This window comes from Shewanella sp. SP1S1-7, assembly GCF_031932105.1.
Classification (GTDB): domain Bacteria; phylum Pseudomonadota; class Gammaproteobacteria; order Enterobacterales; family Shewanellaceae; genus Shewanella; species Shewanella baltica.
Genome location: NZ_JAUOEU010000002.1, coordinates 57,672 through 173,014, shown reverse-complemented (window position 1 = coordinate 173,014; position 115,343 = coordinate 57,672). Strand labels below are relative to the sequence as shown.

General features: G+C 42.3%; 112 protein-coding genes, 4 tRNA genes, 2 pseudogenes and 1 riboswitch (1 of these 119 only partly in view). Of the genes and pseudogenes, 71 read left to right on the top strand and 47 right to left on the bottom strand.

Annotated features, from left to right (window positions below; translation table 11 throughout):
* Together Q4Q49_RS02560 and Q4Q49_RS02555 are read right to left on the bottom strand one after the other, a co-directional pair.
* On the bottom strand, positions 1–118 hold the start of the coding sequence (locus tag Q4Q49_RS02560; protein ID WP_011847413.1) for a DEAD/DEAH box helicase. The gene continues 1,184 nt to the left of window position 1, outside the view; only the first 118 of its 1,302 coding nucleotides appear in the window; it begins with the start codon at positions 116–118; its stop codon lies off the left edge, out of view.
* A gap of 406 nt (positions 119–524) precedes the next feature.
* Positions 525–2,093 carry a methyl-accepting chemotaxis protein gene (locus Q4Q49_RS02555; RefSeq protein ID WP_311998567.1) on the bottom strand — a complete coding sequence of 523 codons (1,569 nt, stop codon included), beginning with the start codon at positions 2,091–2,093 and terminating at the stop codon, positions 525–527.
* Positions 2,094–2,687: 594 nt separating this feature from the next.
* Here Q4Q49_RS02555 and Q4Q49_RS02550 point away from each other — a divergent pair.
* Positions 2,688–3,953 (top strand): HD-GYP domain-containing protein, encoded by a 1,266-nt coding sequence (locus tag Q4Q49_RS02550; RefSeq protein ID WP_012089788.1) that lies wholly within the window; start codon positions 2,688–2,690, stop codon positions 3,951–3,953.
* 237 nt (positions 3,954–4,190) lie between these two features.
* Here Q4Q49_RS02550 and Q4Q49_RS02545 read toward each other — a convergent pair whose 3' ends face one another.
* A complete protein-coding gene (locus Q4Q49_RS02545; protein WP_311998566.1) occupies positions 4,191–5,978 on the bottom strand; it encodes an aminopeptidase P family protein in 1,788 nt (595 codons plus the stop codon).
* Positions 5,979–6,370: 392 nt separating this feature from the next.
* Between Q4Q49_RS02545 and Q4Q49_RS02540 the strand changes: the two genes are divergently transcribed.
* Both Q4Q49_RS02540 and Q4Q49_RS02535 read left to right on the top strand, forming a co-directional pair.
* Positions 6,371–7,165 (top strand): ROK family protein, encoded by a 795-nt coding sequence (locus Q4Q49_RS02540; RefSeq protein WP_311998565.1) that lies wholly within the window; start codon positions 6,371–6,373, stop codon positions 7,163–7,165.
* A gap of 303 nt (positions 7,166–7,468) precedes the next feature.
* Positions 7,469–7,557, top strand: a riboswitch (cyclic di-GMP riboswitch).
* Positions 7,558–7,669: 112 nt separating this feature from the next.
* On the top strand, positions 7,670–10,276 hold the full coding sequence (locus Q4Q49_RS02535; RefSeq protein ID WP_311998564.1) for a glycosyl hydrolase family 18 protein: 2,607 nt from the start codon (positions 7,670–7,672) through the stop codon (positions 10,274–10,276).
* Between the two features lie 100 nt (positions 10,277–10,376).
* On the opposite strand, the pseudogene Q4Q49_RS02530 reads toward Q4Q49_RS02535, so the two are convergent.
* Positions 10,377–10,607, bottom strand: a pseudogene (locus Q4Q49_RS02530) (FKBP-type peptidyl-prolyl cis-trans isomerase); the annotation flags it as partial.
* A gap of 52 nt (positions 10,608–10,659) precedes the next feature.
* Positions 10,660–11,130: an FKBP-type peptidyl-prolyl cis-trans isomerase gene (locus tag Q4Q49_RS02525; protein WP_311998563.1), complete on the bottom strand. Its 471-nt coding sequence runs from the start codon at positions 11,128–11,130 to the stop codon at positions 10,660–10,662.
* A gap of 169 nt (positions 11,131–11,299) precedes the next feature.
* Here Q4Q49_RS02525 and Q4Q49_RS02520 point away from each other — a divergent pair, with 169 nt between their 5' ends.
* The 3 genes from Q4Q49_RS02520 to Q4Q49_RS02510 all read left to right on the top strand — a co-directional run bounded on the left by Q4Q49_RS02520 (position 11,300) and on the right by Q4Q49_RS02510 (position 13,051).
* Complete coding sequence (locus Q4Q49_RS02520) at positions 11,300–11,653, top strand: hypothetical protein (protein ID WP_311998562.1); 354 nt, start codon at positions 11,300–11,302, stop codon at positions 11,651–11,653.
* Positions 11,654–12,145: 492 nt separating this feature from the next.
* On the top strand, positions 12,146–12,469 hold the full coding sequence (locus Q4Q49_RS02515) for a hypothetical protein (RefSeq protein WP_311998561.1): 324 nt from the start codon (positions 12,146–12,148) through the stop codon (positions 12,467–12,469).
* A gap of 219 nt (positions 12,470–12,688) precedes the next feature.
* On the top strand, positions 12,689–13,051 hold the full coding sequence (locus Q4Q49_RS02510; RefSeq protein ID WP_311998560.1) for a hypothetical protein: 363 nt from the start codon (positions 12,689–12,691) through the stop codon (positions 13,049–13,051).
* Positions 13,052–13,099: 48 nt separating this feature from the next.
* Here Q4Q49_RS02510 and Q4Q49_RS02505 read toward each other — a convergent pair whose 3' ends face one another.
* Both Q4Q49_RS02505 and Q4Q49_RS02500 read right to left on the bottom strand, forming a co-directional pair.
* On the bottom strand, positions 13,100–13,291 hold the full coding sequence (locus Q4Q49_RS02505) for a hypothetical protein (RefSeq protein WP_311998559.1): 192 nt from the start codon (positions 13,289–13,291) through the stop codon (positions 13,100–13,102).
* The gene (locus Q4Q49_RS02500; RefSeq protein ID WP_311998558.1) at positions 13,292–13,744 is read right to left on the bottom strand and encodes a glycoside hydrolase family protein; all 453 of its coding nucleotides are present in this window, start codon (positions 13,742–13,744) and stop codon (positions 13,292–13,294) included.
* A gap of 223 nt (positions 13,745–13,967) precedes the next feature.
* Between Q4Q49_RS02500 and Q4Q49_RS02495 the strand changes: the two genes are divergently transcribed.
* From Q4Q49_RS02495 to Q4Q49_RS02380, 24 genes are all read left to right on the top strand, one after another.
* The gene (locus Q4Q49_RS02495) at positions 13,968–14,384 is read left to right on the top strand and encodes an HNH endonuclease (RefSeq protein WP_311998557.1); all 417 of its coding nucleotides are present in this window, start codon (positions 13,968–13,970) and stop codon (positions 14,382–14,384) included.
* A 42-nt stretch (positions 14,385–14,426) separates the two neighbouring features.
* Positions 14,427–14,645, top strand: a complete 219-nt coding sequence (locus tag Q4Q49_RS02490; RefSeq protein ID WP_311998556.1) for a hypothetical protein — start codon at positions 14,427–14,429, stop codon at positions 14,643–14,645.
* Positions 14,646–14,989: 344 nt separating this feature from the next.
* Positions 14,990–15,364, top strand: coding sequence for a P27 family phage terminase small subunit (locus Q4Q49_RS02485; RefSeq protein ID WP_311998555.1), 375 nt, complete (start codon positions 14,990–14,992; stop codon positions 15,362–15,364).
* Entirely contained in the window at positions 15,364–17,163 is a 1,800-nt protein-coding gene (locus Q4Q49_RS02480; RefSeq protein ID WP_311998554.1) for a terminase TerL endonuclease subunit, read from the top strand. Before Q4Q49_RS02485 ends, Q4Q49_RS02480 begins: the two co-directional genes overlap by 1 nt.
* 18 nt (positions 17,164–17,181) lie before the next feature.
* Positions 17,182–18,414, top strand: coding sequence for a phage portal protein (locus Q4Q49_RS02475; RefSeq protein ID WP_311998553.1), 1,233 nt, complete (start codon positions 17,182–17,184; stop codon positions 18,412–18,414).
* Positions 18,415–18,443: 29 nt separating this feature from the next.
* Positions 18,444–19,175 carry an HK97 family phage prohead protease gene (locus Q4Q49_RS02470; RefSeq protein WP_311998552.1) on the top strand — a complete coding sequence of 244 codons (732 nt, stop codon included), beginning with the start codon at positions 18,444–18,446 and terminating at the stop codon, positions 19,173–19,175.
* A gap of 116 nt (positions 19,176–19,291) precedes the next feature.
* Entirely contained in the window at positions 19,292–20,665 is a 1,374-nt protein-coding gene (locus Q4Q49_RS02465) for a phage major capsid protein (protein WP_311998551.1), read from the top strand.
* 12 nt (positions 20,666–20,677) lie between these two features.
* Positions 20,678–21,187 (top strand): head-tail connector protein, encoded by a 510-nt coding sequence (locus Q4Q49_RS02460; RefSeq protein ID WP_311998550.1) that lies wholly within the window; start codon positions 20,678–20,680, stop codon positions 21,185–21,187.
* A gap of 8 nt (positions 21,188–21,195) precedes the next feature.
* Positions 21,196–21,516, top strand: a complete 321-nt coding sequence (locus Q4Q49_RS02455; RefSeq protein ID WP_261730701.1) for a head-tail adaptor protein — start codon at positions 21,196–21,198, stop codon at positions 21,514–21,516.
* A 7-nt stretch (positions 21,517–21,523) separates the two neighbouring features.
* Positions 21,524–22,072: an HK97-gp10 family putative phage morphogenesis protein gene (locus tag Q4Q49_RS02450; protein ID WP_311998549.1), complete on the top strand. Its 549-nt coding sequence runs from the start codon at positions 21,524–21,526 to the stop codon at positions 22,070–22,072.
* Positions 22,069–22,443: a hypothetical protein gene (locus tag Q4Q49_RS02445; RefSeq protein ID WP_311998548.1), complete on the top strand. Its 375-nt coding sequence runs from the start codon at positions 22,069–22,071 to the stop codon at positions 22,441–22,443. The genes Q4Q49_RS02450 and Q4Q49_RS02445 overlap by 4 nt, the downstream gene beginning before the upstream one ends.
* Positions 22,444–22,481: 38 nt before the next feature.
* Complete coding sequence (locus Q4Q49_RS02440) at positions 22,482–22,961, top strand: hypothetical protein (RefSeq protein ID WP_311998547.1); 480 nt, start codon at positions 22,482–22,484, stop codon at positions 22,959–22,961.
* Positions 22,962–23,053: 92 nt separating this feature from the next.
* Positions 23,054–23,389, top strand: a complete 336-nt coding sequence (locus tag Q4Q49_RS02435) for a hypothetical protein (protein ID WP_311998546.1) — start codon at positions 23,054–23,056, stop codon at positions 23,387–23,389.
* A gap of 23 nt (positions 23,390–23,412) precedes the next feature.
* Positions 23,413–23,778 (top strand): hypothetical protein, encoded by a 366-nt coding sequence (locus Q4Q49_RS02430; protein ID WP_311998545.1) that lies wholly within the window; start codon positions 23,413–23,415, stop codon positions 23,776–23,778.
* A 170-nt stretch (positions 23,779–23,948) separates the two neighbouring features.
* A complete protein-coding gene (locus Q4Q49_RS02425) occupies positions 23,949–26,717 on the top strand; it encodes a hypothetical protein (protein WP_311998544.1) in 2,769 nt (922 codons plus the stop codon).
* A 392-nt stretch (positions 26,718–27,109) separates the two neighbouring features.
* Positions 27,110–28,198 (top strand): PIN domain-containing protein, encoded by a 1,089-nt coding sequence (locus Q4Q49_RS02420; RefSeq protein ID WP_311998543.1) that lies wholly within the window; start codon positions 27,110–27,112, stop codon positions 28,196–28,198.
* Between the two features lie 177 nt (positions 28,199–28,375).
* A complete protein-coding gene (locus Q4Q49_RS02415) occupies positions 28,376–29,254 on the top strand; it encodes a hypothetical protein (protein ID WP_311998542.1) in 879 nt (292 codons plus the stop codon).
* 787 nt (positions 29,255–30,041) lie between these two features.
* The gene (locus Q4Q49_RS02410; RefSeq protein ID WP_311998541.1) at positions 30,042–30,221 is read left to right on the top strand and encodes a hypothetical protein; all 180 of its coding nucleotides are present in this window, start codon (positions 30,042–30,044) and stop codon (positions 30,219–30,221) included.
* A gap of 67 nt (positions 30,222–30,288) precedes the next feature.
* Positions 30,289–33,135, top strand: coding sequence for a hypothetical protein (locus Q4Q49_RS02405; RefSeq protein ID WP_311998540.1), 2,847 nt, complete (start codon positions 30,289–30,291; stop codon positions 33,133–33,135).
* A gap of 193 nt (positions 33,136–33,328) precedes the next feature.
* Positions 33,329–33,898 carry a hypothetical protein gene (locus Q4Q49_RS02400; protein ID WP_311998539.1) on the top strand — a complete coding sequence of 190 codons (570 nt, stop codon included), beginning with the start codon at positions 33,329–33,331 and terminating at the stop codon, positions 33,896–33,898.
* Positions 33,898–34,431 carry a hypothetical protein gene (locus Q4Q49_RS02395; protein ID WP_311998538.1) on the top strand — a complete coding sequence of 178 codons (534 nt, stop codon included), beginning with the start codon at positions 33,898–33,900 and terminating at the stop codon, positions 34,429–34,431. The genes Q4Q49_RS02400 and Q4Q49_RS02395 overlap by 1 nt, the downstream gene beginning before the upstream one ends.
* A 32-nt stretch (positions 34,432–34,463) precedes the next feature.
* A complete protein-coding gene (locus tag Q4Q49_RS02390; RefSeq protein WP_311998537.1) occupies positions 34,464–41,861 on the top strand; it encodes a DUF1983 domain-containing protein in 7,398 nt (2,465 codons plus the stop codon).
* 88 nt (positions 41,862–41,949) lie between these two features.
* Entirely contained in the window at positions 41,950–42,501 is a 552-nt protein-coding gene (locus tag Q4Q49_RS02385) for a hypothetical protein (RefSeq protein WP_311998536.1), read from the top strand.
* An 89-nt stretch (positions 42,502–42,590) separates the two neighbouring features.
* Positions 42,591–42,908 carry a hypothetical protein gene (locus tag Q4Q49_RS02380; protein WP_311998535.1) on the top strand — a complete coding sequence of 106 codons (318 nt, stop codon included), beginning with the start codon at positions 42,591–42,593 and terminating at the stop codon, positions 42,906–42,908.
* Positions 42,909–42,947: 39 nt separating this feature from the next.
* Here the strand turns inward: Q4Q49_RS02380 and Q4Q49_RS02375 are convergent, their stop codons facing one another.
* Positions 42,948–43,445, bottom strand: coding sequence for an H-NS family nucleoid-associated regulatory protein (locus Q4Q49_RS02375; protein WP_311998534.1), 498 nt, complete (start codon positions 43,443–43,445; stop codon positions 42,948–42,950).
* Positions 43,446–43,649: 204 nt separating this feature from the next.
* Here Q4Q49_RS02375 and Q4Q49_RS02370 point away from each other — a divergent pair, with 204 nt between their 5' ends.
* The 4 genes from Q4Q49_RS02370 (at position 43,650) to Q4Q49_RS22150 (ending at position 49,628) form a co-directional block, all read left to right on the top strand.
* The gene (locus tag Q4Q49_RS02370) at positions 43,650–44,636 is read left to right on the top strand and encodes a hypothetical protein (RefSeq protein ID WP_311998533.1); all 987 of its coding nucleotides are present in this window, start codon (positions 43,650–43,652) and stop codon (positions 44,634–44,636) included.
* Between the two features lie 399 nt (positions 44,637–45,035).
* Positions 45,036–46,607: a site-specific DNA-methyltransferase gene (locus Q4Q49_RS02365; RefSeq protein ID WP_311998532.1), complete on the top strand. Its 1,572-nt coding sequence runs from the start codon at positions 45,036–45,038 to the stop codon at positions 46,605–46,607.
* Between the two features lie 2 nt (positions 46,608–46,609).
* Complete coding sequence (locus tag Q4Q49_RS02360; protein WP_311998531.1) at positions 46,610–49,330, top strand: DEAD/DEAH box helicase family protein; 2,721 nt, start codon at positions 46,610–46,612, stop codon at positions 49,328–49,330.
* A 127-nt stretch (positions 49,331–49,457) separates the two neighbouring features.
* On the top strand, positions 49,458–49,628 hold the full coding sequence (locus Q4Q49_RS22150) for an ATP-binding protein (RefSeq protein ID WP_409373147.1): 171 nt from the start codon (positions 49,458–49,460) through the stop codon (positions 49,626–49,628).
* 122 nt (positions 49,629–49,750) lie between these two features.
* Here Q4Q49_RS22150 and Q4Q49_RS02355 read toward each other — a convergent pair whose 3' ends face one another.
* Positions 49,751–51,295: a recombinase family protein gene (locus Q4Q49_RS02355; RefSeq protein WP_311998530.1), complete on the bottom strand. Its 1,545-nt coding sequence runs from the start codon at positions 51,293–51,295 to the stop codon at positions 49,751–49,753.
* Between the two features lie 42 nt (positions 51,296–51,337).
* Positions 51,338–51,586 (bottom strand): annotated as a pseudogene (locus tag Q4Q49_RS02350) (FKBP-type peptidyl-prolyl cis-trans isomerase N-terminal domain-containing protein); the annotation flags it as partial.
* 245 nt (positions 51,587–51,831) lie between these two features.
* On the opposite strand from Q4Q49_RS02350, the gene Q4Q49_RS02345 reads away from it, so the two are divergent.
* On the top strand, positions 51,832–53,181 hold the full coding sequence (locus tag Q4Q49_RS02345; protein ID WP_311998529.1) for a TIGR00366 family protein: 1,350 nt from the start codon (positions 51,832–51,834) through the stop codon (positions 53,179–53,181).
* Between the two features lie 74 nt (positions 53,182–53,255).
* On the opposite strand, the gene Q4Q49_RS02340 is transcribed toward Q4Q49_RS02345, so the two are convergent.
* From Q4Q49_RS02340 to Q4Q49_RS02320, 5 genes are all read right to left on the bottom strand, one after another.
* Positions 53,256–53,723 (bottom strand): Sbal_3080 family lipoprotein, encoded by a 468-nt coding sequence (locus Q4Q49_RS02340; protein ID WP_311998528.1) that lies wholly within the window; start codon positions 53,721–53,723, stop codon positions 53,256–53,258.
* An 82-nt stretch (positions 53,724–53,805) separates the two neighbouring features.
* Positions 53,806–54,345 carry a DUF1294 domain-containing protein gene (locus Q4Q49_RS02335; protein WP_311998527.1) on the bottom strand — a complete coding sequence of 180 codons (540 nt, stop codon included), beginning with the start codon at positions 54,343–54,345 and terminating at the stop codon, positions 53,806–53,808.
* A gap of 38 nt (positions 54,346–54,383) precedes the next feature.
* On the bottom strand, positions 54,384–55,580 hold the full coding sequence (locus tag Q4Q49_RS02330; RefSeq protein ID WP_311998526.1) for a DUF418 domain-containing protein: 1,197 nt from the start codon (positions 55,578–55,580) through the stop codon (positions 54,384–54,386).
* Positions 55,581–55,748: 168 nt separating this feature from the next.
* Positions 55,749–56,186 carry a nucleoside deaminase gene (locus Q4Q49_RS02325; RefSeq protein ID WP_071938312.1) on the bottom strand — a complete coding sequence of 146 codons (438 nt, stop codon included), beginning with the start codon at positions 56,184–56,186 and terminating at the stop codon, positions 55,749–55,751.
* Between the two features lie 65 nt (positions 56,187–56,251).
* Entirely contained in the window at positions 56,252–57,169 is a 918-nt protein-coding gene (locus Q4Q49_RS02320) for a LysR family transcriptional regulator (RefSeq protein WP_311998525.1), read from the bottom strand.
* 136 nt (positions 57,170–57,305) lie between these two features.
* On the opposite strand from Q4Q49_RS02320, the gene xapA reads away from it, so the two are divergent.
* Positions 57,306–58,133, top strand: coding sequence for a xanthosine phosphorylase (gene xapA / locus Q4Q49_RS02315; RefSeq protein ID WP_311998524.1), 828 nt, complete (start codon positions 57,306–57,308; stop codon positions 58,131–58,133).
* 243 nt (positions 58,134–58,376) lie between these two features.
* On the opposite strand, the gene Q4Q49_RS02310 is transcribed toward xapA, so the two are convergent.
* Complete coding sequence (locus tag Q4Q49_RS02310) at positions 58,377–58,877, bottom strand: hotdog fold domain-containing protein (protein ID WP_107402348.1); 501 nt, start codon at positions 58,875–58,877, stop codon at positions 58,377–58,379.
* A gap of 225 nt (positions 58,878–59,102) precedes the next feature.
* On the opposite strand from Q4Q49_RS02310, the gene Q4Q49_RS02305 reads away from it, so the two are divergent.
* Positions 59,103–60,017, top strand: a complete 915-nt coding sequence (locus tag Q4Q49_RS02305) for a DUF368 domain-containing protein (RefSeq protein ID WP_311998523.1) — start codon at positions 59,103–59,105, stop codon at positions 60,015–60,017.
* 202 nt (positions 60,018–60,219) lie between these two features.
* Complete coding sequence (locus tag Q4Q49_RS02300; protein WP_311998522.1) at positions 60,220–61,809, top strand: hypothetical protein; 1,590 nt, start codon at positions 60,220–60,222, stop codon at positions 61,807–61,809.
* A gap of 51 nt (positions 61,810–61,860) precedes the next feature.
* Here the strand turns inward: Q4Q49_RS02300 and Q4Q49_RS02295 are convergent, their stop codons facing one another.
* From Q4Q49_RS02295 to Q4Q49_RS02285, 3 genes are read right to left on the bottom strand one after another with little or no spacing between them, the layout of a single operon-like run.
* On the bottom strand, positions 61,861–62,520 hold the full coding sequence (locus Q4Q49_RS02295; protein WP_220592378.1) for a transcriptional regulator: 660 nt from the start codon (positions 62,518–62,520) through the stop codon (positions 61,861–61,863).
* Between the two features lie 50 nt (positions 62,521–62,570).
* The gene (locus Q4Q49_RS02290) at positions 62,571–63,845 is read right to left on the bottom strand and encodes an L-serine ammonia-lyase, iron-sulfur-dependent, subunit alpha (RefSeq protein ID WP_311998521.1); all 1,275 of its coding nucleotides are present in this window, start codon (positions 63,843–63,845) and stop codon (positions 62,571–62,573) included.
* A gap of 24 nt (positions 63,846–63,869) precedes the next feature.
* Positions 63,870–64,253, bottom strand: coding sequence for a RidA family protein (locus Q4Q49_RS02285; RefSeq protein ID WP_311998520.1), 384 nt, complete (start codon positions 64,251–64,253; stop codon positions 63,870–63,872).
* A gap of 256 nt (positions 64,254–64,509) precedes the next feature.
* On the opposite strand from Q4Q49_RS02285, the gene Q4Q49_RS02280 reads away from it, so the two are divergent.
* Positions 64,510–65,781, top strand: a complete 1,272-nt coding sequence (locus Q4Q49_RS02280) for a hypothetical protein (RefSeq protein ID WP_311998519.1) — start codon at positions 64,510–64,512, stop codon at positions 65,779–65,781.
* A gap of 164 nt (positions 65,782–65,945) precedes the next feature.
* Here the strand turns inward: Q4Q49_RS02280 and Q4Q49_RS02275 are convergent, their stop codons facing one another.
* Genes Q4Q49_RS02275 through Q4Q49_RS02265 form a run of 3 tightly spaced genes read right to left on the bottom strand, consistent with a single transcriptional unit; the run spans position 65,946 to position 69,106 of the window.
* Positions 65,946–67,565, bottom strand: a complete 1,620-nt coding sequence (locus Q4Q49_RS02275) for a methyl-accepting chemotaxis protein (protein ID WP_311998518.1) — start codon at positions 67,563–67,565, stop codon at positions 65,946–65,948.
* A 44-nt stretch (positions 67,566–67,609) separates the two neighbouring features.
* Positions 67,610–68,020 (bottom strand): phosphate ABC transporter substrate-binding protein, encoded by a 411-nt coding sequence (locus Q4Q49_RS02270; protein WP_006085733.1) that lies wholly within the window; start codon positions 68,018–68,020, stop codon positions 67,610–67,612.
* Positions 68,021–68,029: 9 nt separating this feature from the next.
* On the bottom strand, positions 68,030–69,106 hold the full coding sequence (locus Q4Q49_RS02265) for a porin (RefSeq protein WP_311998517.1): 1,077 nt from the start codon (positions 69,104–69,106) through the stop codon (positions 68,030–68,032).
* A 794-nt stretch (positions 69,107–69,900) separates the two neighbouring features.
* Here Q4Q49_RS02265 and Q4Q49_RS02260 point away from each other — a divergent pair.
* Genes Q4Q49_RS02260 through Q4Q49_RS02250 form a run of 3 tightly spaced genes read left to right on the top strand, consistent with a single transcriptional unit; the run spans position 69,901 to position 71,658 of the window.
* Positions 69,901–71,043, top strand: a complete 1,143-nt coding sequence (locus Q4Q49_RS02260; protein WP_311998516.1) for a transglutaminase domain-containing protein — start codon at positions 69,901–69,903, stop codon at positions 71,041–71,043.
* A 16-nt stretch (positions 71,044–71,059) separates the two neighbouring features.
* The gene (locus Q4Q49_RS02255; RefSeq protein WP_063884598.1) at positions 71,060–71,377 is read left to right on the top strand and encodes a hypothetical protein; all 318 of its coding nucleotides are present in this window, start codon (positions 71,060–71,062) and stop codon (positions 71,375–71,377) included.
* On the top strand, positions 71,374–71,658 hold the full coding sequence (locus tag Q4Q49_RS02250; protein WP_063884572.1) for a heavy-metal-associated domain-containing protein: 285 nt from the start codon (positions 71,374–71,376) through the stop codon (positions 71,656–71,658). Before Q4Q49_RS02255 ends, Q4Q49_RS02250 begins: the two co-directional genes overlap by 4 nt.
* A gap of 241 nt (positions 71,659–71,899) precedes the next feature.
* On the opposite strand, the gene Q4Q49_RS02245 is transcribed toward Q4Q49_RS02250, so the two are convergent.
* On the bottom strand, positions 71,900–72,406 hold the full coding sequence (locus tag Q4Q49_RS02245; RefSeq protein WP_311998515.1) for a hypothetical protein: 507 nt from the start codon (positions 72,404–72,406) through the stop codon (positions 71,900–71,902).
* A 301-nt stretch (positions 72,407–72,707) separates the two neighbouring features.
* Between Q4Q49_RS02245 and Q4Q49_RS02240 the strand changes: the two genes are divergently transcribed.
* From Q4Q49_RS02240 to Q4Q49_RS02185, 12 genes are all read left to right on the top strand, one after another.
* Complete coding sequence (locus Q4Q49_RS02240; protein ID WP_006082548.1) at positions 72,708–73,661, top strand: DUF523 and DUF1722 domain-containing protein; 954 nt, start codon at positions 72,708–72,710, stop codon at positions 73,659–73,661.
* Positions 73,662–73,706: 45 nt separating this feature from the next.
* The gene (locus Q4Q49_RS02235) at positions 73,707–74,738 is read left to right on the top strand and encodes a MerR family transcriptional regulator (RefSeq protein WP_311998514.1); all 1,032 of its coding nucleotides are present in this window, start codon (positions 73,707–73,709) and stop codon (positions 74,736–74,738) included.
* Positions 74,725–76,227, top strand: coding sequence for a deoxyribodipyrimidine photo-lyase (gene phrB, locus Q4Q49_RS02230; protein ID WP_311998513.1), 1,503 nt, complete (start codon positions 74,725–74,727; stop codon positions 76,225–76,227). Before Q4Q49_RS02235 ends, phrB begins: the two co-directional genes overlap by 14 nt.
* Positions 76,228–76,250: 23 nt before the next feature.
* Positions 76,251–76,697, top strand: a complete 447-nt coding sequence (locus Q4Q49_RS02225) for a nuclear transport factor 2 family protein (protein WP_063884576.1) — start codon at positions 76,251–76,253, stop codon at positions 76,695–76,697.
* Positions 76,697–77,497, top strand: coding sequence for an SDR family NAD(P)-dependent oxidoreductase (locus tag Q4Q49_RS02220; RefSeq protein ID WP_063884577.1), 801 nt, complete (start codon positions 76,697–76,699; stop codon positions 77,495–77,497). The genes Q4Q49_RS02225 and Q4Q49_RS02220 overlap by 1 nt, the downstream gene beginning before the upstream one ends.
* Positions 77,494–78,744 carry an NAD(P)/FAD-dependent oxidoreductase gene (locus Q4Q49_RS02215; RefSeq protein ID WP_115334179.1) on the top strand — a complete coding sequence of 417 codons (1,251 nt, stop codon included), beginning with the start codon at positions 77,494–77,496 and terminating at the stop codon, positions 78,742–78,744. The genes Q4Q49_RS02220 and Q4Q49_RS02215 overlap by 4 nt, the downstream gene beginning before the upstream one ends.
* Complete coding sequence (locus Q4Q49_RS02210; protein ID WP_311998512.1) at positions 78,741–79,565, top strand: DUF1365 domain-containing protein; 825 nt, start codon at positions 78,741–78,743, stop codon at positions 79,563–79,565. The genes Q4Q49_RS02215 and Q4Q49_RS02210 overlap by 4 nt, the downstream gene beginning before the upstream one ends.
* A 1-nt stretch (position 79,566) precedes the next feature.
* Positions 79,567–80,853 (top strand): cyclopropane-fatty-acyl-phospholipid synthase family protein, encoded by a 1,287-nt coding sequence (locus Q4Q49_RS02205; RefSeq protein WP_311998511.1) that lies wholly within the window; start codon positions 79,567–79,569, stop codon positions 80,851–80,853.
* An 81-nt stretch (positions 80,854–80,934) separates the two neighbouring features.
* Positions 80,935–81,516, top strand: coding sequence for a DUF2878 domain-containing protein (locus Q4Q49_RS02200; protein WP_311998510.1), 582 nt, complete (start codon positions 80,935–80,937; stop codon positions 81,514–81,516).
* An 85-nt stretch (positions 81,517–81,601) separates the two neighbouring features.
* A complete protein-coding gene (locus tag Q4Q49_RS02195; protein WP_311998509.1) occupies positions 81,602–82,216 on the top strand; it encodes a chalcone isomerase family protein in 615 nt (204 codons plus the stop codon).
* Entirely contained in the window at positions 82,204–82,749 is a 546-nt protein-coding gene (locus tag Q4Q49_RS02190; protein WP_107946882.1) for a DUF3833 domain-containing protein, read from the top strand. Before Q4Q49_RS02195 ends, Q4Q49_RS02190 begins: the two co-directional genes overlap by 13 nt.
* 316 nt (positions 82,750–83,065) lie before the next feature.
* A complete protein-coding gene (locus Q4Q49_RS02185) occupies positions 83,066–83,296 on the top strand; it encodes a hypothetical protein (RefSeq protein WP_012587156.1) in 231 nt (76 codons plus the stop codon).
* A 95-nt stretch (positions 83,297–83,391) separates the two neighbouring features.
* On the opposite strand, the gene Q4Q49_RS02180 is transcribed toward Q4Q49_RS02185, so the two are convergent.
* Positions 83,392–83,736, bottom strand: coding sequence for a DUF3634 family protein (locus Q4Q49_RS02180; RefSeq protein WP_071938292.1), 345 nt, complete (start codon positions 83,734–83,736; stop codon positions 83,392–83,394).
* 153 nt (positions 83,737–83,889) lie between these two features.
* Here Q4Q49_RS02180 and Q4Q49_RS02175 point away from each other — a divergent pair, with 153 nt between their 5' ends.
* The gene (locus Q4Q49_RS02175; RefSeq protein ID WP_006082535.1) at positions 83,890–84,075 is read left to right on the top strand and encodes a hypothetical protein; all 186 of its coding nucleotides are present in this window, start codon (positions 83,890–83,892) and stop codon (positions 84,073–84,075) included.
* 384 nt (positions 84,076–84,459) lie between these two features.
* Here the strand turns inward: Q4Q49_RS02175 and Q4Q49_RS02170 are convergent.
* From Q4Q49_RS02170 to Q4Q49_RS02155, 4 genes are all read right to left on the bottom strand, one after another.
* A tRNA-Thr gene (locus tag Q4Q49_RS02170) sits at positions 84,460–84,535 on the bottom strand.
* Positions 84,536–84,542: 7 nt separating this feature from the next.
* Positions 84,543–84,618, bottom strand: a tRNA-Phe gene (locus tag Q4Q49_RS02165).
* A 554-nt stretch (positions 84,619–85,172) separates the two neighbouring features.
* Positions 85,173–85,248, bottom strand: a tRNA-Thr gene (locus tag Q4Q49_RS02160).
* 21 nt (positions 85,249–85,269) lie between these two features.
* Positions 85,270–85,345 (bottom strand) — tRNA-Phe (locus Q4Q49_RS02155).
* Between the two features lie 389 nt (positions 85,346–85,734).
* Between Q4Q49_RS02155 and Q4Q49_RS02150 the strand changes: the two genes are divergently transcribed.
* Positions 85,735–86,286 carry a cytochrome b gene (locus tag Q4Q49_RS02150; protein WP_259481824.1) on the top strand — a complete coding sequence of 184 codons (552 nt, stop codon included), beginning with the start codon at positions 85,735–85,737 and terminating at the stop codon, positions 86,284–86,286.
* Positions 86,287–86,290: 4 nt separating this feature from the next.
* The gene (locus Q4Q49_RS02145; protein ID WP_006082533.1) at positions 86,291–86,866 is read left to right on the top strand and encodes a YceI family protein; all 576 of its coding nucleotides are present in this window, start codon (positions 86,291–86,293) and stop codon (positions 86,864–86,866) included.
* A gap of 87 nt (positions 86,867–86,953) precedes the next feature.
* Here Q4Q49_RS02145 and Q4Q49_RS02140 read toward each other — a convergent pair whose 3' ends face one another.
* Together Q4Q49_RS02140 and mutY are read right to left on the bottom strand one after the other, a co-directional pair.
* Positions 86,954–87,232 carry an oxidative damage protection protein gene (locus Q4Q49_RS02140; protein ID WP_006082532.1) on the bottom strand — a complete coding sequence of 93 codons (279 nt, stop codon included), beginning with the start codon at positions 87,230–87,232 and terminating at the stop codon, positions 86,954–86,956.
* Between the two features lie 2 nt (positions 87,233–87,234).
* Positions 87,235–88,326: an A/G-specific adenine glycosylase gene (gene mutY, locus Q4Q49_RS02135; RefSeq protein WP_311998508.1), complete on the bottom strand. Its 1,092-nt coding sequence runs from the start codon at positions 88,324–88,326 to the stop codon at positions 87,235–87,237.
* Positions 88,327–88,525: 199 nt separating this feature from the next.
* Between mutY and trmB the strand changes: the two genes are divergently transcribed.
* From trmB to Q4Q49_RS02110, 5 genes are all read left to right on the top strand, one after another.
* Positions 88,526–89,242, top strand: a complete 717-nt coding sequence (gene trmB / locus Q4Q49_RS02130; RefSeq protein WP_011847376.1) for a tRNA (guanosine(46)-N7)-methyltransferase TrmB — start codon at positions 88,526–88,528, stop codon at positions 89,240–89,242.
* A gap of 53 nt (positions 89,243–89,295) precedes the next feature.
* Entirely contained in the window at positions 89,296–89,622 is a 327-nt protein-coding gene (locus Q4Q49_RS02125) for a YggL family protein (RefSeq protein WP_006082529.1), read from the top strand.
* Positions 89,622–90,536: a glutaminase B gene (glsB, locus tag Q4Q49_RS02120; protein ID WP_006082528.1), complete on the top strand. Its 915-nt coding sequence runs from the start codon at positions 89,622–89,624 to the stop codon at positions 90,534–90,536. Before Q4Q49_RS02125 ends, glsB begins: the two co-directional genes overlap by 1 nt.
* A 181-nt stretch (positions 90,537–90,717) precedes the next feature.
* Positions 90,718–91,539: a YggN family protein gene (locus Q4Q49_RS02115; protein ID WP_311998507.1), complete on the top strand. Its 822-nt coding sequence runs from the start codon at positions 90,718–90,720 to the stop codon at positions 91,537–91,539.
* 449 nt (positions 91,540–91,988) lie between these two features.
* A complete protein-coding gene (locus Q4Q49_RS02110) occupies positions 91,989–92,930 on the top strand; it encodes a LysR family transcriptional regulator (protein ID WP_006082526.1) in 942 nt (313 codons plus the stop codon).
* 688 nt (positions 92,931–93,618) lie between these two features.
* Here Q4Q49_RS02110 and Q4Q49_RS02105 read toward each other — a convergent pair.
* The 8 genes from Q4Q49_RS02105 to Q4Q49_RS02070 form a co-directional block, all read right to left on the bottom strand.
* A complete protein-coding gene (locus Q4Q49_RS02105; protein WP_311998506.1) occupies positions 93,619–95,469 on the bottom strand; it encodes a DUF885 domain-containing protein in 1,851 nt (616 codons plus the stop codon).
* Positions 95,470–95,621: 152 nt separating this feature from the next.
* Positions 95,622–96,788: a radical SAM family heme chaperone HemW gene (gene hemW, locus Q4Q49_RS02100; RefSeq protein WP_259510776.1), complete on the bottom strand. Its 1,167-nt coding sequence runs from the start codon at positions 96,786–96,788 to the stop codon at positions 95,622–95,624.
* Positions 96,788–97,405 (bottom strand): RdgB/HAM1 family non-canonical purine NTP pyrophosphatase, encoded by a 618-nt coding sequence (gene rdgB / locus Q4Q49_RS02095; RefSeq protein ID WP_012587166.1) that lies wholly within the window; start codon positions 97,403–97,405, stop codon positions 96,788–96,790. The genes hemW and rdgB overlap by 1 nt, the downstream gene beginning before the upstream one ends.
* 139 nt (positions 97,406–97,544) lie before the next feature.
* Positions 97,545–97,979, bottom strand: a complete 435-nt coding sequence (locus tag Q4Q49_RS02090; RefSeq protein WP_311998505.1) for a DUF4426 domain-containing protein — start codon at positions 97,977–97,979, stop codon at positions 97,545–97,547.
* A 132-nt stretch (positions 97,980–98,111) separates the two neighbouring features.
* Positions 98,112–98,411, bottom strand: coding sequence for a DUF167 family protein YggU (gene yggU / locus Q4Q49_RS02085; protein WP_012587167.1), 300 nt, complete (start codon positions 98,409–98,411; stop codon positions 98,112–98,114).
* On the bottom strand, positions 98,411–98,959 hold the full coding sequence (locus Q4Q49_RS02080; RefSeq protein WP_006082520.1) for a YggT family protein: 549 nt from the start codon (positions 98,957–98,959) through the stop codon (positions 98,411–98,413). Before Q4Q49_RS02080 ends, yggU begins: the two co-directional genes overlap by 1 nt.
* 48 nt (positions 98,960–99,007) lie before the next feature.
* Positions 99,008–99,826, bottom strand: coding sequence for a pyrroline-5-carboxylate reductase (proC, locus tag Q4Q49_RS02075; RefSeq protein WP_006082519.1), 819 nt, complete (start codon positions 99,824–99,826; stop codon positions 99,008–99,010).
* Positions 99,827–100,041: 215 nt separating this feature from the next.
* Complete coding sequence (locus tag Q4Q49_RS02070) at positions 100,042–100,740, bottom strand: YggS family pyridoxal phosphate-dependent enzyme (RefSeq protein ID WP_311998504.1); 699 nt, start codon at positions 100,738–100,740, stop codon at positions 100,042–100,044.
* Positions 100,741–100,775: 35 nt separating this feature from the next.
* Here Q4Q49_RS02070 and Q4Q49_RS02065 point away from each other — a divergent pair, with 35 nt between their 5' ends.
* The 4 genes from Q4Q49_RS02065 to hemH all read left to right on the top strand — a co-directional run bounded on the left by Q4Q49_RS02065 (position 100,776) and on the right by hemH (position 104,708).
* Complete coding sequence (locus Q4Q49_RS02065) at positions 100,776–101,813, top strand: type IV pilus twitching motility protein PilT (protein ID WP_006082517.1); 1,038 nt, start codon at positions 100,776–100,778, stop codon at positions 101,811–101,813.
* Between the two features lie 9 nt (positions 101,814–101,822).
* The gene (locus Q4Q49_RS02060) at positions 101,823–102,935 is read left to right on the top strand and encodes a PilT/PilU family type 4a pilus ATPase (protein ID WP_311998627.1); all 1,113 of its coding nucleotides are present in this window, start codon (positions 101,823–101,825) and stop codon (positions 102,933–102,935) included.
* Positions 102,936–103,122: 187 nt separating this feature from the next.
* Entirely contained in the window at positions 103,123–103,662 is a 540-nt protein-coding gene (locus Q4Q49_RS02055) for a glutathione peroxidase (protein WP_259573462.1), read from the top strand.
* A 32-nt stretch (positions 103,663–103,694) separates the two neighbouring features.
* The gene (hemH, locus tag Q4Q49_RS02050; RefSeq protein ID WP_006085703.1) at positions 103,695–104,708 is read left to right on the top strand and encodes a ferrochelatase; all 1,014 of its coding nucleotides are present in this window, start codon (positions 103,695–103,697) and stop codon (positions 104,706–104,708) included.
* 85 nt (positions 104,709–104,793) lie between these two features.
* Here hemH and ruvX read toward each other — a convergent pair whose 3' ends face one another.
* The 4 genes from ruvX to Q4Q49_RS02030 all read right to left on the bottom strand — a co-directional run bounded on the left by ruvX (position 104,794) and on the right by Q4Q49_RS02030 (position 106,704).
* A complete protein-coding gene (gene ruvX, locus Q4Q49_RS02045; RefSeq protein WP_006082513.1) occupies positions 104,794–105,219 on the bottom strand; it encodes a Holliday junction resolvase RuvX in 426 nt (141 codons plus the stop codon).
* Positions 105,220–105,248: 29 nt separating this feature from the next.
* Positions 105,249–105,812, bottom strand: a complete 564-nt coding sequence (locus tag Q4Q49_RS02040; protein WP_006082512.1) for a YqgE/AlgH family protein — start codon at positions 105,810–105,812, stop codon at positions 105,249–105,251.
* 66 nt (positions 105,813–105,878) lie between these two features.
* Positions 105,879–106,208 carry a stress response translation initiation inhibitor YciH gene (gene yciH / locus Q4Q49_RS02035; protein WP_219253466.1) on the bottom strand — a complete coding sequence of 110 codons (330 nt, stop codon included), beginning with the start codon at positions 106,206–106,208 and terminating at the stop codon, positions 105,879–105,881.
* A gap of 178 nt (positions 106,209–106,386) precedes the next feature.
* On the bottom strand, positions 106,387–106,704 hold the full coding sequence (locus tag Q4Q49_RS02030) for a hypothetical protein (protein WP_311898831.1): 318 nt from the start codon (positions 106,702–106,704) through the stop codon (positions 106,387–106,389).
* A gap of 178 nt (positions 106,705–106,882) precedes the next feature.
* Here Q4Q49_RS02030 and Q4Q49_RS02025 point away from each other — a divergent pair, with 178 nt between their 5' ends.
* Both Q4Q49_RS02025 and Q4Q49_RS02020 read left to right on the top strand, forming a co-directional pair.
* Positions 106,883–107,443: a DUF4136 domain-containing protein gene (locus tag Q4Q49_RS02025; protein WP_006082509.1), complete on the top strand. Its 561-nt coding sequence runs from the start codon at positions 106,883–106,885 to the stop codon at positions 107,441–107,443.
* A 361-nt stretch (positions 107,444–107,804) separates the two neighbouring features.
* Positions 107,805–108,446 (top strand): trimeric intracellular cation channel family protein, encoded by a 642-nt coding sequence (locus Q4Q49_RS02020; RefSeq protein ID WP_006082508.1) that lies wholly within the window; start codon positions 107,805–107,807, stop codon positions 108,444–108,446.
* A gap of 74 nt (positions 108,447–108,520) precedes the next feature.
* On the opposite strand, the gene tpx is transcribed toward Q4Q49_RS02020, so the two are convergent.
* The 3 genes from tpx to Q4Q49_RS02005 form a co-directional block, all read right to left on the bottom strand.
* Entirely contained in the window at positions 108,521–109,114 is a 594-nt protein-coding gene (tpx, locus tag Q4Q49_RS02015; protein ID WP_311898830.1) for a thiol peroxidase, read from the bottom strand.
* 123 nt (positions 109,115–109,237) lie between these two features.
* Positions 109,238–110,065 carry a mechanosensitive ion channel domain-containing protein gene (locus Q4Q49_RS02010; protein ID WP_311998503.1) on the bottom strand — a complete coding sequence of 276 codons (828 nt, stop codon included), beginning with the start codon at positions 110,063–110,065 and terminating at the stop codon, positions 109,238–109,240.
* A gap of 32 nt (positions 110,066–110,097) precedes the next feature.
* Positions 110,098–110,688 (bottom strand): OmpA family protein, encoded by a 591-nt coding sequence (locus Q4Q49_RS02005; RefSeq protein WP_311898828.1) that lies wholly within the window; start codon positions 110,686–110,688, stop codon positions 110,098–110,100.
* 64 nt (positions 110,689–110,752) lie between these two features.
* On the opposite strand from Q4Q49_RS02005, the gene Q4Q49_RS02000 reads away from it, so the two are divergent.
* The 3 genes from Q4Q49_RS02000 to Q4Q49_RS01990 all read left to right on the top strand — a co-directional run bounded on the left by Q4Q49_RS02000 (position 110,753) and on the right by Q4Q49_RS01990 (position 113,713).
* The gene (locus tag Q4Q49_RS02000; RefSeq protein WP_126492442.1) at positions 110,753–110,971 is read left to right on the top strand and encodes a hypothetical protein; all 219 of its coding nucleotides are present in this window, start codon (positions 110,753–110,755) and stop codon (positions 110,969–110,971) included.
* A gap of 61 nt (positions 110,972–111,032) precedes the next feature.
* Positions 111,033–112,046, top strand: coding sequence for a low-specificity L-threonine aldolase (ltaE, locus tag Q4Q49_RS01995; RefSeq protein ID WP_311898827.1), 1,014 nt, complete (start codon positions 111,033–111,035; stop codon positions 112,044–112,046).
* Positions 112,047–112,237: 191 nt separating this feature from the next.
* Complete coding sequence (locus tag Q4Q49_RS01990; RefSeq protein ID WP_311898826.1) at positions 112,238–113,713, top strand: HDOD domain-containing protein; 1,476 nt, start codon at positions 112,238–112,240, stop codon at positions 113,711–113,713.
* 144 nt (positions 113,714–113,857) lie between these two features.
* Here Q4Q49_RS01990 and Q4Q49_RS01985 read toward each other — a convergent pair whose 3' ends face one another.
* On the bottom strand, positions 113,858–114,472 hold the full coding sequence (locus tag Q4Q49_RS01985; protein WP_311998502.1) for a nuclear transport factor 2 family protein: 615 nt from the start codon (positions 114,470–114,472) through the stop codon (positions 113,858–113,860).
* Positions 114,473–114,496: 24 nt separating this feature from the next.
* Positions 114,497–115,321: a zinc-dependent peptidase gene (locus Q4Q49_RS01980; protein ID WP_311998501.1), complete on the bottom strand. Its 825-nt coding sequence runs from the start codon at positions 115,319–115,321 to the stop codon at positions 114,497–114,499.
* Between the last annotated feature and the right edge of the window lie 22 nt (positions 115,322–115,343).

Below are 115,343 nucleotides of genomic sequence, written 5' to 3'. Positions count from 1 at the left end.
CTTGGCCGCGGCGGATAGCAGGTATCGCTTGCTGCTGAATAGGCGTCATTTGTTGATAACCGCAATCTGAGATAGCGCGCAAAATCTCGGGGGAAAAACTAAAAGATTCAAATCTCATTTTGGATTCCTATCGTTCACTTATTCAAACATTCAAGCACCGCGAGCCTCTATTATTTACTCGACTAAGGAGAGAGGCGTGCCGACTGGCTCATTCTTCCACACAGATTTTATAAGAAAAATGGCGGGCGCGGAGTATAGCAAAAATTTCGGTTAAAACCTGAACTTTTTAGTGTTTTGGCATTTTATCTGCATCATTTTATCACCAAGAGATAAAAGCCTTCGCGACGGCTCAGGCGGGATAGGGCCAATTCTGCAAGCACTGGGTTGGATCAGTACTGGATTGAGTATGCTCTTAGCAGAGTATGATTTGAGGTTGAGTGACGGCTGGCGGAAAGAACGAACAAAAAGAACGCGATAGAAAAATGCCGCAGTTTTGGCTGCGGCATTTTATATCTTGCTTATGGCTAACCGAAGGTGCGTCTTAGGCCGAGGGCCTTCTCGGCATTGTGTTTAAGCAGATGAGCAGCATCACCAATCAGATGGGTTGCGGCTAAGTTTTCTACGCTTGAATGGGTGATGGAATGTATATTGCTGGCAATCTCGTTGACCACTTGACGCTGTTGATCCGCTGCCACTGCATTTTGTTGGGCAAAGGTGTGGATATCACTCACTTCTTGGTAAAGGGTATTCACATTGTCGGCGGACAGTTGAATGTCGCTAGCGCAGCGCTCCGCATGTTGGCGGCTCTGTTCCATTTCTTTGGCCCATATGTTGAGCATAGAGAACATCTTATCGACACTCTTTGAAATACTGTTGGTCGATAGTTGGGTTCGACTCGATAGCGCGCGCACTTCATCGGCGACTACGGCAAACCCTCGGCCTTGTTCACCTGCACGGGCAGCTTCAATGGCCGCATTGAGGGCGAGAAGATTAGTTTGCTCGGCGATGGAGTCAATTTCGCCCATCGCATTAGCAACTTGCTCGGCTTCTTTATTCAATTGATGGGCATTGTTAGCTGCATCGGCAACAGACTTGGCCAGTTGTTCCACTTTTTGAGTGTTGGCCTTCATATTGGCGCTACTCTTAAGGCAAAGATCGTAGGCGGTATTGATGCTGGTTGACGTCAGATGGGTATTCTGCGCGACTTCTGTGATGGTTGAACTCATCTCTTCCATCGCACTAGAGAGCTGTTCTAGCTGACTTTTTTCTTGATCTAGGCTGACATAGGTTTGCTCGGTCGCGACCACTAATTGATCGGCAATCGCATGCAATTGATTGGCTTGATCTTGTGTGCGCCCCAGTACGCCACTCATTTTGGCCTGCAGCATGATGAGCTGGAAATCGAGGATAGAAGACGTATCGGCACCCGAGTAGATGTAGCGACTGATAGAGTCGTATTTAGTTTGCATTTCAATCAGTTTAGCGGGAATGCGAAAGGCCTCATCGTAGAAAATAGCCAAGTTTAAACTCATCAAAACCGCCCCCGCGATAATCACGCCCCAGCCCCAAAAGTAGCCCGCGATCAGTAGGCCGGTCGAGGCGACAACCGCCGAGAGGATACGTTTCTGCATTAAGCTTAAGGGCTTAGGAATGGATTTATCCAGTTTAAGTCTTTGGTATATCTCATTTGCTTTGCTGACGTAGGCTGCTTGAGGCTGAATACGCACCGATTGATAACCAACGATAGTGCCGTTTTCAAATAATGGTGAGACAAAGGCATCGACCCAATAGAAGCCACCATTCTTACAGCGGTTTTTTACTATGCCGCGCCAAGATTGGCCCGACTTAAGCTTTTCCCACATTTCTTTAAAGGCGGCGCTCGGCATATCGGGATGGCGAACCATATTGTGGGCACTGCCAATTAACTCTTGGGCGCTATAGCCAGAGACTTCAGCAAAACGGGCATTAACGTAAGTAATGACACCGCGAGTGTCGGTGGTGGAAATGAGTTCATCTTGTGGTGTTAAGCGGATTTCTTGATCTGATCTCTGTGCATTCAGTGTTCTGTGGGCAGACGCGTTACTCTGGCTCATTTTGTGTGTCCATTCAGGGCCGATGTGATTCATTAGGGTTCAGGGGCGCGGTGTTAGGCGCTAATTTTCTTGCGCTTACTCTCATTGGGGTAAGCTTGTTATGTGATAAGACTATCATTTTTGTATGGGTATAAGAGAGCGGTTTTTGATGGTTTACCCATAAAAATCAATCGTTCGTTGTATTTGTAAGCTATTGCAAAATATAAAAATTTTAAGTAGTGCGAATATGGAATTAAACGAGCGTTTATCCTGCTAAAACGCAAATTTCAGTATTTTGTATAGGGTTATTGTTTTAACAGATATTGAGTAGAAAGTAGGCATCATATTATTTGCAAAATCTGTGCGGTGGCATTGGCCTAATGTCCTTGATTCGTTTGCCATATCGCGGCATTCATTCGAGCGCTTTATTAGTCATAGTCTATTCTTTAATGGGCAATAAACTATGGCTTGCTGGATGTGTGATTTATCTGGCTTTGCCTCAGTTTTGTCATCTTATTCGCACCCTTTAGTTTATTAACTCAGGTTCATTAGCTTAGGTTCATAAGATCAGCTTCATTAGCTCATAGCGGGAATGCAACATAAGAGGATTTTCCCATGGCGATATCACTTAGACGTGGCGTAGCGAAATTGGCTACCGCGTCCTTGGGGACGACAACGGCACTGCCCCATTGGCGACGTTTGATTTTTGAACGTCTATTTGGCTTCCTTGCGCTTCTCTGCGTGCCCGTATATATCACCAGCGTGTATTTATGTGTCATCGCCGATCTTTGGTCTATGGTGGTATTCGATACGCTGGCTTATTTGTTTTTATTGGTTTTACTGTATTTTCCTAAGCTTGCTGATAGCACGCGTTTTGGCTGTGGCTGTTTGTTAGCGTTTGCTATCGGCGTAGGTTTTTTGATTGCGATTGGTCCATCGGGTGCGGGGTTCTTTTGGTTATTTATCTTTCCGCCATTAGTGGGCATTTTTTTAGGCCGTCGCGCGAGCTTATATGCCCAATATTTGAATGGGTTGAGTCTGGTACTGATTGGGCTTGCCTATCACTTTGGCTGGTTAAACTGGCCTGATATTCACGGTTACAGTTTGGGTATTTGGGCCGTAGTCGTGGTCAATTTTATTGTAACCAATGCCATGCTGACCTTAACCATCACTTATTTATTAGGTAAGTTGGCTGATTCACTCGATTCAACCTTAGCCTCGCGCCAAGCGACTGTATTAGGGTTGGCCAAACTTGCTGAATACAGAGATAACGAGACGGGTGCGCACTTACTACGTATGCGGCAGTATTCGAAAATGCTCGCGGCGCAGCGGTTGCAGGCCGACAATCCACCTGCTGAATTAAACGATGATTTTATTCAAGATATTAGTCTATCGGCCATTTTGCACGACATAGGTAAAGTCGGTATTGCCGATGCGATTCTGCTCAAACCGGGTAAATTAACCCCGCAGGAGTTTGAGCAGATCAAAGCCCACCCTGTGATTGGTGGGCAAGTGTTACGCAGTTTGTTGGAATATGCGCCCCAATGTACTTTTATTCAGATGGGCCAAGATATTGCTTCGGGTCACCATGAAAAGTGGGATGGTAGTGGTTACCCCTTAGGGTTGAAAGGTGAGGATATTCCGCTTTCGGCACGTATCGTTGCCTTGGTGGATGTCTATGATGCACTCACTTCACCGCGATGTTATAAGCGACCCTTTAGTCACCAAGAAGCCATCGATTTAATGATTGAAGGCAAAGGTAAGCATTTCGACCCTGAATTAGTCGATTGTTTTATGGCAATTCATCAGGAGTTTGAAGTGTTATCTAAGGCATCGCTGGATGATGCTTATCAGCCTATGGCGCAGCCTACTATGGTTTAGCTACTCGTGTTTTTAATCATGTTTGAAATAGAAATCGTGTTTTGAAACCATGTTTCGAAACTATGAGCTGAAAGCATGCTATTGAAATACGACTAGGCTTGAAGTACAGCATCAGCGCTAAAAAAACGCCCAAGACTCATAGCCTTGGGCGTTTTATTTTGTAGCATATAACGGATTTAGAAGATGATTTAAATAACGACTTAAATCGCTACTTACCCGCAGGAGTGCTAAATCGCTCTAAATCGCTTTAGTCACTTGCGTTAACCACGCGAGTTCATCCCCGGACATCAGCGGCGAAAGTGTATTAAACACTTGCTGATGGTAAGCATTGAACCAGTCGATTTCCCCTTGCGTTAGCAGGCTCTTATCGATAATGCGGGCATCCATAGGGATCATTGTCAGTGCATCGAACTCATACATCTCACGCTCTGCGCCTTTCAGTGCTTCACAGTGTTGCACTACGACTAAGTTTTCTAAGCGAATGCCAAAACTCTCAGCGCGGTAGTAACCCGGCTCGTTGGAAAGCACCATGCCGGGCATCAGTACGATACCGTTGACATTTTTACCTATGCGCTGCGGACCTTCGTGCACACTTAAAAAGTGACCCACGCCATGGCCTGTGCCGTGGTCGTAATCAAAACCATGTTGCCATAGATATTGGCGGGCAAACGCATCGAGCTGCTGACCTGAAGTGCCTTTAGGAAAGCGAGCTTGGTCTAGCGCGATATGACCTTTTAGCACCAGCGTGACCATTTTTTTATGTTCATCGGTGACTTTACCAATCGCAATAGTACGGGTCACATCTGTGGTGCCATCGATATATTGCGCGCCAGAATCCACTAAGTAGATGCTGTCCATCGTCATCATCGCAGGTGTGCCATTGTTGTGATTGTAATGGCACATGGCGGCATTGGGGCCCGCTGCTGAAATGGTGTCGAAACTTGGCTCGCGATAGCGCTCATCTTGCAGGCGGAAGCTTTCTAATTTATCGGCAAGCGTGGCTTCATTGTGCATACGCTTGGCGGCAACTTCGGCATCTAACCATGCAAGGAAGCGACTCACGGCAACACCATCGCGAATGTGACAAGCGCGCATTCCGGCAAGTTCTGAAGGATTTTTCTGCGCTTTAGGTAAAGAAACGGGATCAATTCCAGCAATCAATTTTGCTCCCGCTTCACGGGCGAGATTTTGTGCCCAAGCGTTAGCCGAGTTTGGATCGGCCAGCAGTTTGACGCCTTGCAAACTGGCAAGGGTATCGGCGAGCGTGGCCTCGTCCTTAAAGCTTACTCCTGCACCGACATGTTCCTCAATGCCCTCAGGGAGTTTGCTTAAATCGGTAAACAGCTGCATATCGCCATTAGCGTGGAGTAGGGCACTGCCGAGCACAACGGGCAGACGCGGCACATCGTTACCGCGAATATTTAACAACCAGCAGAAAGAATCTAAGGCGGCGATCAAAGCAACATCAGCACCGGCTTTTTTCACTAAGGCGCCAATTTCAATGCGTTTTTGCAGACTGGTTTTACCGGCACTCTCGTTACTGAATAACGTGATTGGCGCACTCGATGGTGCGGGGCGATCCTGCCAATGCAAATCGATAGGATTTTGTTCAACCGCTACTAATTCAATTTGGGCTTTGCTTAAGGTCGCTTTGGCATTTTCAAACCAAGCTAAAGTATGCAAGCGTGCATCAAAGCCAACGCGAGATCCCGCTGGCAACGTGTCACATAACCACTCAATTTGTGGTGTGTCTGTCAGGCTTTCATAGCTGAACAGTGCGGCATCCACTTGTAGACGAACTTGAACCGTATAACGGCCGTCGGTAAAGATAGCGGCTTTATCTTTCAATACGATAGCCATACCTGCCGAGCCAGTGAAGTTGGTTGCCCAGTACAAACGTTCGTTATGTTCTGGCACATATTCGCCCAGATACTCGTCGGCGCGGGGAATGATAAAAGCATCGAGATTGGCAGAAGATAATTCGCTGCGAATGGCACCGAGGCGGCTGGCAATTGAATGTGACATATGGGCTCCAAGTGAGACTGGCAGGCTGTGCGAGTCGGTAGGCAAAGCTTGCCTAAGGATAAGTAGGTCTATGTTTATTTGAGTTCTAACCAGCTCGGATTATCGCAAGCCTAACGCGCGAGATGCAAGGGGAGCGAATAAAGGATTTTGTATACAATCGTGAATTTGTGCTGACTGTGATGAGTAAGCTAAGTGTTTTACCCTTAATTTATTTGTGTGATTCTTAGCATAAAACCTGAGTAAAACAAAATGTCAGTCATATTTTTTGTAGACTTGTTCCTTACAAATTAGCTACTTAAGTTTTATTCAATCGCTAACATTTGGACCCTATGCTAACATTCGCCATCTCCGCTCGGGGTCAGAGTGGGGCGCATGTATCAGTGGAGTAAGCGATGCAAATACTAACAATAGATGTGGGCGGTACGACAGCCCTGTTCGAACTTCAGCTCGCGGGACATACAGAACAATATAAAATTCCCACAGGCGAAGGTTTTAAAATTGAAGAGTTAAATAATCAAATCGCTGCGCTCGAACGCGATTACGATTTACAAGATTATCAATTAGCGATTGGCGTACCTGGACTGGTACAAAATAATCGTCTGGTTGCCTGTAAATCATTACCTGGGCTCAATGGCTTGAGCTTCGATACAGTGAAAACCCAAGGTGAGCTTAAGTTTATCTGCAACGATATGGATGCGGGTATGCAAGCCACGTGCGATGCCAAATATGCCTGTGAGTTGTTGGTCATGTGCGGCACTGGGATAGGGATGTCGATTGCGTTTAATGGGCAAGCCTTTACAGGTGCGACGGGGGTTGCAGGCGAGTTGGGGCATTGCCGCGTGATGACAGAATCAGGCGAATTTAGTTTAGAACAACTCGCCAGTGGCGATTCTGTGCGCAGCCGTAAAATCACCACTCAGGATGATTTATACCGTGCGGGCAGTTACCTTGGTATGGGGTTGGCGTGGACCGTTAATTTATTTAATCCCAATCGAATTTGGCTCGCAGGCAACATGATGAACAATGCCCCTTACTACAAAGGTTGCCTCGAAAGTTTAAAACAAATGGCATTAAGCGCGCCCTTAGCTGAGATGAAAATCAATCGTGTCGATGATATGGAAACCTTAGTGTGCCGAGGTTTGTCCGTGATGCTCGCAAGGGATTCTCCCCGCGCACAAAGGTCATAGATGCTGTTTGCTTATGGTTTTGAGTTATTAGAGTTCAGTGGCTCAGTGCTAGCGGTTTAAGCTGTATTAGCAGTATAAATGGTGAAATAGAAAACAGGACTTGTGATGCCTTTGGTTTATCGTGTCCTGTTTTTTTATGGTTGAAATAATCAGTAAAACCTTAATTATTAAAGCAAACATTAGAGTTGACTTAATTGTGTTTAATGCCTTTCTTATCAGACCACTATCTTAGTTGATAATATTTTGTTGCAATTTTATTGTGCTTACGTCTATGCTGATTATCGTAATGACAACGTTGTCATTGTGTGTAAAAGGCAAACCAGTTGAAAAACTGGGACGCAAAGCCTCCGGTCTAAGGGTTCGTCTGTACCTATGATAGCGGGGATACCACAGGTTTTTCTTCGTGCAATCGTTAATCGTTTTGCATGGTCTTAAGAGTGTTGTTTCCTGTCTACGCTTTGTTTGCCTTATTGATTCATATAAAAAATTCAATAGGGATATCTCATGTTCAAGACTCAAATTTCAACATCAGCCTTGCTGGTGGCCTCTGCACTGGCATCTACCGTGAGTGCCAATGCATTTGCCGCAGCGCCCGGTAAACCGACTATAGGTTGGGGCGAAACCAAGTTCGCGATTATCGAAGTGAATCAAGCCGCTACGGCTTACAATCAGTTGGTAACCATTAAAGATGCTGCCGATGTGTCAGTTAGCTGGAACCTCTGGAGTGGCGATGTGGGCAACAAAGCCCAAGTGCTGCTCAACGGTAATGTCGCTTGGGAAGGCCCCTCTGGTGCTTCGGGCACCGCTAATTTTAAGGTGAACAAAGGCGGCCGTTATCAGATGCAAGTGCAGCTGTGTAACAGCGATGGTTGTACGGCGAGCGATGCCAAAGAAATCCTCGTGGCCGATACCGATGGCAGCCATTTAGTGCCACTCAATGCTCAGCTTAAAGAAAACAATCGTCCATACGTTAACAAGTCGGGCAAAGTGGTCGGCAGTTACTTTGTAGAATGGGGTGTGTACGGCCGTAAGTTCCCAGTCGATAAGATCCCAGCACAGAACTTAACTCATATTTTATATGGCTTTACCCCTATTTGTGGTGGTGATGGCATTAACGATAGTTTGAAAGAAATCGACGGCAGTTTCCAAGCGCTGCAACGTGCCTGTAGTGGCCGTGAAGATTTTAAAGTCGCTATCCACGATCCTTGGGCGGCAATTCAAATGCCACAGGCGGGGGTGAGTGACTACTCTGATCCCTACAAAGGCAACTTCGGTCAATTGATGGCGCTGAAGCAAGCCCACCCCGATCTAAAGATTTTGCCTTCGGTCGGTGGCTGGACGTTATCTGATCCCTTCTTCTACTTTGGCGATAAAACTAAGCGCGATACTTTTGTCGCATCGGTGAAGGAATTCCTGCAAACGTGGAAGTTCTTTGACGGCGTTGACATTGACTGGGAATATCCAGGTGGTGGCGGAGCGAATCCAAACTTAGGTAATGCCAATGACGGTGAAACCTATGTGACCCTGATGCGTGAATTGCGCGCCATGCTCGACGAGTTAAGTGCTGAGACGGGTCGTACCTATGAACTGACTTCCGCAATTGGTATCGATGCTCAAAAAATGGCAAAGGTCGATTATCAGGCTGCTCAGCAGTACATGGATTACATCTTCTTGATGAGTTACGACTTCAATGGCGGTTGGACAAATACTGAACTCGGTCATCAAACCAATCTTTATGAGGCGAGTTGGGATCCTGATACCCGCTACACCACAGACAAGGGTATTAAAGCTCTGTTAACTCAAGGTGTTACCCCAGGAAAAATTGTGGTTGGTGCCGCTATGTACGGCCGCGGCTGGACAGGCGTGAATGGCTACACGGGCAATAACCCATTCACAGGGACAGCGACGGGCAAAGTGAAAGGCACATGGGAAGATGGCATAGTGGATTATCGCCAGATAGTGAACGAATACATGGGGAGCGGTTGGACTTACAGCTATGATGAAACGGCCGAGGCGCCATCATTGTTCAAGGCATCTACGGGTGATTTAATCACTTTCGATGATGCTCGTTCCGTTAAAGCTAAGGGCCAATATGTGCTTGCCAATCAGTTAGGTGGTTTATTTGCATGGGAAATTGATGCCGATAACGGCGATATTCTAAATGCGATGCACGAAGGTTTAGGTCATGGCGAAGGAACTACGCCACCGGTGAATAAAGCGCCGATTGCCAATGCGGGTGCGGATGTGAATGTCACAGGTCCCGCCGATGTGGTGCTCAATGGTAGCGGATCGCGCGATCCTGAAAATGAGGCGCTGACGTATCTTTGGACTCAAGTGTCTGGCCCAACGATTGCCATCGCAAACGCCGATATGGCGAATGCGACGATTCAACTGAGTGCAACGCAAACTGATGTTGCCTATAGTTTTAGCCTCAAAGTGACTGATCCTGAAGGGCTATCTGCCACAGATTCAGTGACAGTGACCAATAAGGCGGATACTCCGAACCAAGCTCCCGTGGTGAGTGTAGCTGCCACTGTCACAGTGGAAGCGGGTAAAACTGTTAGCATAGTGGCGAGTGCCTCTGATGCCGACGATGATGCCTTAACTTACGCTTGGACTGTGCCCGCTGGCGTGTCGGCAACCGGACAAAATAGTGCCACCTTAGTGGTCACTGGGCCTAATGTCACCGAAGCGACCAGCTATGGTTTGAGCGTGCTAGTTTCCGATGGTGCCTTGGATGCGAGCGCATCGACGAATCTGACCGTGACGCCAAAAGTAATCGGTGGTAGTTGTGATGCAACCGATCCTAATGCAGGTAACTATCCTGCTTGGCAAGCCAGTGTGGTGTACAACACGGGTGATACTGTGAGCCACAGTCAGTTGGTATGGAAAGCCAAGTACTGGACGCAGGGCAATACGCCAGCTCGCACCGCTGATCAATGGCAGCTACTCAGCCAAGTTGCTCTCGGTTGGGATGCGGGTGTCGCCTATACCGGCGGGCAAACCACCAGCTATAACGGCCGTCAATGGAAGGCGAGTTACTGGACTAAAGGGGATGTACCGGGCGTTGCGGCGGTATGGGTTGATATTGGTGCTGCAAGCTGCCAGTAATCATCCAAAGTTTTGATATTATTTGTTAAAAAATAAAGCCCTGCGAAGATTCAGGGCTTTTTCTTTATTAAGTGATCTTACTGACTAATTGGAGACTGATTTAATCAATCTTAAGCAGTTCCACATCAAAAATCAGCACTGATCCACCGCCAATTTTGCCCGTGCTGCGATTGCCGTAGGCGAGTTCACTTGGGATAAAGAAACGCACTTTATCGCCAACGACCATAAGTTGTACGCCCTCGGTCCAACCTTTAATTACGCGGTTAAGCGGAAATGCGATGGGCTCACCGCGATCAACCGAACTATCAAACACAGTACCGTCGATCAAAGTGCTGCTTATAATGCAACTACAGTTAAGCGGGTAAATTTTTATCGCTTTGCAACTAGTTGATTTCAAATAGTTCCACATCAAATATTAATAATGACCCGCCACCAATTTTGCCTGTGCTGCGGTTGCCGTAGGCAAGCTCACTCGGAATATAAAAACGGAATTTGTCACCTACAGTCATTAGCTGTAACCCTTCAGTCCACCCTTTAATCACTTGGTTTAAGCTAAAGCTAATAGTTTCACCGCGCTCTACTGAACTATCAAACACGCTTCCGTCAAGCAAAGTTCCATGATAGTGCACCGTGACTTTACTGCTTGCTTTTGGATGTTCGGTGTTTGCACTCTTATTGAGTACTTCATATTGCAAGCCAGACGCTGTTTGAACTACGTTTTCTCGCTTAGAATTCTCAACTAAAAACAGCTTCGCTTTTTCAATATTCTCTTTAGTAGCTTGTGAGTTATTTGTCTGGCTAAAAAAGTAAAAAATCAATCCAGCAATGACCGCAACAGCCAAAATCATACGCATTTAATAAGACTCCAATTAATTTGATTAGCTCATGATACGTAGGCATCAAAGTTGAGTAAAGAAAGCGTAGGTAACAGCTTACTCTTAGGTCGATGACATAATATGTCTGGTTGTATAATGATCATGAAAACAATTGCTTGAAGTAACTTTTTACAGTTAGGAGCCATTTATGTCAGTAGCTATCAAATTTGAAATCAAAGGAACACCAACAACAGGTTATGTACTGTTCAAAACATATGAGGAAATTGGATACAACAAGTTAGCGAGTTTTCAACAACTAGTAGGCGGTTTGATTGAGCCAGTTGCATACATTGATGGAGCTGTTCTGCTTATGAATGAGAACGCTTTGAATGATGGGTTGTTAGCGTGGCGTGTGCCGCCAGAGCTTGAACGTATCGTTCCTGAGCACTTTAGAGTGAACGGCCATAAAGTATTGTGCGGCCCAGTTATATTAGTGGCTGATGATGGAGAGGACTATCACGGATTCAAGACAGTGGAATTAGCGGAAAACGCGCTTAAGTAACATGTTGGTTGTTAAAGAGGGCACTTGTAATTGCAAGTGTCTTTTCATCTCTAATACATTTTAAATAAACTTTCGGATGGTTGTCATAGCAGTGTTGAACTATATCAAGTTTGAATGTATTTAGTGAAAACATATAAAATTCTTTGTTTTCAATTGTTTATCTTATGTAAGAGTCGTGTTTGGGTATATCGGTTTGAGTTAACGGCATTTTGCAAGCTGTAGACTTATAATAACTATACAGCCAATACAACAGCTTCAATTTAATCGCCGATCATGTATGGGCTCATAGTTCTGATATAAGTCGTAACAGATCCCATAGGCTTGTTATAGTAAGTCAAAAGCACAACGTTGTACTAAAACGACATAGCAGGAAAGGCACTTTATGAAGTGCCTTTTTCATTTCTGATATGCGCGTAACAAAATCTAGAATAGTTGTTATAACAAATCATCTGCTCACATGAGCTGAATCAACCAAAAATAGAGGGTAAAAAGATGTCAAAGAAAACAAAAACAATGTCAGTAAACTACACCGCTGAAGATATAGCTGGAACACTTCGCAATTATCTTGATCAGATTGTGCCAGTCGAAAAACCAAAGCCTGTAGCGACTCCTAAACTACAACTAATAACAATCTCAGCTCTTACGGCATCAGTCGCCTCAATAAATGAGACTATTCTAATGCTTGCAGATAGAATGAACGATATTCATTCTAATCATGATTTTGATGCAGTGCAAAGCCATCTTAGTGACATGCAAAATTTTCATGCATTGATGACAGAGTATTTAGCTGTTCGAAAGCGTCTTAGTGTTTTCTAAGGCGCACTATCTTAGCTAAATAAATACTAAATTTGTGGTACTCTCGATAGCTAAAGTCAAAGGAGCAATGAATACAGTACAAGTGAAATAATAAAAATGCAGCCGTATGGCTGCATTTTTTTGAATAAAATTTATTTGTCACTATGAATTTTAGAAAATGATAGTCGCGCTATTCATTATCCATTCATATAATGAAGTTAAATTATAAAAGTGAATAAAATGCAAATAGAAAAAATAAAAGAAAATGAAAGAACAAAAAAGTATTACTTAGATAATGTATTGCATAGAGATAAAGGGCCAGCAGTTATTGAATTCAATGAATGTGGCACTGTTGTATATGAGGCATATTATAGTAAAGGTGTAAACACTAGAGGAAATAAACCAGCTGTTATAACGTATTTCGATAATGGTAATGTTCATACAGAAACATATTTGTTTAATAGCAAGAGACATAGAGTTGATGGTGCCGCAGTTGTTTCATATGATGAAAATGGTAATGTTATTGAGCAATGGTTTTTTAAAAATGGGAAAGAACAGCCATTGCAGCAAGACTTAACTATGGTTGATATTGAAAAGATCTAGTTAGATTACTTGGGTATGATATAAGGCAGCCGTATGGCTGCCTTATAATTACTTTACTTCTTCTTGATCCAGCGCTGCTTTCACTTTAGCTACAAGTTCATCATCAAACATTGTCGCTGTTGATTTAGCTGCCATTTCAGCTAATGAAATGATCACCCACTTCATTAGTGCTTCACTAGCAATAGCCATTAATATTTGCTTCAATACAGCAAGCAAAGCTCTCACAATAATTGTGCCCATTTACTTATCCTTGTTTATTTTATTCAACACATCCAAGTGCTTCTGAACTCGATTTGGTGTTTGTTTATACCAACGTGAGTCTTTTAATTCATCTGCCACTTTCTTATAATCACATTCTTTTAATGCTTTTATCATTTTTTTAAACTTACATAATCCAGTGTAACCAATCTGAAATACAGCTTCTGTTAACACATCATTCACTACTTGATGCTTATCTAAATGTATCTTCGCAGCCATTAATTGAGCTGCATTTATATCAGTTTTAAGTAAACCTTCCGCTTCATATACTTGTATCGGTGTTTGGTCATCTGAACATCTATGCCCATAACCGATAGTCCAATACCCTTCTGAGCACTTATACCTATGGAATAAACCATTTCTGAATGTACCTAAGTGTGTTTGGTATAGCAGTGACCCTTCATTCTCCTTTATCCTTTCTTCTAAATCTGACATTCCTTTGCTCTCGATTCTCTACTAAATATATATTTAGTGGATAGCAAGCTGCGTAAAGAACAAACAGAACATACAAAACCAAAAACACTCAAAATTTCTAATCAAAAAGAATTGAAAAAAATACGCGATAACAGTGAATGCTATATGTGCGGAAGTGCTGAAGACTAAACAGTTATAAAATTAAAAAAGCAAAAATACGAATGTAAGTAGTGAAGGAGAATAAATGATCACGTGCAATAAATCAGGATGCATAACAGCACACAATAACGATAACGGCTATTGCAGTGAACACCAAGCGTACTATCAGGAGCAGGTCAAAGAAAGAAACAAACGTTATAACGATAACAGACCAGCACGACACCAGTTCTATTTTACTAACACTTGGAAACGTATGCGCAAGCAATACATAAGTGAGCATCCTTTATGCTGTAGATGTGAAGAGTTAGGACTTGTTATATTAGCTACACTTGTTGATCACATCGTAGAGATAGAAGATAACCCTGAATTAAAGGATGATTACTTTAACCTCCAATCGATGTGCCACGCTTGCCATAATATCAAGACAGGTGAAACAGCACGTGAACGTAAGAAGAACGCAGTACTAAAAGGAATAGGTAGAGATATTAATAGTGGCTGGTAGTGGCATTAATGCTACTGTGCCATTGAATAACTAAGGATGGTAATGATGATTAAAGTAGAGCAATTACACAATGTATTAATGGAATACGAGAAGCAAGTGTTGTGGATCAAGTACGATGACCGCAGTGGATTAGAAATAACCAATCTATCTACACAGACAGTATTAGATGGACAGGAAGAGCTAGATGTACTTGCAAGTATTATTAGAGCGTTAACGTTAGTGTCTGTTAATGGAGTTATTGGTGAAATTGATGAAGAATAAAAAGCTACGATTATTGTGTCATATATAAGGATTTAAGGTTTTTATGAACCAATAATCGTAGCTTTTTGCTTGCTTTATACACAGCAACACACCTGTTGAACCGACATAGACCAGCATTGTTCCTGTCTAATCCCCTGCAATACCGCGCAATAATCCCATTAGTCCTGCATATATTTTTGACTAAATACATAGAGGGGGCTATGGGAAGTTCAAAAACTTAACGCTTAAACAACGCACCGTAACCGATCTCAATAAATATTATTCCTCATACCCCAAAACGTGTGAGGCTCTCGCGTATCTAGCATACAGAGAAAGGAAAATAAAAAGAAAGCCAAGGAGGGCTTATGAAGAAACTTAAATGGCTGCCTAAGCCGTCTGAAGCGTTTTATAAACAAGTCTCAAAAATCATTGAGAACACTTATAGCGATACTGATGATATTGATAACGTGTTAATGAGCATGTTAGCAATTGAGCTTAATGAATATGTCCAAGCAATTAATGAACTTGAATTAAACGGTTCAACAATCACAGTTAAAGGAGCTAATGGTTACGAAGTAACTAAACAAGCACCAGCAGTACAAACTAAACAAGCAGCATTCAAGAATATTATTGAGCTATTAACCAAGACTGGTTTATTAAAAGATCCATTATTCCGAGATGGTGTTCGAAGTGAAAATGCATTCTCTGACTTCTTAAGTAAAGAATCGGAGGATATTTAATGACAAACAGCAGATATAAAATGCTGCTTGATGTTCATGGGTTCAATACGAAGCTAAAAGATATACCAAAAATACCAAGTCAAGATTACCGCCAAGCATACTTATATGCGGCTGACATTATCACAGGACATATCAACAGCAATAAATACATCAAGCTAGCATGTCAACGATTCATTGATGATTTGAATAGTATCTCAGATCCTAATTTCAAATATATATTTTCAATAAAGAAAGCTCAACGAATTGCTGATTTTTATAAACACATGAAACACACGGACGGTGACTTTTACGGCCAACCATTCGAGTTAATGCCGTGGCAGATATTCATTGTTAGTAACATCATCGGTTGGTTAAAAAAGGAACCACATCACCGCAGCAAGAAACACGTAAGACGTTTCACAGAAGCACAACTTTGGGTGGCACGTAAGAACGGTAAATCAGCGCTGTCATCTGGCTTAGCATTGTATTACTTCTTAGCTGATGGTGAGCACGGAGCACAGATATACAGTGTCGGACCATCACTAAAGCAAGCAAAAATCGTATATGACCAATCCACTAAGATCATTAATGGTATGCCAGTTAAGTACGACAAAGCATTTAAACAACGCTTTGATGGTATGCATTATGGGAACTCGAAATATCAGCCACTAGCTAACAACAGTTCAACACTCGATGGTCTATCAAGTCACTTGGTTGTGTGTGATGAGATTCACGAATGGACTGATAGAAACTTATATGGAGTTATGGACACCAGTACTGGTGCAAGAACTCAGCCATTAATGCTCGTTATCAGTACAGCAGGAACAATCCTAGATGGTATTGCTGTTGACTTGTATAAGCGCGGCCAGCGCATGTTAGACAAGGTTATTCAAGCTGATCATATGTTCACAATGCTTTATGGGATTGATGAAGATGATGATTACTTCACTGAAGAAACGTGGATTAAAGCTAATCCAGCTTTAGGTGTGGTTAAAGAACTTGCAGACATGAGGAAACAAGCGGCAACAGCACGCGATTTAGTTTCAGAAAGAAATGGATTCCTAACAAAGCATCTTAATGTGTTCTGTCATTCAGAGAAAGTTTGGCTTAAGAAACAAGATTTAGATAAATGCATATTAGAAATGGATTTCGAATCTGATAAATATAAAAAATATGATTGCTATATAGGCGCTGATTTAGCACAAAAGATCGATTTAACCGCTGTATCAGCTGTGTTCAAAGTACCTGAAACTGATACCCAAAGCGGTAAGGTTGAATATCATATGATGCAGAAGCATTACATCAGTCGTGGTGCGATAAATAAAGCAAGTGAACAAGTTCAGAATCTATATGAAGTATGGAGCCAGATGGGATACTTAGAAATAGTTGAATCATCTATTACTGACTTCGATTTAGTACGCGATTACATCCTTGACCTAAGTAAGAAATACAAAGTCATTGATGTTGCTTTTGACCCCGCGCAAGGCAACCAATTAATGAATGAGTTACGTAGTAACCACGGAATAAACGTTGTTGAAGTTAAACAAACACCAGTACAACTTAATGAACCTGTTAAGCGTATTGAGGCAATGATTGTAGATGGCCGTCTTAAATACAACGGTGATAAGGTATTTGAGTATTGTTGTTCGAATGCTTTATTAAAAAACCACAATAATAACATTGTGAGCATTGTTAAAAATGCTAATGAAGATAAAACAGATAGTTTAATGGCAATGATAGTAGCTGCATCACGTATAACTGAAGAATCAAATCGATCTATATATGAAGATATGAGGGGGTTAGTATCGACTAAATATTAGAAGGAAAAGGAGAAGTAAATGGGATGGATTCCTAATTTTTTAAAAAGTAAGAGTAAGAACATAGAGAATAGTGAGTTAACAAAACAATCTAATTCTGAATTTAATGAGCTTATGCGTCGTATACGTTCAGGTGGTACATCAAAAGCAACACTATCTGAAATGGACACATTAGGACTAAGCGATATATTCGCTTGTATTAAAGTTAAATCAAATACAGTTAGTCAATTACCACTAAAAATGTTTGATACTCGTAAAGGCCGTACACAATTATCCGCTAGAGATAATCCAACTGTATATACATTGACTAAGCGCCCTAACAATTATCAAACAATGCATGAGTTTATTAAGATGATGATTATGCATCTTGATATCAGAGGTAACTTTTACGCGCTAATTACACGTGATTCCATAGGAAATATCGTTGATTTGCTGCCTATTCCACCTGAAATTCGACCAGTCACTGAACTAGTGGATGATGCATTAGTGTATCGAATTGGTGCAGTTGTTTACGATCAAAGCGAGATACTGCATATAAAAGACTTTAGTTTCGACAGCATTAGAGGACTAAATAACTTTGATGTGGCATGTAATGTAATCAATTTAGATTATTTCGCACGTAATCATGGCTTGAGTTTCTTTATGAATGGCAGTGCACCAGCTGGTGTTATTACTTCTGAAAAAACGATGAGCCGCGAAGCACAAGCAGCATTCCTTGAAAGCTGGGTACAAACATATGGTGGTGTTGGTAATCACAACAGAACAGCAATGCTTGTTGATGGTGTTGATTATAAATCTATTGGCACAACTAACGTTGAAGCACAGCTCTTAGAAACACGCAAATTCCAACGCAGTGAGATTGCAGGTGTGTTCTTAGTACCAGCATTTATGATTGGTGACTTAGAGAATGCTCACTTCAATAACCTTGAATCACAAAACAGATTCTTCCATCAAACATGTATTGGTCCGTTACTGCAAAACATTGAAGAAAAGATCAATTCAATATTACCTGATGGTATGGAAATCGAATTCGATGATCAAACTTTCTTGCGTGGTGATGTTAAGACTCAAGCAGATGTTCATAAAGCTTATCTCGAAATGGGCGTTTATAGCGTTAACGAGATCCGTGAAGAAATTGGCAAAGAACATATACCAGATGGTGATAAACGAGTTGTTCAAACCAACAACATCACATTCGGTGGTAATGGTAATACCGCTCCTGAAAAGCCGCAAAATCAACCTCCTGTCGTTTGATAAATAATATAAACAACTAGGAGGTAAATATGCAATATCGTGAATACGATCTTGATATTAAAGCCATCGATGAAAAAGGAATCATCGTTTGTTATGCCAACACATTTAACTATGTGGACAAAGCGAACGATGAAACTATTCAAGGTGCATTTAAAAAAACAATTGCTGAACATAATCTGAAAGGCACTATGCCTAAAATGCTTTTTAATCATAACCGTGATGAACCTATTGGTAAATGGTTATCGATGGAAGAAGATGAATATGGTCTGAAAATGACAGGGCAATTAATACTTGAAGTTCAGCGTGCGCGAGAGGTGTATGCATTACTTAAAGGCGGTGCAATTAATGGTTTTAGTATCGGTTATAAGGTCAAACAGCAGGTTTATGATCGGATAAATAAAGTAACAAAGCTTTTAGAAATTGACTTGGGGGAAGTATCGATTGTTCCATTCCCATGCAATGACCAAAGTATATTAACTTCAATTAAAAGTACATTTGAAACAGGAGAGATTCCTCGTCCAAGTTTACTTGAAAAAGAGTTAGTCAATCATTTCGGTTTAACTAAATCACAAGCTTTAGCTTTTATGGCCGCAGGTTATAAAGGACTAAATACAGAAGCACCAGAAACTGAATCAGAAACAGAAGAACATGACGTTGTGCTTACTGAAACTGATCTGGATGATTCTGCAATAGAAAAATCTATTAGTCAGCAACAACAAGATAAATTAGATCAATTATTAGGACTTCTTAAAGCGTCTTAATACCCCTCTATACATCTTATTTCAATCAAATTCAATTCAAACCTATATGCGAATAGCGCGATGCGTTCGTATAAACACGTCTGCGGGATGCAGATGAAACAAGTAAAGGGAATTACATGGATAAACTCGATTTAATCATTGATGCAGTTTCAGAAATGAAATCAGCACAAGAAGCAACACAAACACAAACACAAGCTGATATTGAGTTAGTTAAATCAGAAGCTCAAGAATCAGTTCAACAAATCAAATCAGATATTGAAACTCGTTTAGTAGCTGATATCGAATTAGTAAAAACTGCCGCTATGGATGGCGCAGAACTAGTTAAATCTGAAATGAAATCAGATATCGAAAACGTTAAATCCGAACTCGATACCGAAATTCAATCAATTAAATCAACTGTGCAAACACTGGACGCATTAGTTGCAAAACAAGGACGTAAAACAATGACTCAAAAAAATGTAGATGTAGAATTAACCAAATCAGAAACTTTTAATGCTGCTATCCGTGCAGGTCTTAAATCAGCACAACAAGGCGAAGCATTCTTAGAAAAAGGCTTAAACACTGTTGAACAAGGTAACGGTGCTGAAGTTGTATTAACTGACTTTGACCTAGCAGTTGTTGAACGTATGCGTTCACGAGGCGCAATGATACGTGATGTTGGTGTCCGTTCAGTATCAAGCAAACTGTTTGACCGCTTTATTAAAACCAAAAACGCAGAAACTGTCTGGATTGATGAAGACGTTGCAAACGCTGGCATGACGAATACCGCAGCTACTCAGCGTGTTCGAGTGGTTTGTACCACTGGTAAAACTGCTGCTTACCCGTTCATTACTCGTGAATCTATTAATGATTCAAAGATCGACATTTATGGTGATCTGAAAACTGATATCGCTAACCAAATTGGTCGCGGTGTGCATGAATCGCTAGTTAAAGGTGATGTTGCTAAGAAACAACCAAAAGGTATTTTAGGCCACGTTGATGCTGTTGAATCATTTAAATCAGATGATGAGCGCGATTTACGTTATTTCCAAGTTATCGAATCAAGCACTGCTGGTAAATTAGCTGCTGGTACTGGTGTTACTTATTCTGCTAACGTTCAAGACGCTATTTTAGCATTGATCTCAGCTGTTGATGCTGGTGCTCGTGAAGGTTGTAAGTTCTATGTATCACAAGCTGGTTGGTTAGAATTAATGAAACTGCGTGATGCTGATGCTCGTCCATTGCTGTGTCCTGATATTTCAGGCAAAGCTGCTGGTACTTTGTTCACTTTCCCAGTTGAAATTGAATACCACTTAGGTGCAGTAGCTACTGGTGAAATCCCAATGGTGTTCGGTAACTTAGGTGAAGCGTTTGAATTGCTGTCAATTGGTGAATCATTCACGCAAGAAAACCCATATACAAATCCGGGCAACATCCAGCTTTATTATGAAACTCGCGTAGGCACAATCGTTAAAGACACAACTCTGTTGAAACTGTTCCGCATTAAGTAATTGAGGTGGGATATGTACATAGTCACTAAAAGACCTGAACTATCCCCAGTCTCACTTAAAAAAGTTGCTCAACATTTAAGAATCAGTGATGAAAATGAAAATGAATATTTGGATTCGCTGATTCTTGCTGCTACGGATTACGTTGAACAATACTGCAATATTAAAATAATGACTACTCACATGGCTATGGAGCTAAATGTAAAAGCTAATCAACCTGTAAAACTATTGTTCGGAGATTTAAAATCCGTTGAAAGTGTTTATGTTGATGATATTTTATTAGATAAAACCGAGTACAAAGTCAGTTATATTAAAAAGAGTATTACGTTCAACGAATCAGCAGAAGTTGTAATTAACTTTATTGTCGGAACTGATGATGTTTTAGAAGTTCCCGCTGCAATTAAACAAGCAATCTTACTGATAATTGGAACTTTCTATGAACATAGAGAGCAACAAACTGAACTTAATCTAAAAGAAATACCATTTGGTGTTGAGAATCTTTTAGCTAAGTACAGATGTTTCTAGGAGGTTGTATGCAAGCAGGGAAGCTTAACAAACGCTGTGAATTATTCAGAGCAACAGAAATTATTGATGAGATTGGTCAAGTAACAAGCGAATTAAGATCAGTATTAACCATTTATGCAAATGTAACTAAGGTACAACTAGACGAAACGTTGTTTGAGCAAGTCAAAAAGCAAAAAACAAGATACACGATCCATACCCGTTACAATCCGCTTGAAATATTTAATACCGATATCATTGTATATAACAATATTCAGTTAGAGATTTTATCTGTTGATAATGTTGATGATATGAATCGCGAGCTAGTGATCATTGCTCAAGCATTAAAGTGAGGTTCGTATGAAATATAAGCTTACGAATGTTCACGGCTTGAAAGAACTTGACGATGCACTTGCAGAGATTGGTTTAAAAGCAGGCACGAAGATACTGAGGAACGCTGGCAAAGAAGCTATGAAGATAGTTTTAGATACAGCTATAGCATTGGTGCCACAAGATACACAAGTCTTGCGAGACTCATTGTCGTTGCGTGTATCAACATACAAAACAGAGAAAGCAATACAGCGCGAATGCCGTGAATTGAATATATCTGGTGTTGATAAGCCAACAATGGCTTTTAAAGTTGGTAACTTCAAACGCATTAAACACACTGGTACTGACATAGACAGTCGATTTTATATCTTAGCTACTGAGTTCGGATCAAGTAAACAACAAGCAACTCCCTTCTTACGACCAGCATTAGAAAATAATCAAGATTCAGTAATCAACACATTTAAACAAAGTTTATCACTAGGTTTAATACGTGAATCAATGGTTATTGCTGCTAAGAATGCAAGAGCAGTTGCTAAAGCGGCTAAGGCTGCAAATAAAGCAAAAGGAGGTAATCCGTGATTGATATTGCTTTAAAAGATGAACTTGAAAAACTGTCAATGGTTCCTGTTTATTTTATGGTAGCACCTGAAAGTGCAATTGATAACTTTATTGTCATTACACCATTAGCTAACCAATTCAATGCTGCAATGGACCCACGTTACCACGTGAACTTTCAAATATCAGTTTACAACAAGTCAGTTTTAAATGGTCGTATATTACAAGGAGTGATATTCGATAAATTCTATGGGTATTCAGGTGATATCAATAGTGCAAAAGAGAGTTACCGAGTATTGAACGTTAATTTAATGGAACAACAGCCAATATTCGAAAACGACACAAAACTATATCAGTTCATTACAGATATAAATCTAACAATGAATAATAGATAAATTAAACACATTAAACAAAATTAAATAGGAGGCCATGGATGGCTACTACAGGTGTAAGAAGTACAGGTTTACCAACTCGATTATTCGTTGGTGCTTTTGGTGGAGCAACTGCTGATGTGGCAGTACAAGCTAACTTAGTTGGTTATCTAGCGGACATTTCAGGTTTAACTGATACTGCTGGCACAGTAACCGTGAATGAATATGCTAATGGTTATGATAGCCAAGGCTATGCAATCAACTTATCAGGTATCAAAACTGCTGGTCCATACACGTTACTGGTTAACTACGTTATGGATGACGCTGGTTTAGCTCGTTTACAAGCTGCATACGACACAGGCACAACCCATACCGCTGTTGTTGAAATGGGTGAAACTGCTGAATACAAGAAAAGCTCAATTTTAACCGTTGATTGTCAATTAGGTTCATTTGACTTTTCAACAGCCGCTGATGGTGTTCGTCAAGTAACTATCGTTCTGAATATTATTGGCGCGCCACGCAGATCATTAAAAGGTTTCTAATCTTTTATAAATAAGCATAAGTATTTTACAAATAAAATAAACAATAACGAATGAGCAACCAGTTTGAGACCTATTGCTCTAAGGAGAATATAATGGCTAAGAAAGCTAAAACCCAAACAAATGAACTATTGAGCGCAATGTTCAAACCGCGTTTATATAAACGCACGTTATCAAATGGTGAAGTTATCTATCTTCAAAGTATGTCAGTGGCTGATCACGAGGCATTCGTTAAAGAAAACCTAGATAAGCCTGAAGAGATTTTTCCAAAGGGTATTATCTATTGGTTACGTACTGCGGAAGGCGAACAAGTGCTAAGTTCATATGATGATCTTAATGCATTAGATCAAGGAGCAGTATTAGAACTATCAGAAACTATCTTTGAATGGCTTAAAGATCCACTGGGAAAGAACTTAGCGAAGGTAGATTAAACGCGAAGGATCATACGATAGCTTTGTTATGTGATGTATTTAAAAAACTTCCAAGTGATATCAGAGCTATGCCGTATGACGATCAGTTAATATTAGCTGAATATTGTACTGAAAATAAATGTGGTGCTGAGTGGGAAACTCGAAGATTTTATAGAATGATTGATGTTCTATCTGCACCTCATATGACTAAGGGTAAATCATTTAAACCAAGTGATATTTTTCCCGAACAATATGCTCAATATGAAAAAGTGGAAACAAGTGAAGATAGAGTTGCTAAGGCATTCAACGCATTATTTGCTATGGCAGTTGATGAACAAGAAGCTGTTAATGAATCTGAATCAGTGTCTGAATCCACATCACGTACTGCCCTCGCATTAAACAAATCTTAAACAAATCTCAAACTGGGATCATCCCGTTATAAAGCCCTTCGGGGCTTTTTTTTTGATTTTAAAATCATAATAAAAAGCACTGATTCCTGTGTCATATATAAGGAAATTAAGGTTTTTATGAACCAAAAATCAGTGCTTTTTCATCACACCACACATGAAAAGGACTTCATATGTCAAATATTGCAACATTAAGCGTTAGCTTAGTGGCGAACACTGCTCGATTCAGTCAAGCATTGGTTGCCGCTAATACAAGCGCAAAGAAGAATACAAATGAAATAGGTAAAAGTTTAGCGGGTATTGGGTCAGCAGCTGGCGGCATTATGACCCAAGGCTTACAGATTGGACTAGGAGCTGTTACTGCATTAGGTGCCGGTATTATTGCTAATACAATGGACACCGCTAAGAACGTTAAAGAACAAGTTAACTTAGCACGTCAGATAGGCGTGAACGTAAACCAATATAGAGCACTAACAAGTCAGCTAGCTACATTTGGAGTATCAGCTGATGACGCTTGGAGCGCATTAAAAGATCTTAATTTAAAGATTAGTGAACTTGCCATTACCGGTGGCGGTGCATTTAAAGATTTAACTGACTCAGTAAACATCGATTTAAAGCGTTGGAATATGGCTGGACCGATGGAACAGCTACAAATGTTCGCAGATGCCACTAAGGATATGTCAGAGAACAACCGTAGACAGTTCGCAGATGCCTTAGGTAGTGATGCACTGCTGAAGGTTATGGACGCGCTTAAAGCAAGCGGCAAGAGCGTAAATGACATCATTCAAGACTATAAAGCAATGGGCGGTTTCGTTACTGAAACTGATATAGCACTGCTTAACTCAGCCAGCAAAACTTGGGAAAAGCTAGGCTTACAAATCAGCATTATCAGAGAACGCTTTGGTGTTGCATTTGCGCCAGTACTTGAGCCTATTATGAAAATGGCTAGCGATTATTTGCTTGAGATTGAAAGTAAGGAAGGCGGGTTGCGTAAGTGGGCATTAGACACAGCTAAAGCCATCACCTGCACTGTTTATGATGTTATGGAGTTCCTTGTAAACACATTCCAAAACATCTATCGAGCTGTGGTAGAAGTACATAATGCTTGGGCAAACATGCCAGGAACTGATGCAGAGCCAATCAAGCTTGAAATGACCACTGGGGAATTAGAAAAACAGTTAAAAGAACGTTCTGAGGAACTAGCTAAAGCTGAGCAAAGTTTGACTAAAGCACTAACCGCACGTGATGTAACAAAGAAAGTAATGAGCGAAAAGCCGTTGCCTGAGCTTTATAATATTCGTTTGAATAACAATAATGACACTGTTAATAAGAGACAAAGTGAAGTTGATGCATTACTGCTTAGTATACAATCATTAAAAGGCCAAATATCTACATCTGTTGATTCTGGTTTTGCAGGTGGATTAAAATCTTCTCGCGAAAAAACATTAAAGTTCTTCGAAGATCTCGAAAAAGATATAGCAAATAATGCTGGTTCGGCTGTATCAACTGCGACTTCTCCAACGTCAGTTAATAATGGTACTGGTGAAGATACTAGCGGTACAGGCCGTAAAGATGCGTTGGCTGAATACAATGCAATGATAGCTGGTGCTGCTGGTGCAAGAGCTACTATTGAAAACACATATAAAGAATCACTTCTTAAAATAGCCGAACAAAGAAAGAATGGTTTTTTAAATGAAGCAGAAGAAACTAAAGCTCAAGCTATAATGCTAGCCGATTATAACAAGCAAATACTTGATAATAAGATCGGAACATTGGAGCAACTTGGATTAGCGGAAGATGCTAATGCATTAAGATTCCAATCACGGCTTAATGAGATTAACAAGCTTGAACAACAGGGTGAGATTACTAGCACTAAAGCAGGTGAAGCTAGACTGCAATTAGGTGAAGAAATTGCTGAACAAGAGCGTTCATATGTTCAAGAAAAGATCGATCTATTATCTAAGCTTGGCTTGGTTGAGAAAAGTAACTCAATGCAACGTAAGCTTGATATGCAAGAACTCGCTGACCAACAAGCAGCAGGTTTAATAACTGAAGAAGATGCTAACGCAGCACGTATTGAAATGGCGCAAGCTGAAGCACTTGAACGTGCTAATAAACTTGAGGCTTTAGGGTTAGAAACTGAAGCATTGCAAATCAAACAGGAAATAGAACTTGAAAATCTAGCACAAGCTTTTGAAGATAAGCTTATAACTGAGCAAGAGTATCTTGATGCTAGAGCTGAAATGGAAAGCGAACATTTTGAAGCACAGCGCGAAGTATGGGCTGAGTCATTATCTGGCTTTCAAGAAGATATGTGGGGGATGTGGGAAAGTATTAGTGATGGCGTAGGTGAAAGCTTTGCTAATATGATGGTGAATGGTGATGACTTTGGTAAGAGTATGCAGAACATATTCAAGCAAATGGCCGTTCAATACATTGCTGAAAAAGTTAAGATGTTCTTGATTGATAAAATGTATGCTGCAATTGCTGGTAAGACTAACGCTAAGGCGGCGGCAGCTAAAGGCACTGAGAAGGTAGCAGAAGCATCATTAAACGCTTTAACGTCATTTGCCGCAGCTCCGTGGCCTATTAACGTTGGTGCGCCAGCGTTTGCTGCCATGATTGGTGGGTTAGCGGGTGGTATGGCAGGTGGTATGACTGCTGCAGCTGGTGCTGGCGCTAGTGTTATTGGTCAGTTCCATAATGGTGGTGAAATACCAAGTACTGGTACAGCTTATGTTGAGAAGGGTGAGATTATTATCCCAAAACATGAGGCTAAGGCTATTGGTAATTTGAAATCTCTTAAATCAAATGATACTCAATCGAAACCGAATATGAACTTAACTGTTCAAATATCAGCTATAGATAGTAAATCAGTGATTGATCAAATGGATTCAATTGAGGGTTATCTGCAAGAAATGATTCAGAAGCATTCAAACTAAGAAGATTAATGGGCTAGATTACTCCTACCATAATTTTTGCGTACTTTTATTTTTCAAGTTCGAATTCAACCATTCTAGAATAGTTCAATGCTGTTCTTAGTAGAGCAGCATAGTTGATTATAGAGGTTATATTCTTCGCAACACTCCAATAGTCGTACAACTATTAGGTGTATTCTATTTTTTATTAACTGAAAAAAATATAAAAATCAACGCCTTAGTTCTTACGCTGGTTAGGGTAGGTTTAAAATACGCGTTTTTGCGTTATCTCGAATGGTGTATTTTATTAAAAGCTGATAAGTTATTATTTAATATAATCATGCGCGTTTTTACTGATTTAATGAGGTAATCGCACATACGCACTAATACTAATACGTTATATAGCTAGGTAACTTATGAGCGCTGAATTAGAAAGTAGATTAGTTTTCGTTGATACATCAGCATATGAAAGAAAGAATTATCAGTTTAACGAGCATGCGTTAGGTAAGCTTTGTGATTTTCTTGAATCAGACAGGCTTCACCTCTTAATTACTCAAATTACGATCAACGAAATAAAAGCCCACTTATTACAAAAGTCTGAAGAGTCCGCAAAAGCAATAAAGAAAATACAATACGACGCTATGTTCTTAAGAAATACACCTGAGCTTGCGTGTCATGGTATTTTTGAGAAAGTAAAACCAGAAGATATTTATAAAATAGTTTTGGGAAGATTTGAAGACTTTCTAAATAAGAGTTCTGCAGAAATTGTTGATATAAAAAGTGTTGACTCATCAATTGTTTTCGATAAATATTTTAAATCGGAACCTCCATTTGGAGGAGCAAATAAAAAATCTGAATTTCCTGATGCGTTTGTTTTAGAAGCCGTATCTAAAATAAGTAAGGATAGAGGCCAAACTTTATATGTGATCAGCGATGATGGGGATATGCAGAAATATGCAGAGACTTTGGATAATTTGATTCATTTAAACAGTGTAGATAAATTTCTAGATTTGGTAGTGAGGAATGAAGAGGAGCTAAATGAACCTGTTAAATTTGCAGATAGCATTTTTGAACAGCTAGAGGCGAGTTTAATTGAAAGTGCCAAAGGGATAATTGGCGATTCTGAATTCTATTCTGATGCGGCGAATGGTTTTGACGATGAAATATACAAAATTGAAATTGAGTCAATTTGTATAAAGAACAAAAATATAATTTCGGTATCTGGTGAGCAAGCGGAGTATGAGGTTGATTTTAAAGTCATCTTAAAGGCTCAATATTCTATTGCAGACTATGACCGTTCACCTTGGGATTCAGAAGATAAAGTTTATATTTTTTTACTATATAGTCACGTAACTAAAAAGCATACAGAAGTTTTTTCGGCCTATGTGTGTATTGATTATATGGAGGGGATAAGAGCTAATGCTGAAATTACAGAATTAGACTTTACTGAATCAGCATTTGAATTAAATGAAGATAGAAGTGAAATAATTAGTGTGATCAGCTAGATTTAAGTGGTAATTTATCTAATTTTTTAGCTGAACTTAGTTGTGAATATAACAATCATCTAAAGCATCCTGTGTGGTTGGCACGTAATTACACAGCAATTTGAGTGGCAGGGGTTGCCTGCTGCAGTGCTAAGAGTGAGCACTAACAGGCGTACCTCGAAAAATGGAGGTTTAAATTTGAAAAATAATAATTTGATGGAAATACCGTTAAAATCTAGTGGTGAAAACGGTATATTCAATAAATACCACTGGATTAAAGAGGCTGATGGGAAGCTTATCAGTGCAAAGTTATTAAGAGAATGTGCTATTAATAAACAATTAGAATTCGATACATTAAAAGCGAAAAAAAAGATTGATGGAGAAAAGCTTACTTCCAAAGATGTTTTCGAAATATTAAATACTAAGGAATCAGCTAATAAATCTAGCGTGCTTATTTTAGGATATGCACTTGAATTGCTTTTAAAATCTGGTGTTGTGTCTTTATTAATAAATGCGCCTAAGAAATTGCTCGAGAAAAAAGTGAGATCATATAGTCACAATCTGTTAAATCTTGTTTTAGACTTGCATTTCCCACTATCATGTAAAGAGCGCGATCTACTCGAAGTTTTAAGTAGTTATATTATTCGAGAAACTAGATACCCAGTAACCCCTAGTACAATTAATGATTATTGTAAACAGGTTAACCAGATTACAAATTTTATATCTAGTGAAGCACAGTTTATGATGGGCGTTAAACTTTTTGAACGATTAAGGTGCTTTGTTAGTGATATTGATGGGACAGAAGACAATATAAAGATTCATTCAAGAATGGAAATGGAAGGAAATGGATATATAACATTCAGAGTTGGAGGGAGATTACCTCCTGTTTTTATAATAAAATTTTGCCAAAGCCAGATTGATGCGGAAATTGCAAATATTGAAACAGTCAAAGCTTTGATAATTGAAAAAAATAAAGTAAACAAAAGTATCGATTCAAATCTAATGGAAAAAAACTGGGGCAATGCAATTTTTTACATTGTAGACGACACAAAAGGACTAATATCTCACTGCAATTGACGCCATTAAAATTGTTTTTTGTAGTTTTGAGTAATTCGAACAACTTACTTATAACGTACTGCGCAATTGGGTGGGCGTTATACTATTGAAATTTTAATCAGATAGTCGTAAATTAGAACTTAAAATTCTAAACAGAATCTTGTACAAGGGTAAGTTATCGCTGTGATGTTGAATTCATTTTGGATTTTTACACATCTACTATGTTGGAAGTCTAATAAATTTGATGGTCACTATTCCTGTTTGTTCTAACTTTTTATCCCATCTCACTTCTATTATACACAAAAATTAGCTAGAAATTAGATAATTGACGCACAGGCTCTAGTTGTATTGGCTTTCAAATTTTTGAATCTAACTATTACTTACATGTATATTTTTTATTAATTTACGATGAGTTAAGAAGCTACGATTATTGTGTCATATATAAGGATTTAAGGTTTTTATGAATCAATAATCGTAGCTTTTCCCTAATTAAAGTACAAATGTGCATCAACACGGCCGCCGTAACAAATCACATTATATTTGTTATAATAAACCATATGGCTAAAAGTTATAAAACATGCAAAACAATGTATCAACTCGCTTGAAAATAAAGCAAATCCCTCGTTCATTACCACTAAATAATTCCCCTGATTCATAAATAACTATGAAGAAGACAAAAAGTCTTATCAAAATTGTGGTATGACGCGAATTTTATAATAAATCATAGGGCGAGCAGCAATGCTAAGCCCATTTTTTCACGCATATTAAGCAGTATTTCAAGCAACAAGATAAATAAAAGGAAGGGAAGATGGAGATCAATTATGACGCATTGCAATTAGCACAAAAGCGCGGTCCAAAAATCAAGTACACACAGGAAGTTATTGATCAACTAAAGGCACTAGCTAATAAAGGTTATAGCCAAATGAGCATAAGTAAAGCTACAGGTGTACCACAAAGAAGTGTTTGCATGTTATTGAAACGCAAATAATGAATAACAAAAAAGAGATTAAGAAGCCCCAGCGGGAACTGAGGCTTCTACACAACATGGAGTTTATATGAAAAAAAATAGCACAACCAACAATACTATTTATAACTTTGGATTCGTGCCATCTGCAACTAAACCAAATATGTCATTACACAAGGCAACGTGGAATGAACTAGTCGAGTTATTCGAAACACCACTTGAAAGTGACGACAAGTTAAAGGCTACAGGATTTATTGGTTGCTTGATGTCGCAAGCTTATAGAAAAAATGATAACGCTGTACAACGTGAATTTTTTTACTTAGACGTTGATGAAGAAGTATCAATTGAGGCCGTTGAAGCAGACCTAAAGGAGTATACGTATCTACTATACACAACATTTAGCCACACACCACAAAAGCCAAAGTTCAGAGTAATACTGCCACTCACCACTCCATTATCATTTGAACAGTGGAACCTGCGTAAAGACTCAATGCAGAAGAAGTTCAGTTATGCTGATGCTGCTAGTTTTGTATACTGCCAATATATGATTACTCCAGTTGTATCAACCAAGAACAAATCATCATATGTATTCAAAACAAACAATGGTAAGCTTTTTGATGCTTTGGAGTTCAGTGAAAAAGTAATAGTAAAAAATCAGTTCAACGTGACATTAGCACCTGAATCAAATGATGAACTAGTGTTAGGGTTACTGCGATACTTACCAGCTGAAAAATTGAATCATAATGAGAGATACAAACTTTTAGGTTGCATGAAAGCTGTTGGTATTGATGCGAATACAGCAACACAACTAATAATGGCAACTGGCTCTAACCACACCATACAATATTGGTTAACTGAATATAACCGTCTGAATAAGGCATTTTATGGTGCAGGTCGCTTATACAGTATTGCTCAAGTACAACTATATAAGTCTGAACAAAAACAGTTAGTATCAGTATCAGCCAAGAAGGAACGTTCATTTTATGACCAAGTATATAACCTTGAAAGCGAGCAGTATTTAGGTGATGTGATTGATTCTATTGAGTTTGGATATTTGAACTTATTGATCGCTGATTGCGGTACAGGCAAAAACTTCTCTACATCACGCAGACCAACAAATTGGGTGGTAAGCCCACTAAGAATCATTGTTCAGCAAAACGTTACATCAGCTAATGAAGGAAATATTGAGTTTGTTGATGTCAAACTTGATATTGTAGAAGAGAACAAACTCAATATTGATGATGGACGTGCATTAGCAACATGGAACCAATTATCAACAGTGTTAGAAAAACATAAAGCTGGTGATGATTTATCATCACTAAAGAACATAACGTTATGGGTTGATGAAAGTCATGGCTTGTATATGGATTTATACAAAGAGAAGACCCTAAACGTTGTATATGACATTGTGAAATTGAAGCTATTCAAGAATATTGTGTTTATGTCTGGCACATCAGCTGCTGATGACTACCATGTAAAGTTTGATAAAGTTATTAGAGTACAGAAAAAAAACACACCCAAGTATACAACTAAAGTAATTACTAACGACCTACTGAGCTATACAGCCGCAGCAATTGAAGAATCACAAGCTGATGGTATTGTTGTGCTATGGAACAACGTTGATCAAATCAAAAAGCTTGAGCAACTGATTACCAAGAAGCTACTTAGAATCACCTCTAATGATAAAGACGAGCTTCGCGACCAAGCAGATCAACGTTATTTGAAAACTGCTGAGAAGCTACCTAATGGCTATGATGGTATTATTGGGACATATAGTATCGTTGAAGGAATGAACATCAAAAACGTTGTTGATATGGTTGAAGTGTTTGTTGTAGGCGATGAATGCGTTGAACGTATTGAGCAAGTATCGAACCGTTACAGAAAAGCTCAACAAGTGTTTGTTCAACATATAGTATCCCCAGTTCAACCCGATTTAGAATATAGTATTCTAAGCCGTAAGGATGTTGTTAGTAGAGCTGAGACACAAAAGAATGCGTTGAACATTGTATTGCAGTCAGCACCAACAAAAGAAGCTCAATACATGCTAGCGAAAAAGCTTCAACATACTTTATATGATGTAAAGTTTATTTGTGACGCTTATAGCTTAGTGCGAATAGCTAGTGATGATTTTGATGTGAACTATGTTGGTATTGATAATCAGATATCAAATAGCAAGGCGAGATACGACAGTTTGAACTTTGAGAGCTATAAGCAGCACTTAGGCATCTTGAATCACATAGTTAGCTTAAAGTTTGCAAAAGCTTACAAGTTCACTAAAGAAGAACAAGAGTTCATAGACGAAGCTGTCGAAGCGGAGAATGCTAAAGCACTAGCGAGATCACTTGAAGCTGCTATTGTGTGTATTCAAAATGATACTGTTGAAGATGTACTTGAAGAAATAAAGTATAAGGCCTCCGAACAAGTTTTAGTTGGTATGCTGTATCAAGTGTTAAAAGCAAAACACTATATTTCCATGACTGATTTGATCAATATGCTTATTACAAATAATTTCAATAATGTAGAAACTGATATAAAACGTATAACATACGAGAACCAAGTATATAGCTTTCTGCAAACTAACATAAACCTTGGTGATCGTTTGTATAATGATAGCAATAAGCTTGTATTAGCTGAAAGCATAATGGACATATACCGAAAGCACCCAGCACTAAAATCAACTGATATTGATCTAGATAAGGTTGCTAAGTATGAGAACGGAGTAATAACTAGCAAGTCAGCAACAGCAATCCTGAAGCGATACATACAACTGAGCGAACAGAAAGTTACTAAGGTGAATAAGAAAAATGTACGTTATAGCGAAGTATTAGCGAGAACATTATCTGGATACGTACTAGCTAAGCAACAAAGCAGAGATCAGAAAGATCTAAAATTAGCAGTTGATAAGATCAAAGCTAAAAAATCTCAATCAGAAAAATAATTATAGGGCAAAGAATGCCAGTGTTGATGAAGTAATGCTAAGTATTGCTGAATAAATAATAAAAAGCTACGATTATTGGTTCATAAAAACCTTAGATCCTTATATATGACACAATAATCGTAGCCTTTTAACTCACCTATCACCCATTATTCTCCTTTGATAAATATCATACAAGCCAACAAAGGAGAACAACATGGCAGTATTACCAAATACACGCTGGCGTGATAAATCAATTAAGCTAACGTCAATATGCGACATACTTACAGATGAAACATTATCAGGTTCAGTTATTCGAACAAACAGAGGTTATCATCAGTGGGCATTTGAAGGTGAAACTTTAATTCAAAGCCAGTTTGATAGTAAAACTCTATACGCATTTCTAGTAAGCAAAGCAATTGAAGGTGAAAGCTTTAAGGTAATGATCCCAACAGGTACGCAATGCTTATCTCGGATTCATGCACGAAGCGCAACAGTGAAAGCAGTACAACCAGCAGGTGAGAATACAGTATCAGTAACAAGTTTCGGCATCGTACCAGAAGGACGTTATTTCAATTTTAGCAATCACGACAAATTGTATGTAATTGAAAAAGTCGAAGGTAATTTAGTTCATTTTAAGCCCGAACTAAGACAGAAAATTGATACAACTACCACTCTAAGTTTCGAACCATATATATATGGTTATATCAAAAAGAATGATTTCGCACTTGAACCAGACACTGGTAACTATCAGCAATTCAAAATTAATATTTTGGAGGATATCTAATGCTATCAGATGATTTAGAAAAACGTTCAGCATATGCGAACTTCTTATTTGAAATACAACTAGGTAATCGAGAGTTTTATTACACTGATTGCCCATTTGATTTGGAGTTCGAAGGTCAAGTATACTCACACTTGAACATAGTTAAGAAAATAGATAACTCAAAAGAAACAAGCAAACTCGACAATAAAGGAATCAAGTTAACACTTGTCGGATTAGATGAAGTTATTACAAAACGCTTTATTGATTCAGATGTATTAGGAAGTGAAATAACTGTTCTGATCGCATTTAGGGAAGGAGGCAGAATCACAAGTACTTATGTTTATAGCACTGGGTATATTGATAAAGCTAAATTCAAATCATCAGATAAATCTACCGATTTAATTATTGAAACTGCTAGCAAGTTCAAGAACATCAAAAGTAAAGCTTCAAGCCGAACTAACAACAGTGAACAGCAAAGTCGTTATCCTAACGATAATTTTTTCAAATACGCTGCTCAAACTGATATGGAAGTTAATTGGAGTAAGAATAAATAACACACAAGGTTATTAATAACAGGAGGCCAAGGATGGCTTTAAATCACAATCCATACGAAACAGCACAACGAACATTATCAGGTATAACTGCCTTCGCTTCTCCTGATTTTAATGTGGATCTACTTAATAACGACCAATACTTAGAAACTAAAACTGGTGATAAACGCAAACCAGTTGTATATGGAACAACACGTTTAGGTGGCATTTTAGTATTCCAAGATTTAATTGGCGAAAACAAAGATTACCTTCTTCAAGTATATACGCTATGTGAAGGTGAGATTACAGGTGTACCTGCCATTTATGCTAATGGCACAGATACAACAAGTTCTATTTTTGATGCAACAATACAACAAATTGATGGTAAGAAAGTAAAAGTGCATAGTTGGCCTATTGCTCGCACCACTGTCTATACAAAAGCATATCAAGATCTATTTGATGTTTTAGGAACAGTATCTGATAACAAACAACGTTTGATTTATACGCAAGTTTCATACGGTCGCACTGACTACACCAGCACACCTCTGACTATTGCTAAGCTGTCACCAAAATGGGATGACACTTTCTTAGGTAAAGCTAGCGCGAGTGTAGCAGTTGTTTATGATCTATCAGCATTCACTGAGGAACCAAGGCTTGAGTTTAAAGTGAACGGTATAGCTGTAATGAACTTAAAGACTGGTGTAAAAGAGCTATCATCAAATCCAGTTTATTGTTTATATGATTACTTAACTAACGAGCGCTACGGTAACGACACTGATCCATCTGAGCTTGATATTCAGAGCTTTATTGACCAAGCTGCATTGTGCGATCAACCGATTAATATCAAAACAGGTGTAAACTTACTATCTAACACTAGCGCTAAAACTACGATTCAAAAGAGTTCAAGTGGTGTTGGTGGTACAGTAATTAATATCGGTCCATCTCGTTTTCAAAGTCGTGGCCGTGTAAATTATTACCGTGGTCAAATTGTTAATGAAGGCTTTAATGTTGTTGGTTTAAAAGCTACTAACTCAAAAGCTGAAAATACTAAGACAGCTATCGCGTTTAACCAACAAATCATTGCAGATCCAGCTTTCCAAATTAAAGATCCAATACTTTTAATTAACACGTTGTCATATAAAAGCGGTGGTTGGAACTCTGGTGGTGATTATTATAACTATGCAATTATCATTAACGCTAAGGGCGAGTATATTGCTGTTATTGCTTATGATGGTTCAGATGTAGATGTGACTGTTGAACTTGAAGTTGAAAACAAACCAACTGGTAATACTGTATCTGAAAAACGATTCTCACTTAATGGCATTATTAACCAAGAAGATACAAAATATAAGAACGTTGAAAACATTTTAGCTGAAATGAATGCGCGTCTTTATGATTATAACGGCAAAAAACGTCTGAAGTGCTTTGTGCCAAGTACAGTTGTAAAGACATTTGACGACACTAATATTATTGGTTCAATTGATTACGCATTTGGTGATAGTGAAACAAAATACAATGGTGTTCAAGCTACGTACCGCGATCCTAACTTTGGTTATAAAGAACAAACAGTAGTTACAGTCGATAACACTTATAACGGTGGTAATTCTAACAGTAAAAACTTTAATGAAATGAAGCTGAACTTCTGTGATTCATACGGACGCGCTCATTACTTAGCAAGTATGTTCCTGAACAAAAGTAAACTTCAAGACAGTATCAAGTTCACATCAACACGAGCTGGAATACAATACGCAGTTGGTGATGTTATCAGAGTTAATGATAAAAAGAATAACATTAATCGAACTTATACAATTGAAGATAAAACAATCAATAATGATTTTACTGTAACGTTTAACTGTTTGATTTATGACAGTGAGATTTTTAAGGTATTACAACTTAATATTCCATATGAACCAACGTTGCCAGCTATACCAGCTAAAAAAATAACTATCAGCACATTCAACGCCAAACAAGTTGCGTTTGATAGTGTTGGTACAGTTGATTTATCTTGGGTATGCGATTCAACAGGTAGTGGTTTAGTTGATCACTATACAATTGAATACAAGGCATCTAAAGACAATGGCGTTAAATTCGAACATTTAGCTACTGTTACTGGTGATAGCTATCGAGTTAATAACCTAAGAACTGGTGATTATACTTTCCGTATTAGAGCACTTAATAAGCTTGAAACCTTAGCTAGTGACTATGTGATTACTCAGCTTAATATCAGTGCAAATATTGTTGTATTGCCAGCCGTAATTGGTTTACAAGCAGGATTCAACGGAGCTACTTTTGAAGCTAGTTGGGCTGATACACGAACTAAACCATTCACAAGTGCAAGCAGTCCATCAAGTGTTGGTGAAACGTACTCGCGTTATATCAGTGGATATCAAGTACAAGTTTATAAAGGAACTGCGTTACGTAGAACTGAAACTGTATCTGACCCACGTTATATATATTCACTTGAAAAGAACATTCAAGATGGTATTTCGCGTGAGATTAAAATTATTGTAAAAACAGTAAACCAATCAAGTTCAGTATCAACAACTAGTGCAACTGTTCAAGCTGTGAATCCACAAATGCCAGCTCCAGTTAATTTGTTGATTAAAGTTAACTACGACACATTCCATTTGAGCACATTCAAACCAATTGAAAGCGATTATGCTGGTACAGTTGTTTACGCGAGTAAAACTGCTAATTTTACTCCAAGCGCGAGTACATTGATTTCAAACGGTTCAAATACTGTAAGCGGATCATTAGAGACTGGTACTTGGTATTTTAAAGTTGCTCACTATGATGTATTCGATTCATTGAATCTATCATATGCAAGTGCAACAGCTGTTTTAACTGAAGTCACTCTCGCTGATATCGATGTTAATGGCATTATTGCTAACATTGAGAAAGGTTTAGAACATGAATCGATTAAACGCGCCCAAGATGATATTAATAATGCTCAAGACACATTAGATGCAATCGCTAAAGAAGCCACTGATAGAGCCACAGCAATAACAGCGGAAGCAACGGCAAGAAGCAAAGCGATCTCTAAAGAAGCCACTGATAGAGCCGCAGCAATAACAGCCGAAGCAACTACTAGACATAATGCGTTATTGCTTGAAGCAAAAGCGCGTGGAACTGACATTAGTGCTGAAGCGTCAGCGCGTACCACTGCTGATACCGCGTTAGCTACTCGCATTGATAGTGTAGTAGCTGCTAACGATGCTAATGGTGCGAGTATTACTGGTGAAGCAACTGCACGCGCAACAGCTGATACCGCATTAGGAAAGCGTGTTGACAGTGTTGTTTCAACGTCAAATGCTAACCTGGCACACATTACATCTTTGAGTAAAACGGTTAGTGATAACAACAGTGCTATGTCTACTCGCGTAGATACAGTACAAGCAACAGCAGCACAGCAAGCAACAGCCGCTGAGAGCAACGCTAAGGCTTTTGCAACTGCTAGTGTAACAACTGAGAAGAATGCGCGTGTAGCGGCAGACAGTGCGCTTACGACACAAGTTAACAGTGTTAAATCAACTGCTGACAAGAACACTGCTGATATCACCACAGTAAACACATCTTTAGTAACTAAAGAGACTGCTTTATCAAATCGTATTGATGCTGTTCAAAGCAGTGTTAACGGTGTTGATGGGAAAGTTCAAACTGAAATAACAACTCGTTCAACTGCTGATACTGCTTTAGGTAAACGTATTGATTCTGTGAGTGCTACTGCTAACAAAAACACGGCTGATATTAAAACTGTAAACACGACGTTAGCTGAAAAAGACTTAGCTATGGCTTTACGTGTTACTAATATGGAAACAAGCTTAAAAGCTGATTCAGCAAGTAAAGCATCAACAGCCGAAGCAAATGCCAAAGTAGCCGCGGCAGCAGACGCGAAAACGAAAGCGGACGCAGCACTGTCCGCAGCTAAAGCAGATGCAAGTAGCAAAGCTAACTCAGCTGAAGCAAATGCTAAAGTTCAAGCAGCTACAGACGCAGCAACTAAAGCCAACAAAGCACTAGCTGATGCTAAAGCTTATTCAGATGCTAATGATGTAAAAGCAACAGCATTAACAACAGCTAAGTTTAATGAAGCTGTTAATTTGATTAATACTAAAGATGCAGCACAAGCTTCACGTGTTACTTCAATGGAAACAAGCTTAAAAGCTGATTCAGCAAGTAAAGCATCAACATCAGTTCAGCAAGCGAGTTCACAATATAACTTAATACCTGATGCTGGTTTTGAACGTGCGTTCATTGATGGCTTACCTATTGGGTTTAAAGGAACCGCAGGTAATTTAGGTTCAAATAATGTTTCATTTGGTTCAAGAGAATCACCTGATGATTGGGGTTTGGATTACGGTGGATTAACTGGGCAAATATATCAAAATGCTATGGTTGGAACAAACCCAGATTTTTATATTGATGCTCATACTTTACCAGTATCAGTCACTGTCGGTCAGCGAATTGGTTTCAGTATATATACTGGCGCTCATAGATGCCGTGGAGCATCATTTATTTACTTCTTTGATAGAGACGGAAAAACTATTAATAACAGCCCGCTAATGTATAACGAAGGCAATGTAAGTGGAGGTAATAAATTATCTGGTTATCAACGTTTAGTATCATATGCTGACGTGCCAACAGGTGCTGTATATGCTAAAGGTGTAATTAGAAAGTTCAACACGTATAGCGGACAATCTAACTCATTTATATTTTATGTAATGCCTCAGTTATCACTATGGAGTTCAACACAATCTGAAGCGCCTATATGGTGTAACAGTGCTAAAGTTGATGCGGCAATAGCTGGTGCTGACCCTGTAGGATCATCTGAAGCAGTTAAGAATGAACTAACAGTCTATACAGATGCAAAATACAACCAAGCAGTATCATTGATTAATACTAAAGATGCAGCACAAGCTTCACGTGTTACTTCAATGGAAACAAGCTTAAAAGCTGATTCAGCAGGTAAAGCAGCAACAGCAGAAGCAAATGCCAAAGTAGCAGCGGCAGCAGACGCGAAAGCGAAAGCGGACGCAGCACTAGCAGCAGCAAAAGCAGACGCAAGTAGCAAAGCTAACTCAGCAGAAACAAATGCTAAGGTACAATCAGCTACTGACGCAGCAGCTAAAGCAAACAAAGCACTAGCTGATGCTAAAGCTTATTCAGATGCTAATGATGCGAAAGCAACTGCGTTAACAACAGCTAAGTTTAATGAAGCTGTTAATTTGATTAACACTAAAGACGCAGCACAAGCTTCACGTGTTACCTCAATGGAAACAAGCTTAAAAGCTGATTCACAGGACAAAGCAAACGCAGCTCGTGATGCTGTTATATCTGAATTAAATAACCGTTCAAATCTATTACAGAAATATCTTCCAAACTGGAAATTAGGTGCTCACCCATCAAGTTGTGGTTGGGGACAAAATGGCGCTGCTGACGAAAACCGTTTTGTAATGGGTGATGATGCATTTGGAACTAAATCAGTACTTTGGGAAATGAGCACTAACTCAAATGCTAACTCAGATGGTGATGGTGGTATTGGTAATGCATTATTCGATTGTGATCATAACAAGTCATACCGATATAGCATTTATGTCAATCGTTCAATACTTAATGGAACAACTTACTTAGGCTGTGCTGGCGGTGGTGTTACGCGCGTTGGAAGCAGCACTATTGATAATAACCCATATTTTTGGAATGGCGTATTACCACAAGCTAACAAGTGGTATTTGCTTGTTGGTGTATTACAAGCAAGCTCTGCTACTGCTGATTCAGGTATTAGCGGACTTTATGATTGTGAAACAGGCGCGCGAGTTGCTAATGGTGTTGATTATAAAACTACAACAGCTATTACTCAGCAATTATTAAGAGCTTATCTGTATTACTCAAATAACACTAACGCTAAGCAATACTTTTGGGCACCACGAGTTGATGTTATTGATGGTAACGAACCAAGTTTAACTTCAATGATGCCTATGGTAGCGGTGAACGCACTATCGAATGCTAATGCTGCACAAGCTTATGCAACTGCGAAATACAATGAAGTTGTGAGCACTATTACTACTAAGGATAATGCACAGACTTCACGTGTTACTACGATGGAAGCTAGTTTAAAGACTGATGCACAGAACAGAGCTAACAAAGCACTTACTGATGCTAAGACCTATTCAGATGCTAATGATGTGAAAGTAACTGCGTTAACAACAGCTAAGTTTAATGAAGCTGTTAACTTAGTTAACACTAAAGACTCAGCAATGGGTACTCGTGTCACATCGTTAACTAGCAGCATGAACAGTGCAACAGCTAGCGTTAATACCTTAGCAACAGCGGTAAACGGTTTAAAAGCTGAATATACTATTAAGGTAAATGCTAGCGGACACGTTGCAGGTATTGGTTTAAGTTCAGGTGCAATGGGTTCAGCATTTATTGCTCAAGCCGATCGTATTGTCTTAGCTAATAGTGCTGGCGGTGGTGGTGTCGCTCCATTTAAGCTTGTATCAAATGTTGTTTATTTGAACGAAGCCGTTATTCAAAACGCTAGTATTAGTGGTGCTAAGATTCAGAACGCATCAATTACTAACGCGCAAATAGCGAATGGTGCGATTACTAATGCTCAGATAGCTAACGCGACAATCAGCTTTGCTAAGATTGCTAACGATATACGTTCAACTAACTATGTGGTTGGTGTGTCTGGTTGGCAGTTAACTAAGGAAGGGGCTTTAAACGCCACAAACGCTAATATCAGCGGCACTATTACTGGTTCTAAGATCAGTGGTAGCTTCCTTGAAGGTACTGTTGTATTTGGTGAGAGTGGCTTTTTAACCGCAACTTCAGCAGATAGTGGATCTGGTATACGTTACGGTGGACAAGAAAGTTACTATGTTACACGCAGTACTCGCAGCGTATTAACTAACCCAACAATGACATTTCGTATTGCAAGTTATAACTTTATTGGTGATGGTTACGATACTATTAATACCAATCCACCAACACAAATAGCACGTGATTATAAGCGTTGTATATCCAATAACTTTAGTGGACTTGGATGGATTGATGTTGAAGCTGCTGGTGTTGGTAACTTAAATATGAATGCTGGTACTAATAATACCATTAAGATTTGGATGGAAGTAGCAACATATGACCACAAGTTAGTGAGAAAAACACTTCCTAATATAACAGTATATGATGCTATTGTAAGTCATGGCTCAGTTCCTAAAGCATTTTCTGTACAGCGTGCTGGTTGTGTTGGACAGTTGTATTATGAACCTGCTGTTGTGAATGGTCGGAATACTATTAAGACATTGTATTTAACAATAGACAAGTTCTATAGTCAGCCATACTCATTACAGAAGTATTTCACGCTAACCGTATTTTGTTCAGTGAATGGTATTACCGTTCCGTATAGTTCAACAATAACTGTACGAGCTGATGACTTTCAATTCTATTCATCGTAAACGATGGGGGAGAAATCCCCCATTATTTTAAAACGCAAAACATTCCACATTTAAATTTAAATTCAATTCTAATTAAAAAGAGGTAATTATGATAACTGTTAACTCGCAGGAGGCCGTATTTTATATTGAAAATATAGACACAGAACTAGATACACTAACAGGAACACAGAATATTGCATTTATTGGTGATTATACTGCTTGCAGTTTACTAGCTGGTCGCGCAATAAAAACACAAAAGCTAGATTATGACGAATCAATCTATAGTAACTTTGACTTACCACATAATGAATCAAACTATGTTTGTTATTGGGTTAAAGAAAATCATTTAGTTTTTAAGGATAATACAACTCATTATGTGATTGTTCATAATGACTATATGAAGGTTCTTGATATCAGACGACATATAGTACGTTCTGGTGATATTGAAGCGTTACCAACTGAAGAGGTTGAGAATAGCTATAAAATACAGGTTGTTAAATATGATGATGCTGATGGATTATTAGATGAACAACGATTGTTAAAGGAAACTGATTGGGAAGTCGTTAAACAACTCGAATTATTACTGCTACGCGATACTGATTTAGGGAAGTACAGGGCAGAATTGAGGCAAATAGTTAATGATAAACAGGTAACAGTCTGATACTAAATAAGTATTATCTGAAACAGCATTAATACATTGCTGCATGAACAATCAGTATACAATAGTGAAAAAATTATAAGCAGGTGAATATGGATATTCAAATAGTTTTATTAATGGCTGGTGTAATTATATCAGTGGTTGGTTATCTAATAAAAGCTAAAGTGGCTAATATTGAAGATCGAGCCAAAATGTTAGAGGAACACAATCAGAAACATTCAACACAACAAGCAGTAGATGATGATCGATGGAAACGTCAGGACATTACTAACTGTAAGGTTGATGAAGGACAACGTGAAATGGCAGTAGTAAAGAGCCAAATTACTACACTACATTCAAACATTGATGACATTAAGACAAGTCAAAAAGAAATGAATGGCAAGCTAGATGAACTTCTACAGCGTAAATAAAAAAAGGCCAGTTATAACGAACTGGCCTTTTTTGTTATTCTATTTTTTACTTTTCTTTGCCATAAACTCGCGATAACGAGGTCGATCTGCGCTGATTATAATATCTTCTAGCGAAGCAAAATTATCTTTCAAGAACTTCTTAAGTTCAGCAGGCTTGTTACCAGTAGCTTTACCTACATATACCTTCTTAGTGCCATCAACAGTGTATTCAAATGTGAACTCTGGTTGCTCTGCTACAACACGTTTCTTGCGTGGTTTTGCTAATGTTTGTGACTGTCCTGCTAAATCTTCCAATGTCAGGCCCTGAGCCAGCAGCGAATTTTGGATTTCTTTAATCTTGGCCGCTTTAGCTTCATTTTCTGCATGCTCAGCTTCTTTTAGTTCCTTGATAGCGTTATAAACAGTATTAACGCGGTCTACCAGCTTGCTAACATCCTCGTAATGAAGATCTGAAAACAAACCCTTAATGCTGTTTCTGTTGTTCAATATTTCAAGGGCGACAGCGCGTTTTTCAGTTATGGTATTAGCTTGGCTCATTTGTATCTCCAGCAAGTTCAATAAGTTGACATCATAATTTTACTACCTCTGACATAAGAGTTCTAGAGGTTAAATGGTTCAAAGGCGTGAATGTATCGGTGATAAGTGTCATGATTTGATGAATGCGATAGTAAAACACTTTCTCTAAAACAGTTACTTAAGTATGATGTTACCACTACTAGCACAGGATAGTGTATACAAGTAATGAAAGATATATTTGAACAGATTTTCACTCCATTTAAAAGTATGTCTGAGCATATAAAGTACAGGCTTAGTAATCCACTTGGTATTGCATTCGTTTTTTCATGGATCATTTTTAACTGGCAAGCAGTTTATTATTTCATGTTTAGCAATGATACTGCTTCATCTAAGATTACGTATTTGCAAAAAATATATTTAACTGATAAAGGGTATGATTTATCCAATCTTTTGTGGTGTCCATTAGGCGCTTCTGTATTGTATCTCGTAGTTGCACCTTTAGTATCAAACATTGCTACAGGTCTTTGGAGTGTCATCGATCAAAGCTGTACAGCATTACGGTTAAAATTTGTAGAAAATGCGACATTAATGACAAATGCTGATAAAACAAAAATGTACTTAGCTCTTAATAAAATGAAAGCTGAACATGCGTCTGAAATCGAAAAGTTACGTAATGAAATTTCAGGGTTGCAAAGTTTGCTAACTTTACAAACCGAGATTATTACACCAAGTGAAACTGAGAATGTAAAGCCTACTCTCACGGGTAAATTTATTGATGGCCCAGAATTTGAAGGTATGGAAACAGTAAGTTCTGAGCTTGTGGAAAGTGATAGTTCAAATGATGTGAATAAATTTGTAGTTCTCCCTCGAGAGGTTAAGTTTGATATTCTTAATAATTTAGTAACCCCTAATAATAGGGTGAGAATGTTAGATAAATGGTTTGATGAAAATATAAAATATATAAATCGACGTCATTCATCTTTATCAAGAACATACATCATTAAAGTGCTTACCTTGCTAATAGATAGCAGTGGGGAGATAAGCCTGAGTGTTCTAAATGAATTGTCACCAGAGTCACCTCTTCTGAAACTAAAATTGGTTAAGCAACTGCAAGAGTTAGGTTATATTGAGGAAGTTGACAAAAATATTAGACTCACAGCTAAAGCTTTAGACAGTTTCATGATGACTATAACAACTCTAGATGAGAAATAATTTTAACAAGCATATAGGTTTAGGCTGGTGCTCGTGATGCTAGGCTGTAATCAGAGAGGAAACTCCTCACTAACAACTGTCTATGTTTATCGTAAGGGCATGAAATGTACACCTCAGACCTGATCTGTCAGTCTTGATTATAGAGTATGATTTAATCGTACAATCACCACTCGATACCATCTTCCTCACTGTGGGATAAAAGCGTGCTAGGTGCATTATTAAATTCGACTATAACCAATTGATTAAATAATAAAAAATTAACCCCCTTGCTTAATGGAGAGTCATTGGAGATAAGCTTTGAGCGAAGCTATGTGTGCAGTTATCTATACAGAGACACTGATATTTTTTGTTGTAAAATGGTAGGATTTGGCAAAACTGAAACAATCCAGAGAATGAAAAATGCCGACTTTACAATGGTCTAGTAAAAGTGAAGCTGTAGCAGCTTCCAAAAAATGTAAATATCGCTTACTGGTTAGGAACAAAGAGCAATCTTATGGTGCAGAAGACTCTGACAACATGCTGATTCAAGGCGATAATCTAGAAGCATTACGGGCATTAGTACCAACTCACGCAGGACGTGTTAACTTCATCTACATTGATCCACCTTACAATACAAAAACTGCTTTTGAATCATATGACGACAATATGGCTCACAGTAAGTGGCTCACTATGATGTACCCTCGACTTGATCTTCTTTGGAAACTTTTGGATAAAGACGGTGTTATTTGCATCAGTATCAATGATGATGAAGGGCACTACCTCAAAGTTATGTGTGATGAAATTTTCGGTCGATCAAATTTCATTTCGTCTTTGGTTTGGAATTATGAAGGCAACACTGATAACCAAGCAAAAATCATTAATTACCATGAGTATGTCCATGTTTATGCTAAAAGTGGACGCATCGAAGCAATCGACGTTATCGATCCAAACATAGATAAGAACAGTAAACTCTTCAATAAAGAGATCCGTAATACGGTAGTTAAAAACGGTCCTAAGAACCCTCCTCTAGAAGTCACGATTCCCGCAGGTTTCCCTGCAAACATCGAAAACGCCACCATCAAAAAAGAAAATATTGAGTGGCCTCAATATAACTCCGATATCGAAATTAAAGACTATAAACTGGTACATGAGGTCAAAGCGACCAGTGGCTGGGCATCAAGAAAACTACTTGAGAGTTTTATTAAAGAGGGTATGTCAACTCCTGTTAAAGACACTAAGAAACAGGATACTGTTTTTGAATTAACCAAAACGGGTGCAATTGAGGGTGTAAAAGGTCGAAAGCAAGAAAGTAAGGGTCACTTTGTCTCTGTACTTCGAGGGTTCGGAACTACAAACCAAATGCGTATCATGCTTGAAAAAATGGGAATGAAGTTCTCTTACCCAAAACCGGTAAATCTGGTGTCTTATCTAGCGGCTGCGTTCTGCCCTAAAAATGGCATAGTACTCGACTCTTTTGCTGGCTCTGGAACAACTGCTCATTCTATATTGGAATCCAATAGAGTCTATAACACAAACCGCTCTTTTATATGTATCGAGATGAGGGAGGATACATTCAACAATGTCATCATTCCTCGTACAAAAGCAGTAATTGATGGTAACTCCGAAGCAGAAATAGAAGCATGTGGAGGAGGCTACTCTAGCTATCAACTCGGAAAAGAACTTTTCGATGAATATGGCTATGTGGCAGATGATGTATACCTAGATGACTTAGCTTCACATATTTGGTTCACTGAAACTAAGACCTCACTAAAAAATAACGCTAACTCTCCGTTGTTAGGTGTGCACAACAATGTTGCATATTATTTTTTGCGTGGAGAGCATAACCAAACACTTACAACAAAAGTTCTACAATCTCTACCTGAACATGATGGTCCCAAAGTAATTTACGGTGAGAACATCAGAATGACCCAAGCTAGGTTGAAGGACCAGCAAGTTACATTTAAGCAAATTCCAACTGACATCAGAGGCTAGAGATGTTTACATTAAAAAAATATCAGCAGAATGCCCTGTCTTCATTACGTGACTTTCTTATGGAATGCCGTTCCAGTGGAGACATTTCTGCTGCATTTAGTAAAACACTTGTGGAGCACGGTTTTAAAGACTCGTTTTACCGTGACTACAGGTTCACTGATACTCCTTATGTTTGTATTAGAATTCCTACAGGTGGTGGTAAGACGATACTTGGTACGTATGCTATCACCACTGCAACTCAGACGTATTTAGAGAGGCCATATCCTTTTGTTCTGTGGTTAGTGCCAACAAAAATAATCAAAAGCCAAACCGTTGATGCATTAAACAAAAAACAAGCATACAGAGAGCATCTGATGTCCTATTACAACAACGATGTTCTAGTTGTTGAAGATAGTAATGTTGATCAAATTCGCCCTCAAGATCTTGGAAACAAAACGATCGTAGTTGTCTCTACAATTGCGAACTTGCGTGTAGAAGACACTGCTGATAGAAAAGCAATGTACGGTCATCGCGAGGAGTTCGAAGGTCATTTCTCCAAAGTTGACGCTAATTCAGGAATCTACTCAAAATTAGAAAAAATCAGCGAGAAAGATATTGAGCAGCAAACTGATCTTTCACCTAGTTCCATAGGCCAAATTAAAGGTTCCTTTGCAAATTTAATGTGTTTGAGTCAACCTCTCGTTATTGTCGATGAAGCTCACAATGCTCGTACTGAGCTTACTTTTGAGACACTACAGAGAGTTAACCCTTCGGCTATCATCGAGTTCACTGCAACACCAAACACAAGTACCACAAATGGTAGTAATGTTCTATTCCATGTATCTGCTTCTGAACTCAAAGCAGAAGACATGATTAAGCTTCCAATAATGCTCACTGAACATACAAATGGCTGGGAAGAAGCAGTACAAGATTCAATCCTAACTCGTGAACGATTAGAACTGAAAGCTCAGAGTAATGGCGGTACATATATTCGCCCTATTGTGCTTTTTCAAGCAGAAAATAAGGACAAAGAAATTACTGTTGACGTCCTTGTTACGCATCTAAAAATTGTTCACAAAGTAACAGATGATGAATTGGCTATTGTTACAGGAACCCAGAGACAACTAGACGGCATAGATCTCTTTGATCCAACATGTAAAGTAAAATATGTCGTGACTATCGATGCACTCAAGGAAGGCTGGGATTGCTCATTCGCATATGTATTCTGTTCAGTAAAGGCTGTTACCTCAACAACAGCGGCAGAACAATTACTCGGCCGAGTACTTCGCATGCCATATGCAAAACGCCAAATAGTTGAAGATCTAAATAGAGCGTATGCTCATTTAGCAACCACGAATTTTGCTACCGCAGCTAACAGTATGAAAGACTCACTTATCTCAATGGGTTTTGAGCAACTTGAGGTTGATACATACCTTCGTCATATGGATGATCAAGCTTCATTATTCGATGACAATAGCGGTGATTCTACACAGCCTGCTAGCTCTCGTAATGAAGACAAAACACCAAGAATCACTACTGAAATAAAGTCAAATGCAAAACTAAACCTATCTTCTCTAACCAAAGAAGAGGTTGATTCTGTGAGCGTGTTAGTTGATGAGAAAACGGGAAGAAAAGTTGTTACTGTCAAGGGGACAGTGACTGATACCGTTAAAAAAGTACTCCAAAGTGTAAGTGCTGAATCTAAGGCCCAGCTAGAGCAACGTGTTGATTCACACAATAACTATGTTAAGGCTATTACCTGTAACTCTAAACTAGGTATTTATTTCAAGGCTCTACCACAACTTTGTATCATGTTTGATGATAATTTAGAGGTAGCCGAGCATGAAATCCTAACTAACCCTTCATGGTCTATTCTTGACCATCCAACACAATTAGATTTTCAAATCGATGAGACGAGCAAGACGTTTTCTGTTGATATTGGTGGTAAGAAAGTTGTCTACAAAGCTGCGGAACATTTTGAAACAATGGATCTAGACCATGTCGGTGGTTATGAGATTAGTGATATTGTTCACTTCCTGATAAACCAAGTCGAGATGAGAGATCGCCCTGACAGAATGCGACAGTTTCTAAACCTTACTGTCAAACACATAGTGCAGAACTCATCGATGACGACGACATCACTGCATCGTCATCGATACCCTTTAGCTCGGGCATTAGATAAACTCATCCAGTCGTACCATGAGAAAGGTATTGAAGACGGCTACCAACAATCTCTGTTCGGCAACGAGGCTCACGTTGAAACAAGTTACGACATCACGTTTGAGTTCAAACCTGATAACTATCCAGCTAGAACTAACAACTTGTATAATGGTAGCTTCCAGTTCAGTAAACATTACTATCCGATCATTGAAGACTTGAAAGAACCATCCAAGAACAATAAAGATAGTGAATTTCTGTGTGCTCAATGCATTGATAGTTCAAAACTTGTAAAACATTGGGTTAGAAATCTAGATCGTCGGGGTGATGCCTCATTTAGGTTGCCAAAACCAGATGGAACTTACTTCTATCCCGATTTCATTGCTGAATTAGAAAATGGTCGTTTTGCAGTAATTGAATATAAAGGTGAACCATACAAAACGAATAATGACTCAGCAGTAAAACTTCAGGTCGGAGAACTATGGGCTTCAAAAAACTCGGATTGTATATTTGCGATGATCTATGCCGAGGATGAGTGCGGTCAGGGTATTGACCAGCAAATCCAGAAAGCTCTAAACTCGAAATAATTACAGTGAGTCTCCTATTGGAGGCTCTTTCAGTTACATAATATAGAAGCTGTATAAATACGAGTTGATGTTCTTCGATGACATCGACGATGTAAAGAAAAATGATAGCCGATAGCTAGAGTCGGTACTGTTCGAGCTTATCGCTCATAACTATGAACGCTGGAGTACATTAATAATTTTTGGTAAGTGGGGTAGCATTTTCGGGGATAACACGATGACAGTGGCTGCTATAGATAGGTTAGTTCACCATGGTGAAATATATCAAATACAGGGAAGATATATTGCAAGAAGCAAGTGATGCAATTAACTACAAATTTTATAGACAGTTTGATTAAACTCAAATTACGTGAGTACGTGAGTAGATGCTAATTGTCTCTAACCACGTACTGGTTATGATTGCAGCTATAAGCTTATTAAGTACTATAATTGCTGAGCTTGTGTGTGCCAGCCACTCGGAAGCTCCGTGTCTGCTAATGCATTTTTAAGCTGCTTACGTTGGCCTTTTATTTCGCTGATACCAAACTTGTCATTTTTGAAGTGTACTTGAAAGTTGATATCATTAGCGTTGCTAACAATCACAATTTTAGTTATGACCTTTTGAAGCTCAAGATTAACTAAACGCCTTAAATCTACATTATTGTGATCAAGTGCTAACTTTGTTTCAATACGTTCAAGCTGTGGTTTTGTCCGTGTGTCTTCTAATGTGAATAGTTCAGCCTTTGCTTGTTTTAGCTGAGCTTCAATATCCTCATACATCGCAATTGCGCGTGAGTTGCCCTTTGCTACAAGCACAAGCAGGTTTTGAGCTTGTTCATCAAGTAGTGTTATTTGAGCTTTTTTATCTGTGATTTCGTCTCTAGTGTCTACTTGTAGTTTGCTAAATCGTAATGACCTAAACCAGTTTAATATAGTGAACTCAGTATCTGGTAAGTTGATTGCTTTTGCTTTGCATTGTCCTGTCCCGACTCGACCACTACAACGCAAATAAAGCATTTTGACCTTAATACCATTCCTAGTTGTATCGCTCAAATTAGGCTGATATGTATAGCCGCATTCACCACACACTAACAAACCACTGAATATGTTTTGCATAGCATGAGTTTTAGTCTTAGTTCTTGTGCGGTTTATTCTAATTTGTTGTGCTTTGTTAAACGTGTCAATGTCGATAACAGCAGGGTAATAGCCATATATGATGTTGTCTTTATGTGCTTCGATTGAGCTTATGAATGCGCCATATGTTGAAGGTGATTTTATTATTTTAACAATGCGCTGTTCATTCCACGTTGGTTTGTGCTTATGTAAGTTTTCGCGATAAACGGGATATTCAATCTTTTCAGAGGATAAGGTTTTAGCTATAACACCACCACCGCAACCGTTAATGTACATTTCAAAAATACGTTTAACTAAAGCTGCACGTTCAGGAATGAGTTCAATCTTTTCGTTTTTAACTTCCATCCAAACAGGTACTAAACTGGTTATAACTTTGCCTGTATCAGATGCTTTTTGTTTAGCTGTTTTATAAGCTTGCTTCGCCCTAAGTGCTTTTACCTTTGATTCATTATGAGCGCGCTCCATTACTGCAATAGCAATGTGTATTTTGTGAGTATCTTCGCGGTTATAAACGATACCAGTTGAAACTTCGTGGACTTCAACACCACTATTAATGATGTCCATTAGACGCGGTAAAGCGTCCATTGTGTGCTCACGTCCTAAACGGTCTAATGACTCAACGACTAAAGCGGCAGGAGTATCAACTTTACCTGTTTTTATAGCGTCTAGGAACACGCCTAAGCGTCCTTGCATTTGTCTGCCGTGATATCCGCTTGCTATGTCTTGAAAGCTGTCTAACTGTATCTCAAGCCCTATGGCATTAGCATAGGAGTGGGTGAGTTCAAGCTGTCTATCTAGGCCATCGCCTTTTTTCTGTGTTTTTGTACTGATGCGGCTGTATATGTATGCTTTCATTGCTTTTAATTTAACTTAGGTGGCTAACTGTAGTTACAATGTTATGCGCGTGCCATGGTAATGCACTGTCACTGTATCGCTGGCTTTAGGATGAACTGTGCCATCGCCCTTAGTTAACACTTGATATTGCAAACCCGAAGCTGTGGTGATGACACCTTCTTTGGTTTTGTTTTGCGTTAAAAATTCATTGCCTAAACGGATATTCTCTTGGGCGGCTTTTTGGCCGTTCATCGAGGTAAAGAAGTAAAAAATCACCCCAGCAATCACAGCAACGGCAAGTAACATTTTCATATAAAGAGCACCTTAGTTAATTTTCGCCATATTATCAGTTTTTTAGCTTGAGATGCTATTGGCACTCGCACCTGCGTTGAGCGGGATATCTGCAGCTACCACTTCAAGGCGTTAAAAATCCCCTCAAGACTTTATCCCGCTTTAGAGATCGCTTAATCTGTGGGCTTAAGACTCAATAAAAATTCAATAAAAATTCAATAAAAACAGATAAAAACTAGAATTTAGATAATAAACAAGGAAAGTCTATGTTAAACAAAGCGGCAAAACCTTTGGTCAAACTCGTCGATCGATATCTACCCGATCCCTATATTTTCGTCCTTTTACTCACCTTAGTGGTGTTAATTGCAGCTGTGGTCGCAGAACACAAAAGTCCGCTGGAAGTCATCAATTACTGGGGTGATGGCTTTTGGACCTTGCTGAGTTTTTCGATGCAGATGCTGTTAGTGCTGGTGGCGGGATTCATGCTGGCAAGCTCACCGCCGATTAAAAAGCTGCTCGATGCGATTGCGGGGTTCGCTAAATCGGCACCGCAAGCCATTATTTTAGTAACCTTGGTCTCACTGGCCGCCAGTTGGGTTAACTGGGGATTCGGGCTAGTGGTGGGCGCGTTATTTGCCAAAGCCTTAGCTCGTAAAGTGAAAGTGGATTATCGGCTGCTGGTCGCCAGCGCCTATTCTGGCTTTGTGGTTTGGCATGGTGGGCTTGCGGGTTCTATCCCGTTAACCATAGCAACGGCGGGGCATTTCTCCGAAGCACAAATTGGCATTATCCCCACTAGCGACACCATTTTCGCGAGCTTTAACTTACTGTTAGTGGCGATTTTGTTTGTGGTCATGCCATTAGTGAATCGTTTCATGTTGCCTGAAGACAAGGACAGTATTTATGTCGACCCAAGCGCTCTGGACGATAAAGTAAGCGAACCCGCAGTTTCGGCGCTTAACCCTGCCAATGTGGGCGAGTGTCAGCTTGAAAGCCGACCTGCGGATAAGTTAGAAAATAGCCGCTTACTCGGCTGGAGTGTCGGTGGCGCTGGGCTTGTGTACTTAGGCTATTACTTTTGGGTACAGGGCGGCAGCTTAAACCTTAACTTAGTGAACTTCTTATTCTTGTTTCTCGCCATCCTCTTACATCAAACGCCACGCAGTTTATTAACCAGCTTGAATGAGGCCATTAAGGGCGGCGCAGGGATTGTGATCCAATTCCCTTTCTATGCGGGCATTATGGCGGTGATGGTGCAGTCGGGTTTAGCCCAAAGTATTTCGGAAGGTTTTGTGGCCATAGCCAGTGCCGAGAGCCTGCCATTTTGGAGCTTTATCAGTGCAGGAATTGTAAATATTTTTGTGCCATCGGGAGGGGGTCAGTGGGCCGTACAGGCGCCGATTATGTTACCCGCTGCGCAGGCCTTGGGCGCCGATGTTGCTCGGGTAGCTATGGCCGTAGCTTGGGGCGATGCCTGGACTAACCTTATTCAACCTTTCTGGGCACTGCCCGTGCTGGCAATTGCAGGCTTAAAAGCGCGGGATATTATGGGATTTTGTTTAATGCAGTTGATGATCACAGGCGTGATTATCAGTATCGCGTTGAGCTGGTTTTAAAGATAATAAATAGTGCAAAACTAAACAGGGTAATTCTATGATTACCCTGTTTTTTAGTTAAGGTTTCAATGATATTAATCGCTTGAACCATTTACTTTTTTTGTTGCTTCATCAGCAGTGATTTGACCAAATAGAGCTGACATCATATAGCTAATACGATTCGCAGCATTACCAAACTTACTCGGGTTCGCAGTATAGGGTACTTGAAACTTAACACTGCCAACTCTTTGGCCATTCTGAAATGCGTTAATTTCAGCGCTTTTTAAATATAATGCCAAGTCCCAAGTCCAATTACCTTCATATTCTAATGTGAGTTTATTAAAATCGTGTTTAGAACCATCAGGCTGCACTGTGTAGGTGTAATTATTTGCTTTTAGCCATGTCTCCATTGTTTCTTGGAAGCCGTCACGTGTTTCTTTATCTTTAATAATGACTATTTCTACATTGTTAGTATTTGTTTCTATTGGTTTTGCTGTATAGCGAGGTGCGGCACAACCCGATAGTATTGCAACACCCAAAACTGCAACTAAAAATTTTTTCATAATTTAACCTTTTGTTTTTGTATTAAAATAAGTTAAAGCGTTTTAGTGACAAACTTTAGATTTTCATAGAATCCATAGCTTGCTAGATAAACATATCTACGGCGCCGGTTTTTATGCCATAACCCAGCACGGCTAAGTTAGCGACAACGGTGAGCCAGAAGACGTTTCTAAATGAGGCTTTAACTGACTTGTGCCTTAACACGTTTTGGGCAAATAGGGCGCCCGGCCAACCGCCCATGAGCGCCAGCAGATGCAAAGTGCTTTCTTTAGTGCGCCATTTACCGCGTTTTGCGGCGGATTTATCGATAGCGTAGGCGATAAAGGTCAGAAGGCTCAGTGTGAGGTACATGCCCGCAATGCCGTAGGGCAGCATATGTTGCTGCGCTGCGCCGATTAAACCAGCAAGAAAAATCACCACCAATAACAGCGGCATAAGGCGTGAGCCTGAAGTGGCTGTATTGGATTTTTGAGTACGGCTACTTTGGGCGCGATTGTTTGTTTGGGCACGATTATTTGAAGTGCGACTGTTCTGAGCGCGATTGTTTTGTGGTCGACTCTTTTGAGCACGATTTGTTTGAGGTGAAGCGCTGTTGCCCGTTTTGGCCGGTTTTTTGTTCGTCATTATCTGGTATCAATCTCGTGTCAGTGTTTTTAAGCTTGCTAGCGTTCTTGTGATGCTGCGTATTTTTTAAACGCGAGGTGGCGCCAAAGTTTCTCCAGCGGCCCTTGCTTGAAATAGCGTAAATACAGGCTGGCTAACAGTAATTGCATTACTGAATAAACCAGCGCTATGGCCATGTATCCCCATCTGTCTAGACTCAATAGCAATTCGGGGGCGAAGTGCCTAAACACTAACACGCCAACGATGGATTGCAGAATATAGAGGCTAAAGGCGAGTTTGCCAACATTTTGCAGTGACGTGAGTCTATTAGGATTATTTTGGCAAATTTTAACCATAATATGAATGTAAATCAGCGCCATAGGAATAGCGCTTAGCATGATTAACACATCTGAAAACGTGACTAGAATAGGGTTTTCCGTAAAGTCTAAACCAGTATCGAGTAGCGATACCGTCAGGCTGGCTAGCACTAATTTCAGCAGTTGTGGCTTGCTAAACCCTCGCTCAAAAGTCCCCTGTTGATACAATGCCATGCCAAGCAGCATCAAGCCCGCCGTAAACCACATTATGGTAAAAGGGATCACCAGCGCCATATAACCCACTTGCATCAAATGCAGAAACAGTTGGTCGGCATAGCCTGAGGTCCATGCGCTGTATTGCTCTGCAAATAGACTCGATTCTCGAGTGAAAGGTTCATCGCTGCCCGTAAGGCTAATCAGCGTGATGATTACTAAGGCGCTTAAAATAAAAATATTCGCTTTGCGCTTAAGGGCTTCAATACTTAAATCTTTGTAACACAAAGCTAAAAATCCGCTGATCCCATAGGTTAATAAAATATCACCAGGCCAGATAATGATGCCGTGGAGTAGGCCAAACACCATTAGCCATTTCAAGCGTGAGCGCAGTAAAGGATAAGCTTCTAGGGCTTTGGCGCTAAATCGCTGATATTGAATAAAAAGCCCGACGCCAAATAAGATGGAAAACAGACTGATAAAGCGCGCCTCGATGAAAAAGTTACTGAACACTTTGATTATGTGATCCGACAGCGGCGGCGTTTCGTGGGGGGCATAGCCAAAAAAAGTAATGCCCATAAAATAGATATTCATAAAAAATATCCCCAACACGGCTAAGCCGCGAATAGCATCGAGATTGGCATTACGTTGTGCGGGTATCGCCATGACGACTGGCTGTGTGGAGTCTGTTCTTGACCAAGGGTCTTTAGGTAAATTGGCTGGCACGTTAGCTGAGTTCCTTTCGCTAGTAGGCATGTTCGACTTTTCACTGGGATTTGGGAGGGCTAGCCTAGCAGGCACTAGCCCCCAATGAAATACAGCCAATACAAAAAGTGAAATACAAAAAAGATAGCAAGTGAAATATAGAAAGTGACTGAGAAGAGTGAAGATCCACTACTCGCCGATATCTTCGTTCCAGAGTGTGGGATGGCTAGCGATAAAGTCGTGCATCAGTTGTTTGCACTCGGCATTATCGACCACAGTGACATCCACACCGCGGGATTTAACATAGGCTTCTGGTCCTTGGAAGGTGGTGTTTTCACCGACGATGACTTTAGGTATGCCATAAAGTAATACCGCGCCGCTGCACATGTCACAGGGCGATAGGGTGGAATACAAGGTTGCTCTTTGGTACTCGGCGGCACTAAATCGGCCGGCATTTTCGAGGCAATCCATTTCGGCATGCAGTACTGAACTGCCTTTTTGTACCCGTTTATTGTGGCCGCGCCCGACGATTTTGCCATCTATCACTAATACTGAACCAATGGGGATGCCGCCCTCGGCGAGTCCTTGTTTGGCTTCTTCAATGGCTGCCGCTAAAAATTCATCCATCTTGATATCCTTAAAATATGAACCCTGAATATTAAACTCAGCATAGCACTCGTTTGGTGGACAATCTAAATGGTTTTGATTTGTTGCTTTAATAAGTCCCTCAGGCTATCGAGAATTGGCTGCGAAGCCATTTCTGGTCGATAAATCAGGCAGATATCGGCGGGGATTGTTTTTTTTAATTTAATAAACTTTACCCTAGGCCAAGGTTGTGAAGCATAACTTTGCGGCACTATGGATACCCTATTATCGCCAGCGATGATGGCCATCAAGCTATTGGGCTCGACCATTTCCTGTACTAATTTCGGCATAAATCCTGCGGCCTGACAGCTGGCGATAATCAAATCGCTAGAGGCGGAGTTGGCACGGCTGAGTAAGGTGAAGGGCTCATCTTTGAGTTCACTCAAGTCGATGCTTTTACGTCTGGCTAAGGGATGTTTATTTGCCAGCGCTAACACCATAGGTTCGCTGGTGATGGTTTCGGCGATGAGGTGCGGCAGATTTAAGGTGTCGGCGTAGCGCACTAGGCCAAAATCGATTTCTTGATGCGCTAAGGCGACTTTTTGAGTTTCAGGTGATAACTCTTGAAAGATCAGCTCATTTTCAGGGCATTGCTTGCGAAAGCTTTTCAGTATGTCACCAAATCCCATCCAAAAAAGCGAGCTCATGATGCCAATTCGAATATGGTTTCTATCGAGTCGCCCAAGCTGAGCCACTTGCTCCAATGAGGTATTCACCAGCTCGAATATTTGCTCGCACTTTTCTCTTAACAATTGGCCATAGGGTGTGAGCTCCACTTGTCGAGTGCTGCGGGTGAACAGCTCTACGCCAAGGAGTGATTCTAACTCTTTGATTTGTGCGCTCAGCGGAGATTTCGATAGATGAAGTTGCTCGGCAGCAGCGGTAAAGTTTTTCACTTCAGCCACTCGATGAAAATACCGCAGCATCTTCAGGGTGACGAGTTCTGGTGCGTTTATCTTGCTCATCTCAGGCTCACTGCTCTTTAGTTATTGTCCTTTTTATCAGCACAATAGTGCGATTAATCGCGATTATTTGCAACCCTAAGCCCGCTTATACTAAGGGTCGTTTACTCTTTCATTCCTTTGCTATGAGGTACCTTGTATGAGCCATGATCCTATTATTAATGCCCTTGCGACGATTCGAGCCCGTAAACCGAATTTCTCTCCCCGCGCTGCTATGATTTTGGGCTCAGGGCTTGGCGCGTTTGCCGATAATTTAGATAACAAAGTAGTGATCCCCTATGAAGAGTTAGACGGCTTTCCCGTGAGTACCGTCGTCGGCCACTCGGGAGAGCTAGTGCTAGGCAGCTTACATGGCGTAGACATAGTGTGCATGAAAGGCCGTGGGCATTTTTACGAGCACCAAAGCATGAAGGTGATGACGACGCCGGTACGTACTTTCAAACGCTTAGGGTGTGAATTGTTACTGGTGACTAATGCTGCGGGGTCATTACGACCAGAGCGGATCGGCGTGGGTTCATTAGTGATTTTCAGCGATCACATCAACACTATGCCGGGTACGCCCATGACGGGCGCAAACGATGACAGCTACGGCCCGCGCTTTTTTAGCTTGGCCAATGCTTATGATAAAGACCTCAGAGCTGAAGCCTTAAGTGTCGCAAAAGCCGCAGGCATTGAAGTGAATCAAGGGGTCTTTGTATCTTACTCTGGTCCGTGTTTTGAAACCGCGGCCGAAATCCGCATGATGCAAATTATCGGTGGCGATGTAGTGGGGATGTCCGTGGTGCCAGAGGTGATTTCGGCGGCGCATTGTGGTTTGCCCGTCTTGGCTGTGTGCGCCATTACCAATATGGCCGAAGGATTGGGGGATGTGCAGTTATCCCATGAACAAACCTTAACATCCGCTAAGCTTGCCGAAGCTGACTTTATCCGTTTAATTGAGCGTTTTACCGCCAGTCATTTTGCTTAACATCTGGTTTAACTGGGCTGCTATTTTAAAAGCTCGTATTTAATAGGTCGAATTAAGCTCTCGTATTTAAGATCTCATATTTAAGAGTTCGGATTTAAAAATCCGCACTTAAAAGTGAGCGAGCAAGGCGGCGTGCAATTGCGCTATCCGAGTTTTTTAACGAAATACGGCTGAAGGCTAAAAAGGGGGCTTAGCTCCCTTTTTAGCTGCTGACATTAAGCCGCAGCGCTCGATGCAAAACGCTTATTTCTGCGGCTTTTCTGAAATCCACAGCTTGATATGGCCCTTAACCACAACTACACCTTGGGTGTCGTAGGCGGTAACGGGAACCAACATATCGCCCGGAGTCCATTGATCTGGCGTCACTTCGGCGATACATAAAATATCGCTGCCCGCTTTAGCGGTATAATCCAAACTCATGCCCTTAGGGATCCAACGTAAATGCTTTGGAATTGAGGCTTCGGCCATCACGCCCATGGCCATTTCTAGACCATTACAAATCGCAATCACATGCACAGTTTTTATATGATTATGAACGGCATGGCGTTTTTTAATTAAACAGGCGCAATGATTAAGGCGTAATTCAGTGATCAGTGGTTTGATGGTGCCGAAATAGGGGGCCATGCGTGAAACCATGATTGAAAACAGTTTTTGGCCGAAGGGATAACGGCGAGTCTTGTGGTAGAGCGCGAGCACTTTATTTGGTTTTTGTTCTGCAGTGCTAGAAGAATCAGTCTGGCTCATGGTCATCCTTAATTAATGATGCAAAGGGGGATTGTTATCTTGAGCCTGTTCCAAGTTGGGTTTGGACTGCTCTGGTCGGATGAGTGTAACATTAGGATAACAACAAATACCAGTCGGCATAATTAAGCAAACTTCATTTCGCGGTTTTTAGTGTAACACCGTATAATTGCGGCCAATTTGTCGTTTAGCGGCAATGGCATATTGATTTAACTACAAGGACTCACAGTGAAATATTTGCTGACGTATTTTAAGGGAATGGCCATGGGTGCTGCCGATGTGGTGCCAGGCGTTTCGGGCGGCACCATAGCGTTTATTACCGGTATTCTTGATACCTTGCTCGACAGTGTAAAACGTATCAATCCTTCCCTTTGGGGCGTGATTAAGTCGCAGGGCATCAAAGGGGCATTTGCCCATATCAATGGTGGCTTTTTAGTGAGTCTGCTGGCGGGGATCCTAACCAGTATTTTTACCTTTGCTAAGTTGATCTCTTGGTTACTAGCGACGCATCCGATCCCGATTTGGTCGTTCTTTTTTGGGCTTATTCTTATCTCTGTCGTGCATATGCTTAAGCAAGTGAGTGGTTTCACTATGGCACGTTTAGGTTTATTTGCCTTAGGTGTGCTGGCCGCATGGGCGATAACTGTGCTGAATCCGGTCGCGGTAGAAGCCAGTTATATGAATATCTTCTTCGGCGGCGCGATTGCGATTTGTGCTATGGTGTTACCGGGGATTTCAGGCAGTTTTATCTTATTATTGTTAGGCTTATATCCCGTGGTTTTAGCTGCGGCTAAAAATATTCAGCTGGATATTTTGGCCTGTTTTGCGGTTGGCGCTGTGATGGGATTACTGACATTCAGTCATCTATTGTCGGCACTGCTGCGTAAGCACCACGATGCCACTATCGTGTTTCTAACCGGATTAATGTTAGGCACCTTAGGTAAAATTTGGCCATGGAAAGAAACTTTAACTTGGCGGACTAACTCCCACGGTGAGCAAGTGCCTTTGCTGGAGCAAAATATTTCGCCGCTTAATTTTGAGCAAGTGACGGGCCAACCTTCGCAACTCGCCTTTGCGATTGTGTGTATGCTGGCGGCGATTGCACTGGTATGGGGGTTAGAGAAAGTGGGTAAAAGAGATTAATCCTTTATTTAATACCCTTGGTATAACGTTTTCCCTATCAAAGCAGCGAGCCTTCGCTGCTTTGTTGTTTTGCCCAAAAGGCATCAGATATTTAATTTTCATGGTTTTTTTGTACAATACTTAGCCTTTGCAGAGGTGTGCCTTTGGTTGAAGGCACCTGTATAAATTCAGTATGAGTTTGTCGTTACGATAAGGATGTTTTGTGAATAAGAATACCGTGTCATGGGCGGGCGCCGCGCTCGCTTTCTTCGCGTTAACCCATGTGATTACCAATAGTATCAATAAGCAAGATGTCGGGCTCTCCTCTGAGCAACGCACGCAGATGGAAAACACCTTGCAGCAGTATAGGCCCAAGGGCAAGGCATCTCAATATGGCCAATATGCTCAAGCCGATAATACCAATCTCACAACTGACAACTCCCTCAAGAATGTCCGGCATATCTACAGTAATAAAGGTGCTTTTGCGGCACTTAGGCTGGATGGCAGCGTGGTGACATGGGGCGATCGTCAGTGCGGTGGCGACCATAGCGCCGTGGCGGCTGAATTGGTTAATGTCAAAACTATATTTGCTTCGGATTCTGGGTGTGGTTTTGCAGCATTAACCCAAGACCATCGACTGGTGATTTGGGATATGGGGGATGCACCAGCATTACTTAAAGATAAATTCACGCAAGTGGCAGATTTTGTAATGCGTGATGATCTGTTTGCCGCCATAAAACGAGATGGCAGCGTCATCAGTTGGTCTATCGTGGATGGGTCTTTGGATGAATTAAATCACGGAATTTATTCAGCGCCAGCGTTGAAGAATGTGCAGAGTGTGAGTATCAATGATGCAGCATTTGCTGCGTTACTACAGGATGGCACTGTGGTGACCTGGGGTTCGGCCTATCACGGTGGTAATAGTCAACACCTTGCCGCAAAACTTAAGAATATTAAAGCCGTTTATGCGGCGCCAAGTGCCTTTACTGCCGTGACTCAAAACGGGGAGCTAATGTCTTGGGGGAGCGTCAATGATGGTCAAGAAAACCAAAGACAACTGGCTAGACTCAGTGAGTTTACGGCAGTTACCAAAGTTGTTCATTCAGTATTTGGTTTTACTGCATTAATGGCCGATGGAAGAGTCTATGCGTGGGGTGAAGGTTTTTTGCCAGAGAGTCGTGTACTTTTTCCGTTAGCATTAGCGAACTCGCCTGCTAATAGCCAAGAAAAAGTCATTGATATTGTAGCTAATGATGGCGCTTATGCTGCGTTAAAAGCGAATGGCGATGTTGTAGTTTGGGGTCATAAACGCCATGGCGGTAATGCTTCGGCCGTGCAAAACAAGTTGCAACATGTACACGCACTATATGCGATAGATACGGGGTTTGTTGCGCTGCGAGAGGATGGCACATTAATAGGTTGGCAAGGAGCAGAGGATTTAAGTGGTGAACCTATGATGCAAGAGATTACCGATGTAGTTCAAGTGGTTACGTTAAATCAGAGTTATGCTGCGTTGAAAGCGGATGGCACTGTAGTAGAGGATAGCGCGGGACCTAAGCTTGGTGTCTCTGAGGTTATCGAGCTTATCCCAAGTGTTATGGGATTTACCGCTAAGCGACGTGATGGGATCCTTTCAGTTTGGCAATTTGGCGGGCTGAGTTGGCATGCTAAAAAACAAGATATTGATCTAACCGATGTCATTGAGGTGCGTGGCAACATATCAAACATGGTAGCGCTCACTTCTGATGGTAAAGTTTTGACGTGGGATCTCTTAGGGAGTGGCGGTGAAGCTGATGCTGATATGTCATATTAAAACGAGGCTGGAATATTTCATTTCAGCCCGTTGATTCAATCATGCACGCAATTAAGCTTGATTGGCTTTGATTTCCCGCAGATAGCGATAAATGGAATGTACCGAAATCCCCAATCGAGTGGCCGCGACTTGGGCGCTGTCCTTGAGTTCGAAAATCCCTAACTCATGCAATTGGTTAACGATTTCGCGGTTCTTCTGTGAAGGGGAAATCCCAGCGTTTGAGCGCACTTCATGGTTGATACTGTCAATCGTGCTATGGAGCGCTTCATCGATATTGCGGGCAAACACCTCGGGCGAGCTGGTCAGTTCGCTGCCAAGGAGTTGCTCTGGCATCATAGTGCGCAGCACAGATTGCAGTGGTGCATCCATGTCGCTGTTAATGCACAGCAAACCTATGGGCTGATTTTTACTGTTGCGGATCACCGTCGTGATCGATCTCAGCGTCTTACCATTGGCGCATTTCGTTAGGTAAGAGTTAGAAATATCCTGACCTGTCTTGAGTTTAAGCAAGGCAAGGTTGGTTATCGGCGCACCCACTTCTCGACCTGTAACATGGCCATTGGCAATTTTGACCACAGACGGATGTTTCGCATCTAGGCTGTGCAATACCACTTCTGTGTGCTGACCATACATAGCCGCGATGCCATCGACGATATTTTCGACAGATTTCAGAATGTCCAGATCACTTTGCGTTAAATCTTGCAGTTTCACAATTTCAACCTTTGGTTATTAACCCGCTAATATTCAACGGGTTAAAATCATTATGCCGACATAATATCGATAATAGTGACATCTGTGGATGACATGCCATTGAGGATCATTTTGCCAATGTTTTTAATGGTTTTTTCAACATCGGTTGCAATAATACCTTGGCCGGAGACATTGTGACTACTGAGCGCCATCAAAAATGAGCGCACGGCCGCACTGGAGGACGTGCTGACCTTCATAGCGCAGGAAGCTTTAGCGCCGTCACACACCATGCCCGAGCTATCGCTGATCACGTTTTGAATCGCGAAACAGGATTGTTCGAACGAACCTCCCGCCAAATACACCATGGCCATAGACGCGGCGGCGCTGGTGACTGTATTGCCACAAAATGCCGACAGCGGCGGGTAATGGGACTTGATATAAATTGCCCCGAGATGGCTCATGATCAAGGCGCGGGCGAGCTGTTCTTCTGAAACCTTATAGCATTGCGCCGTTAATACCACGGGAATAGTCGCGGCTATGCCTTGGTTGCCACTGCCAAGATTACTCATGGCGGGCAAGTTCGCACCGCCCATGCGCGCATCGGAGGCGGCAGCCGTTAACATCACGATTTTATTGAGTAAATCTTCACCGATAATGCCGGCAGCTATGCCGCTTTTCATGGTGCGGCCGACTTCAAGCCCATAGGGATTCGCCATGCCTTCATCGGATAATTTGCCGTTTAACTCAGAGGCTTCGAGGATGAACTTGATCTCTTCGAAGGGGACTTCTTGGGCGAAGCGATAAATGGATTCGATAGTGATATCCACGCCTTCACAGATGGAACCCGTGGCTTTAGCTTGCGTGCTATCGGTACTGAAGACGGATTCGCCGTTGAGGCGCTTTTCGGCAATAAGCGTATGGCCACCACAGATTTTCACTAGGGCTTCGCGGTCGCCTTTTTTTGCGATAACGCAGCAATAAATAAACTCCGCCGTTTCAGTGCGCTCGACTGTGACTTTACCCGCATCGATCAGTGCCTGTGCTTTGGCGACTTGCTCCGGCGTGATCACTGCTAATACTTCTAAGCCCGCATCAGGATTACCCGCAATGGCGCCTGCCGCAGCCGCAATCGCAAGACCAATTTTGCCTGTACCAGGTACAAACACACCCATAGAGTTTTTATAAAGATTGTCAGACACTTGTACTGCAATTGAATCGGGTTCAACACCCAACAAGGCGCGGGCGACGGCGGCGGCGTAAGCGGCGGCGATGGGCTCAGTGCAGCCTAATGCGGGCTTAACGACCTGTTTGATGATGTTAATATACTGCTGCCATTGGGGTTTCATCAGCTTACAACCTTTTGTTAATACTTAAATGTTAACGTGTGCTATCGCTTCAACTTCCACTTTAACGCCCAGTGGAAGATCCTTCACCGCAAAACAGCTACGTGCAGGGCAGTCGGTTTTAAAATAGGTTTTATATACTTCGTTAAAGGCGGCAAAGTCACTGATCTCAGCAAGATAACAAGTGGTTTTGAGAACCGTTTCTAAGCTACCGCCACCCGCTTCAAGTACGTATTTGAGATTATCTAGCGACTGAATCGATTGTGCGGTGATCCCACCGTCAACCACGCCGCCTTTCTCTTTACAAACGGGTAGTTGGCCAGAGGTGAAGATGAGATTGCCATAGCTCGTACCGTGTGAATAAGGGCCAATGGCTGCGGGAGCACGTTCTGCATGAATAATAGTTTTCATTGTCTCTCCAATTTGCAAATAAAATTGAATGCCTAGGTCGGCGTATGTGCAACATTATTTGTATTTTTATGCTTTATTGCAATTATTTTTTAATGAATTTCATTTGTCACTGCGGTTTGTGCGCTATTTATCTCGTTTTCAGTCAAGTTGTGAGCTTTAACTCTTTGTTCAACAAAAGTTGAGTATATTGATTGCTGAGTTTGTTTTGTTCAAATATATTTGCATAAAATAATAGCGACAAGGTAAAGGTGAAATAATGGATGCAACAATTACTGCTGCACAGTGGAAAGCAGATACCCGCTTCGATAGTACGGATTGGGGCTGGATTATCATGAGTATTGGAATGGCGATTGGCGCGGGGATCGTGTTTTTGCCTGTGCAGGTCGGTTTAATGGGGTTATGGGTGTTTTTACTGTCTGGCATTATTGGCTATCCTGCCATGTATATGTTTCAACGGTTGTTTATCAATACCTTAGCTGAATCGCCTGAGTGTAAGGATTACCCGAGTGTGATTTCGGGTTACTTAGGTAAAAACTGGGGCATGCTGTTGGGCGGCTTGTACTTCATCATGCTGGTCATTTGGGTGTTCGTTTATTCAACGGCCATTACAAACGACAGTGCTTCATTTTTGCAAAGTTTTGGGGTCACCAAAGCGTTATTGTCAGAAAATCCTTTTTATGGTCTAGCCTTAATCTGCGGCTTAGTTGCCTTAGCCTCCCGCGGTGAAAATCTACTGTTTAAGATCTCCACTTTTATGGTGCTGACTAAGCTGGGTGTTGTGGCTGTGTTAGGGTTATTGATGGTGGATAAGTGGGATATCAATAATATTGGCGCTATCCCAGCAACGGGTGATTGGTTAAAAGATGCGGTCGTTATGCTGCCTTTTACGCTGACATCGATTCTGTTTATTCAAAGCTTAAGCCCTATGGTGATTTCATACCGTTCACGGGAAAAATCTTTAGCCGTGGCGCGCTTTAAAGCGATGCGCGCGATGAATATTGCCTTTGGTGTCTTGTTTGTCGTGGTGTTCTTTTATGCCGTATCATTCACGCTCGCTATGGGTCACGAACAAGCGGTGCGCGCATCGGAAGAAAATATCTCGGCCTTGGCCATGGTCGCCCAAGGTATGCAGGGGCAAACGCTGAAATTACTGAGTCTGACACTGAACATTTTTGCCGTCATGACGGCTTACTTTGGCGTGTATCTTGGTTTCAGAGAAGCTTGCCAAGGGCTAACCATGAATATGCTGCGTCGGTTTATGCCTGAAGATCGCATCAACAAAAAGCTTGTCGGTTACGGCATCATGATTTTCACGATTCTACTGTCGTGGGGTGCGATTGTATTGAATGCGCCAGTGCTAAGTTTTACGTCAATTTGCAGTCCAATCTTTGGTTTAGTGGGTTGTTTAATTCCCGCTTATTTAGTGTATCAAGTCCCCTCACTGCATAAGTACAAGGGCGTGTCGCTGTATATCATTATCATCACGGGTTTATTACTGTGTGTATCACCTTTCCTGGCGTTTAGTTAGCAGGGTTAAAATGGGGGGAAGTTAAGCTTTGATGCATAAAAACCGGTATTGAGTTACTCAATACCGGTTTTTTATGGGGAAAACGACCTTAGATAATCATTTCAAGCAATTATTTCAAGCAATCATGACAAGCCATGATCCCAAGTAATCATCATAAGTCGTCCTCAAAGTTTGAATTGTGAGGTGGCGTTTTTCAGTTCATCGGCAAAATCGACTAATCCCTCAGAAACATTGCGAACCTGCGACAGAATTTGCAATGTCTGTTCGAATGAAGCGTTCATGTTGACGACGTTATCGACCACTTGGGAAGCGACCGAGGCTTGTTCTTCCGTTGCCGAGGCAATGTGGGTATTCATGCTATTGATACTGACAATCTGCTGCTGAATTGATTTCAATGCAATGCCCGTGTTTTGGGCATTGGTTTCATTTTCTGATGATTTAGACATGGCCACATTCATGGTACTAACCGAAGAAATAGCCGCCGTTTTAAGGTTTTGCAGTACATGACGAATTTCTGTGGTTGCATCTGCGGTTTTAGAGGCGAGGGCACGGACTTCATCCGCTACCACGGCAAAGCCCCGTCCTTGCTCACCCGCGCGGGCAGCTTCGATAGCGGCGTTCAGTGCCAACAGGTTGGTTTGCTCAGCAATCGAGGTAATCACATTTAAGATAGAGGTGACATTTTCAGTGTCTCTGGCAAGTTCATTAATCGAGTTAGAAGCGGCCTGAATCCCCGTATTTAATTCCTGTGAAATATCGATAGTCCGTTGGACGACTGTCATACCTTGCATGGCTTCTTTTTCGGCAATCTGGGCAGCACTGGCGGCTTGGCGCGCATTTTGCGAAATCTCGATGACAGAGTGGCGCATGTCTTCCATTGAAACTTGCACAGCACTGGCATCATGGCTTTGTCTCTGGGTTGCATGCGTTGCATCTTCCATTCGCTGTTTGAGTGAGTGCGAGCTTGCAAGCAAGGGATCGGTAACATTCACCACCCTGCGAATCGAATCACCGAGTAACCCAAGGAATCGATTGAAGTTACTCGATACTTGGCCGAGTTCATCACTACCAGACACGTTAAGTTTATGGCTAAGATCACCCTTACCATCGGCGAGTTCACTTAATGACTGGGCAACATTACGGGCGGAAGAGCTAATGGCGCGTGCAATGGCGATAGTGACAATAAACATCACGATCAGCAAAGCGATACCTATGGAGAGGGTGAGCCATAAACTTTGCTCCGATCTGTCGCCTGCTTCTTTTATTGATTGTTTAAATTCGAGTACTTTTTCTTGTTTGTAGTTTTGTATTTCATTGAGTACGGCTTCATAGGCTTGGGATTTTTCTTGGCTGATTTGGCCAATATTTGCCATATCAATCGTACCTGACAGCATGCCTTTAGCCAGCTTAATCGTCATGTCGTTATAACGGGTTAATTTAGCCGATAGATTGTTGAGTTGATTGGCTTGTGAGGGATCGACCTTGTCTAACTGTTGGAGGTTTTTGCGTAAAGATTCGTACATAGTACCTGCGTTGGTTAACAGGTCTTCGTCGGCAAAAGAAACGGATTGAGTATAAAGCTCATCGAGTCGTTGGATAAAAAACACGTTTTGATTGGCGAGTTCAACCCTTTGGTAAACTTGCTGCTCCATATAGTTAAGAGTGGTGCGATTTTTATTTATGGAGATAACACTAATGCTTAAGTTTAAAGCGAAAATGATGACTGCTAAAATAAATATCGCGATAACTTTTTTAAAAATAGAAATGTTATTAAAGAAATTCATCCCTTGCCCCCAAGTTGTGCCGAGCTAAAGCCCGGCACTCCAATCTAAAACTCGGCAATAACTTTTACCGAATCATTGGCCTCACTACTATCAATATAGCCAATAATATTAGGGTTAGATGCAACTAATTTTATCATCTCCGCCCCACTACTGACTTCCTTGGGTGGCGTTCCTTTGCCCGTAAACACTTTCTGTGACCAATATGACTTAAGTTGGCTGGATGACTTGCCCAATACTTTAGTGTCAAATGTCTCTCTTAAGGGCATAGCGCTGTCAAGGTTGACCGGTACTGCTTGGGCTCCTCCGGGGAAGGTCTTTGTTTTTCCTAAAAAAATATTCTCGATTGATTTTTGATCTATTGCATCCGCATTACTGGGATTCACTATGACAACTACGCCAGCAAATAATGGCATTGAGAGTAAACTGAGTAGGATTGAGCAAACTAATTTTTTCATATCTCTCTCCTAAAATACTAAATCAATGCCAAGACTGATGGATTTAGAATCCCCTGCGACTTTCATGCCTGGGCCGCCATCATCTTTAACGTCATCATATTGAATTTTAAAGGCTGCCGAAGGATGGAAATCCCAGCGTATTCCTGCCGAGCTTGTATGGTGCACTTCGCCGCCTTCACCATCATTGAAGTCCGAATAGGAAATGTATGGCATCACTGAATCGATACGATAACCGAAAGTGAGCAAGTAAGTATCTAGATTACTACCATCGAGATCTAAGCGGTTAAGCTCTGATAGAAAGAGGAAGTTCTCATAATCTACGTTAACTGACAGGCCATAAAACTTTCCTGAACGTTGGGTGCTGCCATTCCATTCCTGCTGAATTCCACCAATATAACGTTCATTAGTGTATTGCATATGTGTAAGGCGAATATCTAACCAATCTTTATTGAATTGGACAACAATACCGCCTATGTCCTTCCACACTTCTCGGGTATTTTCGAGGAAGAAAAAGTCAGATAACAGTTTATTGGGTTCACTATCTTCGCTACCGTAATAGACTTGCCCTGACATGGTCCAGTCGCCAATTAAATAGTTATATAGCGCGCTGACACCTGTGTAGTTAAATATTTGCCATGTGTAGTTATCTGCGGGTGGACGTATCCAAGGATAGGCATATCCAACATCAAAGAAATCACTGTAATAGTAGAGAGGTAGGCGTTTTTTACCGCCTTGTACTGTCCAATTATCATTGATCTCATAGGACAAATAAGCCCATTCAAAACTTGCTGAAAAATCATCGGCACCGCGTGAGACGACCTGTGCAGTGGCAGTTAAACCTTCGAGTAAATCCGCTGAAAATTGGATTCCAAATAAGGTATCTGGTTTAAAGCTAATATCTTCATCGTAGGCACCAACGAGTGGATAGTCGGCGAGAAAGGTGGGACCTAAATCAAACTCAGCAACGCCAGAACCTTCGAGAACTTGACCCGCGACAACTGAGGCAAAACCTGAAATGTTCACTTCTGCATAAGCGGAGGAACTGAGCAAGAGTGAGCAAAGACCTAATGAAAACTTATGTTTCATAAAAAAGCCCTTTAAAGTGAGGTATATTCGTTTTTAAGCCTAGAACAGGTGTGAACATACGCAAACTTTTATGGAACATTTTTGTAACACGGTGGTCTAAGTCCATTTCGGACGATGAGTTTGGAATTTATGTTGTGATTATTGAGTTGAAAGTGAGTTGAAAGTGAGTTGAAAGTGAGTTGAAAGCGCTAGATGTGCCAAATATCTAGACCTGAATTCGGGCAAGTTTAGAGACCGCAATTTTAGTACACACTTAAATTGCAGATTTAAGCGTATAAATTTTAGTCACTAAATTCGAATTCTGTTTCATTTTTGCAGATGAAAATGTTGTAAAGCATATTTTGTAAATAATAGTTCGGCCAAGAGAATAACTCATTTTATTAAATGAGAACTCTGTACGTTTGCACGATAAATAACTAGGAATTATCTCCCTCATAAATATTAACTTCGACTAATGTTGATATTTTTTGCTGTGTGATTATAGAATTAATACGAGTGATACTTGTTTTAGTTGGCTTAAATTTGTTCGGTTTATATAATCCTCTTAATTTTTCATCGTTTTAGTCTTCTAAAATTGCTCTTCTAAGAAAAGTCGATATTTATCCCATTTTCATGAGTATGTGGCGCTGCGGCATATTTTACTGCGTCTTTTTCTCCGATTTACGGTCTTTGTACTGTATGGTGAGCAGCCTAAATTGGGCTTGATTGCTGCATAGTGCTATAGAACCTATAATCTTGCTCTGTGATGTTGAGTTCTCTTCTTTCTAACATGATCCAATAAAAGGAATGTCATAATGCAAAGACGCAATTTTTTAAAAAGTGCGGCTATTTTGTCGACTGCGGGGTTTATCACGCCGGTACTGGCATCTTCCTCTAAATCGAGTGTCGTTGAACATAGCTCAAGCGATGGACGTCGCCGTTTTATCTTAACCAACACTTACCATCTTGTTGCTCCTGAAGGCTCTGAGGGCGTGGTTAAGTTGTGGATCCCTTTGCCTGAAGACACGCAATTCCAACGGGTCAGTAAGCTGAATTTCACCGGCAGTTTTAAAGATGCCTATATCAGCTCAAACAACAGTTATGGCGCCAAAACGCTGTTTGCGACTTGGCCAGATGCCAAAGACAGCATGACAATGACCGTTGAGTTAGACATTGAAACCTTAGATTGGGAACCGCTTAAAAGCGGCGCTTTGGCTCACTATCGCACACCAACACAGATCCACTATCCTGCAGATGTAGAACGTTATTTACTGCCGACTAAACATATGCCAATTAACGGTATTGTGAAGCAAACGGCGGATAAAATTGTGGGTAGCGAAACTGAACCACTGAAACAAGCGCGACTGATATACCTTTGGGTTAGCGCCAATATGTTCCGCGACAATAGTGTGATTGGCTGTGGTACGGGTGATGTGGCCAGCATTTTAGAAAGTGGCAAGTTAGGCGGTAAGTGTACCGACATTAACTCGGTATTTGTGGCGTTAATGCGCGCTGTGGGTATCCCTGCCCGTGAAATGTTTGGTATTCGCTTAGGTCAGGCGATCAAGATGGGTCATTACTCTAAAAAGGCCTTTGGGAGCGCCGATGACAAAGGGGCTGCCGATGTCAGTGGCGGTCAACATTGCCGCGCTATGTTCTATTTAGCGGGTTATGGTTGGTTGCCAGCCGATCCTGCCGATGTGACTAAAATGCGCTTAACAGAGAAAAAAGAACACAGCGATCCTGCGGTTCAGGCAGTGAATGATTACCTCTTTGGTAACTGGGAAATGAATTGGGTTGGCTTTAACTATGGTCGCGACTTTGATTTATTCCCTGAAGCCGAGCAGACACCACTGAATAACTTTGGTTATCCGTATGCGGAAGTCGATGGTGATCCTGTGAATTATTATGAACCAAAAGTGTTTGCCTATGACTACCAGTCAATCGAACAACGCTAAGGGACTCTTAGCGACGATGGCCGCCGCAGTGATTGCTGCGGTTGCTTCAAGCCTATGCTGTATTGCCCCGCTTATTTATCTGGTGTTCGGGGTGTCGGCCGCGAGCCTGTCGGGGATTGAGCAGCTGAGCTGGCTGCAAGTGCCCATGTTGATACTGTCTACTGGACTTATCCTGATGGGATTTTGGCGGCTCTATTTTGCTAAAAAACTATTTTGTACTGCGACGTTGAGTCGTACTCAGATGGTGTGGCTGTACTGGTTAACTGTGCCTGTCGTGCTGGCATTCCAGTTATATCCTTTTGTATTACCTTGGTTATTAGAGGTGTTCGAATGAAGTTAGTGTTATTTCTCGCCTTTAGCCTGTGTTCAGCGTCGAGCTGGGCGGCAAACGTGCTGGTTACCTTGGATGTTAAGGGCATGACTTGTCCGCTGTGTGTCACTGTCGTGAATAAAGCCCTGCGTAAAACCGATGGGGTGATTAAGGCCAAGGCTTCGTTGAAAACTGAGCAAGCAATAGTGACTGTGCCAGAGGATTTTAATCTCGATAATTTACTCAAGGCCGTTGATGAAACGGGTTATAAGGGCAGTATTAACAAGATAGAGAAACAAGCTTAAGCGTCTTAGAACAGTTGCTGGTACCGCGTTTTAGCTGCTCGTTTTTAGCCACTTTCTCTTAGCCAGCTTTTAGCAAAAGAGTTAGCCAAAAAATATTAAAGATCAGCCTAAGTTCAAATGCTTAGGCTGATCTTTAACGAATAAACCAATCTTCACGTCATCAGTTTATCTTCCACACCTACACTGCGCTCAATACTCAATACACCCATTCCGCTTAACATCTTGGCCTAGCATTGCTTTATTAGCTGTAATACACCTCGGGATCGACACTGCGTTGCCTCTGTTCATTTTTCTCTGAAGACTCCTTTATCAGATCCATTTTTTGCGCTTGCAGTAACTCTAGTTGCTTAGCTTTTTCTTCTTCAGACAGGCTTTCATCGTTGGCAATTTTTTCCATTTCAGCCTCTAGCTGCTTCAGTTTTTCCCTATCAATACCTGTACGCTTATCGAGGATCGTCTGCATGGCTTCAGCCAATTTGTCGGTGCTTTTATCTGACTCAGGGTTGCCAGCAATAGCTTGCACATTCCCCGTATAGCCTTGTTTGGCGTTAGCTGCGAGATGGCTATAGGTATCGGCTGTCGCTATAGGCGCAGATGAGGATAGGGTTACAGTATCTTGGCTCGCTGTTGGACCCGATGCCGCCATCGAAGTGGGAGCATTGGCTTGGCTACTCTGGCTCGATTTGAGTTGCGTGAGTGCCAAATTAGCATAGGGATTGGTATAGCTGTTGGGGTTGATAGTGCTCATGTCCGATTCCTTTTGGTATGGCCCAGTGGTTGCGATTGAGTCCCTTGGTCACCTTTGGCTTTAATGCTGTGCGGTTAAATGGTGCTACTGGGCGTTCAACTCAATCTAATGATGCTCGGTATTTTATTAAGCAAGTTAGAGGCCAACTCAGACTTATGTGGGGTTTATGTATGGTTCATTCGTGATTGATTCATCAGAAGTCACGCTTGAACGAGACTTTTAAAAAATATTTATACAAAAACTTGATCCTTGTACAACTATGGTCCGTAATTAAAGACATAGTGATACAAGGAGTCGACTTATGTACAAGTTTAACCCGCAGCGAATTCAGATTGGGATCAGTGCTTGCTTATTAGGGGAGAAGGTTCGTTTTGATGGCGGACATAAAAATTCTACCTATTGTAATCAAGAGATTAAGCAATTTTTCGATTATGTGCCTATCTGTCCAGAAATGGCGATTGGCCTAGGTGCACCCCGTAAAAGTATCCGTTTAGTCCGTGATGGTGAAACCATCTTAGTGCAGAGCGGTGACGGTAGCTTAGATGTGACCGATAAGCTCAATGAATACAGCGAAAACAAGGTTGAAGAGCTCGATTTCCTCGGCGGATACTTGCTTTGTGCTAAGTCGCCAACCTGTGGCATGGAGCGGGTGACTGAGTACAAAATTGGCACTAACAATGGCTCTAAGTCGGGGATTGGTGTGTTCGCCCGCAAGTTGATGGAACGATATCCACTATTGCCTGTGGAAGAAGAAGGCCGCTTGCATGATATGGTGCTGCGGGAGAACTTTTTCACCCGCGTTTATGCCTATCACGATTGGCACCTGATGAAGCATGAAGGGCTGACTAAGCATAAGTTAGTGAAGTTTCATTCCCGCTATAAATATTTATTAATGGCGCACAGTCCTACATGGTATCGCGAGCTTGGTCCGATAGTGGCCAATATTGAGGATCTTGAACAAAGCGCAACCCGCTACTTTGAAGGCTTTATGACGGCCCTCAAAATCAATGCGACCCGTAAAAATCATACCAGTACGCTGCAGCATATTCAGGGCTACTTTAAAAAGCATTTGAGCAAAGAGCAAAAGACAGAACTGTCTGAAGCGATTATGAAATATCGCGAAGGTTTATTGCCTCTGTTAGTGCCTATCACGCTTATCAACCATTATCTGCGGGAATTCCCAACGCCTTACATTGAAGAGCAAGTGTATTTGAATCCTCATCCAGAGGCGTTGAAGCTGCGCTATGCCTACTAGCATGAGTGGTTTTTAGCTTTAAATTTAGTGAGTTATTACTGATATATGAAACAAGATACCCAGTCCATAACCAACGATGAGCCCAATGATGGCGTGTTACTCCCCATTGGTGAAGTGTCGGCCTTAACCGGCGTGAATGCCGTGACCTTAAGGGCATGGCAGCGCCGTTTTGGTTTAGTGATCCCTGCGCGCACGCCCAAGGGACACAGATTATATACGAGTGAAAATATTCAAGAAATCCACGAGATTAATACATGGTTAGCTAAAGGTGTTGCGATCAGTAAGGTTAAACCTTTGTTGATGAGTGCCGCCAAATCCTTGTCTATTGAAATGGTAGAAACTCAAGTTGTCGATCTGTGGGGTGAGCAAATTACTGCGCTGAATGCAGCATTGTTCGACTTCAATCAGCATAAATTGCAGCAGATATTAGACGATGCATTTGGCTTATATCCGTTTCAATTAGTGAAAGAAAAGTTACTGCAACCTTGGCTTAATCAACTCGATGACTTAGTGGATGAGCGGCTCGATGCCGAGTTAATTCTCGCTTGGTTAAAAAGCGAATTACTTAGCCGAGTAGGCGGGCGTTATGCCTTTACCGGACAGGCCGTTGCGGCGCGAATGGCTGTGGTGCAATTAACCCGCGGCGCGGCCACGCCGCCTAATTCTGCCCGTACTAAAAGCCTGTTTTCTTTGATCCTATCGCTCGAGTTAGCGTCGCTTCGAGTATCGGTAATCGACCTTGGGGAGCAGGCTATAGACAGTTTGCCACTGCTGCAGGGCAGGCTTAACGTCGATGCACTTTTGCTGATCCCTGATCCAAATCATTCGGGGTCTGAGCAGACTGAAATGCTCACAGTATTGGCACAAATGAGTTTCCCCTGTCGATTTGTTGGCCCCTTTGTACCGACGTTGATTTCCTTATCGGCTTTCTGGGCGCCTTCGATGACAGACTTGATTGGACAAATACCGTCTCGCTCCGTGGGTAAGGTCAACAGAAGTCACAAAGGCAAAGGGAAAAGTATTGGCGTGAGTCAAAGCGAGCAGGGCAATAGTGGAGAAAACAATGACATCAGTTAACGATTCAATGCCAATAGATTCAATGTCAATAAAAGTGCAGGGCAATAATGCACTGATGTGGTTTCGCCAAGATTTACGCCTTGCCGATAATCAGGCGCTAACCGCTGCTTGCGATTGGGCGCGGGAGAATGGCGTGGCACTTAAGGCCATTTATATCGCTACGCCAACTCAGTGGCAACGCCATGATGTGGCGCCCATTCAGTTAGATTTTATCGAACGTCACATCAATTTGCTTGCCCAAGGACTGGCGAGTTTGGGGATTACATTCGAATTAATTCAGTTAGATGCCTTTGCCGATGTGCCAGAGTTTATCCGTGATTACTGCCAGCGGCAGGGTATTAGCCGCGTGTTTGCCGGCAGTGAGCCTGAGATTAACGAGCAACAGCGTGACCAAGCCTGTATTCAGGCGGGTATTCCTCTGGTGCTAACCGAAGAGCATTGTTTGCTTAAGCCGGGCACAGTGCTGAACTTGTCCGGCGACATGTATAAGGTTTTCACGCCTTTTAGCCGTAAGTGGCGAGAAATTGCCGCCCGTCATGCCATTTTGCCGCTTCCAGTTCCGGCGCCGCTTGGACCTGTGTTGACCGAGCCAAAGCCGCATTTGTTTAACAATGTTACTAAAGTATCGAGTGAACTTTGGGCGGCGGGAGAAGGGCAGGCAAAGCGTATACTTTCAGCATTTATTCAGCAGAAAGTTCAGGATTATAAGCAAGATAGGGATTTCCCCGCCATCGATGGTACCAGTTCAATTTCACCTTATCTGGCCATTGGCGTCGTTAGCCCAAGACAATGCGTTGCCGCGCTGCTGCATGACTTCCCCGAGGTGATTGTCGACGATACTAGCCCAGCTCGTACTTGGTTAAATGAGCTTACCTGGCGTGAGTTTTATCGTCATTTGCTGGTGGCATTTCCTGACTTATCTAAAAATCATAATTTCAATCGACAAGCCGACCATGTGCAGTGGCGAAACAATCCGCAGGAGTTTGCCGCTTGGTGTGAAGGTCGTACAGGCTATCCGATTGTCGATGCGGCAATGCGTCAGCTCAATCAAACGGGTTGGATGCACAACCGTTTGCGTATGGTGGTGGCGAGTTTCCTAACTAAACATCTACTGATTGATTGGCGTTGGGGCGAGCGCTATTTTCGCCAAAAGCTTATCGATGGTGACTTGGCTGCAAATAATGGCGGCTGGCAGTGGTCCGCAGGTTGTGGCTGTGATGCCCAGCCTTATTTTCGCATTTTTAATCCTATGAGCCAGAGTGAAAAGTTTGATCCAGATGGCAGCTTTATCCGTAAGTACTTACCAGAGCTCGCATCTTGGGGAATTAAGCAATTACATCAACCCAGTACAGCGCAGACACCGTCCTTGTTTGAACAGCCGTTATTTAACACTAAAGCGGCTTATCCGAGTGCGATTGTCGAGCATAGTGCAGCAAGAGCAAGGGCGTTAACCGTACTAGGCGTATTGAAAAAGGCCGCGGCCCAATAAATAGGATCAGGAGCAATAACCAGATGACAAACCAAGCGACGACTGAGACTAATACGCTTGTTGATGATTTTATTCAGCTTTATCAAGCCTTGAATAAAGATAACTTGCACCTGTTGGGCCAAGTTTACGACGACAGTATTAGCTTTACCGATCCTATGCATCAAATCACAGGGCTAGAGTCGTTAACTCAGTACTTCGCGAAGTTATATAAGAATGTTAAGCATATTCAGTTTGAGATCAAAGAAGTACAGCAGGATGCGAATCAAGCCGCGCTGTTTTGGCAGATGGAATATAGCCACCCTAAATTGAATAAAGGCGAACTTATCCGTGTTGATGGCATGAGCCAACTTAAATTCAACGACAAGATTTATTTTCACAGGGATTATTTCGACTTAGGGCAAATGTTGTACGAGCATTTGCCTTGCATGGGCGGGCTTATCCGCTTGCTCAAAGACAGGGCGGCAAAATAATGAGCGCTGTTAAACCATTGAAAATTAATACCGTGCTGATTACAGGTGCAAGCTCAGGAATTGGGCTGCAACTGGCGCAGGATTATTTAGCCTTAGGTTGGCACGTCATTGCCTGTGGCCGCTCCCAAGAAAGATTAGATGCGTTAGCCTTGAATGAACTCGTCGGTGCCACGCTGTTAATTTTTGATATATCCCAGCGCGACCAAGTTCAACAAGCTGGCCAAGATTTAGCAGAGCTGTTGGCGAAAACCGATTGTCAGCTCGATTTGGTGGTTTTGAACGCGGGCAGTTGTGAGTATGTAGACGATGCTAAGGCCTTCGATGATATGTTATTCGAGCGCGTCGTCCATACCAATTTAATTGCGATGGGATATTGTCTCGGTGCATTTTTACCTTTAATGCCAAGGGGCTCACGTATTGGCTTAATGAGTTCCAGCGCTATTTATTTACCTTTCCCTCGCGCTGAAGCCTACGGCGCCTCTAAAGCTGGCGTGCAGTATCTCGCCTCGAGTCTCTCGCTTGATCTTGCTAAGAATGACATAGGTGTGAGCTTGATTTGCCCTGGTTTTGTGGCGACGCCACTGACCGCAAAAAATGATTTTTCCATGCCAATGCAAGTGAGTGTGCAAACCGCTTCTAAGGCAATCCGCAATGGGCTTAAAGGTGGCAAGCGCGAGATCCATTTTCCGCGACGCTTTACTTATCTATTGAAATTGATGTCGTTTTTACCTGCCTTTGTGTGGCAAAAAATGATTGCAAACGATACTCAAGCCAAGCCGCTTAAGGACAAGAGTTTATGAAAAATATCGCCATCGTCGGCACCGGCATTTCTGGATTAACCTGCGGCCATCTATTAAGCGAGTCGCACAAGGTCACAGTGTTTGAAGCCAATGACTATATCGGCGGCCACACGGCGACAGTCGATGTGGAGCACCAAGGCCAAACCTACGCCATAGACACAGGTTTTATCGTGTTTAATGACAGAACCTATCCAAGATTTGAGCGTTTATTGGCTCGCCTTAACGTGACCATATTACCGACTGAGATGAGTTTCAGCGTCCATAATGCGCTGACAGGGCTTGAATATAACGGCCACAATTTAGGGAGTTTGTTTGCCCAAAAGCGTAACCTGCTGAATCCGCGCTTTTGGGCCTTTTTAAAAGAAATTCTACGCTTCAATAAAGGCTGTAAGGCACTCTATCAACAGGATATTTACCCTGAAGGCAACTTAGGTGATTATTTAGACAGTGAAAACTTTTCGCGCTTTTTTGCCGAGCACTATATTTTGCCCATGGGCGCGGCAATTTGGTCTTCGAGCATAGAAGATATGCGTGCGTTTTCGTTGAAGTTTTTTATTCGCTTCTTCCAGCACCACGGTTTATTAAATGTCAGTGATAGGCCCCAGTGGTATGTGCTAAAGGGCGGCTCGCGTAGCTATATTCCTGATCTTATTGCGCCCTTTAAAGACAATATTCGCCTTAACTCTCCTGTGACAGGTATTGAACGTCATGGCAATGGGGTGAAGTTGCAGGTCCACGGTGAATGGTTGGAATTCGATGAGGTGATTTTAGCCTGTCATAGCGACCAAGCACTGCGGATGTTAAACGATCCCACGCCAACAGAACGCGCCATTTTAGGCGATCTCAGCTACCAGAATAACGATGTGGTGCTGCACATGGATACGCGTATCCTGCCTAAGCGAAAAGCGGCCTGGGCGAGTTGGAACTATAGGTTAGATGGCAATCTAAAACGCCCTGCGTCAGTAACTTACAACATGAACATACTGCAACAGTTACCAGCCAATGCGCCGACGTTTTGTGTCACTTTGAATCAGTCAGAGTTGATTGATGAGGCGAAAGTGATACGCCGCTTCAATTATGCCCACCCAGTGTTTAACGAAGCCAGCCTTAAGGCGCAGGGCCGCCGTGAGGAAATATCGGGTCAAAATCATACCCATTTTGCTGGAGCCTATTGGCACAATGGTTTCCATGAAGATGGCGTTCGCAGTGCACTGGATGTGTGCGCCCATTTTGGTGTCAGCCTATGACCGATGTAAATGTGACAAGCTTAAATATGACAGAGCTCAATAGCGGCATTTATTACGGCACAGTATCTCACAGTCGTTTTACGCCGATTAAACATAGCTTTAGTTATGCAATGGCGCTGCTGGCGATTGACTTAGATGAAGTCGATAAGATCAGTGCCATGGGGCGAGTTTTTGCCAGTCAGCGCCGCGCTTTACTGAGATTTAATCCGAAAGACTATTTAACGTCTTTTACGACTAAATCCAATAACAGCGGTGAAGTGGCAGTTGCCGATCCGAGCGCCGCGGCACTTAAGAGTCGAGTGCTAGCGCAAGTGGCCGAGTTAGGTGCAGATAAGCTGTGTGACCGAGTTCTGTTTGTGGGTCAGATCCGTCATTTTGGCGTGTATTTCAGCCCAGTAAATTTCTATTTTTGTTATCAAGATCAAACGCCTTTATACATGTTGGCCGAGGTGAGTAACACGCCTTGGGATCAACGCCATTGCTATTTAGTGGATGTAGCCGCGCCCAAACCTTCTGACAAAGTGTTTCATGTTTCCCCCTTTATGACCCTCGATATGCGTTATCTATGGCATGTGGCTGCGCCGAGTGAAGACTTAAATATTGGTATTGAAAACAAGTCGATTCAAGAGAATGGTAAAAAACTGTTTAATGCCAATCTAATGATGAAACGCCAACCAATCACGGCGGCCAATTTACGGACGCTTTTATTTCGCTTTCCTTTTATGACTCTCAAGATCTTCTTCGGGATTTATTGGCAAGCGCTGAAACTCTTTTTCAAACGTGTGCCCTTTGTGCCGCATCCAGCTCAGATGGAGAAATAATATGGAAAATACGGCTTCGCAAACCTCAGTCGCCACAGGGAAACTGCCCGACAGTATTGCGCGTAAAGTCTTGCTTAAGGCGCTGGAAAGCCTGCCCCACGGCTGCTTGACCTTAGTTGAGGGCGATAAGAGCTATCGTTTTGGTGAGAGTCATACCGATTTACATGCCACGCTGGTGGTTAAACACCCCAGTTTTTATCGTCAAATAATGCTTTCAGGCTCCATTGGTGCGGGAGAAGGTTATATTCAAGGCCATTGGACGAGCCCAGATCTCACCAAAGTTGTGCAACTGTTTGCCCGCAATTTAGCCTTGCTCGATAAGATTGAAGCCAAGTTTTCTTGGTTAACGGGCACGATAAACCGCGTGAAGCATGTGCTGAATCGTAACTCGCAGGAGGGCTCGAAGCGCAACATTCTGGCCCACTACGATTTGGGTAATGCCATGTACGAGCAGTTCCTTGACCGTGAAATGTTGTACTCGAGTGCGCTTTATCCCCATGAGGAAGCCAGTTTGCAGGAAGCCCAGCTGTTTAAGCTGATGACTATCTGCGAACGACTCGATTTACAGCCAGGTCAAACCTTACTTGAGATTGGTACTGGCTGGGGCGCACTGGCAATTTATGCGGCCAAGCACTATGGCGTGCACGTGACAACGACGACGATTTCAGATGCGCAATACGCCTATGCCAAAGCGCGCGTTGAAAGCGAAGGCCTGAGCGATAAAGTGACACTGCTGACCGAGGATTATCGCAATCTGACGGGGGAATACGACAGGGTTGTTTCTATCGAAATGATTGAAGCGGTAGGGCATGAATATTTACCGGGTTTCTTTAAAAAGCTGGAGTCACTGTTAAAGCCCCATGGGCGCATGCTGCTTCAGGCGATAACGATTGCCGATCAACGTTACGACAGTTATCGCAAAAGTGTGGATTTTATTCAGCGCTATATTTTCCCCGGTGGCTGTTTACCTTCTGTCAGTCAAATGGTCGGTCACATTGCCAAACAGACGGATATGGTGGTCTGGTCGCTCAATGATATAGGGCTCGATTACGCTAAAACGCTGAGGCATTGGCATGAGAATTTCGATCATGCTGTGGGTGAAATCCAAACCTTAGGTTATGGCGAAGACTTTATCCGCATGTGGAAATTCTACCTAAGTTATTGTGAAGGTGGATTTTTAGAACGCACCACAAGCACAGTGCATTTAGTTGCCGTACGTCCGGGCTATCGCGTTCTAGGCAATAGTCAGCCTAGCCTGGCTGTTCCTGCGACAATCCGGTTAGATTAGCCGTTGAGAGTCGTTCGTTTAGGTGCATCCGTTTAAATGAAATTGTCGCTGTAGTTGTAGCAAGATAAAAGTGAGGCAAAGATGAAGTCAATGTTAGCTAACTCTCGGCATCTGCCTAAACATCAGGGTTTTATACTCTATAACGCCCTGAGTTTTCAGGCTGTGTGGTGGTCGAGTGTGCTTTGGCTTAACTTGTCACTGCTGCTAACTATACCTTTATTATTGCTTCACTTTATCCTGTTGTCCTCGTCGGGTAAGGGCCAATATCGCCAAGTGGATTTACGATTAATGCTCAAGGTTGCCGCCCTAGGGATCGGCATTGACACTGTGCTGTCGGTTTTAGGCCTGTTCGAGTTTGCAGCCTTCCCTTGGTGGCTTGGCTGTTTATGGCTGCACTTTGGCTTGAGTTTGAATCATAGCTTAGCGTTTATGCGACCCTTACCGATGATATTGCAGGCGTTACTCGGAGGAATATTTGGCACGTTAAGCTATGTCGCGGGCGCGCAGTTTAATGCGGTGACTTTGCCCTACGGCAATGTCATTTCTGCTGTGGTGTTATTTTTTGTTTGGCTAGTCTTGCTGCCATTTTTAATCCAACTTGCTAATCCCTATGGATTTAATCGAAGAACTAAGGCTCGCTCTTTTACTGTGTTTGGACGTTAATTATCGAAATCTAGGAATTGAGTCCGGTTAAGTCATTTTTTAGTCAATACCTGTTGTAAGACATCATGCAGTCAAAGGGGATCCTATGTCGTCAGTTCGTAATCGCAGCTCAAATCTTGGTTTTTCATTTTTGAATTCAAGCTGCTTAAGTTTATTGGCGCTCAGTTTATTGACCGCACCTCTAAAAGTATTAGAGGCGAAAACGCCAGATTTTGAAAACATTACTATCGAGCTGAATGATGCCGCCGATGTGACGCAGACTTTTCAGGAAGTAGGGCGCGGAGAAATGGATTGGCTGTGGTTTAGTTTGTATAAGGCGAGACTGATGACGGTAAATGGCCGTTATCAACAGGGGCAATATCCTCTGCTGCTAGATATTGAATATTATCGAGATATAGAGTCTGAAGATCTGTTAGAAGCGACCAAGGATCAATGGCAGCATCTAGCGTTTGCCGAAAATGATATCCAGCGTTGGTTGAGTTTATTAACCGCGACTTGGCCCGATGTGAAGCAGGGCGACCATTTAAGTTTTAAGGTTATGGATGGGCAAACGAGTCAGTTTTTCTTTAATCATCAACCACTAGACATTATCCACGATGCTAATTTTGCTGAGGCATTTTTAGCTATTTGGTTATCGAAAGACACTAGCCGTCCGAGTTTGCGGGCGCAATTACTCGGAGAAAAACCATGCGATTGTTAACACGACTTATCGGTCAAAAGTTATTGTTAGGCCTAATAATGATAGGGCTGCTATCGAGTTGCTCATCGGTGGAAGTGACGGATTATAAAGATACTCATCCTACACTGGTGTTGGAATCATTCTTTAATGGGCCATTAAAAGCGTCTGGAATAGTGCATGATTTTAGTGGCAAAGTGATCCGTAAATTCAATGTCACTATGGAAGCCAGTTGGCAGGGAAACGAGGGCGTCATTAATGAATGGTTTGTTTATGATGATGGCGAAACTCAAACTCGTGTGTGGCGCATTAAAGCGTTAGGGGAAGGGCGATACTCGGGAACTGCAGGTGACATTATCGGCACCGCCGATGGTCAATCCAGTGGTAGCGCGCTACGTTGGAAATACGATATGTTATTACCCGTGGATGGCGATGAATACCAAGTTCATTTCGACGATTGGATGTTCTTAGTGAATGACAATACCATTATAAATCAGAGCGATATTATTAAGTTTGGCATCACAGTCGCCCAGGTGACTTTAGTGATCCAAAAATAACATGAGCCAATTTTTGCCTAGGTTGGCTTAGCTTAGGTTGGCTTAATTTCATTTATCTCAGTTTGTCTTGGATTCACTAGGTCTATTAAGGCTTACATGTTTATTAAGGCTTAAATGTTGATTAAGACTTAACTTGAGTTAAACAGTATAGCTTGGCTAATAATCACCTTTTGTCTGCACTAAAGTATTCAGCTCAAACCAAAGTGGCTGCTAGGCATTTTTTGCCAGCGGCATAAAGTGATGAATATTAGAGTCATGTGGGTGTAACTCATTGTTTATTATTTTAATTATTCCGAGTTTAAGTTGGTATAGATAAATGATTAAAAAACACTTAGTTCTATGGGGTGCCTTGTTGAGTTTGTCGTTAACGGCTTGTTCATCTTTTGACGTTATGTTTGAGGAACAAGCTGAGACAAAAGCCGATCCCCATCAACCTGCCAGCGATCCTATGGTGCAAGATAATGAACGTCGTATTCGAGATGCGAGGGAAGATGGTCGTTTAGAATCCGATTTTTTAAAACCTATGTATCCGGTTAAGTTTAAATAATAAGAGTGCTTTAGGGACTCGCTGCAACCTCAATACTTAACCTTCAACAAGCATTGAGGTTTAAGTATTGAGTTTGCTAGGGGAAAGGCGAAGAACTAGCCTGCTTGACGACTGTTATCTATCGATTTTTTGTCATAATATTCAAACGGAAACAGATTACGTATCCTTTGCTTCACATTGTCACTCACGTTGGCAGAAATATGTAAGCGTACATCTCCAGATTTTTCAGCCCTAACAGTACACGTCAGTTTTTCTGCTTTAGCAATGTGGCGGCATTCCCGCTCGAATCGTTCGGGGATCTTGCCCTTATGCAGAGTCATGCGACCATCTTTAAAATGCATTTCAAAAATAGTCAGACCTTTCTTGCCACCAAATATCAGTTTGTAAACGAGAAATATACCAATAGCGACAAAAATGAGTTTGAAAATATCGGCTGTCATAACGCCTCCTATTTTGTGTTTATAGGTCAAAGATACTCCTGAGTGACTTGTTTTAACAGTGCGCTAACACGCAATTTTGAATTGGCAATAAAATCATTCCCGCCTAGACTTAACTGGTTAAGGAAAAGTAACCCCTCAGTTAAGGAAAACGCCATGTACTTATCAAATGCAGATCGTTGGTCATTATTGTGTAAGAAGCAAATCGATGTTATCGAAAAACTTTCTGCGCAATTCCCCGAGAGAAAAGCACATCTTAGTGAGCTCACTCAAGGGTGGCGCCATGTTCAACATCAAGTTCAAGCCGGTGATAGGCCTATGCCACTCGAGCTAATTAAATAAGCGCGAGCTGCTTGAGCTGATAGTTTGTATAAGAGCCCAAAGTCACTCAATGAGTGGCTTTTTTATGGTGTGAGTATTGATGCGCTGTTTACGCAATTTATCGAGTGGCTTTTTTGTTTGTATGGTGCCGGCACTAAGAGTCGAACTCGGGACCTACTGGTATTATCGAGAGTAAGTCAGTTGCACTTTACTTTGAACTAATTCAAATTTCAGATACAACGAAGCCACTCATTGAGTGGCTTCGTTGTTTATATGGTGCCGGCACCAAGAGTCGAACTCGGGGCCTACTGGAATTATCGAGAGTAAGTTAGTTGCACTTTGCTTTGAACTAACTCAAATATTAGATACAAAAAAACCACTCATTGAGTGGCTTCGTTGTTTATATGGTGCCGGCACCAAGAGTCGAACTCGGGACCTACTGATTACAAGTCAGTTGCTCTACCAACTGAGCTATGCCGGCTAAATTTTGGTGCCCGAACCCGGAATCGAACCAGGGACACGAGGATTTTCAATCCTCTGCTCTACCGACTGAGCTATTCGGGCAACTAACTAAGCGTTAGTTAACTACTTCAAACTAAGTCGTAAAGACCTTGTTCGTTCGAAGTGCGCGTATAATATAGTGCTCGCTTTGGCTGTGCAAGCCCTTTTTAAATGACTGATTAACTATTAAACAGAAATCGAACATTTATTTGATTCTTCCACTTTACTCATATTTTTTCGCTGAAAGTTTCAGCATTTTAGTGACGTTAGTGCTTCCTTTGGATTTATAAGGTTAACTTCAGTGCTCGTTTAATCTGTGTTTTAAGAATGAACATTAGCGCTTAAGGCATGCAATGTATGCGAAGGGGGAGGGAATATCGTCTGATGGCGAAGTTTAGTGAGTGTTAGGTACTTTTATCGACAGCAGATTTTGGTAGATAAGTTTGTCCGCAACTATGATTTTGAACTGGCATGAATTGAACGACCAAAAGTCGAGTTCAAAACCTACCGGTATTATCGAGAGTAAGTCAGTTGCGCTTTGTACTGAACACTTCAAATTTAAGATACAAAAAACAGATACAAAAAAGCCACTCGTTTGAGTGGCTTCGTTGTTTATATGGTGCCGGCACCAAGAGTCGAACTCGGGACCTACTGATTACAAGTCAGTTGCTCTACCAACTGAGCTATGCCGGCTAAATTTTTACTGCAAAATAATGGTGCCCGAACCCGGAATCGAACCAGGGACACGAGGATTTTCAATCCTCTGCTCTACCGACTGAGCTATTCGGGCAACTAAACTAAGTGTTAGTTAACTACTTAGAACTTGTTGGCTGAGCCGTCTCGTTCGAAGTGCGGCTATATTAGCTAGGGAGTTTCACCTCTGCAAGTGCTTTTTCCCAATAAATAACTCGTTCGGCGGTTTAATGTGCATCTTGCTTGTTTTTTATCTCTTATTCAGCAGATTCAGGTCAATTTCATTCGTTGACTGTAGTTTTCAAGTTAGAAGGATACTGATGTTTACTATAGATTTATGCTCATAAATCCTAGTTTCCTGCTTACTTTCTAAAATTTAGAAAGATATGAGCGATTTTTACTGATTTTAGTTTTTAAAATTAGACTTATGATAATGAATATTATTTCATGGATGGCATGAAGAAAACGCGAATACGGAGTCGCAGTATGTTTCGAAATAGTAAGTTGGCTTATGGGATAACCGCAATTGTGACTCATTGGCTGAGTGCGATCGTCGTTATTGGGTTGTTTGCGGTAGGTGTGTGGATGGTGGAGTTAACCTACTACAGCGCGTGGTACAAGACAGCGCCACATCTACATAAGAGCGTCGGGATTTTACTCTTGGCAGTGACGTTATTCCGCCTGTTGTGGCGCTTAGTGAATCCTAAGCCCGTACCAGAGGTGAATCATAAGCCTTGGGAGAGGCTGGCTGCTCATATTGCGCATTTAGCTATTTATGTATTGCTGCTGGTGATCATGTGTGCCGGCATTCTTATTTCAACGGCAGAAGGCCGTGGAATTATGGTGTTTGACTGGTTTGAACTACCAGGATTTGGACCTTTTTTTGAAAACCAAGCTGATATAGCAGGCGATATCCACCAATACGCAGCTTATAGCTTAATCGCACTCGTGGTAATCCACGCTGCAGGTGCGTTAAAGCATCACTTTATCGATAAAGACGCAACTTTACTCAAAATGATTAAATTTAATCGAGGATAATACAATGAAAAAGCAACTGTTAAGCGCACTGATTGGTGCATCTCTATTGGCTCCGATGGCGGCTTCAGCGGCGGACTATGTCATTGACCGTGAAGGAGCACATGCCTCTATTACTTTCAAAGTGAGTCACTTAGGTTATAGCTATGTCGTTGGTCGCTTTAATGATTTTAGCGGTGACTTTAGCTATGACGCGGCTAAACCCACTGCGGCTAAAGTGAATGTGACAGTAAATACACTTAGTGTGGATTCAAACCACGCCGAGCGTGACAAGCATATTCGTAGCGCCGATTTCCTTAACACGAGTAAGTTTGCGCAAGCGACGTTTACCTCAACCACAGTTGAAGATAAAGGTAATGGCGACTTAGTGATTAACGGCAACTTAACCTTAAATGGTGTCACTAAGCCATTAGCGATCAATGCCCATGCAGTGGGCGAAGGTCAAGATCCTTGGGGTGGCTACCGTGCTGGTTTTACTGGCACAACCACGTTTGCGATGAAAGATTTCGGTATCAAAATGGATTTAGGCCCAGCATCAAGCCATGTTGAGTTAGATCTTGTGGTTGAAGGCGTGCGTAAGTAACGCTCAGTTATTCTTCACGAGATGAATAAACAAAAAGCGCCGAAAGGCGCTTTTTTGTGGGCTTTGTCGTTAAGTGAACGACAAGAATTAATCTTGGTCTTTTTCAGGCACAAAACCTTCAATTTCTACTTCTTTACCTTCAAAGAGGAAAGAGGTCATTTGTTCTTCAAGAAACTTACGATCATCAACATTCATCATGTTGAGTTTCTTTTCGTTGATCAGCATGGTTTGCTTTTTTTGCCATAGGCCCCAAGCTTCTTTGCTGATGTTATCAAAAATGCGCTTACCTAAATCACCTGGATACAGTTGAAAGTCTAGGCCGTCGGCTTCTTTATTTAAATATACGCAATTGACTGTACGCGCCATGATTATTCCTTACTGACTGCGGATTGAACGAGTGATCCCAAATTGGCTAGCACGCGCTCGGTGGCGGCGGCGAGTCCCACTTTGGAAGGATGACTTATGTTATACCAGAGAGACTGATTTTGTTCCATGACAGCGCCCACGCTCTCTTTATCGCCATGAGTTTTATCTAAGTTAAGCATCATGGGTTGAATATCTAAATGGAAGTGGCTAAATGTGTGCCTAAAGCCTGTTAACCATTCGAGTGGCTGCGCAGCAAACCCTTGTTCTTCAAGATGGGTTTCAAGGGCAGCTTGGGTGGCAAACTCAGGGAAACACCAAAGCCCTCCCCAAATTCCCGCTGGCGGGCGTTTAGCTAGAAAGACTTGGTTATCTTGCATCAGCACTAACATCCACGCCGCTTTGGTCGGTATGGTTTTTTTAGGCTTTTTGCCGGGGAAATCGGTTTGTCTGCCAATCAGCTGAGCTTTGCAATCAATCGCCACAGGGCAAGCGGCGCAGTTAGGTTTACTACGAGTGCAAATACTGGCGCCGATATCCATCATGGCTTGATTGTATTTCTGAATATCTTGCTGCGGCGTAACGGCATCAGTCAGTTGCCAAAGCTGTTCTTCGACTGTTTTTTGCCCCGGCCAACCTGCGATTGCGCCGTGTCTTGCTAACACGCGTTTGACGTTACCGTCGAGGATCGGGTGATGCTGGCCAAGAGACAGTGACAATACCGCGCCTGCTGTCGAGCGACCAATGCCAGGCAGAGCCAGTACTTGTTCCAAATCCGTTGGAAATAATCCCTGATAATCGTCACGGATCATCTTGGCCGCTTTATGCAGATTACGCGCCCTAGCGTAATACCCAAGGCCAGTCCAATGATGTAACACCTCATCATCTGGCGCGTTAGCAAGTGCTAACACATCGGGGAAACGCGCCATAAATTTAAGGTAATAGGGAATAACAGTCGCAACCTGAGTTTGTTGCAGCATGATTTCAGAAACCCATACGCTATATGGGGTTTTATCTTGCTGCCAAGGGAGGGTTTTACGACCGTGATTGTCGTACCAAGAGACGATACGTGTGGCGAAGGAGGCTGTAGATTTCATCGGCGCAGTGTAGCGGCAGTTATCTTCTTAGACAAGCTCAAAGACAGGTGGATAAGTGCTAAAAAGCCGAAAATCACTGCTAAATTCGCACTCTCAAATAATCTTGGTATACTTTCGCCCCATTAGTGCTTGCACTGTATGTTGAACTTTGGATAATGCCCTTCTTTTATGATGGTGCTGTCCACTAGACGAGGCAAAAATGAGCGAAGTCACTACCGCTGAATTTAATGAAGAAGGCAAGTATCTGCGTAAGATCAGAAGCTTTGTCTTAAGAGAAGGTCGCTTAACTAAAGGCCAAGCCCAAGCTATTGAAAGCCAGTGGCCAACAATGGGCTTAGATTACAGCCCAACGCCATTGGTTCTGAGTGACGTTTTTGGCCGTGAAGCTGATACTGTGCTGGAAATTGGCTTTGGCATGGGCGCCTCTTTAGTGCAAATGGCTAAAGACGCACCAGAGCAAAATTTTATTGGTATTGAAGTGCATAAACCGGGTGTTGGTTCTTGCTTAAGCGATGCCGCCATTGCAGGTGTGACTAATTTACGTGTGTATCATCATGATGCCATGGAAGTATTAGAACATGCGATTGCCGACGGTTCATTAGCCCGAGTGCAATTGTTTTTTCCCGATCCTTGGCATAAGAAACGTCACCATAAACGTCGTATCGTACAAGCTGAATTTGCTGAACTGATCCGCCGCAAGCTAAAAATTGGCGGCGTGTTCCATATGGCAACCGATTGGGAAGAATACAGCGAGCACATGTTGGAAGTGATGCAAGCGGCTCCTGGTTATCAAAACCAGTCGAGTGACGGCACTGTGGTGCCACGTCCTGATCATCGCCCACTGACAAAGTTTGAAGCCCGCGGCCATAGATTGGGTCACGGTGTATGGGATCTGATGTTTGAGCGTATCGCTTAATCTAGATATTTCAATTGATTAATTAGTTTTTTAACACAACGGGGAAAGTCACTATGGCAACTAATCGTAGCCGTCGTTTACGTAAGAAAATGCGCGTTGATGAATTTCAAGAGTTAGGTTTTGATATGGCTTGGACTTTTGATGCATCAGTATCTGAAGCCGATATCGATGCAACTGTAGATAAATTCATCGATGAAGTGATCGAAACCCGTAAGTTAGGTTTCCATGGCGGCGGTCACATCGAATGGGAAGGCATTATCGCAACCCAAACGATCGGCAAATGTACCGAAGAAGATATTGCTGCAGTTAAGGCATTCTGGGCGAACCAAAAAGTTTCTCAGGTTGAAGTTAGCGAACTGTACGACATTTGGTGGGGTTAATGCCCGAGTTGGCATTACTTGAGGAAGTGGTCGAGAAAGTTCGACCCTTGCTCGGCCAAGGAAAGGTTGCAGATTACATCCCCGCACTGGCCAGCGTTGATGCTGGCAAAATAGGCATTGCCGTTACAACTGTTGATGGTGAAACTTTAGGTGCGGGCGATTACCTTGAGCCGTTTTCGATTCAAAGTATCTCCAAAGTTTTCAGCTTAACCTTAGCGTTAACTTTATATGAAGAAGCCGAAATTTGGAGCCGAGTTGGCAAAGAACCTTCGGGCCATTCATTCAACTCTTTAGTACAAGTCGAGTTAGAACGCGGCAAGCCGCGCAACCCATTTATCAATGCTGGCGCGTTAGTGATTGCTGACTTATTGCAGAGTCGTTTAGGTGCACCTAAACACAGAATGCTCGAGTTAGTCAGGCAACTAAGCCAAAACGATAAAGTGAGTTTCGACAAACAAGTGGCCGACTCAGAATATCAGCACAGTGCGCGCAATGCGGCGATTGCTTATTTGATGAAGTCCTTTGGTAATTTTCAAGGCGATGTCGATACTGTGCTGCGCACGTATTTTCATTATTGCGCTTTAAAGATGAATTGTGCAGACTTGTCTAAGGCCATGTTGTACTTGGCTAATCGCGGCAAAAGCATAACGGGGACTGAGCTTATCTCTCAGGTGCAAACTCGGCAGCTTAATGCCCTGTTGGCGACCTCGGGCCTATACGATGGAGCGGGTGAGTTTGCCTATCGTGTTGGTATGCCAGGTAAAAGTGGCGTCGGTGGTGGCATCATTGCCGTTATTCCCGGGGAACTGTCGATTTGTGTTTGGTCGCCAGAACTCGATGGCAATGGCAATTCACTTGCTGGCACTGCCATGCTTGAGCATTTAAGTCAGCGTCTTGGCCGATCTATTTTCTAGCTTTACCTCTCGTTTTTATTAGCACTATCAGACTAAAAGTTAGCGAATTTCGCTAATGACCTTTTAGTGCTAACTTTCCTAAATTCAACATAATCATATTGTTATAAAGTTGGCACGTCTCCTGCTATAAGCTATTCAGTAGTTAGGTTTATCGAATTATTCAGATTAAAGGACGAACAACATGAAATTAAATAAGCTATTAACTGGATTTGCTTTATCCGGCGTGATTTTAGGGACATCTAGCCTACAGTTGGCGCAAGCGCAAACTGAACCTAAAGTCGATGAGCGCTGTGAAGTCTCTTTAAATTATGACGTTATGGTTGAGCCTAAAAAATTAGTCATGAGCGAGAAGGGCACAGAAAAGTATCGCATCGAAGTCGATAAGTTATTTGTTGAAGGCAAACAAGTAAACTTAACCGATAAGCAAAGAAAGCTAGTGACTCAATACGCCGATGAAGTGTCGACGCAAGTGCCTGAAGTGATTGAAGTTGTGAACGAGGCCGTCGCATTAGCGTCCCAAGCGGTGAGCATGGCGTTAACCCCTTTAATGGGCGATGCGGCCGGTGCTAAATTCGATGAAATGATGGCAGGTGTCCAAAAGCGCGTTGATTCAGTGGCCTACCGTCATGGCGATAGCTTCTATCTCGGTGCAACGGAAGACTCGATGCAGAACACCTTTAATGACGAATTCGAGCAGGAAATGGAGCAAATTGTTCAGAACTCAGTCGGTACTATTATGATGACTATAGGTGGCCAAATCATGTCGGGTGACGGTGATAGTTTTGAAGCCAAGATGGATGCCTTCTCCAAAAAAATGGACAACTTAGGACAAGATATTGAGCAACAAATTGAGAGTCAATCTAAGGGACTGGAAGCTAAAGCTGACCGTTTGTGCGACCGATTTGAAAATCTGTTAGTGCTTGAAAATCAATTACGCCAAGAGGTACCAGAACTCGCGCCTTATGCTTTGACACAAAACTCAACCAAGGAGCTGCGTGAATAGTTCTTATTAATCGTCCTTGCTGATAGTTTTTGTGAATAGCCCTGAGTTTTAACTGCAATAACTTCTATCTCCTTGTGCATGAGTCAAATTTGAATGCTATGCCCCTAGTTAATTTATCGCCTAGGGGCTTTTTTATTGGCTAATTCTTAGTAGCGAAAGCTATAGGGATTAAGTCGATGTGGCGTCTAGGCTTGGCTTGCAGCGATTTAGTTCGGAATGTTACAGTCTAGAGACGAATATTTGGTATACTCTTAAAATATAATTAAAAGCTGGCATATCAGTCAGATATAACACCCTACTTTAGTGGACTTTTTCGGTCTAAATCTCTGCGTTATATCACTTTAATGCGAGATATCAATGCTATGGTTATTTTAAAGCGATGATTACGCTAACCACTGCTACTCACCGAAAGTTAATATCATTGTCGTAAACAGCTTAAGGCGACTTCCATGTTAGAACTGTTAGAACCTATTGCGATTTTTACTCATGTGGCCAGAGCTGGTAGTTTTAGTGCCGCCGCAAGAAGGCTTGGGATCTCTAAGTCTAAGGTCAGTACACAAGTCGCCGATCTTGAACATAGACTTGGTGTTCAATTAATCCAACGTACCACCCGTAGCTTAAGCCTGACTGAAGCAGGGCATTTGCTGTATCTGCAAGGTGAAGAATTGCTGCGTGACGCTGAACAAGCGATAGCCAGCGTGCATAACTTAAATGATGCGACTCGCGGTGTGCTCAAGGTGGGGATTTCCCAGTCCTTTGGGGTGATGCATATCATTCCTGCGCTGCCATCCTTTATGGCAAAACATCCTGAGCTTGAGCTACAAGTGAGCTTACTGGACCATAAAGTAGATGTAGTGAGTGAAGGCTTAGACTTACTGTTAACTATGTCGGAGCAATTACCGCTTGGGATGGTTGCTAGACCTCTGATGAAGTGCCAATTCCTGTTAGTTGCTTCTCCAGGCTACATTGCTCAACATGGCGAACCAACTCGACCTGAGCAGTTAGTTGACCACAATTGTTTGGTCTATCAAGGCGAGTGGCACGAGCACAGCATGTGGCAATTTAAGAAGGGTGATGATTACTGTGAAATTGGCGTATCGGGCAATTTCAGGGTGGATAACGCACCCGCATTAAAATCCGCCGCAATCAGTGGTCTTGGGGTTGTGTATCTTGCAAGTTATCTGATGGAAGATGAAATTGCCAAGGGGACATTAGTGCCTTTACTGAAGGATTGGCAATTGACCCACCATCTGCCATTGCAGGCGGTTTATCCCCGTCGTAAGCACTTAGCACCTAAGGTCAGTTCTTTTATCGAATTCATCAAAGATCACATAGGAACGCCGCCGTATTGGGATGCGCCCTATGTCGAATTATTCAGTAAACGTCAGTAAAATAGGAAACATTGTTCTCAAAACCAGTTCTATGTGATTTCAAATTAACCAAGCACTTTTATGGCTATTTAAAATCAATGCTTTAGATTGAGTTGATGAGTACATTTGCGGATGATTTTTTAGGGTGTTCTAAAGCACTTTTTTATAACATCCTTGAACTTTGTTCTTAATTGAATACAATGGTAACAGTTGATTCGGAATGACCTGAGTCCTATACGTTTATTGGAAATGACCCCTTTCAATTTTTGTGTACAGGTCGGCATTAATGCAGTTTTGGATCACAGCCAACAGAAGTTTGAGAACTAAAACAATGTTGGCTCTTTAAACCATCATCCTAGTTTTTGGTTTACCTCAGCCTTATCGCTGAGGTAATTTTTTATTGATGGTTTGTGCAGCCTTAGGCAAGCGTTTTGTCTCCCTGTACCCTAAAGTCGCAACTGTGTGTTAAGTGATGTGAAGGCGAGTGCTAAAGCATAAATTAATACAACAAATATAGTGACCCACAGTGAGAAGGGTTCTGTTATCTAACGGGATAATGGTACCAATAAAAAAGCCACTTTCGAGTGGCTTTTTTATTGGGGGTAGCTAAGGCATTCACCTATGTCGCTTTAGTCGCGAAGCAAGTTAACCGTGCTTCACGACTAAGCGCTTAGGTATTAAAGCATTAAAGCATTAAAGCATTAGTGCATTAGGCCTTCTTCTTGCTGGCTATCCAGAGATCGACTTGTTGCTCTAGCACATCCAGTGGCAATGCGCCGTTAGCAAGTACTAGCGTATGGAAGTCGCGGATATCAAATTGACTGCCAAGCTGTTGCTCTGCTTTATGTCTGAGTTCCAGCAGCTTAATCATGCCCACTTTATAGGCTGTCGCTTGCGATGGCATAACGATATGGCGTTCAACCATTTTCACCGCATCTGATTTAGCATTGGGCGTATTATCCACGTAATAGGCAATGCCTTGCTCGCGGGTCCACTTTTTAGCGTGGATACCAGTATCAACGACTAAGCGACATGCACGCCATAGCTCCATTGCTAGACGACCAAAGTCAGAATAGGGATCGGCGTAGAGTCCCATTTCTTTCGGGAAAGATTCGCTATATAAACCCCAGCCCTCGATATACGCGGTATAGCCACCAAACTTGCGGAACTTAGGAATATTTTGCAGCTCTTGGGAAATGGCTATCTGCATATGATGACCCGGAATACCTTCGTGGTAGGCCAGTGCTTCCATTTGGTATTTCGGCATGGCTTTCATGTCATATAGGTTTGCATAGTAGCTACCGGGACGCGAGCCATCCGGCGCAGGTTGCTCATAGAAGGCTTTGCCCGCGGATTTTTCTCTAAAGGCTTCAACCTGTTTCACTATCATGGCAGCCTTAGGTTTTACTTTGAACACTTCATCCAAGCGCGATTTCATATTGTCGATGAGCTTAGTCGCCTCAGCTAAATAGGCGGCTTTGCCTTCGGCAGTATTGGGGTAGTAGAACTGGGGATTATCACGCATGAAGCTAAAGAATTGCTGTAAATCGCCTTTAAAATTGACCTTCTTCATAATGGCGCGCATTTCATTATGAATACGTTCCACCTCAGAAAGGCCTAAGTCATGGATTTGATCGGCGGTCATATTTGTGGTGGTAGTGCGGGCCAAAGCATTATTGTAAAAGGCCGCGCCATTAGGGAGTTTCCACGCACCATCGCGGTCGTCAGCTCTGGTTGCTAAGGTTTTGATGTAACTGATGAGCTTGTTATAGGCGGGCTCGACTTGAGTTACTAGTGCATGCTCAGCCTGTTTAAGCAGTGCTTGCTTTTCCGTTTCTTTAATCGCTAATGCGTTCACTTTACGGCGAAAATCTGCGAGTAGCGCGCTGTCGTCGCCCTTATCAAAAGGCGCACCTTTGATGATGTTTTGGCTGTCTGAAATGACATAAGCGAATACGAACTTAGGCGCGATAATGCCTTTATCTGCGCGAACGTCTAATACTGTCTGTAATTGACTTAAGCGTTTTGGCACGCCATTTAAGCGGCTGATATAGGCCTTGGCATCGCTGACATCTGTGATTTGATGTTGGTTAATCAAGAAGGAGGCGATCATAGAGTGGCCGCCATACATTTGATTTACAGGGTAATTATGGTAGCGCCATTGGTCATCTTCGATGTCATTTTGCAGATTTTGTTTGAGTAAGGTGAGGCTGAGGTTTGTTTGTGGATCGAGTTTGGCCGCATCAATCAGATTGACCTGCGCCAGTTGTTTTTTCGTGCGCGCTAGGGCTTTATCATCGGCGGCATCACCCAGTTCATCCCATTTATCATAGTCTTGCTTGATCCCCATATAGGTTTGCGAAATGGGGCTCGCCATGATGTTTTCCATGAAGAGGGTTTCGAACAACGCATTGGCTTTGTCTGACTCGGTTTGCACCACTGCATTCATAGGTTCGCTTGCACTGTGTAAGGCTGGCGAAGTTGATGCTGCATATGCGGGAATGGTCAGCAGAGCTGAAAGGGTCAGTGCGACTAAGCTGATTTTAGTTTTTATTGGCATGATCAGGCTTCCTAAATTGAGTTGCATCAATTCTAAAGAAGCTGGACAAGAATGTATGGATATTAATGTTAGAAAATGTGTTAGCAGTAATAGTATTAAACTGCACTATTGACCACTAACACATTATTTATATAGCTATTTTAACGGCAGGCTTAGCAGAATTGTGTCAGTAAATCATTAACAAACATGTGACCTTTACTGGTTAATTGCCAATGTTCAGCGGATTCTGTGAGTAAACCGCGTTGTTTGGCCTTTTCCATTCCTTCGGTCAATGTGTCTCTGTGCTGTCCGGTACGCAGTTCAAATTCTTGCTTAGGGATAGGTGTCATCAGGCGCAGGCGATTCATTAAATATTCAAGCGCGCGATCTTCCTCTGCTACATCAATCGATTCGAAGGTGTAGTTGCTGGCACTCAGATATCCCTTGGGATGTTTAATTTTTACCGTGCGTATAATGCGGTTTTCTTCTGGCAGCGTCACTTTACCGTGGGCGCCACAGCCTATGCCTAGATAATCACCAAACTGCCAGTAGTTGAGATTGTGCCTACATTGGTAACCGGGTTTCGCATAAGCGGATATTTCGTATTGCTCATACCCTAATGCTGCCAGCTTTTGTTGACCTTGCTCATAGATATGCCAGAGCGCTTCGTCATCGGGCAACTGCGGCGGTTTTGAGTGGAATAGGGTGTTGGGCTCAATTGTTAACTGATACCAAGACAGGTGGGGCGGATTGAGCGCCGCTGCCGTGTCGATATCGGCCATCGCTTCAGCAAAACTTTGGTTGGGTAATCCATGCATTAAATCGAGGTTAAAACTCAAGTATCCCGCTTGGCTGGCTTTTTGAGCGGCGACTTGTGCCTCATTTTGATCGTGAATACGTCCAAGTAAGTTGAGCTTATCCTTAGAAAAACTCTGCACACCGATAGATAAACGGGTGACACCAGCTGCGCGATAGGCACTAAAATCATCGTGTTCCAAGGTGCCTGGGTTGGCTTCCATGGTGATTTCGATATTGTCACTAAAGGGGATTAGCGAATTGGCACCATCGAGTATGCGTTTGATTTGCAAAGCATCGAATAAGGATGGTGTGCCGCCACCGATAAAGATGGTATGAATTTGCCGCCCTTGGACGAGATGTAAATCTTGGCGTAAGTCTTCCAATAGCGCATCAACATAGGCCTCCTGTGGCAGCTCACCATTTTGGCCATGGGAGTTAAAGTCGCAGTAAGGACACTTTTGTACGCACCAAGGAATATGGATATACAGACTGAGTGGCGGCAGTTCGAGCTTCATCGCAGTAGTCATGGCTGTTGACGACATTATTGTGCATTCCCGCCAGTTAACACGCCTTGGGCTTGCATGGCAGCGATGAGTTGCACTAGGGCTTTACCACGATGGCTTAAGGCATTTTTCTCGTTGCTGCTCAGCTGTGCCGCGCTACATTGATAATTTTCAGGGATAAAAATCGGATCGTAACCATGGCCATTGTCGCCACGTTGGTTAAAGTCGATTTGGCCTTCCCATGCGGCTTGGCAAATAATTGGGGTTGGATCTTTGGCGTGGCGCATATATACCAGCACGCATTGGAATCTCGCACTGCGAGGTGCTGGCTGGTCTTTTAATGTCTCAAGTAGTTTCAATACGTTGTCTTGATCTTTGGCATTCTCGCCCGCGTAACGCGCTGAATAAATGCCGGGAGCGCCTTGGAGTAAATCCACTTCTAAACCTGAATCATCGGCAATGGCCGCAAGTCCGGTGATTTCGGCTGCATGCCTGGCTTTGATAATGGCATTTTCGACAAAAGTGGTGCCCGTTTCGGCCACTTCGCTGACATTAAATTGGCTCTGCGGTAGTACAGTGACACCGTAGCTGGCGAGCATTTGATCGAATTCGGCGAGTTTGCCTTTGTTGCCACTGGCGAGGACGATTTGTTGCATGGAACACCTATATCATTGGGGCGACTTATACTGCGGCAATGATACCCAAGCTGAGGGCTAAAGGACAGGAAAAGGGCGGGACGGTACTGACTTGTACCGTCCCAAGTGGGCTTATGTCTTGCGGTAATCTCAGCTTGGCTTATTCGACGTAGAATTTTTGCTTGAACTGCAAGTTGGTATTTAATTGATTACCATGCTTGATCGCGATATTGAAGTTGATCTCCTGATCATCGCGGTAAGGAACTTCGGCAATATAATAAATCGCATCACCTTCGCGGATCTCTTTGAAGGTTAAGTTGATTCGAGCATCTAATAAGTTATTGGCGACACCAGTAATTTCAACTGGTACTGCGGGTTTATTCGCTTCGCTGATATCTAATACGGCAATATTGATAATGCCTGTATAGCTACTGCGTTGAATGCCATAGGATTTAGCTATGCTAGGCGTTAAAAATGTACTGCCAAGTGCCATGTAGTGAATGTCAAAATTGCCGACAGTTTCTTTTTGCTCGGCATTTGCAACACCGCAAAGGCTGGCCGTGAGGGCTAATACAGCGAGAAGATTACGGAACATGATGGGATACCTCATATTAGGGAATGTTGGATTATAGGGCCGCTGTGATTATTGTTTATGTTTATCTGTTTATCGATAAATTAACCGCATTCAACGAAATTTTTTGGTTTTCAGCCTTTCAATAGCATTAGCTCAGCTAGTTTGTCCCATCAGCTCAGTAATGACGCTTGGGATGATCTTAGGGTCAATCACGCGGATTTGCTTATGCCGACCAAGTTCACCTTTCATTATATGAATGTCGCTCTTTGGCACTTTAAAGGTCTTTGCTAAGTACTTACTTAAATGGGCATTGGCCTTGCCATCAATAGGCGGCGCAGTGATGGCTACTTTTAGCTCATCACCGTGCAGTCCTACAATTTGATCTCGGCTGGCCTTAGGCTGAATGTAGAGATTAAGCAGCAAGTCACCTTGCTGCAAAGTCACTGCACTCATTAGATCACAGCCCAATAAGGGATATATTGGGCAAGTAACATATTGAGGAAATTCATACCAATAATCACCAACATCACAGATAAATCTAAACCACCAATTGGCGGTATGATACGGCGGATTGGCGCTAATACGGGTTCAGTTAACTGGCCCATGACCATAACTATTGGGTTATAGCCTTGGTTAAACCAGCTCAATATTGCGCGTATCAATAGCATCCAAAACAGCAATACCCCTGCTTTTTTGATCACAGATACGACGGCAAACATCAAAAACAGCAGTATGTCTATGCCACCGCCCGCGATAAGGCTGATCAGTAGTACTTTGACCATCACGACCAGCAACGCGAGGACGAATGATGCGGTATCAAACCGTCCTAAGGAAGGCAGAATACGGCGCATTGGCGCGATGAGCGGGTGAGTCGCTTTGACAATAAATTGGCTAAAAGGATTATAAAAATCCGCCCTTGCCAGTTGCAGCCAAATCCGCAAAATCACCACCATCAAATATAAGTCGAATAGTGTGGTGATTAAAAAGGTAAATGCATTCATCGAGATTTCTACCTATTAAAGTCCGATATAAAAACACGTTAGTGGAAATTAAAATGTCTTAGCCATTTCTTCTGCACGTTTAATGCAGTTTTCCATGGCTTTTTTTACTAAACCACGCATATCCGCAGCTTCAAATGTCGCCAGCGCCTGTGCTGTGGTACCGCCCTTTGAGGTGACATTCTCCCTTAGATTACCTAAGGTCAGTTGTGGATTTTGCTTTGCCATCATAGCAGCGCCGAGCGCTGCTTGCTGCACTAAAGTTCTGGCTTTGTCTTCATCCATTCCCATTTCTTTGCCTGCATCTATCATAGACTCCATTAGCAAAAAGAAATAAGCCGGTGAACTGCCCGATAGTGCAATCACTTGATCTAATTCTGACTCTTCATTAACCCACACAATTTCGCCGCCGCTAGACATCAAACGATCGCAAATGGCTTTTTGCTCGGTAGAAATAGCCTGAGGCGCATAGAGGCCTGTCATACCCACACTAATCTGCATCGGTGTATTGGGCATAGCGCGAATAAGCTTAATATCTTGCGCCAGATAATCGGTATAACGCTTTGCTTTAATGCCTGCAGCGATAGTGATGACTAACTTTTGCGACATATCGACAGTTTGTAATGCTTCACACACTTGCTGCATTAATTGCGGTTTTACCGACAGCACTATGACATCGGCAGCTTGCGCTGCGGCTAAATTATCTTGAGAAACCAAAATCCCTAAATCGGCTTTTAGTGCGTCGAGTTTACCTTGGCTAGGATTGGTCGCTTGGATGAGTTGAGCAGGATAGCCGCTATGAACTAGGCCACTGATGATGCTGCGCGTCATGTTGCCAGCACCGATAAAGCAGATTTTCTGTTGATCCATTTGATTCTCTTCAGTGTGTTAACCGTTAATTTGTAACAGACTCACCTTAAATCAAGATGATAAAACGGTTAGTCATTTGAATGTCAGAGCCAGATTAGTTGACTCTCGCTAATTGAACTTAAATGTCGTGATCTTTAATACAGTATTTGGGCATAAAGCGCTAAAAACAAGGTCAAGCCCACACACTGACCTCGAACTTCATGCCTCGAGTGAGTTTACGCAGCGTAATTTCGCTCACCAAAAATGGCACTGCCAATGCGCACCATAGTTGAACCGCAGCTAATCGCTGCATCTAGGTCATTACTCATCCCCATGGAAAGCGTGTCTACACTAGGGTAATGCGATTTAAGTTCTTGAAATAGATTGTTTAACATAGAAAACTCTTTAAGCTGTAACTCAGTATCTGCGGTAGCCGTTGGGATTGCCATTAGGCCTCTCAGTGCGAGATTAGGCAGCTGAGCGATTAGCTCGGCCAGTGGCAGCATTTGCGCCGCATCTATGCCAGATTTTGTGTCTTCAGCACTGATATTAATTTGAATGCAGATGTTTAATGGCGCTAATTCAGTTGGACGTTGTTCATTGAGACGTTGGGCAATTTTGTCGCGCGAGACAGTGTGCATCCAATCGAAATGCTGGGCGACTATGCTGGTTTTGTTGGATTGGAGTGGCCCGATAAAGTGCCATTCAATGTCCGGAAAATCCCCCTTTAGTGCGGTAATTTTCTCCGCGCCTTCTTGGACATAGTTTTCGCCAAAGCAACGCTGACCCGCTTGATAGGCTGCTATAATGTCTTCAATAGGTTTGGTCTTGCTGACGGCAAGTAAGCGAATACTGCTAGGTTGGCGTGCACATTTTTGCGCCGCTTGTGCGATCCTGCGCTGGGCGATTGCGAGTCTGTCTGCTATTGTTGTCATGATGTAATTATCTAGTTGCAAGGATATCCCAAACGATGGAAATCACTGAGTTATTGGCATTTAGTGTAAAACACAAAGCCTCGGATCTACACCTTTCTGCAGGGATATCTCCCATGATCCGTGTCGACGGTGAAGTGAGAAAAATTAACCTGCCCGCGCTCGATCACCAAGGCGTACACAGCCTAGTGTACGACATAATGAATGATAAGCAGCGCAAGGACTACGAAGAACATTTAGAAATCGATTTCTCGTTCGAAGTCCCTAATCTTGCACGTTTTCGTGTTAACGCATTCAATCAATCCCGTGGTGCTGCGGCCGTATTTCGTACCATTCCTAGCGACATCTTGTCACTTGAGCAATTAGGTGCGCCGGAGATTTTTAAAAAAATCGCCAGTTTCCCTCGGGGATTAGTCCTAGTGACTGGGCCAACAGGTTCAGGTAAGAGTACCACACTTGCCGCTATGGTGGATTACGTTAACGAAAATCGACACGATCACATCTTAACCATTGAAGATCCTATCGAATTCGTTCACCAAAATAAGCAATGTTTGATTAACCAGCGTGAAGTTCACCGCCATACCCACAGCTTTAATGCGGCGCTTAGAAGCGCACTACGTGAAGATCCGGACGTGATTTTAGTCGGTGAGATGCGTGACCTTGAAACCATTCGTTTGGCGATGACCGCCGCAGAAACGGGCCACTTAGTGTTTGGTACCTTGCATACCACCTCCGCCGCGAAAACCATTGACCGTGTGGTCGACGTATTCCCCGCCGGTGAAAAAGACATGGTGCGCACTATGTTGTCGGAATCGCTACAAGCGGTTATTTCGCAAACCCTGATTAAAAAGGTAGGCGGAGGCCGTGTCGCCGCCCATGAAATCATGATGGGCACTCCCGCTATTCGTAACCTTATTCGTGAAGACAAAGTGGCGCAGATGTATTCGGCGATTCAAACCGGTATGGCCCACGGAATGCAGACCTTAGAGCAATGTTTACAGAATTTAGTCAATCGCGGTCTTATCACCCGTGAAGATGCAATGGCGAAGAGTTCGAATAAACAAGCGACATTTTAAGGATTTATGATGGATGTTCTTCCGTTTTTAAAAGTGATCGTTGAGCGCAAAGCCTCCGACTTGTTTATCACAGCAGGCTTTCCGCCAAGTGCCAAGATTGACGGTGAATTGCGTCCCTTGGCCGAAAGTGCCTTTACTCCGGTACAATCACTGGATTTTGTTGAATCCTTAATGACCGAAGCGCAGAAACAAGAGTTTCATTCAACTCGTGAGTGTAACTTTGCTTTTGCTGCAAAGGATTTAGGTCGTTTTCGGGTGAGCGCCTTTTGGCAGCGTGAATCGCCAGGCTGTGTGATGCGTCGTATCGAAACTAAAATCCCTGACGTCGATGATTTAAAACTGCCACCCATTCTGAAAGATCTGGTGATGAGTAAACGTGGTCTCATTATTATGGTGGGCGGAACGGGTACAGGTAAGTCAACATCTCTGGCGGCCTTGGTGGGATATCGTAATGGTCATGCTCGTGGTCATATTCTCACGATTGAAGATCCAGTCGAATTTGTTCACGACCACAGAAAAAGCATTATCACCCAGCGTGAAGTGGGCATAGATACTGAGTCTTTCGATGCGGCGCTAAAAAGCTCCCTTCGCCAAGCACCCGATGTGATCTTGATTGGTGAAATTCGTACCCAAGAGACGATGGAGTTCGCCCTGTCGTTTGCAGAAACAGGCCACCTCTGTATGGCAACCTTGCATGCCAACAACGCCAACCAAGCATTAGACCGCATTATGCACCTCGTGCCTGAGAGTAAACATCAGCAATTGTTGTTCGATTTGTCATTGAATTTGCGCGGTATTGTGGCTCAGCAATTGATCCCAAAAGTCGATGGCACAGGGCGCCGCGCCGCGATTGAAGTCTTGATTAACACCCCAAGGGTGGCAAGTTTAATTGCGAAAAACGAGCTGCACTTGCTCAAAGAAACCATGGCCAAATCCAACGAGCAGGGCATGCAGACGTTCGATCAGGCCTTGCTCAAACTTTATATTGATGGCGAGATTAGTTACGCCGATGCGCTGCATCATGCTGATTCGCCTAACGATTTACGTTTGATGATTAAGTTGCAGAATAAAGAATCCACGGGCTCAGGCTTTATGGAAGGTGTCACCTTAGACATGGACTAACGCGAGAGTCAGGTTCTAGGTTAAGCAGCTCTTTATGGGCTGCTTTTTGTTGGTGTCGTTAGATTTTCGTTCAGCTCAATCGGTTTTACTTCATCGCTATGCGGTCGTTAACCATAGCTTTTATTTTTTAATTCAATATGATCTTTACCTAGTACGTTTGCGTAATGTACCGGTAAAGGAGAAAGCAATGAAAAAATTACCTATGATATTCGCTATGACAGCGAGCTTGATGAGTGTTGGCGCTATGGCGGCCACTTGTCCCGAGTATTTGAACCTTGAAGTACGAAAATTACATTCTGATGAGACAGTTAATCTGTGTGAATTGACTCAGGGAAAGCCAGTGTTGATTGTTAACACTGCGAGTAACTGTGGTTATACCCCGCAGTTTAAAGCGCTCGAAGCATTGCATGAAAACTATAAAGACAAAGGCTTAGTGGTTATTGGTTTCCCATCAGATGATTTTTTCCAAGAAGAAAATGATGAGAAAGACACGGCTAAGGTGTGTTACATCAATTACGGTGTCACTTTCACTATGCTGTCGACTTCAGCTGTGCGTGGCAGTGACGCCAATAGCGTATTTAAATACTTAGCCGAAAAAACCGGTGCGCCTAAGTGGAATTTTTATAAGTATGTCGTTAGCGGCGATGGCGCGGTTGTGCAACAGTTCAATTCTAAAGTGAAGCCAGATAGCGAAGAGCTTAAGCAAGCAATAGAATCTGTACTTTAATTTTATAAGTATTTATTAATTAAGAGGCTGTTTTGGCTAAATTTTCAGGCTTATCCAAAGAAGTTGGACACGGACAGCGCGGCAAAGTGGGCGTGCTGTTATTAAATTTAGGCACGCCAGATGCACCCACAGCATCGGCTGTTAGGCGTTATCTTGCTGAGTTCTTAGCAGATCCCCGCGTAGTCGAAATCCCTAAATTAGTGTGGATGATGATTTTACACGGGATCATTTTGCGGGTACGCCCTGCAAAATCGGCGGCGTTATACCAGAAGGTATGGACAGCGGCCGGCTCACCGTTAATGGACATTAGTTTGCGTCAAACGGCGAAGTTAGCGGATAAACTTAACGCCGATAACCATGATGTTTCTGTCCATTTAGCAATGCGTTATGGCAGTCCATCGGTTGCCAGTACCTTGCAAACTATGCATCAAAATGGCATTGATAAAATCGTGGTGTTACCTCTGTATCCCCAATATGCGGCGCCAACTACGGGTTCTGCTTTTGATGCTATTGCGGCAGAGTTGTCTAAATGGCGCTATATTCCATCGTTGCATTTTATTAATACTTATCATGATAATGCTGATTTTATTAATGCTTTAGCCAGTTCGATCACGGCTGATTTTGAAGCCCATGGTAAACCGCAAAAATTGGTGTTGTCTTACCATGGTATGCCTGAGCGTAATTTGCATTTAGGCGATCCGTATTATTGCTTCTGCATGAAAACGACTCGACTGGTTACCGAAAAGCTTGGGTTAGGCAAAGATGAGTTTGTAATGACATTCCAATCGCGTTTTGGTAAAGCTAAATGGCTACAACCTTATACCGATGCGACTTTGAAAGCGTTGCCGCAACAAGGCGTGCGCGATATTGCTATCGTTTGCCCGGCTTTTAGCGCCGATTGTTTAGAAACGCTGGAAGAAATTGTTGGTGAGAATGGTCATCTCTTTGCCGAGGCGGGTGGTGAGAAGTTCCGTTACATTGCTGCACTAAACGATGATGATGCGCACATTACTATGATGGCCAACTTAGTGAAGCCACATTTTTGATCCGGTAATTTATCGGGTTAAACATAAAACTGAAAAGGATAAGGCAACTTATCCTTTTCTTTATATATGGTTTTTTATTGTAGCATTACTTGCTGAAGTTATTTTCGAAGTAGCTTTCAATAATCAGTACGGCAGACACAGCATCGACTTGGCCTTTGGTGAGCGCCTTGAATCCGCCTAACTCGAATAATCTTGCCTTAGCATCGGTAGTGGTTAATCGCTCATCTTGAGTGGCTATTTTGACTTTGAACTTAGCATTGATACGGTTCGCAAATTTACGCGCCCTGTGGGTCATATCTTGCTCAGTGCCATCCATGTTTAAGGGCAGACCAACAACCACTAGGTCGGGTTGCCACTCTTTGATTAAATCGCCTATCTGATCCCAGTTGGGGATCCCATCGACGGCTTTGATTGACAATAATGGCGTGGCGCTAGCGGTGATTTCTTGGCCTATAGCCACACCAATACTTTTAGTGCCAAAATCAAAGCCTAATACGGTTTTCGAATTCATAGTGTGCTGACTTATATTAAGAAATAGGCTTAAGCGTGACCCGCTTGAGCTGAAACCTGCCAAGCATCAAATCCAAGAGCTCGGCTGGCCTGTGGCCAACGGTCTTCGTGTTTAATGTCAAACAAGAGTGCATTGGTTGCTGGAATCGTTAGCCAAGAATTATCGGCAAGCTCTTGTTCGAGCTGATCTTTGCTCCATCCAGCATATCCTAAGGCGACGAGGAATTTCTCTGGCGATCTGTTGCTTCCAATCGCGGTTAACACATCGCGTGAGGTGGTTAGCATTAAACCACAACCCAGATCTGTGCTGTTGGCCCAATAGGGCTGAGAGGTATGCAGTACGAAGCCACGATCTTGGGAAACGGGTCCGCCCATCATGACGTTGGCATTGAACGCTAAATCGGTGGAGACTTGTTCAGCTGGTAAATCCATTTGTTCTAATAGCGAATTAACTTCGATACCGAGCGGTTTATTGATCACCAGTCCCATGGCGCCTTTGGCATCATGTTCACAGATATAGATGACTGAGCGTTCAAAAAACGTATCGTGCAGTGAAGGCATGGCAATTAAGAAATGGTTCTGCAGACTCTCCATTAAACTACTCCGTTCGATGTGGCTAAGTTGATCTAGCATGCTGCTATATTGCTAAGTCGGGCGAGATTAACCGCCAGCTAATTTAACTTTGTAGTTCTGCTTCTCAAGCAATAGCTTTAATTGCTCGCGGTTATCGGTTTGGACCTCAATAGTGAAATCTTTAACCGTTCCACCACAACCACATTGTTTTTTAAGGGTCTGAGCCATTGCTTTTAACGCGGTTTCATCGAGACCTAGGCCTGAGATTATCGAAACGCCTTTGCCTTTGCGGCCCTTACTGTCTCTATGGATCCTGACTATACCGTCGGATTCAGGAATCACTTTAGTGACGGGCTCTGCATTAATACGGCCTTTGTCGGTGCTGTACACTAAGGATACATTAGGATCTGCTTTCATAGATTTCATTCATTGGTGTTAAAAGATGACTTATACCCGTTGAGTTTATCAAATTTGCAGGGGTTCTGGGAGGTAAAAAAAGACCACTTGAGGATTATCCTTAAGTGGTCTGAACAAAATGCTAACTCTTTGCAGGGAAGTAAGCATATTTTTGAAAAAGGGAGCGTTTTCAGCCGTTTTAATTCATGCGCATAAAGACCATGACGATCAGCGCCACTGCGGTCAGTAAGGCGCTGGGCATAATAAATTTATGTAGCTTAGGTAACGCAATTAAGCAGGCGGTAGTCACAAAGCCGAATGCGGCGACTGTCGCATAATTAGTGCCATTCGCGACGGTATCTATGACCAACCAGCCAAATACAATAAGAGGTAAAATCAGTAAGCTGACAGGCAAATGGCGCTTTATCTTAGCGTTATTGGCCTCGAGTGAGATTTTTTCTGGCGCAAGGAAGAAAATGGCTGATGCAACCAAAAACGCGCTAATAAACCAGTACATTTCATTACTCCCTTAATCTCAATTGATAATCATTATCATCTTTGGTTTTGCTGAAGTCAAGCTGAATGAGATGCTGCTTTTTAATCAATTGAGTTGTAGATCAGATGATTGCTCTGTAAGCTAAATTCATATCTCTGATACTTGTCTTTGTTCGGTTCGAACATCTGAGGAAATTAAGATGAAAAATATTTTTGTAGCTTTAGCTGTGTTGGCATTAAGTGCCTGTAGCTCGATGAAGTCTGGTTGGGACTATGATCCTAGTGCCAATTTTACCCAATATAAAACCTATGCTTGGGTTGCTCAGAAAGCCGATTCTGCCGGATATCATCTTGATGGCTTGATGGACCAAAGAGTAAGAGAAGCGGTTAATAGCCAGTTAGCGAGTAAAGGCATGACATTAGTCGATGCGAAAGACGCTGATGTATTGGTTAACTACCTGACCAAAGTCGACAAGAAAATCAATGTTGATACCTTCAATAGTAATTTTGGCTACAACCCATACTATGGTCCAGGATGGGGTTGGGGCGGCAATATGCAGACCCAAACTACAGTGAGAGAATATGAAGTTGGTACGCTGATTATTGATTTAGTTGATAATAAAACGACTAAGCTTATCTGGCGTGGTTCTGTTGCCGATACCATTCGCGACAAAAATACCCCAGAAGAAAGAGTACAGATCATCAATCAAGCGGTGGGCAGTGTGATGGCAAATTATCCCCCTAAGCCTGACACTAAGTAGTTCTGACTCAGTTTGAATGAAAATTAAGCGGCCTGAGGGCCGCTTTTTTGTGGCTGATTTTTATGCGTTTTGCCCATTCGATTAGATGATCTGCAGTTATTTATCATCTGATTGAATTTACGTTATTAATACTTATTAAAAATTTTAGGTATCTAAATAGACGTGAGAAGTAGTTTTACGCATAACTGGCTATTTTGTTTACAATTTATACAGTGCTATTTTGTAGTTGTAGGTAATGGAAATCTATTATTGATGAAATGATGAATTAATTTTTCTAATGATGAATTCAAAATAAAATCATTATAGAACTGAGGGTTTCTCAGGCAGAATCTGTTTCTTTACCTTGTTGGTAGTAGCAAAGATGCATGAGACGCAGATTATTGGATTACTTTGGTTGATTGGTATCATTGCCGAGGCTATGACGGGCGCTCTGGCGGCGGGTCGCAAGCAGATGGATTTGTTTGGTGTAGTGATCATTGGCTGCGCAACGGCGATTGGTGGCGGCACACTAAGGGACATGATGCTCGGCAATTACCCCTTAATTTGGGTTGAGCACGTGAATTACCTTATTGCGATTGCATTCGCTTCTTTGCTCACTGTTGCTATCGCCCCTGTGATGCGTTATCTGTCTAAGTTATTTTTGGCTATCGATGCCTTAGGCTTAGCTGTGTTCTCTATCGTGGGCGCGCAGAAGACCTTAATGCTGGGATTTAGCCCAACGATTGCCGTGGTGATGGGATTGGTGACGGGCGTCTTTGGTGGCGTTATCCGCGATATCCTGTGTAATCAAGTGCCTTTGATTTTTAAGAAAGAACTCTACGCGGTGATTTCACTACTGACGGCAGGCTTGTATATCGTCTTAAAAGCCTATCAATTAACCGAGTGGATTAATCTGGTTATTTGTCTGAGCGTTGGTTTTAGCCTGCGGATGTTAGCGCTGCGCTATCATTGGTCTATGCCGACCTTTGATTATCAGGCCAATGGCGATCAGCACACACATTAGATCGTAAAAAAATCGTAGATATACAATCGTAAAACAAAAGGGCTGCTAAGGCTGCCCTGTTTTTTAGCGGTAAATTACTGCTGGGCTTGAATAGTTTTCAGCGCTTCAAGTGCGGCATCATAGTTAGGATGCTCGGTGATATTCGGAACTAACTCTTGGTATTGGAGTTTACCTTCGGCATCTATGATGAAAATAGCCCTCGCCAGCAAGCCGTAATCTTGAATCAACAAGCCATATTTTTCACCAAAATCACGCCAGACAGAATCGGATAGTACTTTGATTTTATCTACGTTTTCTACTTTGCAGAAACGTTTTTGTGCGAAGGGTAAATCGGCACTGATAGTTAACATGACCACGTCATCAGAAAAATGGCTCACTTCGCTGTTGAAACGTTTAGTCTGTAGTGCACACACGCCCGTATCTAAGCTTGGTACGGCACTTATCAGCACAGTTTTACCCTTAAAGTCACTCAGCATGACTGGCGCAAAATGATCATCAACCACTTTGAATCCTGGCGCCATTTGCGACAGCTTAGGTAACTTGCCTTCCAAGGTGACGGTTTTTTCACCCATAAGAACCTGGGTTTTCTCACTGGCAAGCACATTGGGGCTTATCAACACTAAGCCATAAATGCAGCTGGCGGCTATAAATGATACGTATTTTTGCATTGGATTTCCTCGCACATGAATATCTGTGCCTTCGCTAATATCTGTCCTTTAAGGTACGCTAAAATGCTACGCGGAACCATAAAAAAAGGCCGGCAATTGCCGACCTTTGTTATTCATTTAGGGTTATTTGTTGAGTGGCAACTCTTTGACATGAATATCCATTTGTGGGAATGGAATACCGATATCGGCTGCATCTAATGCATTTTTGATTTGCTCAAGCAGTTGGAAACGAGCCGTCCAATAATCAGCCGTTTTTACCCAAGGGCGAACCACGAAATTAATTGAAGAGTTCGCTAATTCAGCCAGTCCAACTGTATATGATGGATCTTTTAACACATATTGGTTGTTGTCTAAAATCTCAGTTAAGATTTTCTTCGTGAGTGCGATATCGGCAGAATAAGACACGCCAATCACTAAATCGATACGGCGAGTATCCATTGCCGAATAGTTAGTGATAGTGCCATTCATGATGGATGAATTTGGCGCCACAATAACCTTGTTGTCTGGTGTGCGAAGTTTGGTTGAGAATATAGTAATTTCATCAACAGTACCGGCAATGCCAGCGGCTTCAATATAGTCACCAACGCGGCAAGGGCGGAATAACACCATTAACACGCCCGATGCGAAGTTAGACAGAGAACCCTGTAGCGCTAAACCCACCGCTAAACCAGCGGCACCGATAACGGCGACCAATGATGCGGTTTGTACGCCAATTTGGCCTAAGGTGGCAATCACTGCGAAAACAAACACAATTGCCCAAGTGAGGTTTGCGACAAATGAAACAACAGTCGGATCAACTTTACGGCTGTTCAGTAATTTACGAACCAGCTTTTGCGCTACGCCAGCAAAGTATTTACCAACAAAGAAAATGATAATGGCAAATAAAACTTTTAAGCCATAAGTCACAATCAGATCCGGTGCTTGCTTTAATAAACCTTCAAGGTTTTCCATTGAATAACTCCCTAAATATACGCTAACTAAAACTATTTATTATTGACGATAAATTGTACTCGTCGATTTAAACTGCGCCCTTCGCTAGAACGGTTGTCCGCTGCAGGTTCAGATATACCTTTACCCATTACGGTAAAGCGATTTGGATTAAAGCCATAATCTTCAACCAAAATACGTTTCACATTTTGAGCGCGCTGAAGTGACAGCTGATAATTAAACTCAGGCGTGCCAACGATATCCGTGTGGCCCACTAAGGTTAGTGCGACATCATTCGCTGCTAAATATGCTTTCACTAAGGCTAAAGTTTTCCATTGCGAAAAGTCAACTTCGGCAATGGCAAATTCAAAATACACCACAGCGGTAGAAATATTATGACAATCTGCGCTGAACTCAGCATTGGGATTACTCATACTACAATCTGCTGATGCAGTCGCTTTCACCTCGACCTCTTCAACACAGCCATTGGCCATTACTTGCGTGTCTGGCGCTGTGTTAGGGCAGGCATCTTTGATGTCAGGCACGCCATCTTGGTCAGTATCAGACCAAGCGAATACCTGCGATGTCAGGCTTAAACTTAATAGTAAAAGTACCAGCTGAATCCATCGAGATTGGGAGTTTTTCACTACAAATCACCTATTGAACGATAAGTACTAGTCGAAATTACTAAAGTGATCGCATGGTTGTAGCATGACCATCTTAGTGCGGTATTCTATCGACTTAGGCGTATTTCGCCAAGTGAAACGCATTCACGTGTCGACTCGTCTACAGACATATATCGGCAATATCTTGAGTATGTTTATGTTTTTATTAGTTGAAGCCAATATTCAGATCATCACTTCGCCCATGTATTCACGTTTGAAGTCAGTAAAATGCTTAGTAAGCATGATGATAAACTATACAAAATAAGCCTTTGGCGCTAGAGTCTTGAGCCCATTAAGCGCCAACCAAACCTTAAGTTGAGGACGAGATGATAGATTTACGCAGTGATACTGTTACCCAGCCAACAGCAGCGATGCGATTAGCCATGTCCAGAGCCGAAGTAGGTGACGATGTTTACGGTGATGATCCCACGGTAAATAGTTTGCAGGATATGGCCGCAGAGATGTTTGGCTTTGAAAGCGCATTATTTACCTGTTCAGGTACGCAGGCGAATTTATTGGCTTTGATGGCCCACTGTGAGCGTGGTGATGAGTATCTGTGCGGCCAGCAGGCCCATAACTATAAATTTGAGGGTGGCGGTGCCGCTGTCTTAGGCAGCATTCAACCTCAACCTTTGTTGAATCAAGTCGATGGCACCATTGCCTTGGCCGATATTGAAGCCGCCATTAAGCCTGACGATATCCACTTTGCCCGCACGCGTTTGCTCAGTTTAGAGAATACTATTGGCGGTAAAGTGATCCCGCAAAGCTATTTGGCGGATGCGCAGGCATTAGCCTTTAATCGCGGATTAAAAATTCATTTAGACGGTGCGCGAGTTGCTAATGCTGCGGTGGCGCAGAATATCGCGATAAGTGATATCACGGCGCACTTTGATTCTGTGTCGATTTGCCTGTCCAAAGGGTTATGTGCGCCAGTCGGCTCATTACTCTTAGGTGACGAGCGTTTGATTAAGAAAGCCATTCGTTGGCGTAAAATGCTTGGTGGCGGTATGCGTCAAGCTGGGATACTTGCAGCGGCAGGTAAGCTTGCTTTAACTGAGCAAGTGCAACGACTGAGTGAAGATCATGACAACGCGGCGTATTTGGCTCACCAGTTGGCAGAGCTGAGTGAGTTCGACGTCGATTTAGCCGCAGTACAAACCAATATGTTATTTGCCAAATTAGCGCCTAAAGTTGATGCGGATTTATTGGCAAAACACTGTCGAGCGGAAGGCATTCTGATAAGCCCTGGGCGAACGATTCGGCTTGTGACTCACAAAGATGTCAGCCGTCAGGATATAGATAAAGTGTTGCGTGTTGTTAAGCAGTACTTCACTGCCTAAACGCAGCTTGTTTTTAAACCTCTAAATGCCCGAGCTTTGTCTCGGGCATTTTTATTTGCGGGTACAACTAGGTGTTGAATTATTGAACAATCAACTGTTGATTGGTAAAAACAAGCGTTAGACCACGGGCGAAATATGTGTGCTTATCTATACTCAAAACAACAAGGTTTTATTGCTAAGGTAAATTTGGGTTGAAGCCTAATAACAATACTAATAAAGGGGTCGATTATTGGACAAATCGGATCAGTGAATTAGAAATGCCCGCACTGTGTTCGACTGTTAAATCGCTAGAAAAGCTCGCCAAGGATGACGTTTCCTCTCTCGCATTACTTGGGCGTAGCGTGATGCACGATAACGCCTTAACCTCTCGTATTCTTCGAGTTGCCAATAGTGCTATTTATCATAAGGGGAGTAGCCAAATCTCCACCGTTAGCCGCGCCGCCATAGTGCTGGGTTTCGATGCGGTTCGAAATATCTGTATCACAGCTAAGTTACTTTCAAGCTTGTTGGAGAGTAAAAATCTCGCGCCCAATGTCTATCAAAGGTTAATTAAATTGATGGCCAAAGCATTTCAAGCGGCTATGATGGCGCGGATGATGTTGAGTCATCATGACGAGGAGATGCAGGAGGAAGCCTTTATTGCCTCTTTGTTGTATCACATCGGCGAGAGCGCTTTTTGGAGTATTGGGGGCGAATTTACCGAAGAATTAGACTTAACACTCAGCCAATGTGAAACGCCCGCCGAAGAGAGAAGTGCTACCCGCGAAGCCCTTGGTGCTTCTTTTTTGCAGCTCACCCAGAGTATTGCCCGCAATTGGGGATTGGGAGAGTTGCTGATCCAAGCGTTGAATTATCCAGAGGACCAGCGGCCAGATATTCGGGCTATTTTTCTTGCCGATAAGCTCTGCGACATTTTATCGCAACCCGTTCTCGATAAGCTGGAGTTAGCAAAGCGTATGACTCAAGCGGCGAGTTTTACAGGGCTAGAAGAAAATGAGTTTTTGTTGCGGATGCAACGCTGCGCGAATGCGACCCATAAGTTGGCAGAAGTGTACGGTGCTAAAGTGTTGCTCGATTATTTGCCCGATCCTAAACGTATTGTCGCCGCTGAACCCGATCTACCTCCCATTCCGTTAGATATGCCAGTCTATCAAGTTAACTTGAATATTCAGTTAGCTAAGTTGCGTGAATTGACAGGTTTTGCCATTAATAAAGCAGATTTCAATCAGATAATGCAGACGGTTCTTGAAGGTATTCTTGAGGGCGTGGGTGTTGACCGCTGCGGTGTTTTGTTGTTATCGCCCAGCCGTAAACAGCTCCAACCTAGGGTGATATTGGGCCCTGATGCCGATGCGATAAAACAAGAGTTTATTATCGATTTGAGTGACAAACGTGGGCTATTTCATCAAGCAATGGAGCATAAGGTGCCGCTTTGGGTAGACGATCCCAGCTCTAAAAAATGGCAGGAGCAGTGCAAGGAATTACAGGCTCGGCACGTGTCACGGCAGGGCTTTTTACTGGCGCCTTTGTTGATCGACAGCAAAGTGATCGGGTTTTATTATGCTGATCGTGGTCCTTCACAAAGGGCATTTGATGAAGTGGATTTTCAAAGTTTTATCCACTTCTCCCAATTGGCGAATGTGTGTTTTACCGTGTCCTTGAGATAGCGTTCGCTGTTAGCTGCTTTCTCTTAAAGCTGGTTTTTTGAAAGCGTACAATTTGAAACCGTACAATTTGAATCAGTGATGCTATCGAAATCGCACTTTTTCTAAATTGTACGCTTTCGAAACCCTATTCGGCGGAGTGCGGCATTATTGTTTATTTGCGGCTTTGATCTCGATAGTGATCTGTTTCGCTATCTCATTGGGGATTGGGAAACTTAAGTGGTATTGCGCAATTTTCCAGTTACCATCGGTTTTGATCAAAGTACCGGTTCCTCGGCTGACGCCATAGGCGGGGCTATTTAATAACTCGTCGAACAATATGACGTCGCCATGTTGGATTAAATGCCGCTTCGTTAAATCATAGCGCCAACCTTTTGTCGGGCGGGAATAATGTTCAAACTCCGCCATTCCCCAACGCTCACTCGCATCCGTCCCAATAAAAATGCCGTCTTTTCGGTACAGGGCAAAATACTTATCCCAATCGGCATCGCTTGAATATTGGTTGAGTAAATCCAACACCTGAGCCGCAGCTTGTTGATCAGGATTCGAAGTCGTTGCAGCGCCTTGGACTTGAGTGTCTTGTGTTTGAGCGCTTTGTGTTGGCGAGTCCTGTGCCTGTGCGCTTACATTAAGGCCGCCGAGCATTAACGCACTGAGCAGTAACCCCAAGCTGGCGCGATGAATATGAATGGTACGACTGGCATTTACGTGGCGATTAATATTGGAACTCTTAACTGTTAATGCATGAGTGTCTTTGAGCATTTAGTGTGCCTCTACTTTTATGGGTTAATGCCAGTTTATCGGATCGAGTTGATAAAAGCGGCTCAGTTCCCGATACAAGTCTGGGTGTTGTTGGTAGAAATCCTCTGGCTTTTCAAAAAAGACTTCAGTAATAACGGCAAAAAATTCAGCGGGATTCGTCGCACCATAGTAATTAAATATTGAGGGTATGCCAAAGTTTGCGCTGTGCTGTAATTGGATGAAGGCTTTACTTAGCACTTCTGACCAAGTGCTGTAATCGGCAAAATGTTGCAGTATCGGCGCGCCATTGGCTTGGCCGTCTTCTTGATCGAGCTGATGGGCAAACTCGTGGATCACGACATTATTGCCATCGTGGGGATCGGCGGCGCCGTCTAAAGTATTTTTCCACGAGAGTACCACTTTGCCGTATTCCCAAGATTCGCCCGCCAGCACATTGCGTTGTTCCCACACAATACCGCTCGTGTCTCTATGTTGATTATTAACGATAAAGGCATCGGGATAGACCAAAATTTGTTTCAGTTTGGGGTAAAAGTCTGTTTTTCGATTGAGCAGCAGGAGGCACGCCTGTGCTGCGATAGTGACTCTCACTTCATCGGTGATCTCGAAATCATCGCAGCCAACAAACTCCTTTTCATCGATGAAGATTTGGATAAGCCGTTTGAGCTGTAGCTGTAAATCTGTCGGTAACGCATGGAAGTAAGGCAGTCTTTTTTTGAGAATGCTGCGCCATTCTTTTGGAAAAGGTTTGGCCGTGATCCGGCGGCGGTGCAAGGTTTTACGCCAACGACTTGAAAGTAGCCAAGCAATTGCCCCGACTCCGAGGATAAGCGTGATAACAATAGCGAGCATACTTTCCCTGTTCTAATCCTGA

What these genes read in the sequence shown, in the direction of transcription:
- Q4Q49_RS02030 (WP_311898831.1), bottom strand. Translation starts at nt 106,704, where the DNA reads ATGTACTGGTTTATTAGCGCGTTTTTGGTTGCATCAGCCATTTTCTTC.
- ruvX (WP_006082513.1), bottom strand. Translation starts at nt 105,219, where the DNA reads ATGAATTCGAAAACCGTATTAGGCTTTGATTTTGGCACTAAAAGTATT.
- Q4Q49_RS02355 (WP_311998530.1), bottom strand. Translation starts at nt 51,295, where the DNA reads ATGAAAGCATACATATACAGCCGCATCAGTACAAAAACACAGAAAAAA.
- Q4Q49_RS02190 (WP_107946882.1), top strand. Translation starts at nt 82,204, where the DNA reads ATGCGATTGTTAACACGACTTATCGGTCAAAAGTTATTGTTAGGCCTA.
- Q4Q49_RS02270 (WP_006085733.1), bottom strand. Translation starts at nt 68,020, where the DNA reads ATGAAAAAATTAGTTTGCTCAATCCTACTCAGTTTACTCTCAATGCCA.
- Q4Q49_RS01985 (WP_311998502.1), bottom strand. Translation starts at nt 114,472, where the DNA reads ATGCTCAAAGACACTCATGCATTAACAGTTAAGAGTTCCAATATTAAT.
- Q4Q49_RS02090 (WP_311998505.1), bottom strand. Translation starts at nt 97,979, where the DNA reads ATGTTCCGTAATCTTCTCGCTGTATTAGCCCTCACGGCCAGCCTTTGC.
- Q4Q49_RS02520 (WP_311998562.1), top strand. Translation starts at nt 11,300, where the DNA reads ATGTCAGTAGCTATCAAATTTGAAATCAAAGGAACACCAACAACAGGT.
- Q4Q49_RS02275 (WP_311998518.1), bottom strand. Translation starts at nt 67,565, where the DNA reads ATGAATTTCTTTAATAACATTTCTATTTTTAAAAAAGTTATCGCGATA.
- Q4Q49_RS02220 (WP_063884577.1), top strand. Translation starts at nt 76,697, where the DNA reads ATGAGCGCTGTTAAACCATTGAAAATTAATACCGTGCTGATTACAGGT.
- Q4Q49_RS02255 (WP_063884598.1), top strand. Translation starts at nt 71,060, where the DNA reads ATGGCCGCCGCAGTGATTGCTGCGGTTGCTTCAAGCCTATGCTGTATT.
- Q4Q49_RS02495 (WP_311998557.1), top strand. Translation starts at nt 13,968, where the DNA reads ATGATCACGTGCAATAAATCAGGATGCATAACAGCACACAATAACGAT.
- Q4Q49_RS02210 (WP_311998512.1), top strand. Translation starts at nt 78,741, where the DNA reads ATGACCGATGTAAATGTGACAAGCTTAAATATGACAGAGCTCAATAGC.
- yggU (WP_012587167.1), bottom strand. Translation starts at nt 98,411, where the DNA reads ATGAGTGCAGTGACTTTGCAGCAAGGTGACTTGCTGCTTAATCTCTAC.
- Q4Q49_RS02200 (WP_311998510.1), top strand. Translation starts at nt 80,935, where the DNA reads ATGAAGTCAATGTTAGCTAACTCTCGGCATCTGCCTAAACATCAGGGT.
- Q4Q49_RS02480 (WP_311998554.1), top strand. Translation starts at nt 15,364, where the DNA reads ATGACAAACAGCAGATATAAAATGCTGCTTGATGTTCATGGGTTCAAT.
- Q4Q49_RS02080 (WP_006082520.1), bottom strand. Translation starts at nt 98,959, where the DNA reads ATGAATGCATTTACCTTTTTAATCACCACACTATTCGACTTATATTTG.
- Q4Q49_RS02385 (WP_311998536.1), top strand. Translation starts at nt 41,950, where the DNA reads ATGATAACTGTTAACTCGCAGGAGGCCGTATTTTATATTGAAAATATA.
- Q4Q49_RS02515 (WP_311998561.1), top strand. Translation starts at nt 12,146, where the DNA reads ATGTCAAAGAAAACAAAAACAATGTCAGTAAACTACACCGCTGAAGAT.
- Q4Q49_RS02550 (WP_012089788.1), top strand. Translation starts at nt 2,688, where the DNA reads ATGGCGATATCACTTAGACGTGGCGTAGCGAAATTGGCTACCGCGTCC.
- glsB (WP_006082528.1), top strand. Translation starts at nt 89,622, where the DNA reads ATGCCCGAGTTGGCATTACTTGAGGAAGTGGTCGAGAAAGTTCGACCC.
- trmB (WP_011847376.1), top strand. Translation starts at nt 88,526, where the DNA reads ATGAGCGAAGTCACTACCGCTGAATTTAATGAAGAAGGCAAGTATCTG.
- Q4Q49_RS02185 (WP_012587156.1), top strand. Translation starts at nt 83,066, where the DNA reads ATGATTAAAAAACACTTAGTTCTATGGGGTGCCTTGTTGAGTTTGTCG.
- proC (WP_006082519.1), bottom strand. Translation starts at nt 99,826, where the DNA reads ATGGATCAACAGAAAATCTGCTTTATCGGTGCTGGCAACATGACGCGC.
- Q4Q49_RS02310 (WP_107402348.1), bottom strand. Translation starts at nt 58,877, where the DNA reads ATGAGCCAGACTGATTCTTCTAGCACTGCAGAACAAAAACCAAATAAA.
- Q4Q49_RS02360 (WP_311998531.1), top strand. Translation starts at nt 46,610, where the DNA reads ATGTTTACATTAAAAAAATATCAGCAGAATGCCCTGTCTTCATTACGT.
- Q4Q49_RS02115 (WP_311998507.1), top strand. Translation starts at nt 90,718, where the DNA reads ATGAAATTAAATAAGCTATTAACTGGATTTGCTTTATCCGGCGTGATT.
- Q4Q49_RS02405 (WP_311998540.1), top strand. Translation starts at nt 30,289, where the DNA reads ATGAAAAAAAATAGCACAACCAACAATACTATTTATAACTTTGGATTC.
- Q4Q49_RS02010 (WP_311998503.1), bottom strand. Translation starts at nt 110,065, where the DNA reads ATGGAAAACCTTGAAGGTTTATTAAAGCAAGCACCGGATCTGATTGTG.
- Q4Q49_RS02145 (WP_006082533.1), top strand. Translation starts at nt 86,291, where the DNA reads ATGAAAAAGCAACTGTTAAGCGCACTGATTGGTGCATCTCTATTGGCT.
- Q4Q49_RS02335 (WP_311998527.1), bottom strand. Translation starts at nt 54,345, where the DNA reads ATGACGAACAAAAAACCGGCCAAAACGGGCAACAGCGCTTCACCTCAA.
- rdgB (WP_012587166.1), bottom strand. Translation starts at nt 97,405, where the DNA reads ATGCAACAAATCGTCCTCGCCAGTGGCAACAAAGGCAAACTCGCCGAA.
- Q4Q49_RS02000 (WP_126492442.1), top strand. Translation starts at nt 110,753, where the DNA reads ATGACCATCTTAGTGCGGTATTCTATCGACTTAGGCGTATTTCGCCAA.
- Q4Q49_RS02545 (WP_311998566.1), bottom strand. Translation starts at nt 5,978, where the DNA reads ATGTCACATTCAATTGCCAGCCGCCTCGGTGCCATTCGCAGCGAATTA.
- phrB (WP_311998513.1), top strand. Translation starts at nt 74,725, where the DNA reads ATGACATCAGTTAACGATTCAATGCCAATAGATTCAATGTCAATAAAA.
- Q4Q49_RS02475 (WP_311998553.1), top strand. Translation starts at nt 17,182, where the DNA reads ATGGGATGGATTCCTAATTTTTTAAAAAGTAAGAGTAAGAACATAGAG.
- Q4Q49_RS02450 (WP_311998549.1), top strand. Translation starts at nt 21,524, where the DNA reads ATGAAATATAAGCTTACGAATGTTCACGGCTTGAAAGAACTTGACGAT.
- Q4Q49_RS02540 (WP_311998565.1), top strand. Translation starts at nt 6,371, where the DNA reads ATGCAAATACTAACAATAGATGTGGGCGGTACGACAGCCCTGTTCGAA.
- Q4Q49_RS02125 (WP_006082529.1), top strand. Translation starts at nt 89,296, where the DNA reads ATGGCAACTAATCGTAGCCGTCGTTTACGTAAGAAAATGCGCGTTGAT.
- Q4Q49_RS02105 (WP_311998506.1), bottom strand. Translation starts at nt 95,469, where the DNA reads ATGCCAATAAAAACTAAAATCAGCTTAGTCGCACTGACCCTTTCAGCT.
- Q4Q49_RS02325 (WP_071938312.1), bottom strand. Translation starts at nt 56,186, where the DNA reads ATGGATGAATTTTTAGCGGCAGCCATTGAAGAAGCCAAACAAGGACTC.
- Q4Q49_RS02470 (WP_311998552.1), top strand. Translation starts at nt 18,444, where the DNA reads ATGCAATATCGTGAATACGATCTTGATATTAAAGCCATCGATGAAAAA.
- Q4Q49_RS02395 (WP_311998538.1), top strand. Translation starts at nt 33,898, where the DNA reads ATGCTATCAGATGATTTAGAAAAACGTTCAGCATATGCGAACTTCTTA.
- Q4Q49_RS02420 (WP_311998543.1), top strand. Translation starts at nt 27,110, where the DNA reads ATGAGCGCTGAATTAGAAAGTAGATTAGTTTTCGTTGATACATCAGCA.
- Q4Q49_RS02180 (WP_071938292.1), bottom strand. Translation starts at nt 83,736, where the DNA reads ATGACAGCCGATATTTTCAAACTCATTTTTGTCGCTATTGGTATATTT.
- Q4Q49_RS02500 (WP_311998558.1), bottom strand. Translation starts at nt 13,744, where the DNA reads ATGTCAGATTTAGAAGAAAGGATAAAGGAGAATGAAGGGTCACTGCTA.
- Q4Q49_RS02510 (WP_311998560.1), top strand. Translation starts at nt 12,689, where the DNA reads ATGCAAATAGAAAAAATAAAAGAAAATGAAAGAACAAAAAAGTATTAC.
- Q4Q49_RS02065 (WP_006082517.1), top strand. Translation starts at nt 100,776, where the DNA reads ATGGAAATCACTGAGTTATTGGCATTTAGTGTAAAACACAAAGCCTCG.
- Q4Q49_RS02320 (WP_311998525.1), bottom strand. Translation starts at nt 57,169, where the DNA reads ATGAGCAAGATAAACGCACCAGAACTCGTCACCCTGAAGATGCTGCGG.
- Q4Q49_RS02250 (WP_063884572.1), top strand. Translation starts at nt 71,374, where the DNA reads ATGAAGTTAGTGTTATTTCTCGCCTTTAGCCTGTGTTCAGCGTCGAGC.
- Q4Q49_RS02140 (WP_006082532.1), bottom strand. Translation starts at nt 87,232, where the DNA reads ATGGCGCGTACAGTCAATTGCGTATATTTAAATAAAGAAGCCGACGGC.
- Q4Q49_RS02460 (WP_311998550.1), top strand. Translation starts at nt 20,678, where the DNA reads ATGTACATAGTCACTAAAAGACCTGAACTATCCCCAGTCTCACTTAAA.
- Q4Q49_RS02260 (WP_311998516.1), top strand. Translation starts at nt 69,901, where the DNA reads ATGCAAAGACGCAATTTTTTAAAAAGTGCGGCTATTTTGTCGACTGCG.
- Q4Q49_RS02240 (WP_006082548.1), top strand. Translation starts at nt 72,708, where the DNA reads ATGTACAAGTTTAACCCGCAGCGAATTCAGATTGGGATCAGTGCTTGC.
- Q4Q49_RS02380 (WP_311998535.1), top strand. Translation starts at nt 42,591, where the DNA reads ATGGATATTCAAATAGTTTTATTAATGGCTGGTGTAATTATATCAGTG.
- Q4Q49_RS02285 (WP_311998520.1), bottom strand. Translation starts at nt 64,253, where the DNA reads ATGAAAACTATTATTCATGCAGAACGTGCTCCCGCAGCCATTGGCCCT.
- Q4Q49_RS02485 (WP_311998555.1), top strand. Translation starts at nt 14,990, where the DNA reads ATGAAGAAACTTAAATGGCTGCCTAAGCCGTCTGAAGCGTTTTATAAA.
- xapA (WP_311998524.1), top strand. Translation starts at nt 57,306, where the DNA reads ATGAGCCATGATCCTATTATTAATGCCCTTGCGACGATTCGAGCCCGT.
- Q4Q49_RS02280 (WP_311998519.1), top strand. Translation starts at nt 64,510, where the DNA reads ATGGATGCAACAATTACTGCTGCACAGTGGAAAGCAGATACCCGCTTC.
- ltaE (WP_311898827.1), top strand. Translation starts at nt 111,033, where the DNA reads ATGATAGATTTACGCAGTGATACTGTTACCCAGCCAACAGCAGCGATG.
- Q4Q49_RS02245 (WP_311998515.1), bottom strand. Translation starts at nt 72,406, where the DNA reads ATGAGCACTATCAACCCCAACAGCTATACCAATCCCTATGCTAATTTG.
- Q4Q49_RS02455 (WP_261730701.1), top strand. Translation starts at nt 21,196, where the DNA reads ATGCAAGCAGGGAAGCTTAACAAACGCTGTGAATTATTCAGAGCAACA.
- Q4Q49_RS02150 (WP_259481824.1), top strand. Translation starts at nt 85,735, where the DNA reads ATGTTTCGAAATAGTAAGTTGGCTTATGGGATAACCGCAATTGTGACT.
- Q4Q49_RS02055 (WP_259573462.1), top strand. Translation starts at nt 103,123, where the DNA reads ATGAAAAAATTACCTATGATATTCGCTATGACAGCGAGCTTGATGAGT.
- Q4Q49_RS02020 (WP_006082508.1), top strand. Translation starts at nt 107,805, where the DNA reads ATGCATGAGACGCAGATTATTGGATTACTTTGGTTGATTGGTATCATT.
- Q4Q49_RS02060 (WP_311998627.1), top strand. Translation starts at nt 101,823, where the DNA reads ATGGATGTTCTTCCGTTTTTAAAAGTGATCGTTGAGCGCAAAGCCTCC.
- Q4Q49_RS02235 (WP_311998514.1), top strand. Translation starts at nt 73,707, where the DNA reads ATGAAACAAGATACCCAGTCCATAACCAACGATGAGCCCAATGATGGC.
- Q4Q49_RS02195 (WP_311998509.1), top strand. Translation starts at nt 81,602, where the DNA reads ATGTCGTCAGTTCGTAATCGCAGCTCAAATCTTGGTTTTTCATTTTTG.
- Q4Q49_RS02290 (WP_311998521.1), bottom strand. Translation starts at nt 63,845, where the DNA reads ATGAAACCCCAATGGCAGCAGTATATTAACATCATCAAACAGGTCGTT.
- Q4Q49_RS02110 (WP_006082526.1), top strand. Translation starts at nt 91,989, where the DNA reads ATGTTAGAACTGTTAGAACCTATTGCGATTTTTACTCATGTGGCCAGA.
- Q4Q49_RS02490 (WP_311998556.1), top strand. Translation starts at nt 14,427, where the DNA reads ATGATGATTAAAGTAGAGCAATTACACAATGTATTAATGGAATACGAG.
- Q4Q49_RS02505 (WP_311998559.1), bottom strand. Translation starts at nt 13,291, where the DNA reads ATGGGCACAATTATTGTGAGAGCTTTGCTTGCTGTATTGAAGCAAATA.
- Q4Q49_RS02390 (WP_311998537.1), top strand. Translation starts at nt 34,464, where the DNA reads ATGGCTTTAAATCACAATCCATACGAAACAGCACAACGAACATTATCA.
- tpx (WP_311898830.1), bottom strand. Translation starts at nt 109,114, where the DNA reads ATGCAAAAATACGTATCATTTATAGCCGCCAGCTGCATTTATGGCTTA.
- Q4Q49_RS02370 (WP_311998533.1), top strand. Translation starts at nt 43,650, where the DNA reads ATGAAAGATATATTTGAACAGATTTTCACTCCATTTAAAAGTATGTCT.
- Q4Q49_RS02535 (WP_311998564.1), top strand. Translation starts at nt 7,670, where the DNA reads ATGTTCAAGACTCAAATTTCAACATCAGCCTTGCTGGTGGCCTCTGCA.
- Q4Q49_RS02205 (WP_311998511.1), top strand. Translation starts at nt 79,567, where the DNA reads ATGGAAAATACGGCTTCGCAAACCTCAGTCGCCACAGGGAAACTGCCC.
- hemW (WP_259510776.1), bottom strand. Translation starts at nt 96,788, where the DNA reads ATGTCGTCAACAGCCATGACTACTGCGATGAAGCTCGAACTGCCGCCA.
- Q4Q49_RS02225 (WP_063884576.1), top strand. Translation starts at nt 76,251, where the DNA reads ATGACAAACCAAGCGACGACTGAGACTAATACGCTTGTTGATGATTTT.
- Q4Q49_RS02555 (WP_311998567.1), bottom strand. Translation starts at nt 2,093, where the DNA reads ATGAGCCAGAGTAACGCGTCTGCCCACAGAACACTGAATGCACAGAGA.
- Q4Q49_RS02410 (WP_311998541.1), top strand. Translation starts at nt 30,042, where the DNA reads ATGGAGATCAATTATGACGCATTGCAATTAGCACAAAAGCGCGGTCCA.
- Q4Q49_RS02215 (WP_115334179.1), top strand. Translation starts at nt 77,494, where the DNA reads ATGAAAAATATCGCCATCGTCGGCACCGGCATTTCTGGATTAACCTGC.
- yciH (WP_219253466.1), bottom strand. Translation starts at nt 106,208, where the DNA reads ATGAAAGCAGATCCTAATGTATCCTTAGTGTACAGCACCGACAAAGGC.
- Q4Q49_RS02340 (WP_311998528.1), bottom strand. Translation starts at nt 53,723, where the DNA reads ATGAAAAAATTTTTAGTTGCAGTTTTGGGTGTTGCAATACTATCGGGT.
- Q4Q49_RS02345 (WP_311998529.1), top strand. Translation starts at nt 51,832, where the DNA reads ATGTTAAACAAAGCGGCAAAACCTTTGGTCAAACTCGTCGATCGATAT.
- Q4Q49_RS02400 (WP_311998539.1), top strand. Translation starts at nt 33,329, where the DNA reads ATGGCAGTATTACCAAATACACGCTGGCGTGATAAATCAATTAAGCTA.
- Q4Q49_RS02040 (WP_006082512.1), bottom strand. Translation starts at nt 105,812, where the DNA reads ATGGAGAGTCTGCAGAACCATTTCTTAATTGCCATGCCTTCACTGCAC.
- Q4Q49_RS02465 (WP_311998551.1), top strand. Translation starts at nt 19,292, where the DNA reads ATGGATAAACTCGATTTAATCATTGATGCAGTTTCAGAAATGAAATCA.
- Q4Q49_RS02440 (WP_311998547.1), top strand. Translation starts at nt 22,482, where the DNA reads ATGGCTACTACAGGTGTAAGAAGTACAGGTTTACCAACTCGATTATTC.
- Q4Q49_RS02425 (WP_311998544.1), top strand. Translation starts at nt 23,949, where the DNA reads ATGTCAAATATTGCAACATTAAGCGTTAGCTTAGTGGCGAACACTGCT.
- Q4Q49_RS02025 (WP_006082509.1), top strand. Translation starts at nt 106,883, where the DNA reads ATGAAAAATATTTTTGTAGCTTTAGCTGTGTTGGCATTAAGTGCCTGT.
- Q4Q49_RS02435 (WP_311998546.1), top strand. Translation starts at nt 23,054, where the DNA reads ATGGCTAAGAAAGCTAAAACCCAAACAAATGAACTATTGAGCGCAATG.
- Q4Q49_RS02070 (WP_311998504.1), bottom strand. Translation starts at nt 100,740, where the DNA reads ATGACAACAATAGCAGACAGACTCGCAATCGCCCAGCGCAGGATCGCA.
- Q4Q49_RS02375 (WP_311998534.1), bottom strand. Translation starts at nt 43,445, where the DNA reads ATGAGCCAAGCTAATACCATAACTGAAAAACGCGCTGTCGCCCTTGAA.
- Q4Q49_RS02265 (WP_311998517.1), bottom strand. Translation starts at nt 69,106, where the DNA reads ATGAAACATAAGTTTTCATTAGGTCTTTGCTCACTCTTGCTCAGTTCC.
- Q4Q49_RS02175 (WP_006082535.1), top strand. Translation starts at nt 83,890, where the DNA reads ATGTACTTATCAAATGCAGATCGTTGGTCATTATTGTGTAAGAAGCAA.
- Q4Q49_RS01980 (WP_311998501.1), bottom strand. Translation starts at nt 115,321, where the DNA reads ATGCTCGCTATTGTTATCACGCTTATCCTCGGAGTCGGGGCAATTGCT.
- Q4Q49_RS02525 (WP_311998563.1), bottom strand. Translation starts at nt 11,130, where the DNA reads ATGCGTATGATTTTGGCTGTTGCGGTCATTGCTGGATTGATTTTTTAC.
- Q4Q49_RS02365 (WP_311998532.1), top strand. Translation starts at nt 45,036, where the DNA reads ATGCCGACTTTACAATGGTCTAGTAAAAGTGAAGCTGTAGCAGCTTCC.
- mutY (WP_311998508.1), bottom strand. Translation starts at nt 88,326, where the DNA reads ATGAAATCTACAGCCTCCTTCGCCACACGTATCGTCTCTTGGTACGAC.